Source organism: Paenibacillus catalpae (assembly GCF_900112695.1).
Classification (GTDB): Bacteria; Bacillota; Bacilli; order Paenibacillales; family Paenibacillaceae; genus Pristimantibacillus; species Pristimantibacillus catalpae.
In genome coordinates, this window is record NZ_FOMT01000003.1 from 706,553 (window position 1) to 821,895 (window position 115,343).

The 115,343-nt window shown below is 46.9% G+C and carries 101 protein-coding genes (1 of these 101 cut by a window edge); 77 read left to right on the forward strand and 24 right to left on the reverse strand.

What is annotated here, in order from left to right; all coding sequences use genetic code 11:
* On the reverse strand, window positions 1-1,073 hold a 1,073-nt coding region (locus BM200_RS16760), incomplete at its 3' end, for a collagen-like protein (RefSeq protein ID WP_139230801.1).
* 224 nt (window positions 1,074-1,297) lie between these two features.
* On the opposite strand from BM200_RS16760, the gene BM200_RS16765 reads away from it, so the two are divergent.
* Window positions 1,298-2,419, forward strand: a complete 1,122-nt coding sequence (locus BM200_RS16765; protein ID WP_091187525.1) for a tetratricopeptide repeat-containing glycosyltransferase family 2 protein — start codon at window positions 1,298-1,300, stop codon at window positions 2,417-2,419.
* Here BM200_RS16765 and BM200_RS16770 read toward each other — a convergent pair.
* The gene (locus tag BM200_RS16770; protein WP_091187527.1) at window positions 2,387-3,178 is read right to left on the reverse strand and encodes an AraC family transcriptional regulator; all 792 of its coding nucleotides are present in this window, start codon (window positions 3,176-3,178) and stop codon (window positions 2,387-2,389) included. The genes BM200_RS16765 and BM200_RS16770 overlap by 33 nt on opposite strands.
* A 151-nt stretch (window positions 3,179-3,329) precedes the next feature.
* Here BM200_RS16770 and BM200_RS16775 point away from each other — a divergent pair, with 151 nt between their 5' ends.
* The 4 genes from BM200_RS16775 to BM200_RS16790 all read left to right on the forward strand — a co-directional run bounded on the left by BM200_RS16775 (window position 3,330) and on the right by BM200_RS16790 (window position 6,998).
* Window positions 3,330-4,070, forward strand: coding sequence for a phytanoyl-CoA dioxygenase family protein (locus BM200_RS16775; RefSeq protein WP_091187528.1), 741 nt, complete (start codon window positions 3,330-3,332; stop codon window positions 4,068-4,070).
* Between the two features lie 100 nt (window positions 4,071-4,170).
* Window positions 4,171-4,596, forward strand: coding sequence for a MarR family winged helix-turn-helix transcriptional regulator (locus tag BM200_RS16780; protein WP_091187530.1), 426 nt, complete (start codon window positions 4,171-4,173; stop codon window positions 4,594-4,596).
* A 15-nt stretch (window positions 4,597-4,611) separates the two neighbouring features.
* Window positions 4,612-6,444, forward strand: coding sequence for an ABC transporter ATP-binding protein (locus BM200_RS16785; protein WP_245773052.1), 1,833 nt, complete (start codon window positions 4,612-4,614; stop codon window positions 6,442-6,444).
* Entirely contained in the window at window positions 6,441-6,998 is a 558-nt protein-coding gene (locus BM200_RS16790) for a DUF1697 domain-containing protein (protein ID WP_091187533.1), read from the forward strand. The genes BM200_RS16785 and BM200_RS16790 overlap by 4 nt, the downstream gene beginning before the upstream one ends.
* Window positions 6,999-7,063: 65 nt before the next feature.
* Here BM200_RS16790 and BM200_RS16795 read toward each other — a convergent pair whose 3' ends face one another.
* Window positions 7,064-7,963 (reverse strand): SDR family oxidoreductase, encoded by a 900-nt coding sequence (locus tag BM200_RS16795; RefSeq protein ID WP_091187535.1) that lies wholly within the window; start codon window positions 7,961-7,963, stop codon window positions 7,064-7,066.
* A 143-nt stretch (window positions 7,964-8,106) separates the two neighbouring features.
* On the opposite strand from BM200_RS16795, the gene BM200_RS16800 reads away from it, so the two are divergent.
* Window positions 8,107-8,445 carry a hypothetical protein gene (locus tag BM200_RS16800; RefSeq protein WP_091187536.1) on the forward strand — a complete coding sequence of 113 codons (339 nt, stop codon included), beginning with the start codon at window positions 8,107-8,109 and terminating at the stop codon, window positions 8,443-8,445.
* 75 nt (window positions 8,446-8,520) lie between these two features.
* Here BM200_RS16800 and cidR read toward each other — a convergent pair whose 3' ends face one another.
* A complete protein-coding gene (gene cidR / locus BM200_RS16805) occupies window positions 8,521-9,408 on the reverse strand; it encodes a cidABC operon transcriptional activator CidR (protein WP_091187538.1) in 888 nt (295 codons plus the stop codon).
* A gap of 109 nt (window positions 9,409-9,517) precedes the next feature.
* Here cidR and BM200_RS16810 point away from each other — a divergent pair, with 109 nt between their 5' ends.
* The 3 genes from BM200_RS16810 to BM200_RS16820 are packed head-to-tail and all read left to right on the forward strand — an operon-like array spanning window position 9,518 to window position 11,476.
* Window positions 9,518-9,889: a CidA/LrgA family protein gene (locus tag BM200_RS16810; protein ID WP_091187539.1), complete on the forward strand. Its 372-nt coding sequence runs from the start codon at window positions 9,518-9,520 to the stop codon at window positions 9,887-9,889.
* Window positions 9,886-10,560 (forward strand): LrgB family protein, encoded by a 675-nt coding sequence (locus BM200_RS16815; RefSeq protein WP_091187541.1) that lies wholly within the window; start codon window positions 9,886-9,888, stop codon window positions 10,558-10,560. Before BM200_RS16810 ends, BM200_RS16815 begins: the two co-directional genes overlap by 4 nt.
* Before the next feature lie 16 nt (window positions 10,561-10,576).
* Window positions 10,577-11,476: a DMT family transporter gene (locus tag BM200_RS16820; protein WP_091187542.1), complete on the forward strand. Its 900-nt coding sequence runs from the start codon at window positions 10,577-10,579 to the stop codon at window positions 11,474-11,476.
* Window positions 11,477-11,505: 29 nt separating this feature from the next.
* On the opposite strand, the gene BM200_RS16825 is transcribed toward BM200_RS16820, so the two are convergent.
* Window positions 11,506-12,204, reverse strand: coding sequence for a helix-turn-helix domain-containing protein (locus tag BM200_RS16825; RefSeq protein ID WP_245773053.1), 699 nt, complete (start codon window positions 12,202-12,204; stop codon window positions 11,506-11,508).
* Window positions 12,205-12,323: 119 nt separating this feature from the next.
* On the opposite strand from BM200_RS16825, the gene BM200_RS16830 reads away from it, so the two are divergent.
* Window positions 12,324-13,220, forward strand: coding sequence for an alpha/beta fold hydrolase (locus tag BM200_RS16830; RefSeq protein WP_091187545.1), 897 nt, complete (start codon window positions 12,324-12,326; stop codon window positions 13,218-13,220).
* A gap of 205 nt (window positions 13,221-13,425) precedes the next feature.
* A complete protein-coding gene (locus tag BM200_RS16835; RefSeq protein ID WP_091187547.1) occupies window positions 13,426-14,265 on the forward strand; it encodes a nucleotidyltransferase family protein in 840 nt (279 codons plus the stop codon).
* Between the two features lie 328 nt (window positions 14,266-14,593).
* On the opposite strand, the gene BM200_RS16840 is transcribed toward BM200_RS16835, so the two are convergent.
* The gene (locus BM200_RS16840; protein ID WP_091187549.1) at window positions 14,594-15,247 is read right to left on the reverse strand and encodes a pyridoxamine 5'-phosphate oxidase family protein; all 654 of its coding nucleotides are present in this window, start codon (window positions 15,245-15,247) and stop codon (window positions 14,594-14,596) included.
* Between the two features lie 214 nt (window positions 15,248-15,461).
* Here BM200_RS16840 and BM200_RS16845 point away from each other — a divergent pair, with 214 nt between their 5' ends.
* The gene (locus BM200_RS16845; protein WP_091187550.1) at window positions 15,462-15,902 is read left to right on the forward strand and encodes a HEAT repeat domain-containing protein; all 441 of its coding nucleotides are present in this window, start codon (window positions 15,462-15,464) and stop codon (window positions 15,900-15,902) included.
* Between the two features lie 41 nt (window positions 15,903-15,943).
* Window positions 15,944-16,228 carry a hypothetical protein gene (locus tag BM200_RS16850; RefSeq protein WP_175532917.1) on the forward strand — a complete coding sequence of 95 codons (285 nt, stop codon included), beginning with the start codon at window positions 15,944-15,946 and terminating at the stop codon, window positions 16,226-16,228.
* Window positions 16,229-16,435: 207 nt separating this feature from the next.
* Here the strand turns inward: BM200_RS16850 and BM200_RS16855 are convergent, their stop codons facing one another.
* A complete protein-coding gene (locus BM200_RS16855; protein WP_091187553.1) occupies window positions 16,436-17,320 on the reverse strand; it encodes an AraC family transcriptional regulator in 885 nt (294 codons plus the stop codon).
* Between the two features lie 175 nt (window positions 17,321-17,495).
* Here BM200_RS16855 and yicI point away from each other — a divergent pair, with 175 nt between their 5' ends.
* Complete coding sequence (yicI, locus tag BM200_RS16860) at window positions 17,496-19,814, forward strand: alpha-xylosidase (protein ID WP_091187554.1); 2,319 nt, start codon at window positions 17,496-17,498, stop codon at window positions 19,812-19,814.
* A gap of 142 nt (window positions 19,815-19,956) precedes the next feature.
* Here yicI and BM200_RS16865 read toward each other — a convergent pair whose 3' ends face one another.
* Window positions 19,957-22,782 carry a glycoside hydrolase family 3 protein gene (locus tag BM200_RS16865; RefSeq protein WP_091187555.1) on the reverse strand — a complete coding sequence of 942 codons (2,826 nt, stop codon included), beginning with the start codon at window positions 22,780-22,782 and terminating at the stop codon, window positions 19,957-19,959.
* Window positions 22,783-22,950: 168 nt separating this feature from the next.
* Here BM200_RS16865 and BM200_RS16870 point away from each other — a divergent pair, with 168 nt between their 5' ends.
* From BM200_RS16870 to BM200_RS30640, 22 genes are all read left to right on the forward strand, one after another.
* Window positions 22,951-24,738, forward strand: coding sequence for a sensor histidine kinase (locus BM200_RS16870; RefSeq protein ID WP_091187557.1), 1,788 nt, complete (start codon window positions 22,951-22,953; stop codon window positions 24,736-24,738).
* On the forward strand, window positions 24,731-26,254 hold the full coding sequence (locus BM200_RS16875; RefSeq protein WP_091187558.1) for a response regulator transcription factor: 1,524 nt from the start codon (window positions 24,731-24,733) through the stop codon (window positions 26,252-26,254). Before BM200_RS16870 ends, BM200_RS16875 begins: the two co-directional genes overlap by 8 nt.
* A 159-nt stretch (window positions 26,255-26,413) precedes the next feature.
* Window positions 26,414-27,376, forward strand: a complete 963-nt coding sequence (locus tag BM200_RS16880) for an ABC transporter permease (RefSeq protein WP_091187560.1) — start codon at window positions 26,414-26,416, stop codon at window positions 27,374-27,376.
* Between the two features lie 14 nt (window positions 27,377-27,390).
* Window positions 27,391-28,299, forward strand: a complete 909-nt coding sequence (locus BM200_RS16885) for a carbohydrate ABC transporter permease (protein WP_091187561.1) — start codon at window positions 27,391-27,393, stop codon at window positions 28,297-28,299.
* An 80-nt stretch (window positions 28,300-28,379) separates the two neighbouring features.
* A complete protein-coding gene (locus tag BM200_RS16890) occupies window positions 28,380-30,101 on the forward strand; it encodes an ABC transporter substrate-binding protein (RefSeq protein WP_091187563.1) in 1,722 nt (573 codons plus the stop codon).
* Between the two features lie 70 nt (window positions 30,102-30,171).
* Window positions 30,172-32,526 carry a glycoside hydrolase family 95 protein gene (locus BM200_RS16895; RefSeq protein WP_091187565.1) on the forward strand — a complete coding sequence of 785 codons (2,355 nt, stop codon included), beginning with the start codon at window positions 30,172-30,174 and terminating at the stop codon, window positions 32,524-32,526.
* 94 nt (window positions 32,527-32,620) lie between these two features.
* The gene (locus BM200_RS16900; protein WP_091187566.1) at window positions 32,621-33,172 is read left to right on the forward strand and encodes a hypothetical protein; all 552 of its coding nucleotides are present in this window, start codon (window positions 32,621-32,623) and stop codon (window positions 33,170-33,172) included.
* Between the two features lie 127 nt (window positions 33,173-33,299).
* Window positions 33,300-35,111: a cache domain-containing sensor histidine kinase gene (locus tag BM200_RS16905; RefSeq protein WP_091187568.1), complete on the forward strand. Its 1,812-nt coding sequence runs from the start codon at window positions 33,300-33,302 to the stop codon at window positions 35,109-35,111.
* Window positions 35,089-35,856, forward strand: a complete 768-nt coding sequence (locus tag BM200_RS16910) for a response regulator transcription factor (RefSeq protein WP_091187570.1) — start codon at window positions 35,089-35,091, stop codon at window positions 35,854-35,856. The genes BM200_RS16905 and BM200_RS16910 overlap by 23 nt, the downstream gene beginning before the upstream one ends.
* A gap of 94 nt (window positions 35,857-35,950) precedes the next feature.
* On the forward strand, window positions 35,951-37,270 hold the full coding sequence (locus tag BM200_RS16915) for an ABC transporter substrate-binding protein (RefSeq protein ID WP_091187571.1): 1,320 nt from the start codon (window positions 35,951-35,953) through the stop codon (window positions 37,268-37,270).
* A gap of 116 nt (window positions 37,271-37,386) precedes the next feature.
* Window positions 37,387-38,271 carry a carbohydrate ABC transporter permease gene (locus tag BM200_RS16920; RefSeq protein ID WP_091187573.1) on the forward strand — a complete coding sequence of 295 codons (885 nt, stop codon included), beginning with the start codon at window positions 37,387-37,389 and terminating at the stop codon, window positions 38,269-38,271.
* Window positions 38,272-38,286: 15 nt separating this feature from the next.
* Window positions 38,287-39,114, forward strand: coding sequence for a carbohydrate ABC transporter permease (locus tag BM200_RS16925; protein WP_091187575.1), 828 nt, complete (start codon window positions 38,287-38,289; stop codon window positions 39,112-39,114).
* 18 nt (window positions 39,115-39,132) lie between these two features.
* On the forward strand, window positions 39,133-41,382 hold the full coding sequence (locus BM200_RS16930) for an FAD-dependent oxidoreductase (protein WP_091187577.1): 2,250 nt from the start codon (window positions 39,133-39,135) through the stop codon (window positions 41,380-41,382).
* 214 nt (window positions 41,383-41,596) lie between these two features.
* On the forward strand, window positions 41,597-43,465 hold the full coding sequence (gene iolD, locus BM200_RS16935; protein ID WP_091187579.1) for a 3D-(3,5/4)-trihydroxycyclohexane-1,2-dione acylhydrolase (decyclizing): 1,869 nt from the start codon (window positions 41,597-41,599) through the stop codon (window positions 43,463-43,465).
* 22 nt (window positions 43,466-43,487) lie between these two features.
* Entirely contained in the window at window positions 43,488-44,405 is a 918-nt protein-coding gene (iolE, locus tag BM200_RS16940) for a myo-inosose-2 dehydratase (protein ID WP_091187581.1), read from the forward strand.
* Window positions 44,402-45,403: a 5-dehydro-2-deoxygluconokinase gene (gene iolC / locus BM200_RS16945; protein ID WP_091187583.1), complete on the forward strand. Its 1,002-nt coding sequence runs from the start codon at window positions 44,402-44,404 to the stop codon at window positions 45,401-45,403. The genes iolE and iolC overlap by 4 nt, the downstream gene beginning before the upstream one ends.
* Before the next feature lie 28 nt (window positions 45,404-45,431).
* Complete coding sequence (locus tag BM200_RS16950) at window positions 45,432-46,880, forward strand: CoA-acylating methylmalonate-semialdehyde dehydrogenase (protein ID WP_091187584.1); 1,449 nt, start codon at window positions 45,432-45,434, stop codon at window positions 46,878-46,880.
* 25 nt (window positions 46,881-46,905) lie between these two features.
* Window positions 46,906-47,946 (forward strand): inositol 2-dehydrogenase, encoded by a 1,041-nt coding sequence (gene iolG, locus BM200_RS16955; protein WP_091187586.1) that lies wholly within the window; start codon window positions 46,906-46,908, stop codon window positions 47,944-47,946.
* A gap of 15 nt (window positions 47,947-47,961) precedes the next feature.
* On the forward strand, window positions 47,962-48,777 hold the full coding sequence (gene iolB, locus BM200_RS16960; protein WP_091187587.1) for a 5-deoxy-glucuronate isomerase: 816 nt from the start codon (window positions 47,962-47,964) through the stop codon (window positions 48,775-48,777).
* Window positions 48,778-48,885: 108 nt separating this feature from the next.
* Complete coding sequence (locus tag BM200_RS16965; RefSeq protein WP_091187589.1) at window positions 48,886-49,893, forward strand: LacI family DNA-binding transcriptional regulator; 1,008 nt, start codon at window positions 48,886-48,888, stop codon at window positions 49,891-49,893.
* A 228-nt stretch (window positions 49,894-50,121) separates the two neighbouring features.
* Window positions 50,122-50,277, forward strand: a complete 156-nt coding sequence (locus tag BM200_RS16970; protein ID WP_091187591.1) for an aspartyl-phosphate phosphatase Spo0E family protein — start codon at window positions 50,122-50,124, stop codon at window positions 50,275-50,277.
* A gap of 162 nt (window positions 50,278-50,439) precedes the next feature.
* Entirely contained in the window at window positions 50,440-50,568 is a 129-nt protein-coding gene (locus BM200_RS30640) for a hypothetical protein (RefSeq protein WP_281248394.1), read from the forward strand.
* 66 nt (window positions 50,569-50,634) lie between these two features.
* Here BM200_RS30640 and pdxR read toward each other — a convergent pair whose 3' ends face one another.
* A complete protein-coding gene (gene pdxR / locus BM200_RS16975) occupies window positions 50,635-52,074 on the reverse strand; it encodes a MocR-like pyridoxine biosynthesis transcription factor PdxR (RefSeq protein ID WP_091187592.1) in 1,440 nt (479 codons plus the stop codon).
* Window positions 52,075-52,279: 205 nt separating this feature from the next.
* On the opposite strand from pdxR, the gene BM200_RS16980 reads away from it, so the two are divergent.
* The 5 genes from BM200_RS16980 to BM200_RS17000 all read left to right on the forward strand — a co-directional run bounded on the left by BM200_RS16980 (window position 52,280) and on the right by BM200_RS17000 (window position 56,625).
* Window positions 52,280-53,392, forward strand: a complete 1,113-nt coding sequence (locus BM200_RS16980; protein ID WP_091187594.1) for an AbrB family transcriptional regulator — start codon at window positions 52,280-52,282, stop codon at window positions 53,390-53,392.
* Window positions 53,393-53,418: 26 nt separating this feature from the next.
* Window positions 53,419-54,270, forward strand: a complete 852-nt coding sequence (locus BM200_RS16985; protein WP_091187595.1) for an NAD-dependent epimerase/dehydratase family protein — start codon at window positions 53,419-53,421, stop codon at window positions 54,268-54,270.
* 278 nt (window positions 54,271-54,548) lie between these two features.
* Window positions 54,549-54,935 carry a GIY-YIG nuclease family protein gene (locus BM200_RS16990; protein ID WP_091187596.1) on the forward strand — a complete coding sequence of 129 codons (387 nt, stop codon included), beginning with the start codon at window positions 54,549-54,551 and terminating at the stop codon, window positions 54,933-54,935.
* Between the two features lie 125 nt (window positions 54,936-55,060).
* The gene (locus tag BM200_RS16995; protein WP_091187597.1) at window positions 55,061-55,666 is read left to right on the forward strand and encodes a pentapeptide repeat-containing protein; all 606 of its coding nucleotides are present in this window, start codon (window positions 55,061-55,063) and stop codon (window positions 55,664-55,666) included.
* 101 nt (window positions 55,667-55,767) lie between these two features.
* A complete protein-coding gene (locus BM200_RS17000; RefSeq protein WP_091187599.1) occupies window positions 55,768-56,625 on the forward strand; it encodes a TolB family protein in 858 nt (285 codons plus the stop codon).
* Between the two features lie 64 nt (window positions 56,626-56,689).
* Here BM200_RS17000 and BM200_RS17005 read toward each other — a convergent pair whose 3' ends face one another.
* From BM200_RS17005 to BM200_RS17020, 4 genes are all read right to left on the reverse strand, one after another.
* Window positions 56,690-57,889 (reverse strand): Ger(x)C family spore germination protein, encoded by a 1,200-nt coding sequence (locus BM200_RS17005; RefSeq protein ID WP_091187600.1) that lies wholly within the window; start codon window positions 57,887-57,889, stop codon window positions 56,690-56,692.
* Complete coding sequence (locus tag BM200_RS17010) at window positions 57,882-58,985, reverse strand: GerAB/ArcD/ProY family transporter (RefSeq protein ID WP_091187601.1); 1,104 nt, start codon at window positions 58,983-58,985, stop codon at window positions 57,882-57,884. The genes BM200_RS17005 and BM200_RS17010 overlap by 8 nt, the downstream gene beginning before the upstream one ends.
* Before the next feature lie 25 nt (window positions 58,986-59,010).
* Window positions 59,011-60,645, reverse strand: coding sequence for a spore germination protein (locus BM200_RS17015; protein WP_245773054.1), 1,635 nt, complete (start codon window positions 60,643-60,645; stop codon window positions 59,011-59,013).
* Window positions 60,646-60,732: 87 nt separating this feature from the next.
* On the reverse strand, window positions 60,733-61,641 hold the full coding sequence (locus BM200_RS17020) for a LysR family transcriptional regulator (RefSeq protein ID WP_091187603.1): 909 nt from the start codon (window positions 61,639-61,641) through the stop codon (window positions 60,733-60,735).
* A gap of 166 nt (window positions 61,642-61,807) precedes the next feature.
* Here BM200_RS17020 and BM200_RS17025 point away from each other — a divergent pair, with 166 nt between their 5' ends.
* Genes BM200_RS17025 through BM200_RS17035 form a run of 3 tightly spaced genes read left to right on the forward strand, consistent with a single transcriptional unit; the run spans window position 61,808 to window position 65,717 of the window.
* Window positions 61,808-62,941, forward strand: coding sequence for an ABC transporter substrate-binding protein (locus tag BM200_RS17025; RefSeq protein ID WP_091187605.1), 1,134 nt, complete (start codon window positions 61,808-61,810; stop codon window positions 62,939-62,941).
* A complete protein-coding gene (locus BM200_RS17030) occupies window positions 62,941-64,635 on the forward strand; it encodes an ABC transporter permease (RefSeq protein WP_091187607.1) in 1,695 nt (564 codons plus the stop codon). The genes BM200_RS17025 and BM200_RS17030 overlap by 1 nt, the downstream gene beginning before the upstream one ends.
* The gene (locus BM200_RS17035; RefSeq protein WP_091187609.1) at window positions 64,632-65,717 is read left to right on the forward strand and encodes an ABC transporter ATP-binding protein; all 1,086 of its coding nucleotides are present in this window, start codon (window positions 64,632-64,634) and stop codon (window positions 65,715-65,717) included. Before BM200_RS17030 ends, BM200_RS17035 begins: the two co-directional genes overlap by 4 nt.
* 85 nt (window positions 65,718-65,802) lie before the next feature.
* Here BM200_RS17035 and BM200_RS17040 read toward each other — a convergent pair whose 3' ends face one another.
* From BM200_RS17040 to BM200_RS17055, 4 genes are all read right to left on the reverse strand, one after another.
* The gene (locus BM200_RS17040) at window positions 65,803-66,501 is read right to left on the reverse strand and encodes a cupin domain-containing protein (protein WP_245773055.1); all 699 of its coding nucleotides are present in this window, start codon (window positions 66,499-66,501) and stop codon (window positions 65,803-65,805) included.
* A 104-nt stretch (window positions 66,502-66,605) separates the two neighbouring features.
* A complete protein-coding gene (locus BM200_RS17045) occupies window positions 66,606-67,268 on the reverse strand; it encodes a YjgB family protein (protein ID WP_091187610.1) in 663 nt (220 codons plus the stop codon).
* Between the two features lie 70 nt (window positions 67,269-67,338).
* Complete coding sequence (locus tag BM200_RS17050; protein WP_091187612.1) at window positions 67,339-68,610, reverse strand: oxalate decarboxylase family bicupin; 1,272 nt, start codon at window positions 68,608-68,610, stop codon at window positions 67,339-67,341.
* Window positions 68,611-68,720: 110 nt separating this feature from the next.
* Entirely contained in the window at window positions 68,721-69,605 is an 885-nt protein-coding gene (locus BM200_RS17055; RefSeq protein WP_091187613.1) for a pirin family protein, read from the reverse strand.
* A gap of 370 nt (window positions 69,606-69,975) precedes the next feature.
* On the opposite strand from BM200_RS17055, the gene BM200_RS17060 reads away from it, so the two are divergent.
* From BM200_RS17060 to BM200_RS17100, 12 genes are all read left to right on the forward strand, one after another.
* Window positions 69,976-71,523: a spore germination protein gene (locus BM200_RS17060; RefSeq protein WP_091187615.1), complete on the forward strand. Its 1,548-nt coding sequence runs from the start codon at window positions 69,976-69,978 to the stop codon at window positions 71,521-71,523.
* 221 nt (window positions 71,524-71,744) lie between these two features.
* Window positions 71,745-73,376 carry a response regulator transcription factor gene (locus tag BM200_RS17065; RefSeq protein ID WP_175532899.1) on the forward strand — a complete coding sequence of 544 codons (1,632 nt, stop codon included), beginning with the start codon at window positions 71,745-71,747 and terminating at the stop codon, window positions 73,374-73,376.
* Window positions 73,351-75,189 (forward strand): cache domain-containing sensor histidine kinase, encoded by a 1,839-nt coding sequence (locus tag BM200_RS17070; protein ID WP_175532900.1) that lies wholly within the window; start codon window positions 73,351-73,353, stop codon window positions 75,187-75,189. Before BM200_RS17065 ends, BM200_RS17070 begins: the two co-directional genes overlap by 26 nt.
* A gap of 80 nt (window positions 75,190-75,269) precedes the next feature.
* Window positions 75,270-76,187 (forward strand): ABC transporter permease, encoded by a 918-nt coding sequence (locus BM200_RS17075; protein ID WP_245773056.1) that lies wholly within the window; start codon window positions 75,270-75,272, stop codon window positions 76,185-76,187.
* A gap of 26 nt (window positions 76,188-76,213) precedes the next feature.
* Window positions 76,214-77,095, forward strand: a complete 882-nt coding sequence (locus tag BM200_RS17080; protein WP_091187620.1) for a carbohydrate ABC transporter permease — start codon at window positions 76,214-76,216, stop codon at window positions 77,093-77,095.
* Between the two features lie 124 nt (window positions 77,096-77,219).
* Window positions 77,220-78,890, forward strand: coding sequence for an extracellular solute-binding protein (locus tag BM200_RS17085; RefSeq protein WP_139230793.1), 1,671 nt, complete (start codon window positions 77,220-77,222; stop codon window positions 78,888-78,890).
* Between the two features lie 30 nt (window positions 78,891-78,920).
* Window positions 78,921-80,153: an alpha-L-fucosidase gene (locus tag BM200_RS17090; RefSeq protein ID WP_091187623.1), complete on the forward strand. Its 1,233-nt coding sequence runs from the start codon at window positions 78,921-78,923 to the stop codon at window positions 80,151-80,153.
* 706 nt (window positions 80,154-80,859) lie between these two features.
* Window positions 80,860-81,183, forward strand: a complete 324-nt coding sequence (locus BM200_RS30415; RefSeq protein WP_245773057.1) for a cache domain-containing protein — start codon at window positions 80,860-80,862, stop codon at window positions 81,181-81,183.
* Window positions 81,183-81,908, forward strand: coding sequence for a sensor histidine kinase (locus BM200_RS30420; RefSeq protein WP_245773058.1), 726 nt, complete (start codon window positions 81,183-81,185; stop codon window positions 81,906-81,908). The genes BM200_RS30415 and BM200_RS30420 overlap by 1 nt, the downstream gene beginning before the upstream one ends.
* A gap of 18 nt (window positions 81,909-81,926) precedes the next feature.
* Window positions 81,927-82,151, forward strand: a complete 225-nt coding sequence (locus BM200_RS30425) for a sensor histidine kinase (RefSeq protein WP_245773059.1) — start codon at window positions 81,927-81,929, stop codon at window positions 82,149-82,151.
* 35 nt (window positions 82,152-82,186) lie between these two features.
* Window positions 82,187-82,444, forward strand: coding sequence for a creatininase family protein (locus BM200_RS30645; protein ID WP_281248398.1), 258 nt, complete (start codon window positions 82,187-82,189; stop codon window positions 82,442-82,444).
* 34 nt (window positions 82,445-82,478) lie between these two features.
* Window positions 82,479-83,348: a creatininase family protein gene (locus tag BM200_RS17100; RefSeq protein WP_281248399.1), complete on the forward strand. Its 870-nt coding sequence runs from the start codon at window positions 82,479-82,481 to the stop codon at window positions 83,346-83,348.
* A gap of 56 nt (window positions 83,349-83,404) precedes the next feature.
* Here the strand turns inward: BM200_RS17100 and BM200_RS17105 are convergent, their stop codons facing one another.
* Window positions 83,405-84,433, reverse strand: a complete 1,029-nt coding sequence (locus BM200_RS17105) for a glycoside hydrolase family protein (protein WP_091187625.1) — start codon at window positions 84,431-84,433, stop codon at window positions 83,405-83,407.
* Between the two features lie 233 nt (window positions 84,434-84,666).
* Here BM200_RS17105 and BM200_RS17110 point away from each other — a divergent pair, with 233 nt between their 5' ends.
* The 12 genes from BM200_RS17110 to BM200_RS17170 all read left to right on the forward strand — a co-directional run bounded on the left by BM200_RS17110 (window position 84,667) and on the right by BM200_RS17170 (window position 98,388).
* Window positions 84,667-85,347 (forward strand): FadR/GntR family transcriptional regulator, encoded by a 681-nt coding sequence (locus BM200_RS17110; RefSeq protein ID WP_091187626.1) that lies wholly within the window; start codon window positions 84,667-84,669, stop codon window positions 85,345-85,347.
* Window positions 85,348-85,590: 243 nt separating this feature from the next.
* The gene (locus BM200_RS17115) at window positions 85,591-86,907 is read left to right on the forward strand and encodes an ABC transporter substrate-binding protein (RefSeq protein WP_245773060.1); all 1,317 of its coding nucleotides are present in this window, start codon (window positions 85,591-85,593) and stop codon (window positions 86,905-86,907) included.
* Window positions 86,908-87,060: 153 nt separating this feature from the next.
* A complete protein-coding gene (locus BM200_RS17120; RefSeq protein WP_091187628.1) occupies window positions 87,061-87,846 on the forward strand; it encodes a carbohydrate ABC transporter permease in 786 nt (261 codons plus the stop codon).
* A complete protein-coding gene (locus BM200_RS17125; RefSeq protein ID WP_091187629.1) occupies window positions 87,846-88,673 on the forward strand; it encodes a carbohydrate ABC transporter permease in 828 nt (275 codons plus the stop codon). The genes BM200_RS17120 and BM200_RS17125 overlap by 1 nt, the downstream gene beginning before the upstream one ends.
* Window positions 88,674-88,712: 39 nt before the next feature.
* Window positions 88,713-89,876, forward strand: a complete 1,164-nt coding sequence (locus tag BM200_RS17130) for a trans-sulfuration enzyme family protein (protein ID WP_245773061.1) — start codon at window positions 88,713-88,715, stop codon at window positions 89,874-89,876.
* Window positions 89,877-90,008: 132 nt separating this feature from the next.
* A complete protein-coding gene (locus BM200_RS17135) occupies window positions 90,009-93,011 on the forward strand; it encodes an alpha-mannosidase (protein ID WP_091187631.1) in 3,003 nt (1,000 codons plus the stop codon).
* A gap of 264 nt (window positions 93,012-93,275) precedes the next feature.
* On the forward strand, window positions 93,276-93,467 hold the full coding sequence (locus tag BM200_RS17140; RefSeq protein ID WP_091187632.1) for an aspartyl-phosphate phosphatase Spo0E family protein: 192 nt from the start codon (window positions 93,276-93,278) through the stop codon (window positions 93,465-93,467).
* 418 nt (window positions 93,468-93,885) lie between these two features.
* On the forward strand, window positions 93,886-95,100 hold the full coding sequence (locus BM200_RS17145; protein WP_245773062.1) for a Ger(x)C family spore germination protein: 1,215 nt from the start codon (window positions 93,886-93,888) through the stop codon (window positions 95,098-95,100).
* A gap of 252 nt (window positions 95,101-95,352) precedes the next feature.
* Window positions 95,353-96,462, forward strand: a complete 1,110-nt coding sequence (locus BM200_RS17155) for a GerAB/ArcD/ProY family transporter (protein WP_091187636.1) — start codon at window positions 95,353-95,355, stop codon at window positions 96,460-96,462.
* A 181-nt stretch (window positions 96,463-96,643) separates the two neighbouring features.
* Complete coding sequence (locus BM200_RS17160; protein ID WP_139230794.1) at window positions 96,644-96,940, forward strand: type 2 periplasmic-binding domain-containing protein; 297 nt, start codon at window positions 96,644-96,646, stop codon at window positions 96,938-96,940.
* Window positions 96,883-97,119, forward strand: coding sequence for a LysR substrate-binding domain-containing protein (locus tag BM200_RS30830; RefSeq protein ID WP_425434578.1), 237 nt, complete (start codon window positions 96,883-96,885; stop codon window positions 97,117-97,119). Before BM200_RS17160 ends, BM200_RS30830 begins: the two co-directional genes overlap by 58 nt.
* A gap of 102 nt (window positions 97,120-97,221) precedes the next feature.
* Window positions 97,222-98,388, forward strand: coding sequence for a YbfB/YjiJ family MFS transporter (locus BM200_RS17170; protein WP_091187641.1), 1,167 nt, complete (start codon window positions 97,222-97,224; stop codon window positions 98,386-98,388).
* 116 nt (window positions 98,389-98,504) lie between these two features.
* Here BM200_RS17170 and BM200_RS17175 read toward each other — a convergent pair whose 3' ends face one another.
* Entirely contained in the window at window positions 98,505-99,068 is a 564-nt protein-coding gene (locus BM200_RS17175; RefSeq protein ID WP_091187643.1) for a helix-turn-helix domain-containing protein, read from the reverse strand.
* 172 nt (window positions 99,069-99,240) lie between these two features.
* Here BM200_RS17175 and tdh point away from each other — a divergent pair, with 172 nt between their 5' ends.
* The 3 genes from tdh to BM200_RS17190 all read left to right on the forward strand — a co-directional run bounded on the left by tdh (window position 99,241) and on the right by BM200_RS17190 (window position 102,143).
* Window positions 99,241-100,329: an L-threonine 3-dehydrogenase gene (tdh, locus tag BM200_RS17180; protein WP_091187644.1), complete on the forward strand. Its 1,089-nt coding sequence runs from the start codon at window positions 99,241-99,243 to the stop codon at window positions 100,327-100,329.
* Window positions 100,322-101,497 carry a glycine C-acetyltransferase gene (locus BM200_RS17185; protein ID WP_091187646.1) on the forward strand — a complete coding sequence of 392 codons (1,176 nt, stop codon included), beginning with the start codon at window positions 100,322-100,324 and terminating at the stop codon, window positions 101,495-101,497. Before tdh ends, BM200_RS17185 begins: the two co-directional genes overlap by 8 nt.
* Window positions 101,498-101,618: 121 nt before the next feature.
* The gene (locus BM200_RS17190) at window positions 101,619-102,143 is read left to right on the forward strand and encodes a DUF2179 domain-containing protein (protein WP_175532901.1); all 525 of its coding nucleotides are present in this window, start codon (window positions 101,619-101,621) and stop codon (window positions 102,141-102,143) included.
* A 900-nt stretch (window positions 102,144-103,043) separates the two neighbouring features.
* Here the strand turns inward: BM200_RS17190 and BM200_RS17200 are convergent.
* Window positions 103,044-103,889: an AraC family transcriptional regulator gene (locus tag BM200_RS17200; RefSeq protein ID WP_175532902.1), complete on the reverse strand. Its 846-nt coding sequence runs from the start codon at window positions 103,887-103,889 to the stop codon at window positions 103,044-103,046.
* 123 nt (window positions 103,890-104,012) lie between these two features.
* Here BM200_RS17200 and BM200_RS17205 point away from each other — a divergent pair, with 123 nt between their 5' ends.
* A complete protein-coding gene (locus BM200_RS17205) occupies window positions 104,013-107,039 on the forward strand; it encodes a glycoside hydrolase family 2 TIM barrel-domain containing protein (RefSeq protein WP_342716410.1) in 3,027 nt (1,008 codons plus the stop codon).
* A gap of 900 nt (window positions 107,040-107,939) precedes the next feature.
* On the forward strand, window positions 107,940-108,347 hold the full coding sequence (locus BM200_RS30835) for an AAA family ATPase (RefSeq protein WP_425434575.1): 408 nt from the start codon (window positions 107,940-107,942) through the stop codon (window positions 108,345-108,347).
* Window positions 108,348-108,990: 643 nt separating this feature from the next.
* On the opposite strand, the gene BM200_RS17215 is transcribed toward BM200_RS30835, so the two are convergent.
* A complete protein-coding gene (locus tag BM200_RS17215; RefSeq protein ID WP_091187659.1) occupies window positions 108,991-109,752 on the reverse strand; it encodes an SDR family oxidoreductase in 762 nt (253 codons plus the stop codon).
* Window positions 109,753-110,160: 408 nt separating this feature from the next.
* Here BM200_RS17215 and BM200_RS17220 point away from each other — a divergent pair, with 408 nt between their 5' ends.
* From BM200_RS17220 to BM200_RS17230, 4 genes are all read left to right on the forward strand, one after another.
* Complete coding sequence (locus BM200_RS17220) at window positions 110,161-110,397, forward strand: hypothetical protein (protein ID WP_091187661.1); 237 nt, start codon at window positions 110,161-110,163, stop codon at window positions 110,395-110,397.
* Window positions 110,398-110,625: 228 nt separating this feature from the next.
* A complete protein-coding gene (locus BM200_RS30050; RefSeq protein WP_175532904.1) occupies window positions 110,626-110,763 on the forward strand; it encodes a hypothetical protein in 138 nt (45 codons plus the stop codon).
* A gap of 30 nt (window positions 110,764-110,793) precedes the next feature.
* Window positions 110,794-111,789, forward strand: coding sequence for a zinc-dependent alcohol dehydrogenase family protein (locus BM200_RS17225; RefSeq protein WP_091187662.1), 996 nt, complete (start codon window positions 110,794-110,796; stop codon window positions 111,787-111,789).
* Window positions 111,790-112,411: 622 nt separating this feature from the next.
* Window positions 112,412-112,711, forward strand: coding sequence for a hypothetical protein (locus BM200_RS17230; protein ID WP_091187664.1), 300 nt, complete (start codon window positions 112,412-112,414; stop codon window positions 112,709-112,711).
* Window positions 112,712-113,148: 437 nt separating this feature from the next.
* Here the strand turns inward: BM200_RS17230 and BM200_RS17235 are convergent, their stop codons facing one another.
* The 3 genes in view from BM200_RS17235 to BM200_RS17245 are tightly spaced (at most 4 nt apart) and all read right to left on the reverse strand, a layout consistent with a single transcriptional unit that may run on beyond the window.
* Complete coding sequence (locus tag BM200_RS17235; RefSeq protein WP_091187666.1) at window positions 113,149-113,532, reverse strand: hypothetical protein; 384 nt, start codon at window positions 113,530-113,532, stop codon at window positions 113,149-113,151.
* A complete protein-coding gene (locus BM200_RS17240) occupies window positions 113,532-114,956 on the reverse strand; it encodes a hypothetical protein (protein WP_091187668.1) in 1,425 nt (474 codons plus the stop codon). The genes BM200_RS17235 and BM200_RS17240 overlap by 1 nt, the downstream gene beginning before the upstream one ends.
* A gap of 4 nt (window positions 114,957-114,960) precedes the next feature.
* Window positions 114,961-115,343, reverse strand: the 3' portion of a protein-coding gene (locus tag BM200_RS17245; RefSeq protein ID WP_091187670.1) for a hypothetical protein. The gene runs 10 nt beyond the window's last position; only the last 383 of its 393 coding nucleotides appear in the window; the start codon falls outside the window, past its right edge; it ends in the stop codon at window positions 114,961-114,963.

The following is a 115,343-nucleotide window of genomic DNA, read 5'->3' on the forward strand; positions in this document are numbered from 1 at the left end:
GCTCCGGTTACGCCAGTCGCACCGGTGTCGCCGGTCGCGCCCGTGTCACCTGTAGCTCCGGTAACGCCAGTCGCGCCCGTGTCGCCCGTAGCTCCTGTCACGCCGGTCGCGCCCGTGTCGCCAGTGGCTCCGGTAACGCCAGTCGCACCGGTGTCGCCAGTGGCTCCAGTCACACCGGTCGCGCCAGTAACACCAGTGGCTCCAGTCACGCCGGTCGCTCCCGTGTCACCCGTAGCCCCGGTAACACCAGCGCCAGTAGCTCCAGTAGCTCCAGTAGCTCCAGTAGCTCCAGTAGCTCCAGTAGCTCCAGTAGCTCCAGTAGCTCCAGTTATCCCTGTTACCCCTGTCGCCCCGGTATCACCAGCGCCCGTGGCCCCTGTTGCCCCAGTGGCACCAGTTACTCCCGTTATCCCCGTTACCCCGGTCGCTCCGGTATCACCGGCACCGGTGGCTCCAGTAGCACCGGTTGGGCCAGCGGCCCCGTCTGCACCTGCAGGTCCCGCCGTCCCAGGAATGCCGTCAGCTCCAGCAGGCCCAGTCGCTCCGGTTGGTCCAACTGTTCCAGCAGGTCCAGCAGGTCCAGCAGGTCCTGCTGCCCCGGCAGCACCTGCTGGCCCGGCTGGACCTGCAACACCGGCCGGTCCTTGAGGCCCTGGCGGGCCAGCGGAAGGGGCAATGGCAGTAAAGGTAATGGCAAGCTGGCGGCTTATTGTACGTATTTGACCGATCAAGGCGTCCTTATCTCCTGCAGCAATATTAAATAACAGTCCATACGCCCAAAGTATATTTGTTAAATACTCACATAAAATGACTGTGCCAAGAGGAGAGAACGACGTTGTTTCAACATGGGAAATCAGATTTTCAAGAGCAGCAAGCAGGGTTGCTTGCTGCTCAACCTCAAAATCAATGTTTAATGCGAGTTGCCGAAGCTCTGCCAAAATGGTATTTAGCTGGGATATCCGGCTGGATGTAGGATTTTCGAGAACGCTTGGAAGCAGGTTGGACAAATCCGTCAGTAAATTGCGTAAGGAATTTAATTGTGATGCGGTAATCGGTATTATACCGTTGGCCATTCTTTCATTCACTCCTCTAGCTGCTCGATTGACGATTACCTATGACCTGGATTGCGGCAAGAGTTCTCCTTTCTCTTCACCTCATCGCACACCCTGATAATGGAATATTGAAAAATATGTTCCATAAATTAGTAATATTCTTTAAGCCTAAAGGAAATAAAGGGCATGTCCATCGAAAGCTGTCATTTACTCGGGGAAAAACACGAACGAAAGGGTGTTGGTCCATGATCAGCATTAGTCTCTGTCTTATCGTGAGGAATGAGGAGGATGTTCTGGCACGCTGCCTGGATTCGGTGAAAGGCATTGCGGATGAAATCATTGTGGTTGATACAGGATCCATAGACAGAACCAAGGAAATTGCCTCATCTTATACGTCCCGGATATATGACTTTGAATGGATTGAAGACTTCGCTGCCGCGCGCAACTTCGCATTTGGCAAGGCGACCTCCGAGTACATACTTTGGCTGGATGCGGACGATATTTTTATGGAAGAGGATCAGGTGATGCTGCTGGAGCTGAAGGCATCCCTTTCTCCCGAAGTGGACACCGTATCGATGTACTACCATTTGTCGAAGGATGAGAGCGGAATGGTAACAAACAGGCTGCGCCGCAACCGGTTAGTGAAGCGTGCCCGCCAGTTCCGGTGGATCGGCGCGGTTCATGAATATTTGGAGGTATATGGGGCAGCCCTTGCTTCTGAGATTGCCGTTACCCATGCCAGCACCAGGCATGACAGCGACAGGAATCTGCGGATTTATGAGCAGCGCCTGGCAAGAGGCGAAGAATTCAGTCCAAGAGACTTGTACTATTACGCGAATGAATTGAAGGATCACAGCCGTTATGAGAAAGCTATTCTGTATTACAACCGGTTCCTTCATTCGAAAAAAGGGTGGGTGGAGGATAACGTGGCCGCATGCGGCAAGCTGGCGGATTGTCATGCTGCGCTAGGCGATCAGCAGTTAGCTCTTGAATCCGCGCTCTCGTCTTTTCGCTACGGAAGCCCTCGGGCGGATAATTGCTGCCGGATCGGCTATTATCATCTGCAGTCGTGTGCCTATGAGAACGCCGCCTTCTGGTATGAATCCGCCTTACGGGCGCCAAGGCAGGAAGAGGCATGGTCGATGCAGAACACCTCCTGCTCCACCTGGCTGCCGCATCTTCAGCTATGTGTCTGTTACGACAAGCTTGGTCAGTGGCTGAAAGCGTATGAGCATAATGAAATCGCCCGGGCTTACCGCCCCGATCACCCGTCGGTGCTGCATAATAAAACTTATTTGGAAGGGCTGTTACTATCGGATCAGTCATTGGACCGATCAAATGCCAGCCTTTCGCAAACCGCTCCATGATAACTGCCGGATTTCGGAGGCGGTGCGGCCCGTAGACTGCTTAAGCTGCCTGGCAAAATGATGCGAGGTCTTGAAGCCGCAGCGCAGCGCGATTTCGGTAACGGTAAGACCAGTATTCGTGAGCAGTTCTACCGCTTTCTGAATGCGGAAGCTCCACAAATATTGAAATGGCGTAGCTTGCTCATACTGCTTGAACAGGCGGACCAGATGCTCAGGAGAAACCTTTGCGACAGCGGCCATTTCCTTTAAAGTGACCTCTTCGGCATAATGCTCCCGAATCCAGGACAACGCGGAATAGATGGCGGGATGCTTCTCCTTCTGGTCCATGCTACGCTGGGATTCAACCGGGTACAGATGCAAGGCGGCAAGTCCAAGCTGCAGGATAACGGGATCAGATGGCGAGGCATCCCGCTGCAGACGGAGAAGGAGATCGGTGAGCCGGTTCATATCCTCCGTAAGGGGAAGGTATTCCGGCAGGCTGCGGAAGGCCTCCCGCGACTTTTCCTCCAGCTCTGGAACATGCAGGGCAATCCAGCGATGCCAGGTATCCTCGGTTTTGGAGAATGCGAATTGCTCTTCATGCCCGGGAAGAAGAAGGACGACATGACCTGGCTGAACATGAAGCTCCCTGCCGTCGATAGTGACGGACATCTCGCCGGTATACAGCATAACAAGCTGAATATCCTTCTGGATTCGCGGACCGAATTTTCCACCCGGCGGATAGACGACGGAGCCGGCGACAGCTGATATTACGTTCATAGAATCACCCCATAGCCTGATTGTAAGCTATGTAAACGATAAATATCAATCACAGATACAAATGTGTAATTGACAGCCATTGTCCGGACCATGGAGCGGGAGTACGATAAGGGTATCGCAAATCATTTTGAATCATAAAGGAGAATGAAAAGTGAATACGACTTATACGGCTCCTCTAACTCCCCTTTCGGAAGATCAGATTGTTTTTTTCAGAGAGAACGGCTATTTATTATGGAAGAACGGCATGTCCAGCGACTTGATCGATGCCTTTAACGGACACATCTACGAGATCAGGAACCAGTCGCCGATGCCGGAGTGGGCAGCATGTGATGAAGCGAAAAAATATTCGCTCCGGCTCTTTAATCCCCACAAGCATGACGGCATGTCCAGACAGCTGATGAAGCATGCGGTTGTCCGCGGAGCGCTGGCGCAATTGATGGGCAAAGAGGCAGTGTGCGTGCAAAGCATGTATTTCTACAAAGAACCGGGCTCTCCGGGACAGGCTGCTCATCAGGATTACTACTATATTAAGAATGATCCGATGACGATGATTGCGGCATGGACGGCGATGGAGGATCTGATCGATATCGAGAACGGCTGCCTATGGGTGATGCCGGGTACGCATAAGCTGGGGCTGCTGCCGCACGGCGCGGTCAAAAACATCGAAGAGCATGAGCCATGGACGGAGGAGACGGAAGGCGTAGATACGAGCAGGCAAGTACCGGTTGTGATGGAGAAGGGAGACATCTTGTTTTTCAGCGAGCTCCTAATCCACTCTTCCGGCAAAAACCGGAGCCTGGACAGATGGCGCCGTTCCTATGTCTGCCATTATATCCGGGAGGATTCCCATGTTCTCCACCGGGAAGATCTGCGCCAGAAATATCCATTATAATAAGAACACTGAAGGGAGCTGGAAAGCTCTCTTCTTTTTGCGTATAATTAGTTAACAACCGTAACGGTTCACAATAATAACTAAAGAAGGTGGCTTTGCGATGGCAGCGGATTCAATGGACATCTACCAATCTTTCTTCCGTATCACGCGTCAGTTGAAAAAGCTGGCTTTTCATAGCGCGGCTAATCTGGGGGTAACGGTTCACCAGATCAATATTCTGGAGTCGGTAAGGCTAAATCCGGGTCAGAAGCAGAAGGAATTGACGGAGCAGCTTGTTTTTGCAAAAAGCCGGGTTAGCGTACATATTGATCAGCTTGTCGAGAAAGGGCTTGTCGTCCGGGAGCCTTCCGAGCATGACCGGCGGGAAATTCAGTTATTTATAACACCGGCTGGTGAAGAACTTTGCCTGCTCTATCATCAGGAAGCGGCCTCGTATAAGGCCTTAAGACATGCGCTTGAGCAATTGCCGCAGGAGGATGTCGATAAGCTGCACAAGCTTCATCAGCAGATTTTGAATCATCTATAGAAAGAGGGAATCCCAATGTCCAAAATGTATGGAGGACCAGGGGGAATGGGCTTTAACAACATGAAGTACGACGACGGGGCGAAGCCAACGATTACGAAAGCGATGCTGGCCCGGATTGCTGCCTATTTTATCCCCTATTGGAAGCAGACGATTGTTGTTTTGTTTATCTTGCTCGTTTCGTCGGGATTAGGGCTCCTGCCGCCCATCTTTATTCAGCATATCGTCGATGATGCGCTGCCGAATAAAGATATGAGACTGCTGTTGGAGCTGGTTCTTATATCGCTCGCGGCAACCGTTGCTTCCGGCCTGCTAGGCGTTCTGCAAAGCTATCTCAACTCTTATATCTCGCAAAATATCGTGTACGATATGAAAAATCAGATGTACCGCCATTTGCAGAAGATGCCGATGCAGTTCTACTCTAACGTGAAGCAGGGCGAAGTCATAACGAGAATGACCAGCGATATTTCCGGAATTCAGGGAGTGTTTAACAGCACGGTCGTGAATTTCGCAAGCAACCTGTTTATACTGGCGACGACGCTTGGAACGTTGTTCGTCATGAACTGGAAGCTTGCTGTTCTGGGGATGTGCGTTGTGCCACTGTTTTTGTTTCCTACCCGGAAAATGGGCCGCGTCCGCTGGAGAATCGCGAAGCAGACGCAGGAGAAAATGTCTGAGCAAAACCATATCATTCAGGAGACGCTTAGTATAAGCGGCTATCTGCTGATGAAGCTGTTCACGAAAGAACGCAAGGAATATGAGGGCTTCAAAGCCGTGAACGGCGAATCAACGCGCCTGCAGATCAGGGAATCGATGGCTGGCCGCTGGTTTATGATGCTTCTCTCTACTTTCACAAGTATCGGACCGATGCTTATTTACTTGTACGGCGGTTATTTATATATCCAGGGCGAGATTTCGGTCGGGGAAATTATCAGCTTTGTTGCCCTCTTGGGCCGGATTTACGGGCCTTTCGGGCAAATGACAAACCTGTACGTTGATATCAACCGTTCCATCGCGCTGTTTGAGCGGATCTTCGATTATTTCGATATGGAACCGGTGATCGAGAACAAACCCGGGGCTCTGCCGGCAGATTTATCCGGGCAGGATATTGTGTTTGAGGATGTGAGCTTTGCGTATCAGCGAGACAAGCAGGCTTTGCGGCATATCTCGTTTACGGCTGCAGCGGGGAAGATGACGGCTCTTGTTGGACCAAGCGGAGCGGGGAAGACGACCATTACGAACCTGCTGCCGCGACTCTACGAGCGCGATTCAGGCAGCATACGGATCGGAAGCAAAGACATCCGGGAGATGACGCTGGAGTCTCTCCGTTCCCAGATTGGTCTGGTCATGCAGGACAGCTATCTGTTTAACGGGACGATCCGTGAAAACTTGATGTATGCAAGTGACGCGGCATCCGAAGAAGAAATGCAGGGGGCATGTAAAGCCGCCTATATTCATGATTTTATTATGGAGCTGCCGGAAAGTTATGACACGGTTGTAGGGAACCGGGGGATGAAGCTGTCGGGCGGAGAGAAGCAGAGAATCTCGATTGCGAGAGTGCTGCTCAAAAATCCGGCCATTATCATCATGGATGAAGCGACTTCTTCGCTTGATACCGTATCGGAGTACTATATCCGGAAGGCAATGAGCGTTCTTTTGCAGAATAAGACTAGTATCGTTATTGCGCACCGGTTGTCTACCATTATGGCGGCTGATCTGATTCTGGTTGTCCAGGACGGGACAATCGTCGAAGAGGGACGGCATGATGAACTGCTTAAGCTTGGCGGGGTATACAAAGACTTGCATGCCAAGCAGTTCGAACGGATGCAGCCGGAAAAGGAGGAGCTATGAGTATATATATCGCATTGCTGCGCGGCATTAATGTCGGCGGGAAAAACAAGATCAAGATGGCGGACTTGAGAGAGGCATTGACCTCAATCGGGTTGCGGGATGTTCAAACCTATATTCAGAGCGGTAACATTTTGTTTAAGTCGGAAGAGGATGAAGCAGCTTTGCGAAGCCGGATCGAGCAGCAGATTGAAACGGTGTTTGGTCTGCGCATTAAGGTTGTTATGCGGACGGCAGAGGAAATGCGTGCCATTGCTGCCAGTTGTCCGTTTACGGAAGAACAACTCGCGGCTGCGGCAGCAAGTGCGCAGGGCGAATCCTTGTATGTGTCGATGATGCTGGAAGAGCCGTCGGCCGAACAGCTTGAGAACCTCCGCATATTCGAGACGGAGGAAGAGATTTTTGGCAGCAAGGGACGGGATTTGTATTTTCTGTTTTATCAAACCGTCCGCAATTCCAAGCTTGCCGTCAAAGCGGAGAAGCTTGGCGTCCATTCCACGGTCCGCAATTGGAATACGATTAATAAGCTTGTCTCCCTATCGGATGGGATGCAATAAGGCTAATTTGTAATAGTGACCAGTCTGCTTGATCGAGCGGGCTGGTCACTTTTGTCGTTTCTGGATTATGTCTCCGTCATAACCCCGCCGTTCACATGCAGAACCTGGCCGGTAACAAAAGAGGAGTCATCCGAAGCGAGATAAATGTAAGTTGGTGCAAGCTCGAATGGCTGACCGGCGCGTTTCATTGGTGTCTCGAGGCCAAAGGTTTTGACATATTCGGCTGAATAGCTCGATACGATAAGCGGCGTCCAGACGGGACCCGGTGCAACGGCGTTTACCCTTATTCCACAGCTTACAAGCTGGAGCGACAAGGAGCGCGTAAAGGAGACAATAGCTCCTTTAGTCGAGGAATAGTCAACAAGCAAAGGTGCTCCTGCGTAGGCCGTAACGGATGCGGTGCTAATAATGGAGCTGCCGGCTTTAAGGTGAGGCAGCGCCGCCTTCGTCAGATAGAAGTGAGGGAAAATGTTCGTCCGGTACGTATCTTCCAGCTGCTCATTGGTTATGTCCGTAATACATTTCTGAGGAAATTGTACGGCTTGGTTCAATACGAGGATATCCAGACATCCATAGCATTCGATGGTCTTGTGTACGATTTCAGCCGAGAACTCAGGCTTTCTGAGGTCCCCTTCGATCAGCAAACAGCGTCCTCCGTATTTCTCCACCATCTGCTTTGTCGCCAGCGCATCCTCGCGTTCGTATAAATACACGATGGCCACATCTGCGCCTTCCTTGGAATAACCGATCGCAACGGCGCGCCCGATTCCGCTGTCACCGCCCGTAATAATCGCAACCTTTCCTTTCAGCTTGCCGCTGCCTTTATATTCAGGATTATCCGAGATAGGTACCGGATTCATGAGGTACTCCAGTCCAGGCTGCTGATTCTGGTGCTGAGGCGGGAAGGTAATAGGTACCTGTTTGCACTTCGTTTCCTGGCTGTAATAAGGATAAATTGGAATCATTGTTGTTCCTCCAAAACAGAAGAGTTTATACAGGATATTCACCTAATCCTTGCGAGGTGTTATGTTCGCCTATACCAGTGCATGGGTATTCACATACGCTAACGCAGGCATTAAATTACTTTTCTGAAAAGGAGTAATTTCAAATGACGAAAACAAATCGGGGATTTATTCCTCCGGGGCAGGGCGGATTCATACAGCCTGTACAGCCATGGGGCTGGCAGCCGCAACCTTGGGGCTGGGGGCCGCCTCCACGTCCGCCATGGTGGGGCTGGGGACCGCCGCCGCGTCCGCCATGGGGCGGTCCATGGGGAGGTCCAGGACCGTGGGGTCCAGGAGGCCCAGGCGGTCCTGGCTTTGGTCCGGGCGGTCCGGGCGGGCCAGGTTTTGGTCCGGGCGGTCCAGGCGGGCCAGGTTTTGGTCCGGGTGGTCCAGGCGGTCCAGGCGGTCCGCCGCCGCGTCCAAGGATTAGCCGAAATAAATAAATAATAAACGAAAAAGACCCTGATTGGGGTCTTTTTCGTTTTGTCTGGGGTATCTCGTTTAACGGATCTAATATCCTACTCAGGCTGCAGCGTCTCTCTCGCAAACGCGATCCATTCCCGCGTGGCATACGACAGGTAGCTGTCCCTGCGCCAGATAATGGCCAGATGCCAAGGGATAATCGGCGAGGTTAGCGGGATTACCCGCAGACGGTTCTGATCCAGTTCATTGCAGACCGCTTCAGGCAGAAGGGCAATGCCCAAATTTGCCGCCACCATCTCGCTGATGAAATCCCATTGCGTGCTTTTGTAGACGACATCCGGCAGGAATCCAAGTTTCTCGCATTCCGCAATAATCCGGTCATGCAGCGTAAAGTCTTCGTGGAACAGCAGGAAAGGCTCTTCCTTGAGTTCAATAAGCGAGACCTCATTCCGATTCGCGAGCTTATGCGAGGGAGGGACAATAAGCATCAGGTTTTGGCGCAAGAAACAAAAGGATTCGAACTTTTCCTCGTTAGTTGGCAGCAAAATAACCCCGATATCCAGTTCCCCCGAGCCTACGTCGGCTTCCACTTTTTTGGCCCCATGCTCAAATAGCTGCATCGTAATTTTGGGATATTTCTCCCGAAACTTTCCGATAATGCGGGGGAAGAAGGTGACGCCAACCATTGGCGGAAGGCCAATGCGGATATGGCCGACCTTCAGCTCCATTAATTCGGACAAGCGCGAGTTCATTTGACTAAAAGACAGGACCATTTGCTGGGCTTGCGTCAGCAGAATAGAGCCGGCATCGGTTAACGCGATTCTTTTGCCGGAACGTTCGAACAAGACGACTCCAAGCTCCTCTTCGAGGTTCTTGATCATCTTGCTGATCGTTGGCTGGGTGATGTAGAGGGATTGAGCGGCTTTCGTAAAGCTTTGGAAGCGGGCGGCTTCCACAAAATATTGCAAATGTCGGATATCCAATCGTCAGCTTCTCCTTAACCATAGATAAATGGAATGAAAAACATTCTGTAAATGTATTTTACCTATGAAAATGGCTGCTGTACACTTCCATTAAAGGGAGTTGGCTGTTATGCGTTACCTGACCAAATTAATGCTTCAAATTATGTTCTTTATTGGATTCTCATGGTTGATGAACCGGCTCGCAGAGTGGCTCCATCTTCCTGTTCCCGGCAGTATTCTGGGGATGATTCTGCTGTTCATGTTGCTGCAGGCAAAGATCATTCCGCGCAAATGTGTAGAATCCGGTTCGGATTGGCTGATTGCTACGATGCTGCTCTTTTTTATTCCGCCTGCCGTTGGCATCATCGGATACCGGCAGCTCATGATGAACGCCGGCGTTCAAATCGCCTTAGTAATTGCATTAGGCACCATTATCGTTATGCTATGCAGCGGACTTGTCGCCCAGCAGGTTGCTAAACGCAAGGAGGGATCACACGGATGATGATCGCGGCCGCAAGCTTGCTCATTACGGTTATCGTATATATACTAGCCAAAAAGCTGCACCGGCATATACCGCATATGCTCTTATCTCCATTAATTCTGACGCCGGCTGTGCTGATTCTGCTGCTGGCTGTGACGCAAACCAGTTATGCCGACTATAACGCGGGTGCTCACTGGTTGTCCGATATGCTGGGGCCGGCAACGATTGCTTTTGCCATTCCTTTATCCAGACATTATGATCTGATCAAGAAGCATGCTGCTCAAATTATGATCAGCGTATTAACCGGCTCTGCGGCAGCGGTTGCTTCTTCTTTATGGCTGGCAAAAGGATTGGGACTAAATGAGACAATCATATATAGTCTGATCCCGCATTCCGCAACAACTCCGATTGCGATGAATGTCTCCCAGTCCATTGGCGGCATTCCGACCATAACGGCGGTTGCCGTGATGGTGACAGGGATCTTTGGCTCTCTGATTGGGCCGCCCATTATTCAATTATTCCGCATTCGCAATGACGTTGCGCGAGGTGTTCTGTTAGGAACAAGCGCGCATGGAGCGGGGACGTCCAAGGCGTTTGAGCTTGGCAGTATATCTGGCACCGTATCCAGCGTGTCGATGATATTAGCGGCTATGATTACCTTATTTCTGACACCGCTCCTGTTGGGGCATTAGACCGGGAGGAATTACCATGCAGCCCTTATCGAAGCAGCAAACCTTTCTACTGATATTATTTCTGGTGCTGGTGTGGGGCATTAACTGGCCTCTTTCCAAATATGCGCTGCATTATATGCCGCCTGTTCTATTTTCTGGAGTCCGGACCTTGCTCGGCGGTTTGCTTCTCCTTACCGCAGCGGTTCCAAGATACTCTCGGTTGAACTTCCGGCAGACATGGTTCATCTATGTCATATCCGCCGTTGTCAATGTAGTACTGTATTACGGCCTGCAGACAATTGGCATTCAATATTTGCCTGCCGGATTGTTCTCGGCGATTGTATTCCTGCAGCCCGTTCTGGTCGGACTTTTCTCATGGTTGTGGCTTGGAGAGCTGATGAACGGGTTGAAACTAACGGGGCTGGTCCTTGGATTTGCCGGCGTAGCGGTTATATCCAGCGGGGCGAGCGGTACAACGGGGCATATTTCCGTAGCCGGTATTTTGCTGGCGCTTGGTTCAGCGCTTAGTTGGGCGCTTGGCACCATCTATGTGAAAAAATCAAGCAGCAGGGTAGATAACCTATGGCTGGTTACCCTCCAGCTGATCATTGGCGGATCGTTTATGACCGGACTTGGCTCCTTGACGGAAAGCTGGTCTGAAGTGGAATGGAACGGCAAATTTATTGCCAGCTTGTTATTTATCTCGATCTTTGTGATTGCGCTCGGCTGGCTTGTCTTCTATAAGCTGATGGACTCGGGGGAAGCGAGCAAGGTAGCCTCCTTTACCTTCCTTATTCCGCTTGTCGCGATCTTGATTGGCACGATGTTTCTGCATGAACCGTTCACTTATACGCTGCTTATTGGCCTTCTGCTGGTGCTCGGCAGTATTTATCTGGTGAATAGGCCGAGGCGTCTGAGCGTATTGCCTGGTTCGTAACCATAATAAAAACCGCCTTCGCAGGCGGTTTAGTTGTCTGACCGGATAAATTGATGATCATGAATATCCAGCATTTCGTAAGCTTTGCCGACCATATCCCGGTCTTTATCGAACAGATGGGTCGCTTTATCATAGATGCCGCTGGATTTGGCCACATGGTTCAATTGCTCCACCATAAACTCTGAATTGCAGAGGACAATAACCTTTTTGCTGTAGGCGGTAAGCTCCTGCTGGAATTGTACGGCTCTTTCCGCAACCTCCGGCGAATAGACGACAGGCTCGCCATCTGCCGTTTTCATGCCGCGGTGGTCCACCAGCACGTCCAGCTCATCTTTGCTATAAGCCGAACAGATGCCAAGCACTATGTTAGACATATATTCAACATCATGTTTCCCCGATGCCAGACCGTTCACCTGAAAGGAAAGCAGCTTCTTGTCCGGATCAAGCGTATATTGGATTCTATCTTTAAAAGGTACGATAAATTCCTTCGGCTGATAAGCCTGCGTGGGAGAGAACCGTTCACCCGAGAACAGATAGGCGACGCTTATTTGCAGGGCAGCCGCGATTTTCTCGATATTAATAATGCTGACATTCCGTTCTCCGCGTTCCACTCCGCTTATGTAACTCCGGTCCAGCCCAGCTCGATAGGCCAGATGCTCCTGAGACATTCCGCTCCGGGCCCGCAGCTCTTTGATTCTTTGTCCGAATTCGGTGCGAATATCCATCATGACAGCCCCCAGAATCTAGTATTCATCTATGAGATTATCTGCTATGTGACTTAAAGTCAACAGACGTATGCGCGTAATGGAGATATGATAGATTCAGTTCATTATCGTAGGAGGATTCTATGCCATTTATCCAAGTACGGGATATTCCGGTCAACTATCATATCTATCATTCGGATCCCTCAGCGGAAACCATCGTTTTAATACATGGCTTGGGGCTTGACCAAGAGATTTGGGAGCCCATTCTTCCCTATGTCAGGGAGCATTATCGGGTTGTTCTGCTGGATATGCGGGGACATGGCCGTACGGGGCGGGGAGAGACTCCCGTAAGCTGGGAGTTATTTACCGGGGACCTGCATATGCTGCTGACACAGCTGGAGCTGGGGCCGGTCCACCTGCTCGGACATGGCTTTGGTGCCAGCCTGGCTGTGAAGTTCAGCCTGCAGTATGCGGAGCTGGTGAAAAGCCTCATTCTGCTTTCAACGCCAGCCTTCTTACCAAGAAAAACAGTCGAGTCCATCGTCCATAGCCGCAAGCAGCTTACAAGTAATGGAACGATGCTGACTCTTGCAGAAAGCTTGGTAAACGGGTTGTTCAAGCTGCCCGGGGACAGTGTGTTATACGGAAAAATCATATCTGCCTATATGTCAGTATCGCCGGGGACATATTTTGATGCTCTGGAATTATACGCGGGGGCTCCGGTAAACGAGGACTTTGCGCATTTGGCCCATCCTACGCTGACTCTGGTTGGCGCCGATGATTCGATCACTTTGACTTCCAATGCCTTATCTTCACAGCTGCTCATGCATTCTTCCTTAATTGTCGTTCCGGATGCGAACAATACGTTATTTATAGATCAACCGCAATTTACGTTTGAACGTATACATGAGTTTATTGCGGATCCTTCGGCGGTGAAGACGGATTATACGTCCTTCGAATGTCATGTTGCGAAATATGTGATGCGTTACTTTAACGATGCTTTTGAACAAGTGCTAAACAAAAAGGCGTTACAGGCCTAAGCCTGTAACGCCTTTTTTACTCATAGGTCCAATAAAATCGGCAGCGTGATCAGGATGGTTGTTCCTTGATTGGACACGCTCTGATGGAGCTGCCTTTAAAGGAGATACTTTAAGGGCAGTTTTTTTATACATAAAGGTAACTTCACCAAGCATCCTTTCCTTACAGTATAATTGAACTTAATTGATTAAAGGACTGGTGAGGAATATGAACGTTGAACATACCATTTCGAATATCGTTGACCGTTTAAAACAAGTTAAAGGCGTAAGTGCGATAGTGCTCGGAGGCTCAAGAGCCAGAGGGACTGAAAGTCCCAATTCCGATATTGATATCGGGATCTACTATGATTCCGAAATAGGGCTGGACATTCCCGGGCTCCGTCAGGCTGCTGCTGCAATGGATGTTGAGCATAGAGAAAACGCAGTGACAGAATTAGGCGAATGGGGACCATGGATCAATGGTGGAGGGTGGTTGAAAATCAATCAAACGCCTGTCGATTTATTATTCCGTGACCAAAACAAAGTGTCACAAGTCATTGATCAATGTATTGGGGGAGATATCACCATTGATTATCAACCAGGACATCCCCACGGATTTGCCAACTCGATTTATTTGGCAGAGATTGCGCTATGTAAAGTGTTATGGGATCCATCGGGGGTTGCAGCTAGACTGAAAAACAGAACAATCTCATACCCGCCTGTTTTTAAAAAAGCAATCATTCAAAAATTTTTTTGGGAGGCGAACTTCTCTCTTGAAAATGGATATAAAGGGATCCACAAAAACGATTTATCATATATCGCTGGTTGTTGCTTCCGTTCGGCAGCTTGCTTGAATCAGGTATTGTTTGCTATTAATGAAGCTTACTTGATGAATGAAAAAGGAGCTGCTGCCATTGCCGATTCGTTTCGCATCGTGCCAAGCCGATACTCCTATAGAATGAATGAAATTTTCAGCTTATTAACAGAGAATCAAGTTAGTTTACACAAAGCTCTTAATGGGATGCGCGAACTTATTGAGGAAACAGACAAGCTAATGACTAAATCTTAAACTGGAAATGTACGAGGAAACCAAGATCTATGCCTCAGCCACTGGAGCAGGTAAAGCAGAGGATAGGTCGGTCTCGATAAAGGGAAGAAGAGCGCCAATGTAGCATTGGCGCTCTTTGTGACGTTATATTCGATGATATGACTTCAAAGTAATCAGGGTTTTAAGCGTTTTATACGCCCGCCACTCTAACCTTGCCATTTCACTTGGCGGCTCCCATTGAATTTGCAAACCAGTTCATAAGCCACCTCCAGGAATAGGACGATTGTTACATTTTACCATAATTAATCAACAACGAGAGATTTGAAATATGGTGAGAGAAGCTTCTTTTTTAATACAATCGATTTTTATATCCATCTGCAAGGCGGGCGGCTATAACCTCCGGGGTTGCTCCGTCCACGTTTGCATGCTCGGAGATGATCTTTGCCGGAGAGGGCAGATCCTCTTTGCTAAGCCAGGTTTCAGGCGTCCATAGCTGAGAGCGGAGGAAGGCTTTTGCACAATGCATGTAACATTCTTCAACCTCTACAATAATTCCGATAAGCGGATTGCGGTCTTTTACAGCCATTTTCTTCAATAGAGCTTCCTCTTTGGTGATATAGGCACGTCCATTGATTCGGAGAGTTTCGCCAAGACCCGGAATTAAAAATTGCAGACCGATATGAGGATTGGCAAGGATGTTCCGTAAAGAATCCATTCTTTTGTTGCCCGGACGTTCGGGAATAACCAAATGTTTATGATCGATAATATATACAAAGCCAGGATCATCACCTCGGGGAGACACGTCGCATTTCCCTTCTGAATCCGCTGTCGATAGCAATACGAAAGGCGATTTGGAAATAAAGTCCCTGCAGTTAGGATCAATCTCTGAAATCACTTTATGCAGGACCAATCCGCCTGGAAATCCGATCAGCGCACGCAAGTCAGCTTCGGTGTTTATGAATTGATTTCGGTCTATTGCATTCAAAAAAGGCCACCCTTTCATTGGAAAAATACTTAATAATTTTACCATATGATTGTTGGGAACCACACAAATATTTAGCTCAATGACTATTAGGCAGATTTTATGATGACTTGTGTGTTACTATATAGAAATGAAGAATGAATTACAGGGAATTGTCAACGACGCAAGTTAAGGATAATGTTGTAAAATCCGGTAATTATAAAAGGTGAAATAACAAAAGAACGGATGGGATCATTTGAGTCAACGTGGATTTAGCAATGAATTGCCCTCGAATTATGATGAATTAAAATCGGCAGCAAACCGGTCTAACTGGAGAGAGCGTCTGGATGCGGTCGAAGAGCTCGGACAGTGGAACAATCCCAAAATCATCGATGTATTAACGCATAGATTGAATAACGATGTCGTGTATAAAGTGCAAGAAGCTGCTTATCGTAAGCTGAAGGCATTTGGTGAGGATGTTCAACCGCCAGCACCCAAAAAAGGCGATCCGGTAAAAGGAACCACGAAAATTCTGGTTCGGATTAAGAAAAGCTTGCCGGAAGGTCATACTTATGAAGAGTTTAAAGAGAAGTTAAAAAAGATGCGACTTGATGTGTATGATGCATACGATGGTGAGAAGGGCAATGAATTTGATAGCTGGCTGGAATCAACCTGGACATCTTTATCCAAAAAATAAGGTAAAACGAAAGGAGTGTTATTTTGGGAAGACCAAAACCGATGTCTATGGAGGACCTGCTGAAGGACCTGCAAGGACAAAAAAACATGCAAGAAGATCCGAACAATATTTCGTTAGACAAATTGTTTAATGAATCGTTCATGAGAAAGTACTCGAGCTCCAATAGCTTTGCGGCATTTTTGGAGAAAGGCAACTTTCAAGCAACGACGCAGGCTGAGATTAAAAATCTCCATGAGGAATTGCTCGATCGTCACGTGGCAAGAGAAACAAAGTTTAACAGCTGGAAATCGATGCTGGACACAGCAAATTCGGAGTATAATAACTAATTTACAGCTTGATTCAAAAAAAGATCGGAAAGCACTCTGCTTTTCGATCTTTTTGTTTTCCATGCCTCATAACCGACATTGAAAGCGGTTTTGCAGAAGCGAACAGGGCATTACTTATTTTAACCAATGGCAGACCACTTGTATTCAACGGTCTTGATCCGTAGGTGAACGGAATTGTGGAGACGTGGTTCCTGGGCTCCTGCGCAATTATCCGCGCCCCTCGATCCGGCTTCGGTATTGCCGCGGCGTGCAGCCGAAACGCTGACGAAATAAAGTATTGAAATAGCTCAAGCTGTTAAAGCCGACATCCAGCGCAACCTCCATGATTTTCGCATCGGATTGGCGCAGCCGGTTCGCGGCCAGCTGAACGCGGTAGCTGTTCATATATTCGATTGGACTTTTGGTCGTTACTTTCTTGAAAAAACGGCAGAAATACGATTCGCTCATTCTTGCGTGACTGGCGAGCTGCTGAAGGGAAATCGGTTCATTATAATTTTGTTCAATAAACTCAATGACCGATTTCAAGCGGTCCATTCGGTAGCTCTCTTGCTCCTGCTTGGTGCGTATAGCGGGACCTCCGAGGTTCAATAATAGAGAAGCTATGCAATACAGATTTCCTTTAATGGTCAATTCGGAAGCCAGCTGCAGGTTGCGGTTGGCTTCTATGATTTGGTCAAGCAAAGTGAGCAAAGCGAGCTCGTCATCTGTCCCGCGGCGCAAATGCACGGGCACTTCATATGTTCGGTCGAGAAGGGGTGCCATATATCGCTCATACAGATGATCAATGGAACCGCTGCTGAACAAGCTTGCATGGAAGACAACAGCTGTAAAAGAACAGGGTTGTCCGCCGGCAACATTACCCGAATGAAGCACGCCGGAGTTAACGAAGATGGCTTCGCCGGTTTTGAGTTCATAGTCACTCATATCGACACGGAATACGGCAGATCCTTCGGTCACGACAAGCAGCTCAAGCTCGTCATGCCAGTGCAGATCGAGAAGTGGCGCATCAGGCGGACAAGTGATGTCGTAGAAGCTGACGGGATAGATCGGATTGCCATGCTTGCGTGATTCCTTCAGTAGGGATTTATCCATAATACAAACTCCTTGTGAGAATTAATTAAATGTCAAAATCGTGATAGTATTGGGCAAAATCTAGGCAGAGTTAATTCGAATAAGACAATATCATTATAACATAAGCGCTTACAGCAAGTTCAGGTACGATTCTGGAGCATGAAAGCTCAGAAAGCCTATTTCAGGAGGTATACGAATGAAATTTACAGATGGATATTGGCAAATACGCGAAGGCGTCAACATGCAGTTCCCGGTCGACGTTCGCGATGTCGTAGAGAAGAACGGTAAAGTAACGGCCTATTGCGCAACAAAGCCGATTCAAATTAAAGGGGACACGCTGAACGGTACGCTGCTCACAGCAGAGATCAGCTCTCCGATTCCGGATGTTATCCGCGTCCGCTGGATCCACCATGCAGGCAAGAAGCAGGTTGGACCCGACTTTGAAATCATTGAAAATGCAGAAACAAAGCCTGTGTTCGAGAACGGCGAAGAGTTTGCCACTTTGCAGAGCGGCGGACTGCAAGCAAGAATTCGCAAGTCGCCGTCATGGGGCCTTGAATTTTTCCAAAACGGCCGCAGACTGACAGGCACAGCGAACAAAGGTGCAGCTTGCATTAAAGATACAGACGGAACGCCTTATTTCCGAGAAATGCTTGATCTTGGCGTAGGCGAGCAAGTATATGGCCTTGGCGAGCGCTTCACGCCGTTTATCAAGAACGGTCAAGTCGTTGATTCCTGGAACGAAGACGGCGGCACAAGCTCCGAGCAAGCGTATAAAAACGTACCTTTCTACCTGTCCAGCGGAGGTTACGGCGTATTCGTCAATCATCCGGAACGCGTATCGTTCGAGATCGGATCTGAAGTCGTATCGAAGGTAGGCTTCAGCGTGCCGGGCGAGCATCTGGAATACTTCATCGTTGGCGGTAACACGCTGAAGGACGTGCTCGACAACTACACCAAATTAACAGGCAAACCGGCATTGCCGCCGGCTTGGTCGTTTGGCCTTTGGCTGACAACATCGTTCACCACTGACTATGATGAAGCTACCGTAAACAGCTTTATCGAAGGAATGGCAGAGCGTAATCTTCCGCTTCATGTCTTCCACTTCGACTGCTTCTGGATGAAAGAATATGAATGGTGCAACTTCGAGTGGGATGCCGACATGTTCCCGGATCCGGAAGGCATGCTTCGCCGTTTGAAAGAACGCGGTCTCCGCATCTGCGTATGGATCAACTCTTATATCGCGCAGAAATCGCCGCTGTTCCAGGAAGGCATGGAGAACGGCTATCTGGTTCGCACGAAAGACGGCAGCGTATGGCAATGGGACAAATGGCAAGCGGGCATGGGTCTGGTTGACTTCACGAACCCGGATGCCGTGAAATGGTTCAAAGGTCATCTGAAACGTCTGATGGATATGGGCGTTGATTGCTTCAAAACAGACTTCGGCGAGCGTATTCCGACTGACGTTGTCTACTTCGACGGCTCTGACCCGATGAAAATGCACAACTACTATACTCAGCTGTATAACAAAGCGGTATTTGAAGTGCTGGAAGAAAACCGCGGCAAAAACGAAGCCATGCTGTTTGCGCGTTCGGCTACTGCCGGCGGCCAGCAGTACCCGGTTCACTGGGGCGGGGACTGCTCGGCGAACTATGATTCGATGGCGGAATCGCTCCGCGGCGGCTTGTCGCTCGGCCTGTCGGGCTTTGGCTTCTGGAGCCATGATATCAGCGGCTTCGAACGGACAGCTCCACCGGATATCTACAAACGTTGGGTTGCATTCGGCATGCTCAGCTCGCACAGCCGTCTGCACGGCAATGAATCGTACCGCGTGCCTTGGCTGTTTGACGAGGAATCCGTTGATGTCCTTCGTTACTTCACCGAGCTTAAGAGCAGCTTGATGCCTTACCTGTTCAACCATGCGGTTGAAGCAACGGAGAAGGGTCTTCCTATGATGCGTGCGATGGTTCTGGAATTCCCGGAAGATCCAACCACTCATTATCTGGACCGCCAGTACATGCTCGGCGAGAACCTGCTTGTCGCTCCAATCTTCAACACGGAAGGTACAGTGAAATACTATGTACCGGCAGGCAAATGGACCAGCTTGATCGATGGCAAGACAATTGAAGGCGGTAAATGGGTAGAAGAGCATCACGGCTACAGCTCGATTCCGTTGCTCGTTCGTCCGAATACGCTTCTTGCGATCGGCAGCAACAACCAGAAGCCGGATTATGATTATGCGGATAACGTAACGCTGCACCTGTTCGAGCTGGAAGACGGGGCTACAGCTGCTGCTGTCATCCATGATCTGAACGGCAAGCCGCAGGCGACTGCAACAGCCGTTCGTACGGGAAGCACGATTGAGATCAGCTACGAGGGAACAGGCAAGCCATGGCAAGCTGTTCTGCGCGGCATTGAGCAAGCGACGTCTGTTGAGGGTGCCGACACAGAAAAAACGCCGGAGGGCATGAAGCTTACCCCTCAATCCGGTTCCAAGATTATTGTTAAGCTGTAATTAAATGATACGAAGTGAAAAGGGAAAAGCCGCTTGCTCCTAGGAGTAAGCGGCTGTTTGCCAATTTGCAGTGTTACACTAGTAAAAAAGTCCGGAGGGGCGTGAAGCTTGCGCGTCATCACCCTTCCGGTCTTGTCATACCCTATTTGCCGAAGCGGAACCAGCCTAGCTTCGTTTCGCCGTCGCCATGAACAACCAGATACACGCTGCGGTGACCGGCTGCTTGCTCAATCGAGCAGGAGGTCGTTTGCCAATTCGCTGAACCGGCTTGCAACGTGCAGCTGCCGGCTAGTTGACCGTCTGGAGCATCCAGACGAATCTCAATGGTTGCGCCATTAGCAGAGGAAGCTCTTACTTCAAAGAAGCCAATCTCTTCGCCAAGCGCAGCGTCATCGAAGCGAAGCCAAGCGCCGGATGCAGTTGCAGCAGCGCTGTCGCCGCCCTCAGTGTTGTCGCTGATGATGATATTCGAGTAGTCATCATAGTTAACGGCAGCCGTCACCTGGGACAGATTACGCGGCGGAATAATTTCACCTGCTACGCTTACTGTACCTTCCAGGCGGATATCGCCGGAGGATGCGCCAACGAGGAACGCATAGCTGCCTTGCTCAACACACATCTTGTTTCTGGTGACATCCCAGAAGGCGAGTGAGGAACGGTCCAGCTCGAAGCGTACTTCTGCAGATTCTCCAGCAGCAAGCGTCATGCGCTCGAACGATTGGAGTTGTCTGAGCGGACGTTTCACGCGGGATTCCAAAGCTTTTGTATAGAGCTGAACGACTTCTTCACCGTCAACATCGCTTGTATTCGTTACACGGAAGCTTACGGTAACGGAGTCTGCCGACTGTTCGAGCTTCAGGTCGTCATATTGGAAACGGCTGTAAGACAAACCATGGCCGAATGGATATAACGGTTGACCGGCAAAATATTGGTAAGTGCGTTCGCTTTTAATAATATCGTAGTCCATAAATTCGCCAAGCTGGTCGGCCGACTCATACCAGGTCATGTTAACGCGGCCAGCCGGATTATAATCGCCGAACAGGACATCCGCCAGGGCGCGGCCAAGCTCTTGGCCCGCATGCGACATATACAGGACGGCTGGAATGTTCTCTTGCACCCAAGGCATGGCAAACGGATAGCTGCCTACGATAACCACAACGGTATTCGGATTAACGGCATGGACTTCGCGGATCAGCTTTTCCTGATAAGCCGCAAGCGTCAGGTCAGGGCGGTCAATCGTCTCTTTGCCGTTAATGAGCGGGTGGTTACCGACAACAACAACAGCAACTTCCGAATGGCGGGCAGCAGCAACAGCTTCCTGCAAGCCGTCGGTTTCTTTTACTACCGCGAAAGGTTCGGCGAGAATTGCATCGCCGTCTTGCACTTCAAGAGCGCCGGTCTCGGCGTTAACCGTAACGGGACGGTTGTTCCAGGTCGTAAAGGTTACAACATTCTCGTCTTGCTGCGGGCGGACGTGGAACACTTCTTTCGTGAACCACTCCCAAATATGCTCGGAGGATGCGGTGATTTTCTCATCATCTGTTGTCAAATACAGCTTGTTGTTCTCCGCAACGATCGTATGGCTGTCCCAGCCCCAGTCGGTTGTTTCGAACAAATCGGCAGAATCGGAGCCTTGCGAATTGGCGGCAAGCGGATTTTTCTCGCCTTCCGTATGTTTCACATACTGGCCGTTTTTCAGCGATTTGAGCTTCACCCGGTCGCTGCCGGTAGCCAGCGTTACCGATTGATCAGGACCATTCATTTTTGCTTTGATGCCTTCAAACGGTGTAATGGCGTATGGCATCAGGCCGCTGTACCAGTCGCGGTAGACGATGCCGGCAAGCGGGCCGATTACGGCTGCTTTGGACAGCTTATCTGCTGAAAGCGGCAGGATGCCGTTATTTTTGAGCAGGACGATGCTTTTGCGTACCGACTCAAGAGCCAGCTCGGCATGCTCCGGCTTCATAATGACGGATTCATCGATAGCCGCATAAGGATTGCGTGATGCCGGATCAAATTCGCCTAGACGGAATCGGACACGGAACGTGTTACGGAGCGCATTGTCGAGATCATTTTCGGTCAGCATACCCTCTGCCAGAGCGTCTCGGATCGCCTGCTTCGAGATCGGGTGATCGTCGGTAATGCTGTCTACACCGGCTTTGATCGTCAGCGCAACCGCTTCTTTGTACGTATCAACATAATGATGATCATTAACCGTGCCCAGCACGTCACCAGCGTCGCTGACGACAAAACCGTTCATGCCCCAGTCCCGTTTAACAATGTTGTTCACGTCAGGATTGATGTTGGCAGGAACGCCGTTCACCGAGTTGTAGGCGGTCATCATGGAGAGCGCTCCGCCTTCCTTGAACGGAATTTCGAACGCTTTCAAATAGTACTCATGCTTATTGCGCGGATCCAGGCTGACCGAGCATTCTCCGCGGTTAATTTCGTTATTGTTGCCGATGAAATGCTTGAGGGATGCAACCGCCTTCACATAAAACGGATGGTCTCCTTGAATCCCTTGCGTGAGAGCGGCGGACATCTTGCCTGTCAGGTGCGGGTCTTCACCGTAAGCTTCTTCGGTACGGCCCCAGCGCGGATCACGTTCCATATCTACGGTTGGCGCCCACAGAGTCAGACCGTTATGGGCGGGGTTGCGGTGATAGAAGCCGCGGGCTTCATCGCCGATAGCGCCGCCGACTTTGCGGAGCAGCTCCTTATCCCAGGTACAAGCCAGACCAATCGGCTGAGGGAAGGTAGTTGCTTCACCCAGCCAGGCCATACCGTGCGCAGCCTCTGTTCCGTGTTTGTAGGCTTTTACGCCAAGATGAGTGATCTCGTCCTGGTATTGGCACATCAGATTGATTTTTTCTTCCAGGGTGAAACGGTTAACCAAATCATTAACGCGCTGCTCAAGCGGCAGGTCGGGGTTTTGAAATGGGAAGTTCTGCTCGGAATTTTGAGACATTACAAAAGTCAGCTCCTTTAATTGTAAGGGGTTTCAAAAATTCTAACATGCGGGCGCTCCAGTTCATACCCGAACAATTGGAGATAAAATCCCTGTACAATTAGCGGTTAAACCCCTAGAATGTAAACGCAATCAAATTTTTCATGATCGTAACAGGGGGCTTGCAAGATGTTTCAGATGTTCTCGCACCTGCTTAATAATGTGAAATTGAGAACAAAGCTCATCCTATCCTGTATCGTAGTTGTGTTCATCCCCATTCTGATTATTGGGGTGTTCCTGACAAACGAGCTGCGCAATATGGCATTGGATAATGCGATGGAGCAGACCCATACAAACGTACAGCGTGTTAAGGCAAGGACAACCGAGCTGATGAATGTGGCTTATGACAGTGCTTACCGTCTGGAGAACAGCCGGCTGGAGGCCGTGACGAACCGGCGTTATGAATCGACGTACGAGGTCGTTAAGGCTTACCGGGAATACACGGATTTTAACGAGATCCGCCAGCAGCATGATGAAGTGGCGAATATCCGGTTCTATATGGAAAATCCGACGATGCTTAATAACTGGGACTTCATACAGCCTGACAAGTCGATCAAGGACTCCGCGTGGTATAAGAAGGCATTGTCCCCGGGCAGCGGAGTGAACTGGTATTTTCTTGAGGACGAGCGCGACAAACGGAATTATTTGAGTCTGGTCCGGGAAATTAACTTCTCCAGTAATAATACAAGCGGCGTATTAGTCATTACGCTTAATATGACGATGCTGAACAGTATCTTGAATCAGGAATCCTTCGAGACGATGATTGTGGACGAGGAGAACCGCATCGTAGCGGCCAACCGGATTGGCAGGACGGGGAAAACGCTGCAGGAAATCGACTTCGAGCAAGGCATTACGGAGGAGAAAAGCGGTATGTATTCCGCGGATATCGACGGACAAGCCTCTCGGGTATTGATCGATGCAATTGTGCCGGAAGCAAGCGGGAATACGCTCCGCATTATCTCTGTATTTTCCGTAGATACCATTGTGGCTGATGCCAACCGGATTAATTCCCTCGCTCTTACCGTTATTTCTGTAAGTCTCATTATCGCGATATTTCTGATTATTGGCGTATCAACCATTATCACGAAGCGGATGCTCCGCTTAAGCAAGCATATTACGAAGGTGGCTACCGGCAAGCTGGATATCGTCATGCAGATTGACGGCAAGGATGAGATCGGCCAGCTGTCCAGGCAATTTAATTCCATGGTAGCGAGCATTAACGATCTGGTTGAGGAAGTTCAGGAAACGAACAAGATGAAGAGCCTGCTTGAATCCAAGCAAAATGAAATCAAGCTGAAGATGATGGCGAGCCAGATTAATCCCCACTTCCTGTTTAATGCGCTGGAGTCGATCCGGATGAAGGCTCATTTGAAAGGAGAAAAGGAAATATCGCAGGTTGTCCGCCTGCTTGGCAAGCTGATGAGGCGCAGCATTGAGGTGACGCAGCGGATGACTCATCTGGCTGACGAGATGGATATTGTACGCTGTTATCTGGATATTCAGAAATTCAGATATGAGGACCGGTTATCTTATGAACTCCATGTAGATCCGGCTGTCGAAAGGGTGTCTATTCCGCCTCTAATTATTCAGCCGCTTGTAGAGAATGCCGTTATTCATGGCTTCGAGAACAAGATGGAAGGCGGCAAAGTAACGGTCCGTGCGGCAAGGGAAGGCGATTACGTCCGGATTGATGTTATAGATAACGGAGCGGGAATGACCCGCGAAAAGATTGATAAACTGACCGAGCATTTGAATGAAACGGAAGATGCAGAGAATAACAGAATTGGTCTGCGCAACGTCCATTTGCGGCTGCAGCTGACGTACGGGCCGGAGCATGGGCTTCAATACGAGAGTGAACCGGGTATAGGGACGAAGGTCTCCTTCACCTTACCTTTTGGGGAGGATTTGTATGTATAAAGTAATGCTTGTAGACGATGAACCGATGATCCGGGAAGGACTTCGCACCTTGCTGGAATGGGAGAGCCTCGGCTATGAAGTTGTAGACACCGCAGCAAACGGCAAGGATGCCCTGCTTAAGTGTGAACAGCATGAATTGGATCTCATCATTGCGGATATTCGGATGCCGGAGATGAACGGGCTGGAGCTAATCAAGACGATCCGCGAGAATGGCGGTACGATGCATGTCCTGATTCTAAGCGGCTATGCCGATTTCGAATATGCCAAGCAGGCCATTGTCCAACGTATTGACGGTTATTTGTTAAAGCCTGTTGATGAAGATGAGCTGATGGATTACTTGAATTCGCTGAAGAAAGAGCTGGATCTTGAATATGAAGCCCGCCGGAAGCGGCAGGATGAGCATCAAGGAAATGCGGAGGAGAACTTGAAGCAGCTGCTTGCCCAAGGGAGCTTAGCCGGCAATGTGTCGCAGCCGCCAACGTCCCTGGATTGGAAGGAGTATGAACTGCTCCTGATCAAGACGTATGAACGAAGTGAAGAGGATACGGCAGGACTTGCCCAGCTCAAGCGCAGACTCTCCGAACGGCTTGAGCAATCCGGGGCAGGTCTCGCTATTGGAATGGAGCCGTATGTGCTCATCTTATTGAACAAATGCCTGGACAATGAAGCCTTCCGCCGTGACGTGCATGCGATGATTGCCGGTGCCTGCGAAGAATTCGCTTCAGACTTCACTGTCGTGTCTGGCGGCAAGGCAGCCCGCTATGCGGATCTCCCGGGCGTTTATCAGAAGGCGCTGGAACGGATGAAGTGCAGGTTCTTCCTGGAAGGCGGCAATATCATGCGGGAGGATATGCTGCAGACCGGAAGGATTTATGAAACGAAGCTTGACTGGACGGGGATTGCGGAGAAGCTGTATCTGGCTCTTGAGATTGTGAACAGGGATGCCATCCGGCAATTAATCGAAGAGTCCGCCGAAGCGATGAAGGCGATGGAATTCGGAGAAGCCGAAATCAAGGCAGCGTTTGTGGAATTGGTATCGGCTGTTCTCGATAAGCTCGCTTCCAAGCGCCCTGAGCTTCCGATCCGGGATTATCGTCTCCGGATTCCGGAGCTGTACCGGGAATACCGCTTCCATTCGCTGATCCGGCGGGTTACAGCCATTATTGAGGAGATTGCCGATTCTCTAGATAACAGTTCGGCGGATAAGCAGATCAACCGCATGATCGATCTTATTCACCGGAATTACAAGGAGAACCTCAAAATGGAGACGCTTGCCGAACTATTTAATTATAACAGCGCGTATCTTGGCAAGCTGTTCAAGCAGGTTACAGGGGAAAACTTCAACACGTATCTGGATAAAGTACGGATGGAACAAGCGAAAATCTTACTTGAGCAAGGACTAAAGGTGTATCAGGTTGCGGAAATGGTCGGCTACGCGAACGTTGATTATTTCCACAGCAAATTCCGCAAGTATGTCGGCTCTTCTCCGTCTGTTTACAAGAAGAGAGAATCGTAAGAAGAACGCGTGGTTTTCTCACCCCTGAGAAACCATGCGTTTTTTATATATCGTGAATCCGCTTACACTAATTTTTATATGATTTTATGCCAAATCCTTTGGGTACCGGAATCTCCCGTGAATCCGTTATCATAAATGCATAAGGCAGGAGGGATTCCGATGAAAGCGGTCACAACAAGCGTTCCGCAGCAGACGCACAAGAGAAAAAAAGAGAGTAATTTTTGGAGAACAGCTATCCGTAACAAATACTTATACATGATGTCGCTGCCTTTTGTAATCTGGGTGTTTGTTTTCAGCTATTATCCGCTTTGGGGCTGGACAATGGCCTTCCAGAAATTTAAACCGGCCAGATCTTTCTGGGAGCAGGATTGGGTAGGCTTCGATCAATTCAAAACCTTGTTCCAGGACGATACGTTCTACCTGGTTATGCGAAATACGCTCGCGATGAGTTTTATGGGCATTATCGCAGGCTTCGCAGTCCCGATTATATTCGCGGTCTTACTTAATGAAGTCCGGAGCATGGCATTCAAACGGTTCGCTCAAACGATATCGTATTTGCCTCACTTTGTATCCTGGGTTGTTGTGGCGGGTATCGTATCCAAGATGCTGTCGGCCGATCACGGTACAGTCAATGAGATTCTGATGTGGCTTGGTCTTATCGATACGCCGATTCAGTTCCTGGCGAAGCCGCATTACTTCTGGGGAATCGTAACCATCTCGGATGTGTGGAAAGAGATGGGCTGGAATACGATTATCTACCTCGCGGCTATTGCGGGGATCAGCCAAGAGATGTATGAAGCAGCAAGGGTAGACGGTGCGAACCGTATCCGCCAGATTTGGCACATTACGCTGCCGGGCATACGTTCGACGATTGTTATCCTGCTCATTATGTCGATCGGTCACTTGATTCAAATCGGCTTTGAGAAGCAGTTCCTGCTTGGCAACAATCTCGTTCGAGATTATTCGCAAGTCCTTGACTTGTATGCACTTGAATATGGCTTGCAGATGAGCCGTTACTCGTTTGGTACAGCCGTTAATATTTTCAACTCGGTAGTAAGTATTATCTTGCTCTTCGCAGCTAACGGACTGTTTAAGAAAATTACTAAAGAAAGCATCATGTAAAGGGGAGTGCAACCATGAAATCAAAAGGACTATTGGGCAGCGCGCCTCTGTCAGACCGGCTTCTGAGTGTGTTCGTATACGTATTTGTTCTCTTCGTTATGATCATCACTTTGTATCCGTTCCTGAACGTGCTTGCTCTTTCATTCAATGACTCTGTAGACAGTGTAAGAGGCGGAATTACGATCTTCCCGCGTGATTTGACTTGGGAAAACTATAAAGTAATCTTTTCCTTCAGCGGCTTGATTACCGGCTTTAAAATCTCCGTTCTCCGGACGGTGGCCGGTACGGTGGTTGGTCTGATCAGCGCTTCAATGCTCGCGTTCACGCTGAGCCGGCCGGATTTCCAGGGACGCAAATTCGTCTCCATATTCCTTGCGCTGACCATGTATGTATCAGGGGGATTGATTCCGGTATACTTCCTGATCCGCGACTTGAACATGATGGGAACGTTCGCTGTATATATTCTGCCAGGTCTCGTAAGTGCCTTTAACGTATTCGTTATCCGTTCCTTTATGGATGGCATCCCATATGCGCTGCAAGAGTCGGCCAAGCTCGACGGCGCGAATGACTTCACGATCTATTGGCGCATCATTCTTCCGATGGCGAAGCCGGCGCTTGCTACTATCGCGCTCTTCCTGGCGGTTGGACAATGGAATTCCTGGTTTGACACTTATCTGTACAACGGTTCGGCCGATCACTTAACAACGCTTCAGTTCGAGCTGATGAAAGTGCTGCAAAGTACAACAACGGGCAATAACGTGGACATCCACAATACGAACATGACACAGATGATGTCGACCGTCTCGCCTGAATCCGTAAAAATGGCGATTACCATCGTCGTTACCGTTCCAATCCTGCTGGTATATCCTTTCTTGCAAAGATACTTCGTTAAAGGGATGACATTAGGCGCAGTCAAAGGCTAGTCAAAAGGTTTAGAAGCGGTATTCCTGGGGAAACCCGTTAATACAATATGGATTTCATAAATATATAGGAGGGTTATTTCATGAATCAAATCAGTAAATGGTCAAGCCTGGCATTGTCTACGACGTTAGTTGCCGGATTGCTGGCTGGATGCGGCAGCAATAACAATAATGATGGAAACACTGCTAGTCCGGACTCCGGCAACAATACAGGTACGGAATCGGCTGCGCCGGAAGATACTTCGCCGCTCACATTGACGTATTACAGCGAAGATCCATCACCGAACTGGGCTAATATGCAGGACGAAATCGGTAAAAACCTTACAGAGAAAACAGGTATTACTCTTGATGCAGAATTCGCAGTAGGTGATGCGGTTCAAAAATCGTCCCTGATTGCGGCAAGCGGCGAGTACCCAGACCTGATCAGCGCCAAACAAAGCATCGCTAAATTTGTTGACGCAGGTGCTGTACTTGATTTAACTGATCTGATTGATAAACATGCTCCTAACCTGAAAAAATTGTTCGAAGGTCAAATGAGCCGTCTGAAATACAACGATGAAGACCAAGCCATTTATGTTATCCCTTCTTATAACGGCATTGGACAGACATCCTTCAACGCAGGCGGCGGCTTCGAGCTGCAGCACCGCGTTGTAAAAGAACTGGGCTACCCGCAAATTCGTACCGTTAAAGATTTCGAGAAAGCGATCAAAGACTACCTTGCCCTTCATCCAAAAGACGAGAACGGCAACCCGAATATCGGTCTGACGCTGAATGCTGACGACTGGCATATGTACATCTCGGTAACGAACCCTGCGTTTGCTACTACTGGCGGTTCGGATGACGGCGAATTCTATATCGACATTGATACGCAAGAAGTAACCTACCACTTCCGTCGTCCGGAAGAGAAAGAATACTTCAAATGGCTGAACCATATGAACGCTGAAGGCTTGCTGGACCCAGAGAGCTTCGTTCAAAAGTATGACCAATACAAAGCGAAAATCGCTTCCGGCCGCGTACTTGGTCTAATTGACCAAGACTGGGATTATGGTGACGGCGAGAAAGCTCTGAAGGCGGAAGGTAAATTTGATTACGGCTACGGTCATTATCCAGTTACTATGTCTGAAGAGTTCAAAGAAACTTCGTTCTGGCCAACTGGCTTCATGGCTGGCAGCGGCGTAGCGATCTCCGTAGACAATCCGGATCCGGTTCGTACAATTAAATTCCTTGACTACCTCGCTTCCGATGAAGGCCAAGTGCTTATGAACTGGGGTATTGAAGGCAAGCATTACAATGTCGTTGACGGCAAACGCGTTATTCCACAAGAAGTTAACGATCGTAAAATTAATGACGCAACAAACTTCACGAAAGAAACAGGCATTGGTCTTTACAACCTGCTTAGCGGCCACTACGGCGACGGCGTGAAAGATCCAAGCGGCAACTACTACACAACAAACTTCCCAGAGCAAATCGTAGCCGGCTTTAACGATGTAGAGAAAGAAGTTCTTAAAGCTTACAAAGCGACAACTTGGAAAGATCTGTTCCCTAAAGAAGAAGAGTTCAAAGTTAAGCCTTGGGGTGCAGCTTGGAACATTCCGGTTCCTGGCGACAGCGAAGCGGTAGTTATCGAGAAAAAACTGACAGACATTACTTGGAAACGTATTCCTGAAGCAATCTTGGCTAAACCGGCCGACTTTGATAAAATTTGGGATGCCTACCAGCAAGAGCTGGTCAAAGCTGATGTTGAGAAAGCAGAAAGCATCCGTGAAGATTTGGTTAAAGCACGCGTTAAACTTTGGAACGAATAATAAGATTTTGACGATAAGAGGGCCCGAATTTTGCGGGCTCTCTTTCGCGTCGGGAGACGGAGGATGAACGATGGGGACAACACGGGATTGGAAGCTATGGTATGAGCAGCCGGCATCAGTCTGGGAAGAAGCATTGCCGATTGGCAACGGCCGGATTGGCGGGATGCTATTCGCAGGTACGGAAACCGATCAGATTCTGCTGAATGAGGATACGTTGTGGGCCGGTTTTCAGCGCGATCCGATCAATTATGAAGCGCAAAGATACTTGGTTAAAGCAAGGCAGCTTATATTTTCCGGGAAATATGCGGAAGCCGAGAAATTGATTGAATCCACGATGCAAGGCCGGGACGTAGAGCCGTATTTGCCGCTTGGAGGCCTTTCCATTATTCGCCGTGAGGATTCCGATACTGCCTTATCGGCGTATCGGAGAGAGCTGCGCTTAAATGAGGGTATTGCTTCCGTTCATTATCGTGATGGGGATGCAAGCATTCATGGCGAATATTTCGCGAGCACGCCGGATCAAGTGCTGGTCGTCCGGTATGAGGCATCCGGTGGTGAGATGAACCGCGACATCGTGATTGATTCCTTGCTTCAATACAAGCTCGAGAATGCCGGTGACGGGCGTTTGCATCTGATCGGACAAGCTCCAAGCCATGTGGCCGGCAATTATCATAAAGATCATCCCATGGACGTTCTGTACGAGGAAGGACTTGGATTGCCGTTTGAGATTCGCGTGCAAGTGGAGACGGACGGAACGGTCAGCAGCGGCGAGAAAGCCGTGCAAGTCCGGCATGCAACGTATTTTAACTTGTATTTGGCTGCTGAGACAGGATTCGCCGGCTATAATCAGTCCCCGGATCATGAGGCTTGCTCGGCACGCTGCGATATCCAGCTTCAAGCTGCGGTTGCCCGCGGGTACGAAGCACTGCGTAAACGACATGCGGAAGATCACCGTTTGTTATTTGACCGCGTATCGTTCTCCTTGTCTAATCCAAATACAGAGGACAACAAGCCAACAGACCGCAGGCTCAATGAATATCAGATAACGAAACAGGATCCGCATTTGGAAGCGCTCTATTTCCATTACGGCCGTTATCTGCTAATGGGAAGCTCGAGACCGGGAACGCAACCTGCAAACCTGCAAGGGATCTGGAATCACCATGTTTCTCCTCCTTGGCATAGTGACTATACGATTAATATCAATACGCAAATGAACTATTGGCCGGCGGAAGTGTGCAACTTGAGTGAATGCCATGAACCGCTGTTTATGATGCTGCAGGAAATGAGCGAGAGCGGTTCGCGTACGGCACGAATCCATTATGGCAGCCGCGGCTGGACCGCCCATCATAATGTGGATTTATGGCGCATGACGACGCCAACCGGCGGAAGCGCAAGCTGGGCCTTCTGGCCGCTTGGCGGAGCATGGCTTGTCCGTCAGGTATGGGAAAGCTATTTGTACAACATGGATAAAGAGTTTCTCGGAGAGCAAGCATATCCGCTGCTGAAAGGCGCCGCCTTGTTCTGCCTGGATTGGCTGATTGAGGGCCCAGATGGCGTTCTAGTAACTAATCCGTCAACCTCGCCGGAAAATAAATTTTTGACCGCGGACGGAGAGGCATGCAGCGTATCGTTTGGTTCCACGATGGATATCGCCATTATCCGTGATTTGTTCCATAACTGTCTGGAGGCTATAGATGTACTTGGCAAGGAGGAGACGGCATTTCGTGACGAGCTCCTTGCGGCATTAGATCGTCTTCCGTCTTACAAGATTGGCCGCTATGGCCAGCTGCAGGAATGGTATGAGGATTTCGAGGAGAGCGAACCTGGCCATCGCCATGTCTCTCATTTGTATGGTGTTTATCCGGGCAAGGAGATCAATGAAGATACGCCGGAGCTGCTCGCTGCCGCGGTGGCTTCCCTGGACCGCAGACTTGCGAACGGCGGGGGACATACCGGCTGGAGCTGTGCATGGCTGCTCAATCTGTTTGCCCGTCTGAAGGATGACAAGCAGGCGTATGGCGCTGTTCAGACGCTGCTTGCAAGATCCACTTATCCTAATTTACTTGACGCTCACCCGCCTTTCCAGATTGATGGAAACTTCGGCGGCAGCGCTGGTATTGCCGAGCTGCTCATCCAAAGCCATCTGGGCTATATCGAACTGCTGCCTGTACTGCCAGCTGCTTGGGCAGATGGGCAAATCGGCGGCTTGAAGGCAAGAGGCGGTTATATTGTATCCATCGAGTGGGCTGACGGCAGGCTGAAGCAGGCGGTCATTGAGGCGAAGAAAAGCGGCTCCTGCACAATCAGGTATAAACGGCCGTTCCGTGTTGAGGATGACAAGGGAACTGCTATTGCTCTTGTGGATGGCGGATTCGAAGCCATGCAAGGCTGTACTTATTTCATTTTCACAGACGCCGATTCATAGAAAAATAGTTGTCCTGACTGGATGATTGCGGAAACAGGCTCCTCTCTCTGAAAATATGATGCTAGTAACGCTCATAGGAGAGAGGAGCTTTATCATGTCCATGAACAAGAAAGCGAGAATTAGCTTATCACCTCCGGAATTTACGTATTTCAACGAGATTAAGCATTCGGTTGGCAAGGATCCGCTTGTACGGGTCAGTCCTTTGCAGGATCATGGCGACGGTCAATTCCAGATTGTCCTACATGTTAAAGGGTTTAAGAAAGCCAAAGCATTAGCTACTCTCATTGTTCCCGAAAAAGTTATCGGCGAGATCAGCATTAAAGTGAAGGTAATGAGCAGCGGCAAGCAGGTCAGCCCGATTTCGCGCTCGCTGACGGCAAAGGAATTGGCCGCATTGCACCGAATCGCGTTCCGGACGAACCGCTTCTTCCGTTTTGTCGCCCTCCGGACGATATTTGGCACTACCTTTGTTTATCCGGTGTTTAAGATCAGAGTTGTGCAGTTCTTTAATGATGATCTGTCAGACTTCTACGGCAACTATAATCATGTAGCGGCCTTTGTCTTCCGCAACGTCCTGCACAATGAGATTAACGGGATTCCGATTCCATTCTCGACCGAGAAGAAGAACAAGTATGGCAAGAAATAACGATATACTTTTGAGCGGCTGTGCGGATTACCCGTCACAGCCGCTTTTGTTGTTATGCCCCCTTGCGAACGGGCATACCTGTCAAGTACATTGAGAGGTATACATTCAAGTGGAGGACTGAGCACTTATGCTGACCCGATGGTTCCGACGAATAACGCCTGACACGTTTAAAAACCGGATATTGCTTTCCCTCCTGATCTTCCTTCTTGTGCCTATCGCATTACTTTTCCTGTATAACTTCCGAGAGACGGAAGAACTGCTTCAACGGAATGCTTCGGACAAGAATATCGAGCAGCTCGAAGAGATCAAGACCGATCTTGTTGAATTAATGAGTCTTGTGATGAAGACAGGGATGCTGCTGGAGCAGGATTCTGTGCTTCGTCAGGTCATGCAGAAGCCGGAGCAATATGATGTCATTAACCGCAAAAAAATTGTTGAGAATAAATTCGCCGGCATCGAAAACAGCTTCTTCCTTACGGGAGCAACGGTTTATTACACCCTTATTGATTTGAAAGGAAACGCTTACACCTCCTATACGCCGGAGAACTCTCTGAATTACGAGGAGATCAGCTCGGAGCCTTGGGTACAGCAGCTGAAAAAGGAGGACGGACAGCGCTATATCTGGCAGACGAATGATCAATCGACAGAAATACGCGAGACGAAAGGCAACCGGATGCTCAGCCTTTATGAAGTGATGAGGGATGACGGACTGAAGCCTTTTGCGTATGGACGGTTCAGCATCGATTATGAGGAATGGTTTGCGGAGAAAACACAAGGCAGCGGCGGGGAAGGCGCCTACTTCCTGCTGGATGCCGGCGGAAATACGATACTTCAATCCGCATCCGGAGAGAGTGTGCCGTCCGTTGTAGCTGCGTCAATCGCAGCTGCCGGCCGGAGCGGGGAGGATGATTCCTCCTCCAAGTCGATTCTGGATAACCGGATGATGTATACGTACAGCAAGATTCAGGAGCTTGACGGTTATCTCGTCAAGAAGGTTCCTCTGTCTTTGCTGTTTAATGAAGTGGACAAGCAGAAAAAACGCTCTTTTGCCGTCTATTCCGTAATTCTGATCCTGTTTGTCATTATGATCTATTTCATCTCGTCTACGGTTACCGGACCGTTGAAGCTGCTTCAGCGCAAGATGGAGACGACGGTCAAATCCAATCTGAAGGCGAAGCTGCCGGAGCAGGGCCGGGGCGAAATACTGGCTCTGACCCGAAGCTTCAACTCTATGATTGCAGACATTAACGGTCTGCTGGAGCGGTTAAAGCTGGAGGAGCGGCAGAAGCAATTTGTAAGGTTCCAGGTGCTGCTGGGGCAGATGAATCCGCATTTTCTGCTGAATACGCTCAACACGATCAAGAGTATTGCGCTGGATAAAGACGAAGATGATATCTATGAAATATGCGTGGCGCTTGGTAAAATCCTGGAAACAACGCTTAATGCGGAGGCTGATCTTATTCTTCTGAAGGAGGAGATCGTCCTTATTGAATCTTACATGGATATCCAGCGGAAGCGGTTCGGCCATGGCATTGAGCTTCAATATGAGATTGAAGGCGAACTGGAATATGCGCTCATTCCGAAATTCTGCCTGCAGCCTTTAGTGGAAAATTCACTGCTTCATGGCTTTGGGCAGTCGCAGCGGGAAGGGCGTATCCTGATACGTGCCTCGAGCCGTAACAGGCTGTTGATTCTCGAAGTCATCGATAATGGAATTGGCATCAAGAAAGCGAAGGAAGTTCAGACAACCCGGAAACGGAAAAGCATTGGAATCCAAAACTTGCGGGAGAGCCTGGAGCTGATGTTCAAAAATCAGCCGTCAGGTCTCGTGCTGGAATCGTCAGAGGAAGGAACGCGGGTTACGATGCATTGCCCGCTGCTATTATCTAAACCTTATGTGAAGGAGGGGCATACCCATGTGGCGGACACTGATTGTTGAGGATGAGCAGCATGCAAGAGCAAGCTTGCGCAAACTGTTTGCGAAGGCGAACCTTCCGTTTGAGATTATAGGAGAGGCGATTAATGGCGAAGAAGGACTCGGGATGATCCGGGAGCTTCAGCCCGATGTTGTGATTTCGGATATCTTTATGCCTGTCATGGACGGTGTACGGTTGCTGCAGCTGACAAGGGAGGAAGGCCTCGAATGCCGGTTCGTTATGCTGACGGCAGTCAGTGAATTCGAGTACGCCCGCCAGGCGATAGAGTACGGAGCTTCAGGGTATTTGATGAAGCTTTCGCTTGATTTGACGGGACTGAAGCAAGCAATGGAGAAGGTGGCCGCTGAGCTTGCGAGAATGGAGAAGCTCCGCAAGGCGGACAAGTGGTTCCCGGAGAAGTCAGCGCAGGAGCCAACGGATCATCCGGAGATGAACCGGATTATTGCCTATATCGAGGAGCATTTCGCCGAGGACATTACGCTGAAGAGTTTGGCTGATTTTATCCGCATGGATGCCAGCTATGTCAGCGATTTGTTCAAGAAGAAGACCGGGACAACACTAACGCATTATATACAGAACCGCCGCATCCAGGCTGCCAAGATGCTGCTGGCTGAGACGGAGCGGACGGTAAGCGATATTGGCCGGAATGTCGGTTTTGAGAACGACAATTACTTTATCAAGATTTTTAAGCGGTGGTGCGGGGTGACGCCAAACGAGTATAGGAAAGAACAAAAAAACGTTCTATGAATGTCCAAACGCTGTTCATCCCCCGATCGCCGGGCTGGTGATAAAGTTAAAGACGTAGCAAATAGGCCAGTCATCTTCAAAAGGGGGAAGACGAATGAAACGAAAAGGTTGGTTAAAGGTAGTACTGATTGCGACTTTGGCGGCTTCAATTCTTGGAGCATGCGGAAGCAACGGCAACAGTAATGGGAATGCCGGGGCAAATAATGAATCACCGGCAGGCAGCTCGGGAGAAAAGGTGAAGCTCACGCTTTGGGGAGCCGTACCTGCCGAGGCAGGCCCGCAAGCCGTCATTGATACCTGGAATAAGGAAAATCCGGATATCCAGGTTGAATATGTCCGCTACGTCAATGATGATCCAGGCAATCTGAAGCTGGACACAGCGCTCATGACCGGCCAGGATGCAGACCTGTACATCAACTATACGCTCACCCGCTTGCAGAAGCGTGTTGACGCTGGCGTAGCATTGGATCTCAGCAGCAAAACCGATTACAACATCGATGACCAAATGGGTTCGGATGCCGCGCAATGGAAAATCAGCGACAAATATTACGGTATACCTACAAAGAAAAATATGGCGTTTATCTGGCTGAACAAAGATATGCTGGACGCAGCGGGACTTCCGATTCCGCCAGTGGATTGGACTTGGGATGACTTAAGAGAGTACGCGAACAAGCTGAAGAAAGACAAGGTATACGGACTTTTGCAGCATGATGCCGCATTTACGGCCACTATCGACGGAACGATTGCCGGTCTTGGCGTAACGAAGCCGGACGGAACTTCCAACTTCGACAATGATCTGTGGAAGAAGCAATTGCAAACGGTTCATGACATGATGTTTGCAGACAAGTCGACACCGGAGTATGGCGAGCAAGTAACGAGCAAGATGCCGGTTGATACGATGTTCCTGAAAGGCGAAGCGGCCATGCTGTCCGCAGGGGAATTTATTTTCCGCAATGCGAATGACCTGACAAACTTCCCGCATGACTTTAAGATTGCATTCGCAACGATTCCAAAAGTAACTGCTGACCAAAAGGATTACAAATATCCGGGCGGTTTGGGCGACGTGCTTTCCGTTAATGCGAAATCCAAGCATCAGGATGCTGCCTGGAAATTCGCGAAATGGTATGCGGACGGCGGTATGCTGCCAATGGCAAGCGGCGGCCGTATCCCGTCCTCGAAAAGCGTAGACGGCAAACAAGCCATGGATCTGCTGCTTAAAGGCGTAGAAGATAAGTACGATACGGAATCGATGAACAAAGTCGTATTTGGCCAGTTCCCTTCGTTCCAGTTGAGCGTACCGCAGCAGGCGCTTGATGCGCGTAAGGAAGAGTACGAGAAGTATTTCCTGAATGAGCAGGATTTGGATGCAGCGCTTAAAAATATGGCCAAACGTCACCAGGAATATATGAAGTAATCGAACCAGCCGAATACGGATAAAGCCCCCAAGAGAGAAGAAGGATCCCCCGCTTCCTTCTTCTCTCTTTGCTATATTCAGGAAGCTCTATACGATGAAGAAAGGCGGCGTTTTCTGTGAAAAGGAAAAGCTGGATTCAGAAGCAAGGCTGGATTGGCTATGTGTTTATTTTGCCTAATATGCTGGGCATACTGGCATTTTTTATTTTGCCGGCCCTGTTCTCATTTGGGATGATGTTTACGAATTATCAGTTCGCCAATCCAAACTGGAAGTTTACCGGCTTGGATAATATGACGCGTATGTTCGGCGATGATCAGTTCTATAAGTCAATCAAATATACGGTTATCTTCTTGCTGTCCGTGCCGATCTCGCTGGCACTTGCTTTTCTCGTTGCGCTTGTGCTGAACCGCAGCGTGTATTTAAAGGGGTTACTTAGAGGGATGTTTTTCCTTCCTTATATTTCAAGCGGCGTTGCCGTTGCTTTTGTCTGGATGCTGCTGTTCCAGCCGTCCCAAGGGCCGATTAATGAGGTGCTCCGTTTTATCGGCATTGTCTCGCCTCCGGGCTGGTTTGCGGATTCCGGCTCCGCGATGTACGCCATTGACGTGGTACAGATCTGGTTCATGTTAGGCTACAACATGATTATTTATTTGGCGGCCCTGCAGGAGATATCGACCGAACAGCTTGAAGCGGCGAGGATCGACGGTGCAGGGGGAGCGACTATTACATGGCGAATTGTATGGCCGCTTGTTAGTCCAACGACATTTATGCTGTTGATTACGGGTCTGATTATGACGGTCAAATCCTTCTCTCTTATCCAGGCGATTACGGGCGGCGGCCCAAGCGGAAGCACCACGATTCTGTCGCTGTTCGTCTACAAAACGGCATTCAGCTATTACGAGATGGGCTATGCGTCAACGATTTCCTGGTTCCTGTTCGCGGTTATTCTCGTCATTACCATCATCCAATGGGTCGGCCAAAAACGCTGGGTCCATTACTAGAGAGGAGCAAGCTCTATGATTGAAACCAATAAGAACCTCTCGTTTAAGCTTTCCGTCACAATCCTAATGCTGATCGCAGGGTTGTTTATGATTGTCCCTTTCTTATGGATGCTCAGCACATCCTTCCAGACCCCAAGCGAAGTATTCCGGCAATGGTTTCCTTCGAAGCTCGACTGGAGCAGCCATAAGCGGATCTGGACGGGAAGCTACAATTTTCTTCCTTATTATATAAATTCGCTTAAGATTGCCGTGATTGGCACAGCCGGTGCCGTCTTTATGTCTGCCCTTGCCGCTTACGGCTTCGCACGCACGGAATTTAAAGGAAGGGATACGCTCTTCATGGTATATTTATCCATGATGATGATCCCTCCTCAAGTCGTGTTTGTACCGAAGTTTATTATGTTTAACTGGCTCCATATTTACAACACGCATTGGGCACTAATCCTGCCGGCCATGTTCTCGATCTTTGGCGTATTTATGCTCCGCCAGTTTTTCCTCAGCATTCCGAAGGAGATTACGGAATCAGCGTTTCTTGACGGTGCCGGTCATTTCCGGATTTTCTTCAGGCTGGTATTGCCGCTTGCGAAGCCTGCGCTTGCGACGTTTGCCATTATTGATTTCTCCTGGCAATGGAATGATTATGAGAATGCGCTTGTGTTCCTGCAGAGTCCCAAGCTTTATACGATTCCTCTTGGCCTGCAGAATTTCGTTCTCGAGAATAACGTTGACTATAACGGCATGATGGCCGCTTCTTCGGCCGCCATCATTCCTATGATTCTAATTTTCCTGCTTGGTCAGAAATACATTATCCAAGGAGTGTCCAGTTCGGCCGTTAAAGGCTAATTAAAGGAGGCTTATTTCATGAGACAAGAGACAGTGAAATCCGACGTAACGGTTATTGGCGGAGGACTTTCCGGCATTTGTGCCGCAATTGCGGCGGCCAGATTGGGGCAAAAGGTTGCGCTCGTGCATAACCGTCCTGTACTTGGGGGAAATTCCAGCTCCGAGGTGCGCGTATGGGTATGCGGCGCAACAGGACATGGCGTAAACCGTTATGCCCGCGAGACCGGCATAATGGGAGAGTTGTTTATTCAGAACCAATACCGGAATCCGGAAGGCAATCCTTATCTGTGGGATGTAACGCTGCTGGAAGCGGTAAGAGCGGAGCCTAACCTGACGTTATTTATGAATACGGACGTCAGAGAAGTGGAAGCAGATGGCGAACTGGATGCCCGAATGATCCGGAATGTGACGGGCTGGATGATGGGGTCGGAGCGCGAGATTACGTTTGAGAGTCAGGTTTTCCTTGACTGTACAGGAGACGGACTTGTTGGCTTCCTGGCTGGAGCCGCATACCGGATTGGGCGTGAAGCCCGTCATGAGTTTGGAGAAGACTGGGCACCGGAAGTTGCGGACGATATTACGCTTGGCAGCACGCTGCTGTTTTATACGAAGGATACCGGCAAGCCTGTAAGGTTTGTTGCTCCTTCTTTTGCCAAAGACATCACAACCACCTCGATTCCGATCAAACGCGTCATCCGGAGCGGAGATTCCGGCTGCCATTACTGGTGGATAGAATGGGGCGGCGAGCTGGATACGGTTCATGAGAACGAGCGGATCCGGGATGAGTTATGGTCGGTTATTTATGGCATCTGGGATTACATTAAGAATTCCGGCCAGTTTGAAGCCGAGAATATGACTCTGGAGTGGGTAGGCTCGATTCCGGGCAAACGGGAATACCGACGGTTCCTCGGAGATACGATCCTGACGCAAAATGACGTGATCTCGCAGCGTCCGTTCGAAGACCGGATTGCCTTTGGCGGCTGGTCCATCGACCTGCATCCGCCGCAAGGGATGTATGCGACCGAAAGCGGCTCCAAGCATTTGCATGCCGATGGCATCTACCATATTCCGTTTGGCTCCTTATACTCCCGAAACGTAAGCAATCTGCTGTTTGCGGGGCGTAATGTCAGCGCATCGCATGTCGCTTTCGGGACAACCCGCGTCATGGCAACTTGTGCGGTGATGGGGGAAGCGGCTGGCGTTGGCGCTGCGTTGTCGGTGATCAAAGGCGTTACGCCGCGAGAGCTGCGCGAGCAGCATTTGACCGAGCTGCAGCAAACGATGCTGCGCACCGATGCCTCGATTATTGGTCTGCAAAACGTGGATCCGGCTGACCTTGCAAGGAAGGGAACCGTTACCGCTTCCAGCACGATGACCGGTATATGGCTCGATGAGCCTTCCGAAGCCTGCCCGCTTACGTCCGATATTGGATGGTTGTTCCCGGCGGAAGGGGGATTTGAAGGCTTAACGCTTCTGGCCTCCGCTTCGGAGTCAACAAGCCTGACCATTGAGCTATGGGATACGGGCCGACCTGAAAATTATGTGCCCGCCAACTTCAAACAAGTATTGACCATCCAGGTGGAAGCTGGCGAGAAGCAATGGCTGAATGTACCTGCAGACAGCTCCCTGTTTGGAATGGAGTCTTGCAACGTGTTTGTCATTGTTCGTGCGAATGAAGCGGCCAGCCTCTATACGTCAGCCGTTCCCGTTACCGGTGTGTTAGCGTTCGAGCGGGGAGTAAAGCCGATCGTCAGCTCCGATCTGGAGGATCATCAGCCGGATCAGCCTGTCATTGAATGGTCGATGAAACGCCTTGTCCGCAAGCCTTTCTGTTTTGCGGTTAGCACAAGCGCTTACGCGCCGGAAAAAGTGATCGACGGTTATGCGCGTCCTTATGGCGGCCCTCATACCTGGGTATCCCGGCCGCTTGCGGAAGGCCGTGAAGAATGGGTGGAGGTAGCACTTGAAGAGCCGGCGGATGTGAAGGAAATTCATCTTACTTTTAACGATGATGTGAATGAGGATCTTATTAATCTTCATCACCACGAGACTCCGTTCCTCATCATTCCCGAGGTTGTGAAATCATATGACGTTCAGGCCTGGGCGAATGGCGAATGGATTACCGTCGCGAGCGACAACGAGAACCGGACCCGCAAAAAGGTTCACACTCTTGATAAATCGGTCCGAACAGACCGGATCCGGGCTGTTGTGAAGGAAACAAACGGCGGTAAACGTGCCGAAGTCGTTGAAATACGCATTTATGAATAAGTTGTCTCATAGTATAGGTCAAGCCGGAGCGGCGAGCTGCTCCGGCTTTTTTTTAATTTTCTTTCGAAGAGGAATTGAAAAATGCGGAGCGGTATGTATAATGGAGTTAAGCGCTTAACTAATTTTACTTAACGATTGGCTGAAAATGTCGAATAAAGTCTTTATTTTTACTTAATTTTGTTTACATTAAGCGATTAACTATTTAGGAGGTACTATGACAACTATTCGATTGACGATGGCCCAGGCTTTAGTGCGGTTCCTTGATGCTCAGTATGTTTCAGTCGATGGCGAGGAAACGAAATTCGTTCAAGGCGTCATGGGGATATTCGGACATGGCAATGTGACGGGGATCGGCGAGGCATTGGAGTATAGCTCCGGCGGTCTTACCTTGATCCAGGGGAAAAACGAGCAGGGTATGGTGCACGCTGCCGCTGCCTTTGCCAAGCAGAAAAACCGCCTGCAAATTTACGCCTGCACTTCTTCCATCGGACCTGGCGCGCTGAATATGGTTACTGCTGCGGCTACCGCTACCGTAAACCGCATACCGGTGTTGTTATTGCCGGGAGACAACTTTGCATCCCGCCAGCCCGATCCGGTGCTTCAGCAGCTCGAAGTTGCGTCCGACTATTCGATCTCGGCGACGGATGCTTTCAAGTCGGTCAGCAAATATTGGGACCGCATCGTACGTCCCGAGCAGCTGATGTCGGCAGCACTTCAAGCGATGCGGGTGTTGACGGATCCGGCGGAGACCGGAGCTGTAACGTTAGCCCTTCCGCAGGATGTTCAGGCAGAAGCCTATGATTATCCGGAAGCCTTTTTTAGTAAGCGCATTCATTATATCGACCGCCGGCCGCCTGCAAGGGATGCGGTACAGCGTGCGGCAGAAATGCTTAAAGGAAAGAAGAGACCGCTTATTATCGCTGGCGGCGGAGTCTTGTACGCATCGGCAGTTAACGAGCTTCGGGAATTTGCGGAAACCTACGGTATCCCGGTTGCCGAGACGCAGGCGGGTAAAAGCGTATTGCCTTGGAATCATCCATTAAATGTAGGTGCTGTTGGTGTTACGGGCACGCTTGCTGCCAACTTGCTTGCCAAGGAAGCGGATGTCGTAATCGGGGTTGGGACCAGGTATTCGGATTTCACCACTTCATCCAAATCGGCCTTTACCAATGAAGAGGTTCAATTTATCAATATTAATGTAAGCACACTTGATTCTGCCAAGTGGGGCGGAGCTGCCTTGACTGGCGACGCCAAGCTGGGACTAACGCAACTTGCCGGCGCCCTGGCGGAATCCGGCTACCATTCTTCGTACAATGACAATGAAATTGCGGAGTTGAAAAAGACTTGGGACGCCGAGGTCGACCGGCTCTTTACCTTGGAGCATGAGCAAGGGCTTGCTCAAACCCATGCGCTTGGCGTTATTCAGAATACGATCGATCCAAGCTCTGTTATTGTTTGTGCGGCAGGCAGCCTGCCTGGTGACCTGCACCGCTTGTGGAGACCGGCAGAACCTAAGACGTACCATATGGAATACGGTTTTTCGTGTATGGGCTATGAGGTGAGCGGAGCATTCGGCGCGGCGCTGGCAACAGGCGGGGAACGGGAAGTATACGCCGTTGTTGGTGACGGAAGCTACTTCATGCTTCATTCCGAACTGATCACAAGTCTGCAGGAAGGCGTAAAAATAACGATTCTCCTGTTCGATAACCATGGTTTCCAGTGCATTCATAACCTGCAGCGCGGTCACGGAAGCGAAGGCTTCGGCAATGAGTTCCGCTACCGCGACTCTTCAACAGGCCGGTTGACCGGCAGCTATATGCCAATTGACTTTGCGGCTCATGCCCGCAGTCTCGGGGCTAAATCTTACAAGGTGTCTTCTGCGGAGGAGCTTAAAGCCGCTCTCCTGAAGGCCAAGCAAGAGACCGTATCTACCTTGATCGAAATTCCGGTCGTGCCGGGAACGAATACAGCAGGTTACGAGTCCTGGTGGAACGTTGGCGTACCGGAAGTATCGGTAAGCGATAAAGTGCTGGAAGCGCATCAGGACATGAAGCAGCGGATTCAAGCTGCAAGAATGATATAAGACGCTAAGGGAGCTGAGGCTGATGAAGACTTTGCCGTTTAAGATTGGCGCCCATCCGATCAATTGGGTCGGAGAAGACGTGAAGGAGCATGGTGCCGACACCACTTACGAACAGATCATGGACGATATGCAGCGGTTAGGCCTGACCGGTACCGAGATGGGACGCAAATATCCGACTGACACTGAAGTTCTGAAGCAGGAACTAAGAAAAAGAGACCTCCAGCTTGTATCCCAATGGAAATCGGTTTTGTTCTCGGATCCCGCCTATCGCGAGGAAGAGCTTGCGGCTTACGAGAAGCATGTCAAGTTCCTGAAAGAAATGGGCAGCACCGTAATCAGCACCTGCGAGGTAGGCGGATCGCTGCATTTTGATCCACGCCGCACGCCTAATGAGACGGAAGTGATCCCGCTTGATGAAGCAGACTGGAAAAACCTTGCCGAAGGGCTTAACGCAGCTGGTGCTCTAGCCAAACAACATGGCCTCAAGCTGACCTACCATCATCATGGCGGTACAGCAGTGGAAAGCCCGGAGGAAATCGACCGGCTGATGGAGCTGACCGATCCGGGCCTGGTTTATCTGTTGTTTGATACCGGCCATGCCTATTATGGCGGAGCTAATCCGCTTGAGGTGCTCCGCAAGCATTATAACCGGATCGCTTACATTCATCTGAAGGATGTCAGACAGTCCGTGCTGGATGAGGCGCGCGCTGAAAAGGCGGATTTTATCACCTGCATCCGCAAAGGCGTGTTTACGGTTCCGGGGACAGGCGATCTTGATTTCCAGCCGATTGTGGAGGAGCTGCTGGCCCGCGGCTATAACGGCTGGGCGATGCTGGAAGGCGAGCAGGACCCTGCAAAGTATCCGGCTTACGAGTTCGCTGCGAAGGCCATTGCTTATCTGGAGTCGCTACTACCAACGAAAGCGGGGGAATCTCAATGAACGACATCAAGTTTCCGGAGGGCCGGACGCTCGACTTCACGGCAATCGGCCGGCTTTGCATCGATCTGAATGCCAATGAAATCAACCGTCCCATGGAGCAGACAAGTACATTTACGAAATATGTAGGAGGATCTCCGGCCAATATTACGATTGGGATGTCGCGGTTTGACCTGAAGACCGCCTTTATCGGCAAAATTGCCAATGATCAGATGGGACGCTTCATCCGCACTTATCTGGAGCAGAATCAGATCGACACAAGCAATGTCGTTAACGACTACACGGGCGCCGTTACGGGGCTTGCTTTTACCGAGATTAAGAGTCCAACCGACTGCAGCATCTTGATGTACCGCGACAACGTTGCTGATTTGCTGCTTACACCAGGCGAAGTGGATGAGGAGATCATCGCCAGATCCAAGCTGCTTCTTATTTCCGGAACCGCGCTTGCTCAAAGCCCTTCGCGCGAGGCGGTGTTCCAGGCGCTTCAATACGCGAAGAAGCATGGTACGGTTATTGCCTTTGATCTGGACTACCGCCCTTATACATGGAAATCGCAAGAAGAAACGGCTGTTTATTATAATCTCGCGGCTGAGAAATGCGACATTATTCTGGGCACGCGGGAAGAGTTCGATATGATGGAATGCTTCGAGCAGGAGCATAGCGACCATAGCACGGCATCGAGATGGTTTAATCATTCCGCGCAAATCGTCATTATCAAGCATGGCAAAGAAGGCTCCATCGCTTACACGAAAGACGGGGCAAGCCACCGGGCCAAGTCGTTCCCGGCCAAGGTTATCAAGACGTTTGGCGCCGGCGACTCCTACGCTGCGGGCTTCCTGTACGGAGTCATGCAGGGCTGGACACTGGAGAAAAGCATGGAGTTCGGCAGCGCATCGGCCTGCATCGTTATTTCCAGCCACAGCTGTTCCGACGCTATGCCTAGAGCAGAGCAGGTTCATGAATATATTGCCCGCTGCGAACGCGGTGAAATTGTAGTCTGATTCGCAAATACGAGGAAGAGGTGCTCCTATGACGACACAAGTATTAAAAAACTGGATTGGCGGCCAATGGGTAGAGTCTGCGGCAAATCAAAATGATCCTGTCTACAATCCGGCCACGGAAGAAATTCTCGCCAATGTACCCTTGTCTACCAAAGAGGACGTAGATCTGGCGGTACAGACAGCGGCAGAAGCTTTCAAAGCATGGAGCCGTACGCCGGTACCGAAGAGAGCCCGGATTCTATTCAAATATCAGCAGCTCCTGGTCGAGAACTGGGAAGAGCTTGCGAAGCTGGTAACGCTGGAGAACGGCAAAAGCTACGGCGAAGCCTACGGCGAGGTTCAACGGGGAATCGAATGCGTGGAGTTTGCGGCAGGCGCTCCAAATTTGATGATGGGCAAACAGCTCCCCGATATCGCAACTAACCTGGAATCCGGCATGTACCGCTATCCGATTGGCGTAGTTGGCGGCATTACCCCGTTCAACTTCCCGATGATGGTTCCTTGCTGGATGTTCCCGCTCGCCATTGCCTGCGGCAACACTTTTGTCCTTAAGCCTTCCGAGCGGACGCCGCTTCTAGCTAACCGTCTGGCCGAGCTTTTCCATGAAGCCGGGCTGCCTGCAGGCGTGTTCAATATTGTTCATGGCGCTCATGATGTCGTTAACGGCATGCTGGAGCATCCGTCCATTAAAGCCATTTCATTCGTAGGATCCCAGCCCGTAGCGGAGTATGTGTACAAAACAGCTTCGGCACATGGGAAACGCGTACAGGCGCTTGCCGGCGCGAAGAACCACTCGATCGTGATGCCTGATGCGGATCTGAACCTGACCGTGAAAGAAATCGTAAACGCTGCTTTTGGTTCGGCAGGCGAACGCTGCATGGCTTGCTCCGTTGTTGTTGCCGTAGGCGAGATTGGCGATACGCTTGTCGGCAAGCTGCTCGAAGCGGCCGATAATCTTACGATCGGCAACGGCATGGAAGAAGGCATTTTCCTAGGTCCGGTTATCCGCGGTCCACACAAAGAACGGACGCTCAAATATATCGACATCGGGGAGAAAGAAGGCGCCTTGCTGGTCCGCGACGGACGGAAGGATGCGGCATCGAGCGGTCAGGGCTATTTTGTCGGGCCAACCATCTTTGATCAGGTGCAATGCGAAATGAAAATTTGGGAGGACGAGATTTTCGCTCCTGTCCTGTCGATCGTGCGGGTTGACACGCTGGATGAAGCGATCGAGCTGGCTAACCGATCCGATTTCGCGAATGGTGCATGTTTGTTCACCCAAAGCGGAGCGTCGATGCGCCAATTCCGTGAAACGATTGATGCGGGAATGCTGGGCGTTAACCTGGGTGTTCCGGCTCCAATGGCCTTCTTCCCGTTCTCCGGATGGAAGAAATCGTTCTATGGCGATCTGCATGCGAACGGAACCGATGGCGTCGAGTTCTTCACGCGCAAAAAAATGGTAACAACTCGCTGGTAACAGGAAAATACGGGAGGTCTACTCGATGTCTAAAGTGAAAATCGGCATCATCGGCGCTGGCCGAATTGGTAAAATACATGCAGAAAACTTGCTTAAGCACCCGGAGGTTGAGATTGTCGGGGTTAGCGATCTGTTCGCGGGACCGGAGCTGGAGGCATGGACGGCGGCAAGAGGAATTGATCTGCTGACCAAGGATGCAAACCAAATTATTGGGCATCCGGATATTGATGCGGTCTTTATTTGCTCCTCCACCGATACCCATGTGCCGCTGATTAAGCAGGCCGCGCAGGCCGGCAAGCATATTTTCTGCGAAAAGCCGGTAAGCATGTCGATTGCGGAAACGGCTGAAGCGATTGAGGCGGTTAAACAAGCCGGGGTCAAGCTGCAAATCGGCTTTAACCGCCGTTTCGATCATAACTTCAAGCGTGTAAGAGAGCATGTGGAAGCGGGAACCATCGGAGATCTGCATATTATCAAGATTACTTCACGCGATCCAAACCCGCCGTCCAAGGAATACATTCAAGTATCCGGCGGATTGTTTATGGATATGGCGATTCATGACTTCGATATCGCGCGTTTCGTCTCCGGCAGCGAGGTCGTAGAGGTCTATGCGCAGGGCGGTGTCCTGGTCGATCCCGTATTTGCGGAATGCGACGATATCGACACGGCTATCGTAACCTTGAAATTCGCAAGTGGTGCACTTGGCGTCATCGATAACAGCCGACAAGCTGTATATGGTTATGATCAGCGCGTGGAGGTGTTTGGATCCAAAGGCAGCGTAGCTATTGCCAATGACCATCCGAATACGGCTGTTGTTAGTACGGCTCAAGGAATTATCTCCGATAAACCATTGCATTTCTTCCTGGAGCGTTACATGGGAGCTTATGCGGATGAATCCAAGCAATTTATTGATAGTCTTGTTCTTGGAACTCCCCTGCCTGTAACAGGGGAAGACGGTTTGCAGGCGGAGCGGATCGCATTGGCTGCCAAGCTGTCCTGCAAGCTGAACCGTTCCATTAAGCTGGCAGAGCTTGACGAATTAATTCTGCAATCCGCCAAATCATAACGGAGGTATGCGAACATGTCCAAACTTATCGTCACTCCAGAGCAAACAGCAGGTTCTGACGGATCGATCCTCTCCATTACACCCGAATCGGCAGGCTGGGAGTATGTCGGTTTTGAGGTTCTCAGATTGCAAAAGGGCCAGATCGTTCATAGAGAGACAGAAGACAAGGAAGTATGTCTTGTTCTATTAAGCGGCATCGCAAATGTGAGCGCCGCAGGCCAAGAGTGGCCCGAAATCGGCCGCCGGATGAGCATCTTCGAAAAGATTCCGCCGTATTCGGTCTATGTTCCAAATGGCCAGTCGTATGGCATCGAGGCGCTGACAGAGGTAGAGGTTGCCATCTGTTCCGCCCCGGGTCACGGGAACTATGAAGCGCGCCTGATCATTCCCGAACAAGTAGGGACGGAGGTTCGCGGCTCGGGAAGCATGGAGCGTCTGGTCCATAACATTTTGCCGGAGCAAGAGCCAGCCGACAGCCTTCTGGTCGTCGAAGTGTTTACGCCTAGCGGCCACTGGTCCAGCTATCCGCCTCACAAGCATGATCGGGATAACCTGCCGGATGAGTCCTTGCTGGAGGAAACCTACTATTTCCGGACAGAGCCCGGGCAGGGTTATGCGATTCAACGGGTATATACGGATGACAGGGAGCTGGATGAGACGCTGGTCGTGAAGAACGGCGAAGCGGTGCTCGTTCCAAGAGGCTACCATCCGGTTGCTGCCCCTCCGGGCTATGAAGTCTATTACCTGAACGTGATGGCAGGTCCACGCCGCATATGGAAATTCTATAATGATCCTGATCATGAATGGATCGTGAAATCAACGATCAAGTAAAGCTCAGCCACTGGTGTGCCTTGACGGTTGCAACTGCTGATAGAAACACTCATAATAAGAAATCAGGGGGATAAGTGTCCCCCATCTTACTTTTCAGAGGGATTCGGCATGAAAGCAACGATATACGATGTGGCCAAGGAAGCAGGGGTCTCGATTGCCACTGTGTCCAATGCCATCAATGGAAAAGGCAACGTCAGCAAGAAGAGACGGGAACAAATTCTCAAAATTATGGAACAGATGAACTACCAGCCAAACGTGAATGCTTCCGCCTTGATGGGGAAGAAGACCTATACGCTGGGATTGCTTATACCGGATATATCGAACCCTTTCTTTTCAGAGATTGCACGGGCTATTGAAGATCAGGCGCATCAGCTCGGCTATAGCGTCATCATGTGCAGTACGGACAACAAGGACGAAAGAGTAGAGAGATATATTGCGTTGCTGGAGCAAAAAAACGTCGACGGCATCCTTATTGGAACCGGTATCGACAATCTGGACATTCTGACCAACCTGCAGGCCAAACACATTCCCATTGTTATGATTTCCCGTGAAACAACGACTTTAGAGGTGGATACGGTTGTGGCCGACGACTTTGTTGGCGGCATAATGGCTGCGCAGCATCTGGCAGAGATGGGACATCGCAGCATCGCGATCCTGTCCGAGCAGTTAAAGGTGAGCAGCGCCCGTGAACGGATCCGCGGCTTCAAACAAGGGCTGCAGGATCTGCAGATTCCGTTTGATGACGATAACATCGTAATCTGTGATTATATGATTCAGGAAGGCCGCAGAGGCGCCGGCGAGCTGCTCGGCCGCGAAGATCGGCCAACCGCACTATTCTGTTGTAACGATGTACTTGCTATCGGAGCGATGCAGGAAGCGAGGAGCCTGGGGATTAAAGTTCCGGAAGAGCTCTCGATTGTTGGATTCGATGATACGATACTGGCAGCAGTCGTTGATCCGCCGCTTACAACGGTCGCACAGCCGATTATGAGTATGGCCAAACAAGCCTTCCAGTTAATGATCACTAATCTGGACGAGGAAGAACCGGTCAAGAAACGGATTGTGCTGCGGCCGGAAATCAATATCCGTCAGTCGACGGCCAGAGTGAAGAGTTGAGTGAATGCCTCCCGAATACAGGGGGCATTTTTCTTTTGTCATTAAAAAGGAAAATGTTCCAACAAAACCAAAAATCGTTCTATCATCATCCAAAATTCGTTCATCCCTTCGCATTGCGGGAGGTGTTACATTAAATGGCATAGTACGTGCCTATGTATCCATCCAGCGAGATTGTTGTTAGATCTGAATGCTCATCGTAATACCGAAATATGTTGTGGGGGCTATTTCGTGAACAGAAAAACCCAGATTAACCAGGCTATCGAACGCAAACGCGAGGAAATGCACCAAGTCTGTAACCGGCATGGGTTATCATCCTTGCTGGTGCTCCAAAAATCACGTGAACTGGACATGCTGCTTAATCAATATAAAAAAGTACAGCTGTGAATGCAAGCGGACAACATAAGTCCGTTCGCTCTTCTGCTTGTTGAACCCGTCAGGAGTCTGGACGGATTGGATGGCTTAAGTTCCGGTTAATTGGCTGGTTACAGAAGCCGAGTTGAACTTTATGATGAATCCACACACATCATAAAGCAAAGGGTGGTACAAATGACGGAATTGATCTCTTTTATTTTTCTGACACTAGCCTTCCTCTCCGGTCCGTTTCTGATCGTGTTATTTGGACGTATGGCGATTCGCGGCGAGGAGCTTCTTGAGGCGGAGAGTAAGCTTCATTAGTCTTATTCCATCGGTTAATTAGTAAATGACGTATGCTATTAGTCCGGATTGTGGACAGAGCATACGTCATTTTTTTATAGACAGCGTATCTCTTAAGGCTTGGGCAAACTTATCAATCCCCGGCTCGATCTCCTCTATAGAAGACCGGGCATAGGAGAATCTGACAAATCCCGGTTCTGTACCAAATACACTGCCTGGAATGAAAAGGACACCATTCTTGATACCATTGTTCAGCAGGCGATAGTCCTTTATTTCCTCATTGATTTTACACCAGAGATTCAACCCGCCTTTAGGCAATTGGAACGAAACCTCGCCTCCAAGCTTGCTGTACAGCACTTCGGCCATCAAGTCACGGCGGAGGCGCAAAGAATCTCTCAGTCGTTCCAAATGTGGATTAAGCGCTGAGGATTCAAGCAGATGAGCCGCTATCCATTGCGGGAAGATGCTAAGGCCAAAATCCATTTGCTGCCTTGCATCTGACAGACGCCGTATGACGGACTGCGGGGCAACCATCCAGCCTATCCGAAGACCGGAGGCAGCCACCTTCGATAAGGAACCGATATACAATACGCTGCCATTCCGATCCATAGCTTTAAGAGGAGGTGGCGCATCCTCGTCAAAGGAGGTCAGACTAAACGGATCATCCTCTACAATAGGAATTCCAAGCTGTTCGCAGCAGTTCAGAACCTCTGCTCTCCGTATTGGATTCATAACCATGCCTGTTGGGTTCTGATAATTCGGATTCAGAAATACCATACGGATTCGGTGCTGCTTATATAAAGCTCGGATATCATCCGGATTTACGCCATGCTCATCTATAGTCAATCCAAACAGTCGGATTCCTGCTGACTGAAACATGGGCAAAGAGTAACAATAGGATGGATTCTCAATGGCTATGGCATCACCGGGACTAAGCAGACATTGCGTTATGAGATATAAAGATTGCTGGGAGCCTGAAGTGATCAGAATAGACTCATCAGTTGCCGGAATACCCCGTTGCTCGTGCAGAAAAGAGGTTATCGTCATGCGAAGAGGGACATAGCCTTGAGGATCTCCGTATCCGAGCGGCTCGTTAAACGGCCGGGTCATCATTAACGTTCTGATCTCTTTGTTTGGCGACAGCTCGGGAGCCAATTCTCCGTTTGCCAAATTAATAAACGGTTCTCCGCTTTGAACGGATTCTCTTATCCTCCGCATAAAAGGCAAATTAGGCAGAAAGGTGCCGCCTTCCACATAATGGCTCCAATCCGGAGCTGGATCCATTCCCCATTTATGCCCGCAGACGCGGGTGCCGCTTCCCGCCATGCTCTCAACCATTCCGGAAGCGCGAATAATCTCATAGGCTTGTACAACAGTACTTCGATTTACTCCCAATTGCTCGGCCAGTTTGCGTTCGGAGGGCAGGAGGCTGCCGGGCGGGAGTTCTCCTAATGTAATCCGCTGCTCCAAATAATCTGCAATTTGCTGATACAACGGTTGTTTGCTGTCTCTGTCCGGTTTCCACATGTTCCTCACCTCTTTCGAGCGTTTGCTGCTTTTATCTGTTAGCTATACATTACTATAAAAAAGAGCGCTCCGTCTAAAAGGCATGTGCTCTTTCGTTGGATGCACATATTCGGAGCTCGATCTGAGGAAAGACAAGCTGAAGGATTATGCAGGCACCGTTACTTTCCTGTATGATTAACTGATAAGGAAAGGAAGGGTTTTTGCGATGGGCAGGCAAGCAATGATGGACTCGAATGGATGGAAATTTATCGTAACGCTTGTGACCGCCGCCTGCGGCGGAATGATCTTTAATCTTCTAAATACACCCATACCATGGCTGCTTGGGCCAATGATCGCGGTTCTGATTGGCACGAATATATGGAAGGGCAAATACAGATGGCCAGGCCAGATCCGCAATTCCGGCATGATTATTGTCGGCTATACGATTGGCTTATCCATGACGGGGACTGCGTTAAGGGAAATGGGTGAGCAGCTTCCGACCATGTGCCTGATGACCGTTATCCTGCTGTTATTATGCGGAGGCATTGCTTTCGCAGTATCCAAACTATCCGATACGGATTTCAAGACAGCCTTGCTAGGCAGTATCCCGGGAGGCTTATCACAAGTTCTGGCGCTGGCAGAGGAAACAAAAGGCGTTAATCTGACGGTAGTGACGGTGACGCAGGTAGTCAGGCTGATGATTATCGTCATTGGGATACCATTACTTGTGTTTAGTCCGGTCTTTGGACAGGTGCATGATGTTGCAACCGCAGCCGTTACGTTAACGACCAGGCATGATGATTGGGCAGGCTTGTTTCCGAACATTCTTATTTTCGCCCCGGTATGCGCCTTATGCGCGGTTGGAGGCAACCGGATCAACTTCCCGACGGCATTCCTGCTTGGTCCTGCCATTGCTACGGCAATCCTGCAGGGAATCGGGCTGCATGGTCCATCGCTTCCTTCCGGATTAATTAGCGCGGCGCAGCTTATGATCGGTACCTATGTGGGTCTGCTGCTTAAGCCAGATAAGCTTCAGCGGAAGGCAAGAACGTTTACTTTTGCCATTCTCAGCGGTCTGGTCCTTATGTTGTGTGCATGGGGGCTTTGCGAACTGCTGACTTTGCTTCATCCGGTATCAAGGTCTACCGCCTTGCTTAGTTTGGCGCCCGGAGGCATGGATCAAATGGGCATTCTGGCGCATGAGATTAATGCGGATTTGTCCATGGTGTCAGGGTATCAGTTATTCCGGACCTTTTTTATCTTCTTTGCGGTGCCGCCTCTGTTGCGTCTTATATTCCGTATAAGTCTGAAAGGCTCGCGCTCGGAGCAGCCGCAATAAACCTATAGATGGAGGAGGAAGCTGTTATGAAAATATTTGTTGCCGGCGCTGCCGGCGCCGTAGGCCGTTTGCTGCTGCCCTTGCTCGCAGAAGCCGGGCATGAAGTGATGGGAATGACAAGAAGCGTTTCGAAGATCACCCAAATCGAGCAGTCCGGGGCAAGGGCAGTTGTTGCCGATGTTTTTGACAGGGATAAACTGTTTGAGCTGCTTGCTGAGTATCATCCGGATGTTGTGATTCATCAACTGACCGCTCTAAGTGAATGGAACCTGGCGGATAACGCGAGAATCCGGATGGAAGGCACCCGCAATCTGGTTGATGCAGCCTTGGCGGCAGAGGTACCGCGGATGATCGTGCAAAGCATCTCTTGGGCTTATGAACCGGGTGCTGAGATTGCAACCGAAGAGGATCAACTGGATGAAGAAGCGCCAATGCCGAGAAAAGTGTCGGTAGACGGTGTTATTGCGATGGAGCGGGCAGCAGCCGAAATGCCGCATGCGGTTATTTTGCGGTACGGTGCTTTATATGGTCCCGGTACGTTCTATGAGCATAATAGCGGTATGTTCGCCAATCAGGTCAAAGAGGGCAAAGTGCCCGCTACCGATGGCAGGACCTCGTTCCTGCATACCGAGGATGCGGCTTTGGCTGCACTCCTTGCGCTTAATTGGCCGGCAGGTCCTGTCAATATCGTGGATGATGAGCCGGCTACCGGCAAGCTTTGGCTGCCGTTGTACGCGAATGCGCTTGGCGCGCCAGCGCCGGCGGTACAGGATGGTATGAACCGCGGAGAGCGGGGAGCCTCCAATAACAAGGCCAAACAGCAATACGGATGGACACCTAAATACCCGAGCTGGCGGCATGGTTTGTTAAGGACTTGAGTGCCAGACAGATCAGCTACACGAACGGAAGCTGCAGTGCTGCTGCTCCGGTTATTGGAGCAAGTAAACAATTCCATAAGATTTGCGAAAGCGCGGGAATGATTCGTTCCGGCGCTTTTTTTTATAGAGATACGACTACAGCATTAAAGGAAAGGAGCAGCGTATGAGAGTAGTCCAATACCCGCTGTGGTTGACGTGAAGTTAGGCCATATGCTATCGTTGACTTCGTTACTTATTTAGTAAATTAGTAAATAAGTATGAAGGAGATGAAGAACGAAATGGAAAAACAACGCAAGAGAGAGCTTGGTACCGCCTATGCCCAGTCGTTCCGCAGAATGGGCATCTATCAGATTCGAAATGTGGAGAACGGTAAAATTCTGGTTCTGGGTGCGATGGATTTAGATGGCGCGAAGAACCGGCTGGCCTTTATGCAGCAGACAAATATGAACACAGTCTTTGAATTGCAGCAAGATTGGAACAAGTACGGAGGAAGCTGCTTTGTCTTTGAGGAGCTCGATTCCATCAAGCCGCGTGAGGAGCACCTGAACGACCGTTCCGAGCTGAAAAAATATCAGGCGGAGGTAGATGCATTACTCGAGCTATGGATCGAGAAGCTGCAGCCTTATGACGAAAAAGGATATAACCGCCGGCCCCGTTCCAACTAAACAACCCGCAGCTTTCCTATTGGAGGCTGCGGGTTGTTCTCATCGTTTGACTCTATACTTCCCTTAACCTACAATCGGGTACAAGATACTTTTGCTGAATAATGGGCAGATGGGGGAATGACAAGATGCTGACTTATACGGACCAGCTCTTTGAAGGCGTGGATTTCAGCGGGGAGGACTTTAGGGAAGCCGAGCTGATGCGCTGTACGTTTAAAAAATGCAAATTCATTAATACGTCGTTTGAAGAAGCCTCAACGACTAGCTGCAGATTCGAAGAATGCGACTTTCACGGCGCCTCGCTTAATGCTTCGATTCATACCGAGTCCGCGTTTACAAACTGCAGCTTTGAAATGGCCAATCTGTTTGTATCCAAATTTACTGCGTGCAAAATGACCGGCTCGGACTTTACCCGTTCTGAGCTGAACGGGATTACGATTGTGAAGGGCGACTGGTCTTATACGAACCTCAGACATGTGAAGCTGGACAAACAGATCCTCAAAGAAGTCCGATTCGTAGAGGCGGACCTGATGGGAGCATCGCTGGAGAAATCCGATCTTCGGAAATGCGATCTGTCGCGGGCGAATCTGAATCAGACAAACCTTGGCGGCGCGGATTTGCGAGGGGCGGAGCTGGAGGGCGTGCCTTGGAGTACCGTTAATGTGAAGGGAGCACGAATGGATATAGCTCAAGCTATTACCCTGCTTAGATCGCTTGGCGCAAAGGTAGAGTGAAAGACGGACTGAAATCTGCTAGGATAGAGGTATTCTTCATACATAAGCTTATGCTTACGATGTAGAATTGCAAAAAACGCAATTCTTTAAGGAGGGCAAACATGTCAGAGTCCGCAGGTATTGCAAGCTTTCTTGAAACGGTGAATGTGGAATCCGGCGAACGCCGTGTACTTGCGCAGTTCAATTATTTAATCGAGGCGCCCAATTGGACAAGTGACGGCAAGACGCTCATTTATAACAGCAAGGGCCGGATTTACAGCTATGATATCGCAGAGGGGACCAGCAAAGAGATTCCTTCTTCCTTCGTGGTGCATTGCAATAATGACCATGTATTGTCTCCCGACCATACCCGCCTGGCCGTCAGCCATCATACGAAAGAAGACGGGCAGTCGCGTATTTATATTTTCCCGCTGGAAGGCGGAGATCCCATCCTCGTAACCCCGATGGGGCCAAGTTATCTGCATGGCTGGTCGCCGGATGGGCGTACACTTGCTTATTGCGCCGAGAGGAAGGGCCAATATGACATCTATACGATACCGGCTATTGGCGGTGAAGAGACGCAGCTGACAAATACGCCGGGACTCGACGACGGTCCGGAATATTCGCCTGACGGTGAGCATATCTGGTTCAACTCCGTACGAACCGGCCTCATGCAAGTGTGGCGGATGAAGGTGGACGGCAGCGAGCAGACGCAGATTACATTTGACGAGAGCAACAGCTGGTTCCCTCATATATCGCCGGACGGTAAGCAAGTAGCCTACATCACCTACCGGAAAGGCGACGTTGAACCGGGAGATCACCCGCCTAACAAGCAGGTCGAGATCCGCCTGATGTCAAGCGAGGGCGGGGAATACCGGACGCTTGTTCAGTTGTTTGGCGGGCAAGGGACGATTAACGTTAACTCTTGGTCTCCGGACAGCAAACAGCTTGCTTTTGTAAGCTATCGATTGCACTCATAATTCCTATAAGAAGCCACTTACTGTTTGATTGAAGATGACAGCAGGTGGCTTTTTCATTTTTAGCTTATTCTTTTTCAGTAAACGAACCAAAATCCGTCAATTTAATGTCATAGGTGAAATTGACCTCTGAACGGCTGAACGTTTCATCCCAATCCTCCTTCACCTGCTTCCAGACGGAAGGATATACAATAGCAAGCCGCTGGCCGAAGCCGGCAACATCTACTTTATACGTAGACTGCAGCTTTTTCATTAACCTCTGTATCATTTGTGTCAGTTTTTCCTCAACGATCTGACTGGTTTTCTCCGCATAGTAATTTGTTGAAGGGATGTTGTTTTTGTTCCAGGTTTCAATGAGGCGTCCTTCCACAGCGAGATTAACTTTAAATGATATTTTACCCTCATTCACAAAGGGGGTGATTTTACTTTTCATCGATTTAATCTCGTAAGCTAACGGCTGGTTGTCCCAGTCATAGGCTTTAATCGTACCGGCTTTCCCGTTGTTTGTCATCCATGCGAGACATTCCGCATCTTCCTGATTTAAGTTTCCGATCCAATGGCCGGAAGATCCTTTAATGATGCCAGCCCCGGAAAATTCGATTTCCCCGCCTCCTGACACCAGATTCTGCAGGACAAAGCTTTTTTTGGTCTTCATCAGCGCATCTAGTTTGGACAGGGTAACTGAATCAAGCACTTTGCTGGTTCTCATTTGATTTCGATACATGCCTGCAATATGGAATGAAGGTACTTCATTGCGTTCACTGGATTCAAGTGTTTCCTTGGCTTCACCCTGACTAATATACACCTTGGTGCTGGGACGAATATCGTTGTCGCGCAGGACAAAGTCAGTCACCTGCTCGATCGTTTGCTTTCTCAGAAGTTTGGACGATATGACAATGACCTTTAGATGGTGTCCGATAATCGGCTGGTCGAGACGGACGGAGAACTGGCGGAAGATTTCCAGAATGGAATCACCGCTGCCGGAGACATTCAGATAAGGTTTATTTGTACCCGTATTGCTTTTATCTTTTGTCCTTACGGTTTTCATCGGAACAATCTGGATGGTGGTCATTACTTTATTGTGCTTGGAATATTCCGCACCTTTCATTTCGAATTCCTTCTCAACAGGCGCCGGTTGTCCGATATCAATCGCCATGCCGGTGTACATCCCAAGATCTTCGATTTCTTTGCTGCTCCAACAGCCCGTCAATACGAAAGGAAGGAGAAGATACAGGAATAGCATTTTTAATTGTCTATATCTATACATGTTGTTTTAATCCTTTTTTTCGTAAGATCCATATAAACGAGAGCAGAACAGGCAGCATCAGGAACAGCGCTAGTCCCATCGAACCGATAGCGTCACCGAGGGCAAAAACATCTTGAATACTATTGGGTACCATAGCCGCCAGGAAAATCACTGGGACCATACCATAGATGACAGGAGTTACGGAAAATTTAAATAATTGGGATATTCCCAGCGAGGCTTGAAAAAAGAAACTACAGAAGTTGCAGAACATTTGCATCAGCCAGATAACCATTAAAGGAAATTCCAATCGTTCCACGAAAAAACCGGTAATTTCAAAGCTTCTGATTAAGTCTATCGTTGGCCACGTGCTATTGATGACCGAATCGATGGAGAGACCTCCAATAACGAAGACGATCGTTAGAAAATATAAGGCGAACGGGATGGCGATGCCTCCTATCATCGCTTTGACCGCTTGTTGGGGATGCTGCATAAAGGCAACCAGAGTCATAACAACCTCGGAGCCTGTATACACCAAGACAGATGACTTTAATCCATGAAGCACCGGGAGGACGCCGCTGCCGAGAACGGGGCGTAAATTGTTGAAATCAAATAAGCGAAGGCTAAATCCGAAAGAGACGAGCAGCACCAGTATGGTGATCGGAAATACGATTTGAAACACCCTGGCAATTGAATTAATGCCGCCTAAGACCAAATAAGTGCCTGCCCAAATAAATGGAATAATAACAGCCCAGATCGGCGTACCCTCCAGCAGGAAAAACAGCGTAACCTCGGCGAGCGATCGGATTTCAAAGCCCGCGACAAGGATAAAATAAACGACGAGCAACAGACAAAGTAACAGGCTAGGCAGTCTGCCGGCAATTCTGCCGGCATATTGAAAAACGGTCTGTCCAGGAAACTGTTGGGATAATTTGACCATCAGCAGAATAGTAAGCATGACGATAAAACCGCCAACCAGAATAGTCAGCCAGGAATCGGGAGTTCTCATTTCTTGGGTAATGCTGCGGGGCATGGTCAGAATTCCGGCGCCAAGCACAGTATTTGTTAGGAAGACAGCCGCTTGCGAAGTCGTGATTTTATCATCTGTACGAGTGAACAAGGCGAAGCCTCCTAACGATAAATGATTATTTGCGTTTGTTATTTCGTGTCTTAAGCATTGCCGGTCTCCGCTTCATAAGGGAAAGGGGGGCACGGAAAAAGAGATCCTTCCAGTCCGTTGCCCGGAAAGGAGATGCCGGGGTTAGATAAGGAACGCCAAAGCTCTTTAATTTGGTCAGATGACTGCACAATAACAAGAAGAACAGGATCGTTCCGAACATTCCGAGAAATGCTGCAAATATCATACCTATAAAACGCAGGATGCGAAGCGTGACTCCAGCGCTGTAAGTTGGAATCGAGAAGGAGGAAATTGCTGTTACCGCAACAACGATGACGAGGAAGGGACTGACAATCCCTGCTTGAACGGCTGCATCACCGATAATGAGACCCCCGACAATGCCCATGGCAGGTCCAATGGGCTTCGGCAATCGAATACCCGCCTCCCGCAATATTTCAATCGAAACTTCCAGGATAAGCACTTCAATCAGCGCGGGAAATGGAACGCCCTGCCTTGTCTCGATAATGGATAGAGCCAGCTCGGTCGGTATCAGACCGGGATGAAAGGCGATTAACGAAATATAGAGCGCGGGACCCATTAAAGCCACGAAGGCAGCGCCAAAACGCAGCATCCGTAGCAGGGAGCTCGGGATCCATCGCTCGTAATAATCTTCAGGAGTTTGCAAAAGCATGCTGAAGGTGACCGGGACGATTAAAGCAAAGGGTGTCCCATCAAGCAAAATAGCAATTCGTCCTTCCAGCAAAGCATTGATAACCCGGTCGGGACGCTCAGTATTCTGAACCTGTTGAAAAGGGCTTAAATAGTTATCTTCGATTAACTGCTCAATATAACCGGAATCTGCAAGAAAGTCAGCATTCAGGTTGCTGACTCGAGTCTGAACCTCCTGCAGCAGATCTGGATTGACGATATCCTTCATGTAGGCAAGCACAAGATCCTTCTGTAATCGCGTGCCGACGCGATAGCTTTTCATTTCCAGCTGGTCGCTAAAGCCCTGGCGGCGCAGCAAAGACGTATTTTCGCTCAATACCTCAGAGAAGCCGATTCTTGGACCTCGAATCAACGCTTCAGACACTGGCTCAGTAATGGATCGATTAGTACCGTTCGGAAATTCTATCAGCAGTCCATGCGGAATGCCTTCAATAAGCAGGCCGGCATGTCCGAACAGTACGGATCGGTTAAAGATATCGATATCGGATACTTTGCTCAGGTTGTTGAAAGGAAGCAATTCTTCAGACTTAACCGTTCCTGCCAGCAAGCCGTCTGTTGCTTCAAACATTAAAAACTCCATAATCCTCATATTAAGTACCCGCTCATTCTGCATGCCATCCACGCAAAACAGTGTACCCCGGGCATTTAGCTTCTTTATCGGGAGTTCTCTGGCATGCAAGTCGCTGTTGGAGCCAATTCTCGAATAGATCGCTTGCAAATCGGTCTGGTAATCTCCGCTGAAAGGCATGACTTCAGGAGTGGAGACTGAGCTTTGAATAGTCTTATTAGTTTCAAGATTCCTTCCGTTTCCAACGAATGAGTGAAGCTTCTTATACATCCTTGTAACCAAGATTGGAACGAGGAGCGCAATTAAAGCCTGACAAAAAACGCTCCAGCTTGGGATATGAACAACGACGGAAGATAGGAATGACAAGGATGGTATTCCCCCTAAGCTGTATTAAGCTATTGTGTCTTTCAAGTTTTCCAAAGTTTTCTTGATTTTAGTCACAAAAAAATATTATTAAACAGAAATTATCAGGCTGTCCAAACAAGCATGCTTCATATACTGGATAAATGTCCTGACCTGGTAGGCGATTAATTCATCCTTCCGGTAGGCCAAGCAAATATGGCGCTGCTGCACTTTCCCCGGCAGCTCGCGCAGCACAAGCTCCTTAGCTTCCACTTCTCTTTTCACGCTCCGCCACGGCAGAATGCCAATTCCGATCCCATGCTTGACGGATTCCTTAATCGTTTCAATTGCGCCAAGCTCCATGCCAACGGTCCATTCCAGCCCATTGTCTCTTGCCCACATATCGGATAATTCCCTTGAGGTTGAGCCATGCTCATGCAGGAGGAAGGATTGTCCCCGCAGATCGTCAATTGAAATGGTCGCTTGATGGGCGAGAGGGTGGCTGTAGGGCAGCACCAGCTTCAGATCATCATCGGCCAGCGGGATAATCTCCAGATCATCATGCGGGCGAACGATTAACGATACAACAGCTACATCAATATCGAATTCTCTCAGCAGCTTCATCACGGTACCGGCCTGCTTCACCGTTAGCTGAGGAATGACTTTGTCATAGCTGGACTGAAAAGCAGCCAGAAACGGCGGCAGGAAATACGTTGCAGGCGTATAGCTGGCGCCTATTTTTAATTGTCCGCGGCCTTGCTCCCGGTGCTCCTTCATCAGCTGGCTGGATTCATCCAATAACGCACAAATCCGTTTGGCATATGGTAACAGGGTTTGTCCCGCATCTGTCAGCCTAAGCTGCCGGGGATGCTTGTAGAACAGCTCTACACCAATGTCTTCCTCGAGTTTTTTCAGGTGAAAGCTGACGGTGGGCTGTTTAAGCTGAAGCTCGGCGGCTACCTCTGTTAAGGTGGACAAGCGGGCTGCATGGGCAAATACGCGAAGCTGCTGAATATTCATTTTTGGTTCATCTCCTTATCTCTTCTGCCATACTATAGATAATTTCGATGAACCTATCAATAAGGATAGATGTTATTTAATGTAATCTTATCATTCACTTAATCTTCCATTTACAATCCCTCGTTAATCTGAGAATGAAAGAAGAAGACATTGGAGGGGTAGAGAAATGGCAAAAGGTTATAGAATGAAGGGTTTTATGCTTGCAAGCGTATTGATGGCAACGGCAGCCCTGTCGGCGTGCGGAAATAACGGCAACAATGAGGCAAACACGGCAGCAACAAACAGTACAAACGCTGCAGCAACGACAGAAGCAAGCACCGAGCCAACGACCGAAGCTGCTGCGGAAAGCCCGGCTGCAGACGCGAGCAAGGATGAGCCGCTTGTCGTGTATTTGAATGACTTTGACGATATTATAAAGCCGATGTTTGAAGAGAAAACAGGCTATAAGCTGGAGATTGTCTCCGGCAACGGCGCAGAGATCGCTTCCCGCATCGAAGCCGAGAAAGGCAATCCGCATTGGGATGTTGTATGGATGGATTCGATGCCAACGATTGACCAAATGGGCAAAAACGGACAGCTGCTTGACAGCTGGCAGCCAAGCAACCTGGATGGTCTGACAGACTTTGCGAAAGGTCTTGTCCCTGCGAACAACACCTACTTCCCTACGGGTGAGCATGCTGCATCCGTTATCGTCTATAACACGAAAGCATTTGACGCAAACAGTGCTCCTAAAACCTGGGATGACCTGATTGATGCGAAGTTCAAAGGTGCAATCGGCATGGCCGATCCGGCAGTTGCGGCACCGGCATATCCATTTGTAGCGTGGTTCTTCCAGTCGGAAGGCATGGACCAAGGCAAAAGCTACTTCGACAGCCTGCTTAAGAACGGTGTGCATGTCTATCCGAAAAACCCGAACGTAGCCAAGGCTCTGACTGACGGTGAGATCAAGGCTGCAGCGCTTCAAGAAAGTAATGCTTACACGCTCAAAAACGCGGGCGAGCCTGTTGATATTATTTGGCCGGCGGAAGGCGCACCGGCTTCGGTACGCGTAGCAGCGATTCAAAAGGAGTCCAAGCATCAGGAAGCCGCAAAAGCATTTGTAGAGTTCCTGCTTGATCCGGCAACCCAGCAGGCACTGATTGATAAAGGTGACGAAAGCTACTTCGAACCATCGGTAAAAGGCGTTAACGCGAAGGCTGACCGTGCGGCAGATGCGAAGCTGGTTGTAGCGGAAGCGGGCTGGGCAGGCGAGCACGAGGGCGAAATTAAACAGTGGTTTGCAGATAAAGCGGTGAAATAATGCTGCGAATTTGGACGCAAGGAAACCGGACTGGCTGGCTCGTGCTGGCCGTCCTGTTTCTTCTTATTCTGCTGCCGCTTATTGCCGTTGTTATCCAAGTACTCCTGCCGGGAGTATTTTTTGGTCATTTCGAGCTGGGTAACCTATCGCTGCTGCTGGACGTATTCCGGCGGCCGCTTTGGTATGTTTCCTTGAAAAACTCCGTCATCCTGGGCATTGGAACGACATTGCTTGGGACGATTCTTGGCACGGCGATCGCCATGGCCAGATCGAATTGGGCCTTCCCGGGTGCAAAGCTGCTTGATTTTGCCGTATGGATTCTTATTATTACGCCTTCGTTTATATTGGCGCAGGGCTGGGTTATGTTTGCTTCCGCCGACGGGCTTGCTGCGCAGTGGCTGGGCTGGCATAGCCTGCATTCGTTTATTTTCCAACCGGTTGGTCTTATCGTGGTCATGACGCTCAGCAAATTCCCTCTCGCCTACTTAACGGTCTATTCGGCGCTCGAGTGGAAGGTTGACCGGCTGAGCGAGGCCGCTCGTTTGTCCGGCGGCTCAAGCTGGACGGTATGGCGGACGATTCAGGCTCCGCTCTTGATGCCGGCTATTTGTTCCGGCGCCATGCTGGTCTTTATGGATACGGTAGGCGACTTTGGTCTGCCGGCGTCGATCGCGACGATATTCCGGTTCCCGACCTTGCCTTATTCGATTTATTCGGCCTTGTATACGTCGCCGATCCGGTTCGATATGGCCGGGGCGTTATCCTTTTATCTCGTATTGCTCATTGCACTGGCGATGAGCGTTCAGCTGTATGCGATGCGGAAGTCACGGTATGATTTCCTGTCCTCGAGGGCTACACGGTCGGAACCTAAGAAACCGCGCAAGGGCGGGATTTATCTCGTTATCGGCAATATTGTATTTCTTGCAGTTGTGATCGGCATTCCATTTGGCTCTAACCTGCTAATGTCTATATCAGGAGGCTCATCGGCAGGCAAGGGACGTGAGCTGACGTTTGAACATTATAAAGCTTTGTTTGCCGGAAATAATGACATGCTGCTCGAAGGGCTGACCCATTCATTGGAGATCGCTGCCGTGGCCGCTGTTATCGGATTGTTCGTTGGTTTCCTTGTCGCTTATGTTCTCACATATTCGCAGTTCAAGCTGCGCAAGACGATTGACGTTATCTCGCTCGTATCGCTTGCTGTACCGGGAATCGTGCTGGGGATCGGTTATATCTTCATCTGGAACCAGGCCTGGCTCGAGAAGATTGGTCTGCTCCTGTACGGAACGCCATGGATTCTGATCCTTGCAAGCGTAGCGGGGGTTATCCCGGTTATTACAAGGGTAGTTGTCGGAGCGATGGCCAAGGTGCCAAGACAGCTGCTCGCGGCGGCGCAGATGCAAGGAGCATCCTTCAGCCAAAGGGTCGTTTCCATCCTGATGCCGTTGATCAAAGGGGCCATGCTGTATGCGGGACTTGCTGCGTTTGGGGCCAGCGTATTTGATCTGGCGATCTCTTCCATCCTGTATCCGCCTAATTTCATGACCCTTCCGGTCGTGATTAATAAAGCGTTTGAGGATCTGCAGTTCGGCTATGCGGCTGCTGCTACGCTGACTGGCGGAGGTCTCGTTATTCTCATCATAGCGGTCATGGAGCTGCTTATTAAACCTTCAAGAAAGCGGGTAAAATCATGACGAATACGATATTGGAAGTTGAGCGGCTGGGCAAATCTTTTGGCTCCCACATGGCTCTGAGAGATATTAATTTCTCCGTCAAGCAAGGCGAGATTATAAGCGTGCTTGGTCCGTCCGGCTGCGGCAAATCAACGCTGCTCCAGCTGATCGCGGGTCTTCAGCAGCCGGACGAGGGAGAGATTCGTCTGCGCGGAACGACGGTTGCATCGGTATCGAAGCTGTTAGCGCCGGAGAAACGCGGCATTAACATGGTGTTCCAGGACTATGCGTTATGGCCCCATATGACGATCTATGACAACATGGCTTATGGTCTCCGGAGGAAAAAGGTTCCCGCTGCCGCTATCCGCGAGCAGCTTGCCGAGCTTGTTGCCCTGCTGCATCTGGAAGGACTGGAGGACCGGCTTCCGCCGCAGTTATCCGGCGGACAGCAGCAGCGTGTAGCAATTGCGCGGGCGCTCGCGACCAAGCCGGATTTGCTGCTGCTGGATGAGCCGCTCTCCAATCTCGATATGCGTCTGCGAATCGAGATGCGTTCCGAGATGGCGTATTTGTTCCGCCAGCTTGGCACGACGGTATTCCACGTGACCCATGATCCGGATGAAGCCTTTGCGATGGCAGACCGTCTCATGATTATGCGTGCAGGCGCGGTTGATCAGATCGACCGCCCGCAAATCTGTTATGACCGCCCTGCAACCTTATCTGCCGCCATGCTGCTTGGGGCAGGCAACCGTCTGACGAGCAAGCTGGTAAGGGAAGGAGAGCATGCGACTGTGAAGATTGCCGGACACGAGATTGTTGGGACTACGCCGGGGTATTCGAAGGTGCTGCAGGCGGAGGCGGTTGATCTGTTATTCCGCCCGGATTCGGCGCTCTGGCAGTCCATCCCGACAGCGGCAGCCAACCAGCTGCCCGTCCATGTCCTGCACAGCGTATTTGAGGGCAAACGGTGGCGGGTGCTTGCAAAGACGGAGGACGGACAGCCGATCTCCTTCCTCCATGACGACTATTTGGATGCCGGACTGGAGGGGAGCCTGCATATCAGCGCTTCCGATGCGTTTGTATTCCCGAAGCAGTCGGCATAATGGGGTAAATAGAAAGAGACAACGGCGTGCAGTTCATGAACGCTGTTGTCTCTTTTTTTATTATGACTAGCACCATAAATGCGGATTAAAAGAAGTACGGCGGGTTTGGCTGCTGAAGATAACCGAACGGCTGTGGCGGGTATTGCTGCTGTGGATAGGGCTGATGTCCATAGGGCCCATATCCCTGCTGTTCATTGGGATAGGGGGAGTAGGGCTGCTGGGCTTCGGGCTCACGGGCCATTTGCTGCGGCTGGCAATTGGCTGGCGGGCCAATAACAGTCGTATCCGTAATAGGTGCAAGCGTTTCTTTGACCATTTGTTCATTCAAGCAATAGGTATGGGCAAGCACGCCGGGAGGCGTCAGACGAAGCATATCGGATACGCCGATGAACTCCGGAACCGGAGCGTCGAAGACGGCAAGCAGATGGGTATTATCAACGGTAGCAATTTCATAATGCGGCCAGCCTTGAGGCACATTGGCTACCTGGCCGGGGAGAATGGGGAAATTAAGCAGCTTTTTCGTAAAAGGGTTAATAATCGATACGACTGCCGAGCCGGAAATACAGTAGACCAGCTCGGAAGCATTTTGATGAATATGCGGCTCTACCACATTCGAACGGCTAAGGTATATATCCAGCAAAGATACATTGCCAAGGGTATTTAACTGTTCAATGGACAACGTGTTGATGAAGTTGCGGTTGTCTTTTTTGAACGTTGTATTCTTGTTCACGTCGTACCAGAACTGCACATTGGGGGAAGTAAAATCCATATAGGATACTGCCACTTGCTCTCCGCCTTTCATAAGGACATCAGGATTGAAGACTAATGGGATATCCTATGCTTACGCCCAATGAGACGTTCGCCTATCTTGTAGACGATGGCCTAGCATTAACCTCCCGCCATATTGTTCACTGCATCCTTGGGCGCATAGACGGATACATAATTGACCATGTCCTTCTTCTTCGAGATGGCGAATTTGATCTGGAAGGTTTCCGAGACGCTGTAAGAGTAATAAAGGTTATTGTCATCATAAGAAGGGGAGTCCGGTTTGCCTAATGCCTGCTCGATGCTTTTCCGCGTCAGCTTTTGCAATTCCGGATCACTTGATCTCACCTCAAAGATCTGGCTGCCTTTATTAAAGCCGAAGATGACCTTCCTGCTCTTATAGGTCCAGTAGTTGCCTTTGCCCGACCAAACGGTCTTGTCCGGCTTTCCCCAATCCTTTTCCACCTTATCTATGACGGTTGTATGGACCGGATATTTGACGCCTTCCATTTTGCCCCGTTTTGCAAGCTTATAAAGGGCTTGAACCTTTTTCTTCTGCTTGGCGATCGTTTCCGCCGTTGCTGTTGAAGACGCTGCATATGGCCTCTGAATAATCGGAGAAGGCGGAGCGGCATGAGGTGGATTAGGGTCAGGCGTCTGTTTGTACGTGTATGTCTGGCTGTTATCGCTATGGCTTGCTGAGCCGCAGCCTCCTAATATGAGGATAGAAGCGGCAAACAGCATAAACAGCATAAAGCCCATTCCGCTGAAAGGTATCCGGTTCAAAATGATCACTCCTAGACGTGATTTTTATCCAGACCTTATTTTTCCCTTTCGCATGAATGGGCATGCGCTATTATTTTTTTATGTTTTCCAAATAGGATTTGCCCGGATACTTGACGACCGGCCATTTCTCCTTCCGCAGAGCGTTCAGCAGCTCCGGTCCGACATGCAGATTATCTCTTACGAGATCTCTTGGGGTCAGCGCCATCCATTGGTTGAGGGAGACATCCATAAACCGGTCGCTCTTGAACATCTCGAGAAACCATAACGACTGGTCGCCGGTGTTCTGGATGTAATGCCCGTATGCAAAGGGAACATAGCCGACATCACCTGCGCGGTAGTCAAAGGTTCTGGCTGCTCCGTTGCCCGCGAAGACGGTCATTCGTCCTTGTCCGGTCAAATAATATTGCCATTCATCATTATTGGGATGCCAATGAAGCTCTCTCATCCCGCCCGGTTTAATCTCGACAAGCGCGGCGGCAATCGTCTTGGCGGCGTGAAAGTTGGTTGAATCTACAATCCTGACCGTACCGCCCGGCGTAACAATAGGAGTCTGCGCGAGCAGACGGTATTTGAAGCTTTGCGGAATGGTACCGTAAGGGGAGTGGACCTGCTGGCTTTCGAGGGATCCGGGAACCTCATCCTGGAAAATGTAGAGCTGATCCGACGGAATGGAGTCGAAGGCAGACTCGGGTACGCCAAAATTGGCGCATAACACATCCTTGGGCGTATGGGCGAACCAGTCGGAGATCGAGAGCGTGTTCAGATCGGAAAATTTGCCGTCGTCAAACACAAGCAGAAACTCACAGCCATGCTCCAGTCCCTGGATAGAATGCGGCAGTCCCGCCGGGAAAAACCACAAGTCGCCAGCTCCTACATCCGCAATGAAATTCCGCCCGTCCTGGTCAACCGACGTAATACGCGCGCTTCCCCAAATCATATAAGCCCATTCGGACTGCTGATGCCAATGAAGCTCACGGACGCCGCCTGGCGTCAAATACATATTTACACCGGCAAGGGTAGTAGCAATTGGCAGCTCGCGTACGGTAATCTCGCGAGACCAGCCTCCCTTGTTGAGCTGCATATGGGTATCGGAGAACGAAAATTTCAGGTTCGGCACAAGTCCATTATCGGTCACGGGAGGACGGAGCATATCGGGATTCTCCAAATCCCGCATAATATCGCGCGGGCCTAGATCAGGACCTCCGGCGCCATCGCTTGGCCGATATGGCTGCGGTACTGTAAAAGGCTCGCTTTTCCCATGCTTCGTGTCAGGGGATGCATTCGAACCGGCAAGAAGATTATTGGAAGCATCGGGATTGCTGCCGGTATTGGAGTCGTTCATACCATTCCCTCCTATATAAGCTATTCAAGCATGCATATGACAGAAGGGTTGGATATTATGAGGCAGGCCGGCAGAAAAAAAGCCGGGCAATCTGCCCGGCGGTTATCGTTTTAGAAATCTGCTGGTCCCATTTTGCCATCTTGGAAATCAACAAAAGCCTGGAACACTTCCTGACGGCTGTTCATCACGAACGGCCCTTGCTGGAAGACAGGCTCGTCTATGGGTTCGCCGCTCAGAACAATAACAACGGTATCATCCGTTTTTCCTTCGATCTCAATGGCTCCATCTGTATTCGTAAAAAGGATGAAGTCGCCTTCGGCTGCTGTTCTGTCGCCATTAATAACGGCGCTGCCTTTCAGCACCATAGCGGCTGTATTGTAAGACGAAGGCAGCTGGAAGCTTGCTTTCCCGCCTGCTTTGAATGAGATATCGAACAGATTAACCGGAGTGAAGGTTTGGGCAGGGCCGGTTACGCCATTGTAGCTGCCGGCAATGACACGAACCGTACCGCCGTCATCGGGAAGCTCGGCATAGCCCATATCCGTTTTCAACAGCTCCTGATATTTTGGCGGATGCATTTTGTGCGCGCGCGGAAGATTGACCCACAGCTGAATCATTTGGAACAAGCCGCCGCGCTCGGAGAAGCTTTTCTCATGATACTCCTTGTGCAGCAGTCCGGAGCCAGCCGTCATCCATTGCACGTCGCCGGGGCCGATAATGCCGTGGTTGCCCTTGTTGTCATGATGCTCGACATATCCTTCATAAGCAATCGTTACCGTCTCGAAGCCGCGGTGTGGATGTGCGCCAACGCCTTTAACCTGGGCACTTGGCGGGAATACGTAAGGCGCATTGTAATCCATCAGAATGAAAGGACTAAAGCGCTGGCCGAAATTCGTGCCCCCTGGAAAATAGTTGGATACCCGGAAGCCGTCGCCGACCATATGGACCGGAGGCCCTTGGAAGACGCCTTCTACTGCACGAAATGTTGTTGTCATGATCGAAGCACTCCTTTATATGAATATTTGTGAGTATTAATTATCTTAAAATAAAGATACTATAAAAAAGTAAGTATGTAAAGAGGGAATCATAAACAAAAAGACAGCTTCCACGCGGGCATTCAGTTGCCAGCAGCTGGGTGGGGAGAATGGCACTGTCTCATAAAGCACAAGCCTTATTGCGATCACAACCATCGAGTGCAAGAGTTCTTAAACAACAATGATACCATCGGGATAACATCTATAAAAAATATGGACATGAGAGGATGGAATGCATGCATTTATTCGCATAAGCACCCATTTAAATTGGAATAATATCTAAATTTTCGTAACATACTATGCCAAATTCTCCAATTAAGGAGGGGAAGTGATGCTGGACAATGACGCACCTGAACAACGGGAAAAACATTTGGATGTCTCACTTATAGATAATATCGCGACAATTAAGAATAAGCTTGGTGACAGTGATGATATTATTGTCAAAAAATTCAAGTGCATGCAAAATTGGCCTGCCGCAACGATTTATATCGATGGACTCGTGGATTCACAGCTGTTGCACAATTCAATTTTACAATCACTCCAATTAAAATTGGAGACTGGGATACATGATTCATCTGATTATTATGATCGCATCGAATATATCCAGCAGAATACGCTTGCTACAAATACCGATACCTTTTGTACATTTAAAGAACTTTATGACCATTTACTTTCTGGTCACGTTATACTGCTCCTAGATAACGAGACAAAGGGTTTATGGATTGATGTATCTGGTTTAAAGGAAAGAAGTGTAGGGGAGCCACAGTCCCATACCGTTGTGCGCGGGCCGATGGAAGGGTTTACTGAAAACCTTCGGACAAATACTGCCTTAATTCGAAGACGTATTCGTGATCCACGTCTTTGGATAGAATCAAGGAAAATAGGAAACGTCACTCATACTAGCGTGGCGTTTTTATATATTAAGGGCATTGCTGATGAAGGAATTATTGATGATCTGAGAAAAAGGCTTGACCAGATTGAAATTGACGGTATTCTTGAAAGCGGCTATATCGAAGAGTTAATTCAGGACAAAATCAAGACACCATTCCCTACGGTATACAATACGGAACGTCCAGATACCATTGCTGCTGGCCTGTTAGAAGGTAGAATTGCTATCGTAGTGGATGGTACTCCATTCGTACTATTGATTCCAGCGTTGTTTGTTCAATTTTTTCAATCACCGGAAGATTACTACCAACGGGCGGACATTAGTACGTTGGTTCGTCTCCTTCGTTATTTGTCTTTTTTTATCGCACTTCTTGCACCAGCGATGTATATTGCGATTTCGACATTTCACCTTGAGATGCTCCCAACAAATCTTATTATTAGCATTGCAGCTCAGAGGGAAGGTGTCCCGTTTCCTGCATTCATTGAGGCTATTCTTATGGAGATTACATACGAAATTTTACGGGAAGCAGGTGTGCGTATCCCTAGGACGATCGGACAAGCCGTTTCAATAGTCGGTACGCTTGTCATCGGACAGGCTGCTGTCGCAGCCGGTGTAGTGTCCGCAGCCATGGTGATCATCGTATCCATTACAGCGATTTCAAGTTATGTTATACCCGAAAACGGCCTATCTATTGCCATAAGGATGTTACGCTTTTGTATGATGTTTCTTGCTGCCTCGTTCGGCCTATTCGGAATCTGGATCGGCTTAATGGCCATCCTCTTCCATTTGACGACTCTAAAGTCGTTTGGTGTTCCATATATGAGTCCTTTCGGACCTTACATTGCCCCTGATATTAAAGACAGTATTTTTAGGATACCTTGGAAACGCATGAAGACGCTGCCTTTATACAATCCCAATATGGATAAGCTAGGGGGCAGGGGGAGCAAGCGCCTGAAGGTTGGTCGTTCCTCAAGAAGGAGAAGGACTTAATTCAAATAATCCTGGTAAAGATTTATCTGTTTACAGGATGTTGAAATCGATATGAATAAAGAGAGTTAGGAATCGCTGTCTCTCCCTAAAGGCTATGCCTAAAAACATTAAACGAGCTTTTTATGATGGGCTCGGTATCGAAGCGATTTATGTTATGCCAGGGATTAAACTATAAAATCAATGTTAGATCAAATATACTGTTGTTTACGAGGGGGATAGCTATGTTAAAAGTGTTAATTGTTGAAGATGAGATGTTTGTACGAATAGGCTTCAAAAATTCCGTGAACTGGGAGAAGTTCGGAATGATGGTTTGTGCCGACGTATCAAATGGACAAGAGGCTTGGGAAATATACTTGAAGATGAAACCAGATATTATTATTACGGATTTGAATATGCCGGTAATGAGCGGGATGGAGCTCATCGAGCAAATACGTCAAATAGATAATAAAACTCGAATCGTCATTCTTTCTTGCCTTGAAGAATTTTCATTAGTACAAAAAGCGATGCGCTACGGTGTATCTAATTATATTTTGAAACTAACAATGGAACCTGAAGAAATTGATGAGGTGTTGGTTAAGGTATCGGAGGAATATAAAAGCCACATGAGGCTTCAGGAAACCAAAGGTGTCATACATAATCCGGATACCCTTAAAGAAAATATCATCAACAATTTTCTTTTTTACCCTTTGTATTCTGAACAGGAATTTACAAACTTAGTCCTTAAACAAAAATTACGTCTCTCTCCTGAAAACTTGATTGTGTCTGTGATGGAAATTAACAATTTCGGTCTTACACGATCGAAATTCAAGGATAGTAAAGGGGAATTGATCCGGTACACCATACTAAATGTTTTAAATGAGATGCTGATTGAGTGGAATCGAGGCGAAGTTTTTGCTGAAAAAGAGGACAGGTACGTATTTCTCTTCAGTTTTATTGATGTTAACAGCCAAAAAGAGATCAGGGAAACACTCCTTGCCTTAATGGATCATATCCGGCGAGTTTTAAATAGATACTTTAACGTCTCGGTAACGTTTGGCATTAGTCGAAAGGGAAATCGTTATGGCGATTTAAAGGCTCTGTTATCAGAAGCAGCAGAAGCTGTTAGTTGGAAGTTTTTCCTTGGGACTGAACGGAGTTTATTTAAAGAAGAGTACAGATGGGATAATTTCCATCTACAGTCGCAAGAAAAAATGGAGAAACTGCTAACTCGCTGGGGAAATGTTTTGCCAGATAAACATGCGGAACGGAAAGCAATCGTCCAGTCGTTCTTTGACTCGGATGTCAAAGATCCGAAACTGTGGATTCAATTATTTGTTCGGTTGCTACTTATCGATTATAATCCTCTGCTTTCTATCGAAGCTAAAGCGTTGGATACGGTTTCTCTTGCAGCTGAACAAGTTTCCCAGTGTGAAACGTTGGAGGATTGCATTCAAACCGTGTATCGGTTGCTTGCAAGCATCGAGCAATGGAATCAGACAAGTCGACAGCTAAGTAAAGAGGTTGGAAAAGCAATAAAATATATACTGGCTCATTATCGTGAGAGCTGTTCCATTTCGGAACTTGCTGATACGCTGCAAGTGTCTCCGAATTATTTAAGTTCACTTTTTCGCAAAGAGACAGCGCTGACGTTTACCGACTACCTCACACAAGTAAGAATCGATAAAGCGAAGGAATTACTTTTGTCGACACAATTAAAATCATATGAAATCGCGGAGTTAACTGGATTTTCAGATGACAGTTATTTTAGTCGTACATTTAAAAATAAGACAGGCGTCAGGCCAAATGAGTTTCGAAAGATGAAAGTTCATGAGGAGAGAGGTCGGGACAATGCGCCATTTGTTGCAAAAGATTAAGGGGCCAGACAGCATTTGGTACTCGATTCGAGTTCGGTTAGTGCTAACACTAATGGGCATTATTTGCATCTTACTAGCGAGTATTTCTTACTACAGTTATTCAAGAACAGTAGATTTGATTGAAATTCGGACACAGGAGACGACTTACCGACAATTTCGACAAACCGAAAATAACTTGCAAAATTTTATGAATGAAGTGGATCAACTTTCAAAAACATTTTTATTAGATGACAGAGTTCAAAAAATACTACTTTGGGAGCCCTTATCTAAACCAGATTTTCTTGGTTTACAAAAGGATATTACGGATCGGGCTATGGAGTATTTCGCCAACTATGATTTTTTAGATTCCCTTTATATATTTGGAGAAACTGGTGTAGTGGTTGGTGGGACTCCACAAAAAAATCAAAGTATTGACGATCCCAATAAAACATATCCCTTTTACCATTCCGAATTGTATAAGCAAATAAAGGAGAAGTTCCCGGTTTTATTTTGGACTGGCGGACACATTTCCACTGATTTTTTACGTATTAATGATACAGTTTCTCGAGCCGAGCCAGAGTACATCATTACAGCAGTCCGGGGTGTAAAACCGATCGAATCCTCAAAAATGAGCGCTTCTATGGTCATTAATATTAAAGAAAGCAAAATGAGCTCCATCTATAGCGCTTTACAGGATTCGTCCAATAGCAAGATGTCAATCGTAGATGATTCGGGACGCATTATTTCAAGTAGTGATCCATCTGATATAGGTAAATCGCATCCGTACTTTAATAAATTTCAAGAGCAACAGGAGTTTGGGAGTTTCTCGGCATCCCGGAATGATAAACAAGAATTAGTGATTTTCTACCGTATGAGTAAAACGGGATGGTATTTGTGCAGTGAAGTACCAAAAGCCGAGTACTTAAAGGATATCGGGAAAATGAAGCAATTATATATTTTTATGTTTCTTATCTCGATCACTTTAATGAGTGTAAGCACCTCCTTTTGGATCAACCGGGTTATGCATCCCCTAAAAGAGCTTGTAAAAGGAATGAAAAACATCGGCCGAGGAAATCTCGGGCTTAAACTTCAACCGGTCGCAGATAAAGAAATACGCTATGTTATTGATCAGTTCAATTCCATGTCAGATAACATCGTCTCCTTGAAGCAAAAAAGCGAAACGGATGAACTGGAAAAACGCCGATTAGAAATTGAGATGCTGCGCGCACAGATTAATCCGCATTTTCTGTATAACACATTGAACACAATTAAATGGATGGCAGTCGTCATTGAAGCAGATAATATCCGGAAATGCGTAACGAGCCTTGGTAATTTGCTACGACCGATTTACTCGGATACTACTCCGATTTGTACGCTTAAAGAAGAAATTTCCTATGTCCAGGATTACATCAATATTATGAATTACCGTTTTGGCGATGAAATTACTTTTGAGATGGCAATCAGTGATCAAGATATGTACTGCAGTACACCGCGATTAATGCTTCAACCAATTATCGAAAATGCTTTGCTGCATGGAAGAATGAAAAAAGGATTGATTCGAATCGAGGCTAAAAAGGAGAAAGGGACGCTGCAATTCTCCATCAAGGATAACGGTGTTGGTATTGAGGAGACTGAAGTTAAAAAAATTAATGAGTACATTCGTACTGGTATGCGAATCGGGGATACCTCTAAGCAATCGGTAGGTTTATTGAACGTGAATAAAAGGATCCAGCTTCACTTCGGTGAAGGCTATGGCTTGCATTTGAAAAGTGTCCTCGGTGAAGGTACCGAAGTTATCGTAACGCTTCCTTATGAATCAGTCCAAAAATCGTAGAATTGTTCATGTATTGGCCCATCAATTCCTTTTAAGATAAATCTATAGAACGAGGAAAGGATCAGGAGGGGGCTAAGAACGTGTTTAAAACCACAACCAGAGGAATTAATTGGAATCGTCTGTCGCTATTGTTAATGATTTTACCATTTCTCATTTTAATTTTTCTCTTTAGTTACATTCCGCTGTTTGGTTGGTCATACGCATTTTTTGACTACAAGCCAGGACTCGGACTGCTTCACTCACCATTTGCAGGGCTAAAATACTTTCACTTGATGTTTTTTGAACAAGGAAGCGAGCTGCTGAGGGTGCTTCGTAATACATTTGCCTTGAGTTTCCTTGGCATCTTATTATCACCGCTTCCCGTTGTGTTTGCCGTATTGCTTAATGAACTTCGAAGTAAATCCTTTCGCAAGTTGGTGCAAACGGTTACAACCCTGCCGAATTTCGTGAGCTGGATCATTGTCTACTCCATCGTGGTTGCATTCTTTTCTACAGACGGTGTTGTGAACCAGTTATTGATGAAGTTGCATTGGATCAGTGAGCCAACCCAAATGTTGAGTAATTCAGAAGGAACGTGGCTGTTCCAAACTGCACTTGGTGTATGGAAATCACTGGGATGGAGTTCTATTATTTTCTTGGCTGCGATTGCAGGCATTGATGCAGAACTATACGATGCTGCCAAAGTAGATGGGGCAGGGCGATATCGATCGATATTTCACATTACGCTTCCTGGAATCATCCCCACCTTCTTTGTACTGTTGATCTTGAGTATATCGAACATTTTATCGGTCGGTTTTGAACAATATTTTGTTTTTTACAATCCGCTTGTTGCCGACAGAATTGAAACACTCGATTACTATGTGTACCGGATCGGAATCGCGACGAATGATGTTTCCTTCGGGACGGCGATTAGCATCGCGAAATCCATCGTCAGCATTACCTTATTGTTTTCAGTGAACTATCTGTCTAAAAAAATGCGGGGACAAGCCATTATCTAAACAGTTTTTTTGTGAGGTGAGCAGCGATGAGTAAAGTAAACAATCCCATCTTTGAAGTGTTAAACTATTTGATTCAAATCCTTTTTGTACTCATATGCTTATATCCGTTCTACTATATCTTCATTTATTCCATCAGTTCCCCCCAAGAAGCCATAAAAGGGGTTTACTTATTACCGACTAATCTTACTTTAAGCAACTACAGTCAAATTATGCAATTGGACAACATTTCGTGGTCATTTCTGATTTCAATGCTGCGAACGATTGTAGGAACGCTGGTCACCGTTTTTTCTTGCGCCTTATGTGCGTATATCGTCACGAAGCAAGAACTGCACTTCCGTAAAATCATTTATCGGTACATCGTGATCACCATGTACTTTAACGCTGGCTTAATTCCTTGGTACATTACGATGAAAATGATCGGGTTACAGAATAATTTCTTGCTTTATGTATTGCCTTCTGCAGTAGGAGCCTTTTACATCATTTTGCTCAAAACGTTTATTGAGCAACTCCCTGCTAGCTTAGAGGAGTCGGCTATGCTCGACGGTGCTAATTACTTCACTATTTTCCGTAAGATCGTATTCCCATTATCGATGCCCATTATTGCAACGATTGCTGTGTTTTCAGCTGTGTCTCAGTGGAATTCTTGGACGGATAACTATTTCTTGGTCTCAGATGAGCGTCTGCAAACGCTGCAAATGATTTTATATAATTACCTGAATGAAGCTCAAATCTTGGCAAGCAGCAACAATATTAACCTAAACGATGTGGGCTCAAACATGAAAAGATTAACGCCAGAGTCCATTAAGATGACCATTACCATGATTGTAACGGTGCCCATCATGCTAGTATATCCATTCTTACAGCGATATTTTGTAAAAGGCCTTATGCTAGGGGCTATTAAAGGGTAAATGAATCTGTATCGTTGGATGCTGCATCCTTACCATGGAAGGATGTTCATCATAGATTATTTGAAATCTTTTAAAGGGGGTAATCATTTTGTCGTACAAAAAAGGCTGGTATGGAGTAGTTAGCATGGCACTGGCGACAGCAATGGTGTTGAGCGGATGTGCAAGCAATACCGAAGCACCAGGGGATGAACAAAAGCCTCAAACAAATAATGGTGCAAACTCTGTTGCAAAACCCGTTACGATTAAAACAGTTTTAAAAGATGCAAATAAAGATTTCGAACAAACGGATATCTATAAAGAGATCGTAAAGCAAACCGGTGTTACATTTAAAATCGAATCGTATGACCCGAATAAATTTAAAGTGCAACTGGCAGGGGGAGACTTGCCTGATATCATTCAAGTGGATAGCAGCAATTACAAACAAATGATTGAGGGGAATCTAATTCTTCCTTTGGATGAATTGGTAAAGACACATGGGAAGGATCTCATGACGCCAACTTTCCAGCCGGGGCTGGACTTTAGCCGTAAATTCTGGAGTAACGGAAGCGAAAAGCTTTATTTCATTCCTAGTGGCCACGTTGGTCCATCCGGTTATGGAATGGAGCAATCCATTGGGTGGACGATACGTTGGGACTATTACAAAGAACTTGGCTATCCAGAAATCAAAAGTGAAGACGATATGTTGAATGTACTCGAGCAAATGGTGAAGAAGCATCCAAAGACGACTGATGGCAAACCTGTATATGGCGTCACCACCTGGAATGATTGGGGTCTTTGGGGATTGACGATGCCAATGGCAATACCATATGGGTATTTAAACTTGTCGACTTGGAGTGTTATTCCTAATGTATCAGGGGAATTGATTGATAACTACACGAACCCCGATAGTCCACTTTGGAAAACAGCTGGTTTCCTTTACAAAGCAAAACAAAAGGGAATCCTTGATCCTGACGTATTCACGAACAAAGTAAGCGACTTTGAGACCAAAATTACGAATGGGCAAATATTATTTAGTCCAATGGGATCCGGTGATGCTAACACTCATTTGGCTAAAGAAGGCCCGGATAAAGGCTTTATGGCTATTCCTTTGAATTTTGGTTATGTTTGGCAAGGAGCAAGTAATCCAACCGGATGGGATGGACGAGCCTACGCCATATCGAAGAATTCTAAAAACCCAGAACGCGCTATGGACTTAATTAATTTCCTAAACTCAGAGAAAGGCTCGCGCTTAATGGCTAGCGGTATCGAAGGTGTACACTGGGAAGTGGTAAACGGCAAGCCTCAATTAAAACAAGAAACGTTAGAGCTATATACACAAGGCGGAGATGCATGGTCAAAGATTGGGATCAGTGGATCTAACAACCAACAGGGACTAAGTAAATTTGCTCCTACAGCAGATGGCGGAATCGTTGGTTTGTTTAATACACCGGAATTCTTCCAGTCGAGGTTGAACCCGCTGCAAAAAGACTATGTTAGCCATTATAAGGTTACCTATCCTGCGGAGATTTTCAAGAAATATGTGGAAGAAGGAAAATTAAAAGATCAAAGCAGTTTTAACAATGCTTGGTTGTCTGCGATTGCTCAACCAGATGATGACATGAAACGACTTAACGCGCAGCTGGATGATATCCTCATAAAAGGAATACCAAAGGTTGTTTTAAACGCGAATAACGATGGTGATTTTGCAGCTAAGAAGCAAGAATTGATTGACACTCTTAAAAAAGCAGGTTCTGATAAATCATTTGCTTGGTGGCAACAAGCCTGGTCAGACGCAAAAACGGCAGTTGGAAATTAACTATTTATAGATTGAAAGGTGCATACAGCAATGAATCATACCGTACTAGCAACACCGTCAGAACAGCAACTTCGATGGCAAGACATGGAGCTTGGGATGTTTTTCCACTTTGGCATGAATACATTTTGCGATCGGGAGTGGGGGAACGGCATGGATTCGCCGGAGTTGTTTAACCCCACAGAGTTCGATGCGCTGCAATGGGTTCGCACAGCCAAAAAAGCGGGGTTTTCCTATGTGATACTAACCGCAAAACACCATGAAGGCTTCTGTCTATGGCCAACGAAAACGACTGATTACTCCGTGAAGTCGAGTCCGTGGCGAGATGGCCAAGGTGATGTCGTTCGCGAGGTTTCTGAAGCATGTAAGCAAGAGGGCATTCACTTCGGTATATACTTATCACCTTGGGATCGTCATGAGCCTTGCTATCCCGATAAGGAAGCTTATGACGACTTTTATACCGCTCAACTGACCGAGTTGCTCACACAGTATGGCCCGCTAGTTGAGGTTTGGTTCGATGGTGCAGGTTCACATGGCAGGGAATATGACTGGAGACGAATCATTGGTTTAGTGAGAGAGCATCAACCGGATGCGATTGTTTTCAACATGGGAATCCCAAACATTCGTTGGGTGGGCAATGAAGAGGGTATTGCCCCATATCCGTGCTGGAACACGGCAGAAGTTGCCAAATTCAACATGTATATTAATGATATGGTGACGTGGTTGCCGGAAACTCCAGCATGGGTACCTGCAGAGTGCGATGTACCGATCCGGAAGGACCACTGGTTCTGGCATCCGAACGATGAACAGTCCCTTCGCTCGCTGGATAATTTGATCGATATTTATTATCGATCAGTAGGACATGGTTGCAATTTGTTGCTTAATCTGGCTCCTGATAACAGAGGTCTTTTGGACGAACTGGACATTAAGCGGCTTATGGAACTGACTGATGAAATCAAAAGAAGATTCTCTAATCCGATCGCAGAGACGGAAGGAGAGGGAAGCACGATTGAACTCTCTTTTGAGTCTGAAAAGGAAGTTAATCATGTTATTCTAATGGAAGCGATAAGATATGGCGAACGTGTCCGTAACTACGTGCTCGAGGCCGAGCAGCAAGGAGAATGGGTGGAACTCGTCAGAGGAAGCGCTATTGGTCATAAAAAAATCGATAAGTTTGAAACCATTCGTACCAAGCAATTGCGGCTTCGTGTGACGGGCAGCTTTGATAAAGCAATGATACGGAATTTTGCAGCTTATTATTGTTAATTAATGAACTTAGAGAAGTGCGATTAGTCCACCAACTTATGGACTAATCGTATTTTCTTTTTCTGTAGGTTAGTCCGAATGTTGGTATTGGAGGTACATTTACTAAAACTTGGTGTGGAATACCGATGTCGTTTATTACATCTCATCTAGTGAATATGGAGGCACAGTAAATTCTTTAAGGCAGTATACTGTCGTTAAAATTGCTGAAATGAAAAACGTTCTACGTTAAGATAGATAGCGTTCCTATTTTATTAAAAAGAAGAGAGACCTTATTATGTGGAATTTCATCAAAGAACGCTTTCGGCAGTCGACCCTTCGGGCAAAACTGATACTCGCTTTGCATGTATTATCGTTATCCCTTTTGTCATCATCGGAGGGACTCTGTCCTGGTTGTACATGGATTCTAACCAATCCATGATCGTAGATGTGGCAGTGGAGAATAATAAACAGATTATCCGAAACATCGAAAAGTCGTTGCATCCAGTTCTGCAGTTGTCTATATACCCAGTTCAGGACAAGACGCTTTTCCAGATGATGCATAAGGATTATTCTTCTCGATTTGATCGACTCCGTCGTCATTTACCAAAGCAAGAACCAGATTATCATCGGTAGAAGTAACGATGATTATATGAACCATAGTTATTTAGAGAACGAATTTTCTAATGAGCTTTTCTTTAAAGTCATAATCAACAAGAGTGGAGAGTACTTGTCGATCGGCGTGCACCCCGACAAGCTTATGTCTCCTAACTCGAGGCCGGTCGTATCCGTCGGACGGGCGATTGTAGACCCGTATTCAAGGGAAGTGCTTGGTTTTATTCTGCTCAATATTAGCGTCGAGAAACTCAAGACGTTATGGGGCGAAATTCCTTTTACCGAGCATACTAGCTTCTATTTGGTGGATGACTATCACCGAATCATTTACAGCAAAAATAAAAAAGAGATTGGACAGCCCGCTGCAGATATTATTGGAGAAAATTACGTGCAGGTCAGCGAAGAACAACTTGAAAAGAGCAAAACCGAGACCACTTAATGATCGTCCCTACGTCTGATATAACAAACTGGAAGGCGGTTACGATCATTCCCAAAAACGAGCGGTTTGTCTTTGTAAATACGATAGTTCGATCGATCACCATCTCACTACTGGTGCTGCTTGGCTTGTCGATTTTGACGTCCATCTACATCGCAACCAGCATCACAAGGCCGCCCTTGAACCTTCATAAAAAGATGAAGCTGGTGGCTCAAGGGAATCTGGACGTGACTATCAATATTGAGCATGGAGAAGTTGGTAAGATCGGCAATACGATCGACTACATGCTTCAAGAGATTAGAAGGCTAATTGAGAAGATATATAGGGACGAAGAGGATAAGAGGCAGCTGGAGCTAATGGCGCTGCAATCGCATATTAAGCCCCATTTCATGTACAATACGTTGAATGCCATCAATTGGATGGCGAAAATTCAGGGGGCATCAGGTATCGAGGAGGTGCTTACGGCGTTCTCATCGGTCATTCGATTCACTACTAAGGCAGAGGATGATTTTGTCACCGTTGCCGAAGAGGTGGCATTTATTCGCGATTACACGAAAATTCTTGAATTTCGCTATTTTAATAAATCTGATGTTGCCTTCCACTACGATCCGCAGGTGGCATCCTGCTATACGCTCAAATTTTTATTACAGCCCTTGATTGAAAACTCTGTATTCCACGGCTTTGATGGGATTGCTTATAAGGGTCAACTGACCGTTGGAATCCATTAGGAAGCAGGCAATCTAATCATGAGAGTTTCGGATAACGGCATAGGCATGGAGCAGATAACACAGGAGGCAGCTTCAATAAGTCAATTTGCCGACCAGTTGAACGCGATAGGCGTAAAAAACATATGTAAACGAATCAAGCTGCATTTCGGTGACAATTATGGACTGGTCATTACAAGCATATCAAGAGACGGAACCGTAGCTACAATCGTTGTACCTGTTATCCGGAATGAGAAATTTATATGAGACTAAGTACTGGCGTTAAAACGCTATGGTCGGAGATGTTTCCATTTGAATTCAAACAGTTGTTGGCGGAATGTCCAGTAGTTTATTTACCTTTAGGTTTATGTGAACCTCACGGACAAGTGAGCGCTTTCGGTCTTGATACCATCAAGGCGGAATGGCTTTGTCAAAATGCTGCTTCAAGTGTTGGGGGAATCGTGGCACCCTCCATGGGTTATCACATCCACGAAACGGGGAACCATGCCAGATGGCTAGAAGATACGGTTGGTGGGTTGGTGAGGAAAATCCTCATATGACCAGTGTACACCTGCCATTTTTCTCAACTTTCTCCTGTATCAATTAAGATCTTTCGTCAATGCTGGTTTTCGCACGATTGTCATTATTTCTAGTCATAGTGGAGGAAATCAGTTTCGCCAGGCTGCAGACATCTTTATGAAACACGTTCCAGTTCAAATCTGGGTACGAAGCGATCCGGAATTGGTTCAAGGCTTGTACGAGGGGGATCATGCCGGTAAATACGAACTCTCACAGTTGATGTATATAAGACCGGATCTAGTGAATATGAAGGCAAGGAAACGCGAACTATTGCCTGAATCCGGTGGCAGGCTGGCATCGGGTGATGATGCAGAGGAAGCTAACCAGGATCTCGGAGAAAAGATCATGTTAGCATGTTTGGATTCTTTATGTAAGGAAGTAGAGAGTTTAGAAAACAGTACCCTTGTGGGGACAGATATACATGTTACCTTTGCTACTGTGGAACACATCTGGAGCGAAGTGCATAACCTTGCCACCGAATGGGTGACTTCCAAACCATTACTCAACCAGCAAGAGGTTTCATTGACATCTCGATGGAAATCATACGAGTATTTCAAATCAAATCTCACTAGACTAATTATCTTATTATACTTCCCTCAACTCTGCGGAATGTGGAGAAAGCACAGTGGAGAAAATCCCCTGTGCTTTTTCATTAGTTCGCCTCGATGGTTTTCAGCGCATAGTACTACTCCATGTGCGGCAGCAGGAGCCCGAGCAAGCATTTTGCGCGCCACGCCTTTCTTTCAGTTGGTTATGAATGCGGATTGTTACTGTCGTTATGCCGAACGACCCTCCAAGCAAGAGGGTAGTTTGTTATTGAAAGAAGGGGCTGTAAAAGCGAAACCAAAGGGCGGCTACTGGTTGACCGGTAGCCGCGTGTTTTAAATAGAAAACGGAACAATATCCAAAATCCATTGTTTGCAGTTAGATTAAACCTTGTTTCACTTCAATGGAATAACCATATTCCATGTTACACCATCAAACTCCCATGGCTTATTACCATTTCCTGTTGCAAGAAACAGGTGTGTAGGCTTGCCATCATGGAACAATAGATTAGGTCTCTCCAAATTGCATTGTTGACTATTTGTCCCATCATCCCACTTAACATTACGCGTATACGATAAAGGATTCGGGTGTACATCCCAATGGATACAATCCTTACTCGTGGCGTATACACCAGATCCCCATTCTCCAGTAAGACCATCGCTGTCGTTCTTATAATCATCCTTCATTAGTACATGAAACTGACCATCCTCATACCACAGATAGGGATCCTCTACATGGAAATCCTTGTTGTCAAATTGGAAGATTGGAAAATCGCTCAGTCGTTCAAAAGGTCCATCCGGCCGAGGTGCTTTAGCAATTCCAAGTTGCAAAGTCGCATTTGCGTATTCACGCGATTTATATATCATGTAAGTTGTACCGTCCGGCAATATAGCTGCGGATGGATTCGTCGTAATGGTACAATCCCAATGTCCAGGTTGCCTAGGTTCCAAAAGCGGAGTGTCTCTCCGTTTCCAAGGTCCATAAATGGACTTACTTGTAGCAAGACCAATCCTTTTGCGATTCCAAACCTCGAGCGCTCGAGAAGAGGATACCTTATCACCTACAGATGGTATGGGACCACCATAAGTAGTTCCAAAATAATACAGATAATAAGTACCATTCCAATATTTAATGGATGGATTATGCTGGTTAAGCGCATCAAAGTAGGAGCGATCACGCCGATCGAGTACGACTTCTTCAAATTGATAAGGACCTTCTGGTGTTTCGCTCACGGCTCTAACAATTTCACAATTGAATAACCAGTGGGGATCAAAACCAAGTTCTTTACGCCACCTCGATGCAAACATGTGATACTTGCCATCTTCTCCTTGAATGACCGAACCGCACCAAATATAATAATTCTCCATGCGAAACCCACCAAGTTTAGGAGCTGGGGACAGTCTATGAAAGATAGGGTTTTCCATAATAAATCCTCCTCGTTAGTAGATAGTAACAATTTAATAAACGCTTACATGTTAATTAGATTGATATTAGCATAGAAGTATTGGAGATGGAACATCGACAAAATGAAGAGAACTGTGTTATAATATCATATTTGATTGAAATAACTTTGATATAGTTAACATATTGCAAAATGGAAAAATATGATTGAATCAACTCTATAATAACAACAATGGTCCTTAAGGTGGTTGCGGAGATGAAGAAAATAAAAAAGGTAAATGTCCATGAACAAGTCTCAAAAGAAATTCAAAATTATATTCAACAGCATAATCTAAAGGAAGGGGATAAACTTCCCTCCGTAGAAGAACTTACGCAAATGTTCGGCGTGGGACGATCCTCTTTACGAGAGTCCATCATATATTTAGAAGCTATAAATGTTGTCCGAGTAGAAAATGGGAAGGGTATATTCGTAAGCGAAGATGTAGATATGTATCGGTTTTCCGGAAAGTTTAAAATTGAAAAAGAAAAGCGGTTTCTATTAGATATTCTAGATGTCCGTAGGGCTATGGAGGGAAAGGCTGTAGAATTAGCTGCACTTCGAATAACACCAACCCAAATTCAACTTTTAGAAGAATGCACGTTGGAGATGAAAACACTTAAAGAAAATAATCAAGATACCTCGTCGGTGGATTTTTCCTTCCACCGTACGATCATTCAGTCGGCTGCAAATCCTGTTCTCGAAAGTGTATTTGATTCAATGGTTGATCTGAATCAAAAGTTTTTTATAGACCCGCTTGGGAATAAGCAGCTGTTTGATGCAACTTATCCTTACCATTTTACGATTTTTGAAGCAATCAAAGCTCGCGACCCTAAGAAAGCCTTGGAAGAGTACATGAAGCATATGGATTGTATTGAACAGAGTATCCAGTCCGTTTAAAGAATAGGGTATAAAATTTTACCGGGAATTGCTTTCTTACTTAATTGTTGGGGACAATTTCCGGTATTATTAGCTGTTTCGTACAAAATCAATGCTTTATTTTTATACTTGACCATGCAAAAGGTATCATCTATACTCAACCTATCAGACAGGCTGAAAGTCTGATGGCTTTTTTTATTCATCACCTTTCATACAGGCTGAAAGTCTGACTGTATGAAAGATTAAAACAAAGGGGGATTTAATGTGATTGGAAACAAGAAAGCAGGGACATTATTCACTGTGATCATGTCCCTTGGACTTGCTGCTGGATGCGGGAATAGTGCCAATGATCCTGCAAAACCAAAAGATTCAAACGATCAGGTGACACTGCGTATGGTGGAAAGTATGACCAGCCCGAAACGTACTGAACTGTTAAAAGGAATGTTAGCTGAATTTGAAAAACAAAATCCTAACATCAAGGTCGAACTCGTTTCTCCACCATATGACCAAGCAGATAATAAAATTCGGACCATGCTACTTGCAAAACAGAAACTTGATGTAATCGAAGCAAGAGATCTTAATGTGGCTGAATATGTTAACAATGGATATCTACTTCAACTAGATGACTATTTGGCGGGTTGGAAAGATGCGGGGACATTCAGTTCTATACCTAAATCGGTTGGTTCCGTTTCGAATAAACTGTACTTCATTGCTAATGGGTTATATGAAAGACAAATGTTTTACCGTAAAGATTGGTTTGATGAAAAAGGGCTGAAAGCGCCAACAACCTATCAAGAAATGGTGGATACAGCAAAGAAAATAACGGACCCCTCAAAAAACCGGTATGGATTCTCATTTCGTGGCGGTGCGGGTTCAAATGGTATAACGGATAATATAATTCTTGCTTATAACGCTATTAATGTTAACTTGGAAGACTCTATGTTTCTGAAGAATGGAAAGACAATTTACTCAACTCCTGAGGCTCAACAAGCCATGGAAAAATACAAAGAGCTCTACAAAGAAGCATCTCCTCCAGACTCTATTAACTGGGGCTTCCAAGAACAGGTTCAAGCCTTTACTTCCGGTGTAACTGGTATTCTTCTGCAGGATCCTGATGTTATTCAATCTCTTCAGGAAAAGATGAAAGAAGGAACATGGGCAACAGCACCAATGCCAGTAGGACCAAGTGGAAAAGCTTTGATAGCTGCCGGTGGTGCAGGGTGGGGAATTGCCTCTTACTCTACACATAAAGATGAAGCATGGAAATTGATAGCCTTTTTATCCAGTCCAGAAGAAAATACGGTCTTCACTAAAAATTATGGCCTTGTTCCCATCCATTCATCAGCGGCAAATGATGAATTCTTTAAGAGTGGTCCCTATAAGACGCTTCTTGATATGACGAACAAACCCGATACGTTCTTAAATTATAAACCTCCTTTTCAGTACGCAGGGGCTGGTCAATGGGGCAATGTTTCTACTGAATCTCAACAAGCCTTTTTGTTTGACAAAACGACAACAGCGGATCTTTTGAAAACATGGGATGCCTACTGGGTGGATCAAAAAAGTAAGATCAAGAAATAATCATGATAAATGCGGGCGGCACTTGCTGCCCGTTCAATTTTACTCTAGGTGGTGTTGAAACTGCATAGTCGGAAATTTATTGCTTTTAGCTTGTTGCCATGTTTAATTTTAGTATTAGTTTTTACGTATTATCCCTTTCTAAAAGGCATTATCATGGCGTTTCAAGATTACAAACTATTCGATTTATCAAATGTCCGTTTCGTAGGTTTTAAAAATTTTGAGGATGTATTAAAGGATCCAAAATTTATCGGAGCCCTCGTTAATAGCCTTTATTGGGTCTTTTTCTCCTTATTTTTTCAATTTTTACTCGGGCTAGCACTAGCGTTACTGTTAAATAAGGCTTTTCGAGGCAGAGGGGTTTTACAGGGACTACTCTTTTATCCTTGGGCGCTATCGGGGTTTCTTATTGGACTTATCTGGAAATGGATGTTTAATTCACAAATTGGTGTTGTGAATGATTTGTTAATGAAAGCTGGAATCATTGACGAACGAATCGGTTTTTTATCGGATCCGAATTGGTCGATGTTCTCTGTTATCGTGGCAAATGTATGGTATGGGATTGCGTTTTTTGCCATTATGCTACTGGCAGCCTTACAATCGGTTCCTTCAGACTTGTATGAAGCAGCAGAGATGGATGGAGCAAATAAATTTACCAGGTTCTCCAACGTAACCCTGCCCTATATCATGCCTACCGTTATTACCACTACACTACTCAGAGTCATTTGGATCTTTAATGACCCAACCATTATCTATGGTCTAACCAACGGTGGCCCTGCAGGATCCACCCATATTCTTTCTTCTTTCATGTTAGATAAGATTATTAATGGGGGAGACTATGGTTCCGCATCTGCCGTTGGCGTTATTATGATCGTCATATTATTGCTGTACACCATTTTCTACTTATCGGCTACAAAGTCAGAAAAAGTGGGGGACTTCTAATGAGACTATCTATACTCGGAATTGGTAAGAAGATTAGCTTGTTACTTTACTTGGTTTTTATGATCTTTCCGCTCTATTGGATTGTTGTTACATCACTCAAACCTCAGGATGAGATATTTTCTTATCCTATCAAATATTGGCCAGTTCATTTGACCTTTCAAAATTACGTTAGTATCTTTAAAATTTCGAAGTTTCATATCTATATAGCAAATAGTTTGCTGATAGCTACGCTATCTGCATTAATCGTTCTTGCCATCTCCTTACTAGGGGCTTACGTATTGGCGCGTTTCCAATTTCGTGGTCATAAACAAGTTTTGATTTCCTTTTTCTTGACTCAGATGTTGCCAGGCTTTATTTCTTTAGCTCCTTTGTACTTATTAATGTCTCATTTACATCTAATCAATACTCGAGTATCCCTCATAGTGATGTATACAGTCAGTTTGATCCCTTTCTCCACAATCATTCTTAGAGGTTTTTTTCAGAGGATACCCGTGAGTTTGGAAGAGGCTGCAACTATTGATGGATGTACTCGATTCTCAGCGCTTTGGAGAATTATTATTCCCGTTATGTTACCAGGTATTGGGTCGACATTCATCTTTGCTTTTATACAAAATTGGAATGAATTATTTACGGCTGTCATGTTTGTTGATGATGAATCGTTAAAAACACTTCCTGTTGCGATGAACTCGTTTGTCATGAAGTTCGATATTGATTGGGGAGCGATGTCGGCAGGAACCGTTCTATCTGTATTTCCTACCGTTTTCTTATTTATCTTAGCTCAAAAATTTATTGTCCAAGGGCTTACACAAGGAGCAGAAAAAGGGTAATTCATTTTATTTGGGAAACTGGAGAGGAGGGAACAAACTATGCAGGAGAAAGAAGAAAGTATGTTTACCAGCGTTGCTGAAACTCCTTTTGACGAAAGACATTACGGGGCTATAAATCCTCCTATTTACCAGAATAGTTTGTTTGCGTTCAAAACACACCAAGAATTTGATCTGGCAATGAAAGATACCATGAAGAATCACGTGTACTCTAGAGGAAATAACCCCACTGTAGAATATCTAGAAAAAAAAATTGCGATGCTGGAATCAGGTGACGTTTCCAAATGCTTTGCTTCCGGAATGGCAGCGATTTCTTCAACCATTATGTCTGTCGTCAATCACGGTGACCATGTTGTTTGTGTTAGCCAAGCATACGGCCCAACGCGAGAGTTTCTCAGTGAGTTTTTATTTCGATTTGGTGTTTCGACGACTTTTGTAGATGGAAAATCGATGGAAGAATTAAAAAGTGCGACAAGAATAAATACCAAATTACTATATCTTGAAAGTCCGACTTCACTTTTGTTTGAACTTCAAGATCTATCTGCCTGTGCTGCGTTAGCAAAAAGCATTGGAGCGGTTACGATTATCGACAATACATGGGCGACACCTTGCCACCAAAAACCACTGACATTAGGTATTGACCTCGTTGTTCATTCCATCACGAAATACTTCTCAGGGCATAGTGATTGTATGGGGGGAGTAGTCGTTGGTTCCGATAAATTAGTAAGTAAAATAATTTTTAAAGAGTATATGCTACTTGGAGGGATTATGACTCCGCAAGTTGCAACAACTGTTACGAGAGGATTAAGAACATTGCCTTTGCGTATGGAACGTCATGAGAAAAGTGCGCTTATTGTTGCTGAACACTTAACTAAGCAAGCGTATGTTACACGGGTCAATCACCCCGGTTTGAATCAACATCCGCAGCATGAACTAGCATTACGACAAATGACCGGATTTAGTAGTTTGTTCTCGTTTGATTCTGATGAGCCTATTGAAAAATTAAAACAATTTGCTTCAAGTCTGAATTATTTTCGAATAGGGGTAAGCTGGGGGGGCTATGAAAGCCTAATCAGTGTAAATCAAATCGATCTCCAGCAAACGGGTCAGTATCGGAATGTTGTTCGAATATATGTTGGACTAGAGGACCCTGCAGATTTAATTGATGATATTGATAATGCTTGGAGACAAGTAAGTCTTTTTTAACAGTTTTAATAAGCCGGGGTTTTCTTCATTGTTCTGCTCTTCATATGAAGTAACTAGAGAGTTATTCGATACTAGTAAGTATATTGAGGATTTTCAAAAAGTCATTAAATTAAAATGCAAGGAGTGACATAGATGCCATACGAATCGAAACGAATTATGCTGCAGAAAGCTAAGAATGTACTTCCACGAATAAGACATGCCATCTATGAACCCGTATCGGCGATGAAAGTAACCGCATGGGTAACAGAAGAACCCGTGCCTTACGCCGAGCGGACAACCGGCTCTAAGATTGAGTTGGCGCCCGGCGATAAATGGGGTAACTTGTGGGATTGCGCCTGGTTCCGGTTTGAAGGGATTGTTCCGGAGGCTGTTGCCGGTCAAAAGATGGTCCTGCTCATCGATGTAAATGGAGAACTGTGCCTGCTAGACAAAGAAGGTTCGCCGATGCAAGGTCTGACCAATATAAACTCCGAGTTTGATTTCGAACTAGGTTTACCGGGTAAACGAGTCGTTGATCTCGGCACCTCTTCAGCGGGTCAACCTATCGATCTGTGGGCAGATGCCGGCTGTAACGATCTGTTCGGCAAATACCGCAGCGGCACGCTGAAGGAAGCCGACATTGCCATCTGTTACGAGGAAATCCGGCAACTGTATTACGACTATGAGGTACTGCTGGAGCTGGCGGAGCAATTAAACGAAAATACGGCAAGAAGAGAGCGTGTCATTCAAAACTTGTATGATGCTGCGCTTAAGTTGGAAGTTATTAATGAAGAAACGGTGCAGAAAGCTAGAGAAATTCTCGCCAAAGAGCTTGCTAAACGCGGGGGAGACCCGGTTGTTACGGTTAGTGCGATTGGTCATGCCCATATCGACCTTGCCTGGCTGTGGCCAATCCGGGAAACCATTCGAAAAGGCGCTCGTACTTTCTCCACCGTATTGAAGAACATGGAGAAATATCCCGATTATATGTTTGGCGCAAGCCAGCCGCAATTATATCAATGGATGAAAGAGTATTATCCGAAACTGTATGACCGGATTAAGGAGAGAATTCAAGAAGGGCGCTGGGAAGTACAGGGTGCCATGTGGGTAGAGCCGGATACGAATATTTCCGGCGGAGAGGCTCTTGTCCGCCAAATCCTATACGGCAAGCGGTTCTTCCAGCAGGAGTTTGGCCAAGAGATGAAAGTACTTTGGCTGCCAGACGTTTTTGGCTACTCCGCGAGCTTACCACAGCTCCTCCGGAAATCTGGCGTCGATTATATGATGACGCAAAAGCTTTCGTGGAACGTATACAATACGCATCCTCACCATAGCTTTGAGTGGGAGGGCATCGATGGCAGCAAAGTGCTGGCTCACCTTCCGCCGGAAGATACGTATAACAGTCCTGGAGCGCCAAGATCGCTTACGAAGATCGAAAACAGCTACCTCGACCGCAATGTATCCGAGCATGCACTTATGCTCTTTGGCATTGGGGACGGCGGCGGCGGACCGGGCGAAGAGCATCTGGAGCGGTTGGCACGCGAGCAGAACCTGCTGGGACTTCCTCCGGTTGTTCAGGAGTCATCTTTATCCTTCTTCCGTAAGCTTGAGCAGGAGAAAGAACGTTTCCAAACATACCGCGGCGAGCTTTATCTGGAGAAGCATCAAGGGACTCTGACCACACAGGCTCGGAACAAATGGTATAACCGCAAACTGGAGAAGGCGCTCAGAGAGCTTGAGTTTGCTGCTTCTTTGCTTCTGGCAATGGGTGTTAACCTGTATCCTTCCAAGGAACTTGAGACCATTTGGAAGGAAATGCTACTCTATCAATTCCATGATATTCTGCCGGGCTCTTCCATTACACGCGTGTTTGAGGAATCGCTTGAGCGCTACTCGGCTATGTATGATCGTACGAAGGAACTGCTTGCACAAACCTATGCCAAAGCTGCTAGTCTGACAGGAGCCGGCGAAGGGCGAGGTGTTGTCTTTAATTCCTTGCCTTGGGAACGTGAGGAGGTCGTCATGCATAAGGGGAGCCGTTATGCCGTGAAGGTTCCCGCGATGGGTTTTACCTTACTTACTGATGCGAAGCGATGGATGAAGGGACAAGGAGAAGCAGAACTTCGGGCTGAAGAGCGTTTGCTGGAGAACCAATACTTACGTGTAACCTTTGCCGAAGACGGCAGCATCGAATCGATCTACGATAAAGTGTTAGACAGAGAGTCCATTGCTTCAGGCAAACAGGGGAATGTATTTACGATCTATCATGATAAGGGTGATGCATGGGATTTCCCAAGGGATTACCGCGATACCGTTGCCGGTCGCATGAAACTGGAGGGGAGCTCTTTCTTTGTCGACGGACCGCAGGCGATTGTAGAGCACCTCTACGGGTTCGGCGAATCTACACTCGTACAACGCATTGTGCTGGATGAACTCGGAACCACTGTGCGTTTCGAGACGAAAGTCAATTGGAAGGAAACAGAGAAAATGCTTCGTGTCTCCTTCCCGGTGCATGTCATGACTGACCATGCCAATTGCGAGATTCAATTTGGCTATTTGAAACGCCCAACGACCCGCAATACGATGATCGAATTCGTGCGAGATGAGATTTGCGCGCATCAATATATTGATCTGTCGCAACCGGATTACGGCGTGGCGCTGATGAGCGACAGCAAATACGGTTACAGCGCGGAACGGAATGTGCTGGACATTAACTTGCTACGCAGCCCGAGCTACCCGGATCCCGTTGCAGACCGCGCGGAGCATCAATTTGTATATGCGGTTTATCCGCATCGCGGAGATTTTATTCAAGCCCAGGTATACCGAAAAGGCTATGAACTCAATACACCTTTAACCGTAGGGGAGTCTTCTTCCACTCATGCAGGAGCTAATGGGGAAGCATCATTTACTTCGCTTGTTCTCGTGGATAATCCGCATGTGATGGTAGAGGCCGTCAAGAAGGCAGAAGATTCGGATGATCTGATTATCCGATTGTATGAAACTTCTGGTACAATTGCGGAAACTTCAGTTACTTTTGGCATAACAGACCGGAAGCTTGAAGAAGTAGATTTAATGGAGAATCCAATAGGCGAGTCTGATGGCTGCTTGGTGTTCCAGCCGTTCGAAATCAAGACGCTTCGCGTCCTTCGTGGATAAAAGAATAGCTACAAGGGGGAAGTGAGCGTGATGACTTTCCCCCTTTTTTATTGCGTTTACTACATGGAAGGTTATCTACAATAAGATGGAATCGACATAAAGAACAGGGAACGCAAGAAGGGTCGCTTTTTTAAGAAGATCATATGTAATTCCAGTGGTGCTAGAAGAAGTCATGATGGACCAGTCTTTTGTGGCTAATCACACCAACCTTGCTCGCATCCCGTATCTTGGGACTGCCATAAGGGAGATTAAGGGGGCAATGTAATGAATTTGGAAACCGTTTACTTATTAGAGAAGCAGATTGAACATTATAAAAAAGAGCTTTCTAAGCTAGTAACAATTAACGGTAATAATTTACTTCACCCCAATGTTATTGAATTAAGTCAACGAATAGATCATTTATTGATATTATATTGGGAATTGACTTATCTAAATAACAAAAAGAAAAGAAAATAATACCGGGCGAAAAGAACCATTTAAATTATTGTTTTTCTGATACCACTTTCAAATAACTTCAAACTATTTTTGCTTAGTTAATCTTACTTACTCCTCGTCCTTCATATATGGATGACTATAGCCCATCTTATCTTCTCTGAAAAAGCGTAATAGCTTAAATTAAGCACACAATTAAATCATATTTGCACTGAATACAAACTAACGTACGAAGAACTCCTCGCCTGATAAAGACACTGACATTTTGAATAATTTTACATTCACAGTTTATACTATGAAATGCGGTTGTACCTCCTCTGAGTAGTACATGCCTAAGGTGGTCAGATATGTAGTCCAGAGTCCTTTAAATATTGTGAATACAGACAAATTAGTGAACATCGGATAACACGACTGAAAGTTGGTTTTCGAGGTGGGGAATTCCGTGATCCAAAGAGTATTTTTTATTATTCTGACTATGGCACTGTCTTCTTTAACAATAACAGGCTGCTGGGATCGGAAAGAATTAAACGAGGTTGGTATTGCTGTCGCAATAGGTGTAGATACCGCGCCAAAAGACCATCTTAAGGTGACTGCTCAGGTGGTAATTCCATCGGAAGTAGCCTCCAGTCAGTCCGCTGGTAAAGGCGGTACCAGTGTTACGGTTTATGAGGCTGTTGCGCCGACTTTGTTGCAGGCTATACAAAAAATGACTGAAATTAGCCCTCGAAGAGTTTATTTGGGACATATCAGGATGCTCATTTTTGGCGAAAGTTTTGCTCGAAAGGGTATCTCTGAAATAGTCGAAACGATGGTTCGGGAGCCAACGACCCGATCAGACTTCTATGTAGCAGTGGCCAAAGGAAAAAGAGCATCAGATATTTTGAAAGTTACAACCCCTATGGAGAGGATTCCTGCCAATAAGATGTTTGCTTCATTAGATGCTTCGTCGGAATCGTGGGCTCCTACAACCAAGGTGACTATAGATACATTAATGGACAACTTATTGAATAGTGGTTCCACTGTAATGACGGGAATACAGATGGTTGGAGATTTTCAGGACGGTGTAGGAGATAACGAAAAGAATATCGAACAGACACAACCGATTACCCGGTTACGTTTCTCAGGACTGGGGGTTTTTAAGAAGGACCGGTTGATTGGATGGCTTTCTGAAGAAGAAAGTAAAGGTTATAACTATTTTAAAAACCATATTAGAGAAACAGCTGGGTATCTTAATATGCCAGGAGGTGAACGTATTGGACTCCATTTAATTAGAAGCAAAACGGTTATCAAAGGATTAGTAGTGAAGGGCAGCCCTAAAATTCGAGTTAATGTAACGGCTTCACTTCGTTTGACGGAAGTTAAGGGAACGACGATGAAAATTAGTTCCCCACAAGACCTTCGGGATCTCGAACAAAGAAGTAGCGAAAGGATCATTGAGCTAATGGAATTAGCGGTTGACTCCGCGCGTAGAAGGTTTAGGATCGATATCTTCGGTTTCGGACAACTCATTCATGAATCAGATCCGAATGCTTGGAGGAGGCTAGAAAAAAATTGGGATGACACATTTATGACATTAGAAATTGATTACAATGTGAATACGAGAATTGGCAAGATGGGCGCTTTAATGGACACATTTCAGAAAAGTATGAAGGAGTGAATGTATTGTTGGCCTCCGCACTAGTCCTTTGTACTGCTTCTGCTATGGCTTTTCGGGAGTTACCTCGTCTATTCCGGCAAGGGCAGGGGAGAGAGGCTGTCGTTTTTCTATTGATGCTTATTCTAGGTGTTTATTTCAGCTTAATTGCTGTCAATGAGTTGAAAACACCTAGTCCCTTAAAGCTAATTGAGTATATTTATCATCCTGTAAATCAGTTTTTCAGTGGCTGGTTTTGATAAAAGAGGGGATAGTTTGCTGGAAAAAGAAAGACTTAGTTCAAGACAGTTGGTTGTTCTCATTTTTATGTGTACAGTAGGTGACATGTTTCAACTTTATCCTTCTCTACTTGCTTCCTTAGCACATCAGGATGCATGGATCTCTTCGTTACTAGGGATTATTGGAGGTTTATTTGTGATTGCCTGTCTGTATGCAGCAGATCGAATCTATCCGGACTTGTCGTTGATTGAAACATGCATGAAGGTACTTGGTGTTGTACCAGGGTTTATCCTTTCCATTTGGTATCTCTTTTACTTCCTGATGGTTTGTTCCTATCTTGTACGGGAGATTGGGGGGTTTCTGACTACACAGATCTTTATGTCTACCCCGCACAATGTTGTACATTTATTAATTATTTTACTAATGCTTTGGGCGATGAAGGCGGGAATAGAGGCTATTGGAAGAAGCAGCGAAATTATACTTCCTTTTTTTCTAATGGCAGCCGCCATTCTTGTTTTGTGTGTGCTACCACAAGTTGAATTCCATCGCTTGAAACCAGTTGGGGAACACGGGTTACTACCTATCATCCATGGGATGCTGACTGGATTTACGTTTCCATTTTGCGAAATGTCAGCGTTTCTTATGATTACTCCACATGTTAACAGACAACCTCATTTATCAAGGGACGTGCTGTTTGTAACGATTGCAGCCGGACTTATATTTTCAATTATTACAACGGTTTCTCTTACTGTCTTAGGTACAAATTTGACGGCATATAGCACCTATTCCATGTATGTGTTGGCTCAAAAGATTAGCATAGGTAATTTCTTGCAAAGAATTGAAGTGCTAATGGCTATTACTTATTTAATTACAACGTTTTTTAAAGTGGTCATATTTTTTTATGCCTTTACAATTGGCATAGCGCAGCTTTTTAAACTAAAACAAAAAAAACCTCTCTATTTTCCGGGAGGGCTTCTGATCTTTGGCTTGGCTTTTGTCATAGCTCCTGACGTACTTTATTACCTAAGAACGATTGTAACCCCATGGATGTATTGGGATTTGACCAATGGGGTACTTATACCACTATTCATTTCTTTGGTCTATATTGTTAAAAGAAAATTCAATAAACACCCTGTGCCTCACTAAGACGGGCGAAAGAATAACTTCAAGTTCAAAAAAATTGGATAAGAAAGAGTATCCTGTCTGTAATTACAGACAGGAACAGATGAATGATATTTATCAGACATCTACAAATAAGATATTAGATATCATTTTTTCGCATTTTTCATGATAGCTAAATGGCGGTATACTTTAAGAAGAAATCGCCGTGAAGTTCATAAGAGGCGAACAGTTAATACCAGTGATCAGTAAGGCTTTTGCTTCTGTACAGGGAATGGTGGCGGAACCGGCGGATATCAAATACCTAATTATTTGGATTCCTTTATGGTACGAAGATATCTATGCTTTCTTCTCATGCGATCATCCTTTGGCAAAAGTCGGAAAAATAACGTTAAATAATATTGCAGATGAACCGTTTATCGCAATGAAAAAAGGATCATACCGAAGATTACATTCGAAAGCGACGAAGTTGCGACTGCAGCAGGGCTTGTCGCAGCAGGTTTAGGTGTATCTCTCTTGGCGAATACGGCATTTAACAAAGATAAAATCGCAAAAGTTCGACTACATGAACCAAATTGTCAACGTAGTATTGGACTTGCTTCAATAGAAGGGCGATATTTATCGCCCGTTGCCTTAAAGTTTAAGCAATTTATCGTTGATTATTTTGAGCGAAATCAACTATAAATGACTAACATCGTCCGCGAATTTACAACATGAATGGAATGGACAGATTGGTGAGAAGGTCAACCAGAATTGGATGCTGTCCAAAGAGAAGAGGAATGCATAATGAGAAAACCTACCTTAATCGTACTACTCGGTGGGATAGCAGCTATGATGGTTGCGATGGGAATTGGAAGGTTCGCATTTACTCCTATCCTGCCGATTATGATGGAACATCATTTATTCTCAGCAACTGGTGCAGGGTATTTGGCTTCAAGCAATTATTTAGGATATTTATTAGGCGCTTTTGTTCTGACCTTAGTTCAGGTGAAAAATCGATCCATGCTATTATTTGTCGGACTAATCATAAGTATTGCAACAACGTGGGGAATGGGGGAATTTCATAGTCTCGAATTGTGGCTATTGCTTCGGTTCTTATCTGGTCTGGCAAGTGCTGTTGTGTTTGTCATCGCTTCAAGCATGATTATGGATCGAGTAACTTCCATGCAAGCCGGAATATTCTATGGGGGAGTGGGAGCAGGCGTGTTTCTGACCGGTATTTCTGTACCGTTGCTTGCTCATAACGGAGCATGGATTGACATCTGGAAAGGTCTTGGTCTAATCAGCCTCATCTTGGGATTGGTATCTTGGTACGGATTAGGTGGAATTCAAAAAGGTGCGAAATTGGTTTCAACTACTAATAACCCAACATCTCCTGCTATTCGACGAATCTTAATTTGTTTAACAATTGCCTATGGACTTGAAGGTTTGGGATACATTGTGACCGGTACTTATCTTGTCGCCTACGCTAAGTCGGTGTCAAGCATACCGAATATCGCGTCCCTTAGTTGGATGCTTGTTGGGATCGCTGCCGCACCTTCTTGTGTTATTTGGTCGATGCTTTCTTCTCAATGGGGGAAGAAGTGGATGTTGACCGTCGCTATGCTTCTACAATCCATAGGAATTGCACTTCCTGTCGTTTCTCCTTCTAAAGCTTCTATATTCGTAGGGGCTATCCTATTCGGTGCAACCTTTATGGGTATTACGATGTTGTTTGTTGCTTATGCCAAAGATATATACCCGCAGAATAACCGCAGAATAATCGGTTTATTGACTACGTCCTTTGGCCTCGGGCAAATTATCGGACCGCTTATTGCAGGTCATTTGATATCGGGCAATGGTAGTTACTTGACTGCTTTAATTGGAGCAGCTTTAATTGTATTCTTAGGTGCTATGAGCTTGCCACTTGGCATCGGTAGTGCTGACCGGCAGAGGCTAAAAATTGCAAGGTAGCGGAGAATTTCGCATCGCAAAAAAGCAATCGAACATAACAGTAGAGGGAGCTTGCCATATGGCAAGCTCCCTCTTTTTAAGCCTACTTTCCTATACCCCGGGGGTTAAAGCAACTTTTATACAGGATAGCAAATAATGGTGTTGAACTTCGTTTTCTCATCGGCAATGTTTTCATAGACATGAGGTTGATCCGCTGAAAAATGAATGGCGTCTCCCGCCTTCAATGCGTATGCTTCATCCTGGATACGTAGTTTCAACGCACCGCTGGTCATTAATATATATTCCTCGACGCCTTCATAATGGGCCTCAGAGGCATATGTACAACCAACGTCAATTTCAACGGAATAGATTTCAAATTGTTTATTTTGCTCAAAAGGAACGATGGGAAATGATCGGTATTTTCCGTCCTCCTCTAACAAGGGTTCGATCTCATCGAGGCGGATATGGGTTACTTTTGGGACATTATCCTCAATTAACGAAGTAAAGGAAATATGCAGTCCATTAACGATTTTCCACAAAATTGAAATGGTGGGATTTGAATCACCACGCTCTATTTGTCCGAGCATCGCTTTGCTGACGCCTGTAAGTTCTGCGACCTGATCCAGGCTAAGGGATCTTGCTTTACGAATATTTTGAAGGTTCTTTCCTATTTTTCTATGAATTTGTTGTTCTTGAGCCATGGATATGCTCCTCTCTTTCCAGTACATCAAGTATAAAGCAAATTTAGCATAGCTTCGAATTATTTTCAAATTTATCTGTACAATATATGGTCCATATGTATAATATATTGTATACGTTATAACGCACGAAATGATGTTATACTGTCCATTTTGCTTATAAGGGGGTATGTAAATGAAAGGTACGATGATCGGGTTAGTTAAAGAGGTAAGGGCACCTGGGGCGGTATTAAGGGAAATTCCGATTCCAGAGTGTGGCCCCGACGAAGTGCTTGTTAAGATAAAAGCAACCTCCATTTGCGGGACGGATGTACATATCTACAGATGGGACCAATGGGCGGAAAGCGTAGTCGTTACTCCGAATGTGTTTGGTCATGAATTCGCTGGTGTGGTTGAAAAGGTTGGCAGTCAAGTGAGTAATGTAAAAATGGGGGATCACGTTTCCGCAGAAGGTCATATGGTTTGTGGCGTTTGTAAGGCTTGTCGCACGGGAAACGCACACGTATGCCCGTATACAGTAAGCTTCGGCATCACTGCGCCAGGCTGTTTTGCGGAATATGCAGTTGTTAAGGCGTCGAATATCATTATCAATAAAAAAGATATGCCTTTTGAGATCGCATGTCTGCAGGATCCTCTCGGAAATGCCGTACAAACCGTTTTGTCAGGCGACATCGTGGGGAAGTCCGTCATCATTATCGGTACAGGTCCGATTGGTTTAATGGCAGTTACCGTTGCCAAGGCCAGTGGGGCAGGGATGGTGATAGCTGTGGATGTGAATCCGTATCGGTTGTTGCTTGCTAAGAAAATGGGTGCAGACTATACCATCAACAGCCGAGAAGAATCTATGGTCGATGCGATTCGCTCCTACACGGGAGGCGAAGGGGCTGAAGTTGTCCTAGAAATGTCAGGATTCCCCGATGCCATTCGTGATGGTTTTGAGGTATCCGCCTCCGCGGCTCGTGTATCTTTACTTGGCATACCAACGCAAGAGGTGCCTCTTGATTTATCGCGACATATCATTTTCAAAGGTTTACGAGTGGAAGGGATTACAGGACGACGCATGTACCAGACTTGGTATCAATTAAAAGGTCTATTAGAACAGAATCGTATTGATTTAAAACTACTAATTACCCATACCTTCTCGCTAGAAGATTATGAAAAAGCATTTGAACTGATGATATCAGGACAATGTGGAAAAATCGTTTTTTTACATGACACAGATGAATCTTTGTCATCATTAAAGGAGTGTGTGATCCATGGCTGATTGGAATACATTAGAGCAGGAGTTGGAGCAATTAAAGAAGGAAGGGCGTTATCGTCCTCTAACCGTATGGGAAAGCGGTTCAAATGCATGGATGACGTTGAAGGGACGCTCTGTTCTGCAAATGTCGTCTAACAATTATTTGGGGCTAACGAATCATCCTAGAATGAAAAAAGCGGCCATCCAGGCTATAGATAAATATGGAGTTGGAAGCGGTTCCGTGCGTACCATTACAGGTACGCTTGATATTCAACATTATTTTGAGCTTGAACTTGCACGATTTAAAGGAACTGAAGCTGCCCTTGTGTTTCAATCGGGTTTCACTGCCAATCAAGGTGTTCTAGGATCGCTGCTTGGAGCTGAGGATGTCGTGATTAGTGATGAGTTGAATCATGCAAGTATTATTGATGGCATTCGTTTGACGAAAGCGCACCGAAAGGTTTTTGCTCATAAAAACATGGATCAGTTGGAAGCAGCTTTACAAGCTAGCGCTGGCTTTAAGAAGCGTATTGTTGTGACGGACGGTGTATTCAGCATGGATGGCGACATCGCACCGCTGCCGACAATTGTAGAACTTGCTGAGAAATACGATGCATTTGTATACGTAGATGATGCTCATGCGAGCGGTGTGCTCGGTAAGAATGGGAAAGGTTCGACGGACCATTTTGGACTGCATGGTCGCGTACACATCCAAATCGGCACACTTTCGAAGGCTATTGGAGCTGTTGGAGGTTATGTTGCTTGTGATCAAATTCTTAAAGATTATCTAATCCATAAAGCGCGTCCTTTTCTATTCAGCACCTCCCAAGTGCCTGCGGTAACAGCTACTTGCTTTGCTGCAATTCGAGTGCTGCAGCAAAGTGGAGACCTTATCGAAAAACTTTGGGAAAATGCAACGTATTTTCGTTCAAAAGTGCAGGCGCTTGGGTTTAATACCGGAATGAGTGAAACACCGATTATACCAATTATCGTGGGGAATCCTGCGTTGACGATGAAATTCTCTGATTTGCTGTTGCAGGAAGGTGTCTTTGCTCAAGGAATTGTCTATCCGACCGTGGCGATGGATAAAGGACGTGTTCGTTTTATTATTACAGCTAAGCATACACGTGAGGATCTTGATTTTGCACTGAATGCGTTACATCATGCAGGAAGACAGCTTAGTCTTATATAGAAAAATCTAGGGACTAATTCTATGATGCCCATACTCATTCTTACAGTATTATTTCATGCATGGCATCCTGCTCGACTCGTGAAACAACCAATAAAAAGATAATAGGGGGATGGTTGGAAGAATGAATTGGGATCTAATCAGTATATTTGTTTTTGAATTTCTATTTGTAACTGTAATGACATTTAGATGGATTATTCTTGTAAAGGGCAAAAAGTACACCTCAGCGGCAATTTGTATTTTGGAGCAGTCCTTAAATATTGTTGCTCTAAGCATGGTAGTAACTCAATTTGATGACCCTTTGAGGATCATTGTTTACGCATTGGGCTATGCAACCGGATCCATTGCCGGTAGTATGATTGAAGAAAGACTAGCACTAGGATATACTCAACTTCAAATTATCACATCCATTTCTACTAATTTGCCTCAGCAGCTGCGGGAACTTGGTGGTATCGGGGTTACCGAATGGACAGTTCTGGGAAAAGAACAAGAGCGGTTGATGATGATGGTTGTCATTCGTCGCAAGTGGGCGGTACGTCTGCTTGACAGAATTCAAGAAATTGAACCGGAAGCATTTATCGTGGAGATGGCGCCGCAAGCATATCGAGGGGGATATATACCCAGACAGGTAAAAACTAGATTTTTTTGAATAAAAACTACCTAATTAAATTCTAATCGCCTTGGGACACTGCACCGTAAGGCGATTTTTGATTTTATCAAATACCTTAAAAAGTAATTCTATCAGTGGTAGTGTTCTCAAAAGTGATTTATACGCAATATAGAAAAACTGGTTCACTAATAAACGAATGCATGATGAGAATGTACGTTAGGAACTGCGTATTTCTGTGCTAACGGAAGCAAGAAGTATCCATTTGAATATTGAACCAAAATGAATTCGTTGCCATGCAGGTTAAACCGTCAAAAACCGCTAATGAACATTATTTTAGAGTTTACAATCCACTGCGGTAGGCGTAATATTCCTCATATACCAGACAATAGCTTTCTATCAGGAGTGATCCTATTATATGATCTTGCACGCTGAGCCTTACTCTAGACCTAGACTCTTAGCCATTCATCAAAAAATAGCTTATGTCGAAATCTTTATCTGTCATCCTGTACGACCATACCCGAGCAAGAAGCCGGCCCCGCCGCCACGTGTCATTTGGCTCCATCTCTATAGTAGCGGCTGGTCAGGATGGGCATCCTGTCCGTTTCCATCTGCTTACAGCCATATTGACCCCGTACAGTGGGCATCAGTTTTCTCCAAATGGAAAGGCCTTTCCGTTGAAGAAAGTCTGGAGACCTTTTCTAACCATGACGATTCCCATGATATGATCAGAAATAAATTGGCAAAAACTGCCTTGCTAAATATGTTTGAAAATGTTGACCACAGGATAAAGCATAAAGTGCTTATGGATGAAGCGATATCTTATTGCTACTATCGAATTAATTAATAAAGGTATGATCAATAAACAGCCGTACAGTTCAACACTGTACGGCTGTTAGTCTATCCATTTTCACTTCGAGTTTAATAACGCTCTATTTTCATTTACTCTTTAAATTCAAAAGGTACTTCTCTGAATTCCTTTGGAGTAACGCCAAATTTTAGCCGAAAGGCACGGGAGAAATAAACGGTTTCCATTCCGACCTGTCTGGCAATTTCAGTTACAGGCCATTCAGGATGAGCTTTTAGCAGTCTGGCTGCGCCTAGTAATCGCTGCTTTTTCAAATATTGGAGCGGAGTCGTATGGTAAGTGCTAAGAAACAGCCTTGTCAGCTGTTTCCGCGAGTAACCAAGTTGCTCGGCTAAGCTGGTGATAGTCGTTTCGGGACGGTTCACATGATCGCGCAGGAAACGGGCAGCCGCATGGGCTACGGTGTTTGTACCTTGAAATTGACGGTCAGTTGAGCTCTTATGGCGCTGCTTCACTATTTCGGATAGGAAAGAGAGAAATAACTCGGATGACCGCCAGTAATCATGGTTGGCGCCAGACTGACACCATATTTGTTCAATTAGATCAAATAAACGGTCTGTTTGCTGTGCTATGAATAACTTGGGCACATCTCCCAACTTCCATGCGCGAAGCGCCTCGGCTTCTGCAGAGAAACTAATGAAGCCGACATTCCAAGGCTCATAGCCTTCTGAGATATATTCATGTGGTATATCTGCCGGTATATACAGAATTTGATTAGCGTTACAAATGTCCCATTTAGACTGTCCGAGTAGCCTAAACCTGCCTTTTCCGGAGAAAGTAACGATCAACTGGTAAGCCGAAAATCCTTCCATACGTACCGTCGCTTGCTGCTCTTCAGTTCCGACTGTATAGACGGAGAATAGAAGCCTCTCTTCTACATGCTCTGACAACACATTAGTTCGGAGTGTAAGCAGTTTCATCGTCATCCTCCTTCCGCATCCTATGTCCCTTTTATACTATAAAATGTCGCTTTTGGTTTCTACTACGAACAGTATATCAGAATTTATACTAGAGGATAGTAACACATGATAAAGGAGACGCAGATGATGATTAATATACCGAAGCTTTGGGAAAATCTTGAGGTCATGCATCTAAACAGAGAGGATGCTAGAACGGCTTTCGTACCGTATGCAGACGCTGAAGCGGCTGCTTCCGGCAAACGAGGACATTCACCATTTTATCGGACTTTGAATGGCAATTGGGCTTTTCGTTATTTTAACAGTGTCTATGATGTTAAAGAGCCGTTTTATGAAACGGATGCGAATGTAGGGAATTGGGATAGCCTTATTGTTCCTTCATGCTGGCAAACGAATGGATATGATCAAATGCAATATACAAACTTCAATTACCCGATCCCTTGTGATCCGCCATTCGTACCGGAGGAGAACCCGGCTGGCGCTTACGTGCGTGAATTCCATGTTCCTGACACTTGGATTGGTAAACAAACGCATATCGTATTTGAAGGTGTTAATTCCTGCTTCTACTTATGGGTGAACGGCCAACTCGTCGGCTATAGCCAAGGCAGTCGTGTGCCAGCGGAATTTGATCTGACGGCATTCGTAAAACCGGGTGCTAACAAGGTTGCCGTCCTCGTACTCAAATGGTGCGACGGAACGTATATTGAAGACCAGGATTGCTGGCGCTATACGGGTATTTTCCGCGATGTCTATCTGCTAGCCCGGGATGCGAAACGAATCCGAGATATTGAGCTCAAGCAGGACTCGAATGAGGATTTCTCTAAAGCGATAGTCAATGTCGCAATCGAGACGGCCGGCGGGGACGTCACGGTGAAATTGGAGCTAAACAATGCTGAAGGGGAAGTGATAGCATCTGGCGAGGGCAGTGTTCATGACTCAGGAACGATCGGTCTGGAGCTTGCTAATCCGATTCTCTGGAATGCGGAAAACCCATATTTGTATCGACTGGTTGTCCATGCAGGGGAAGAGGTTCTTTCATTTGCGGTAGGCTTCCGCCGAATCGAGATTATCGATGGTGTATTCCGTATTAATGGGGCGGCTGTGAAACTGAAAGGCGTAAATCGCCATGATTCTCATCCAGTGCTTGGCCAGACTATCCCAATCAATCATATGATCAAAGATTTGAATCTTATGAAACGTCACAACATCAATACGATCCGCACCTCTCATTATCCGAATGATCCGCGTTTCCTTGATTTGTGCGATGAATATGGTTTTTACGTTATTGATGAGGCCGATCTGGAATGCCATGGTATAGCAAGTGCGGCACCATGGAAACCGGGATCGTTCCATACACTGTCAACCAACTCGGCATGGCGCGATGCCTTTATTGACCGTGCGGTTCGTATGGTAGAGCGAGACAAAAATCATGCTTGTATCGTAATGTGGTCTATGGGCAATGAATCCGGTTATGGAGAAAACCATATCGCTATGCAGGATTGGACACGTCGCCGTGATCCTTCGCGTCCTGTTCATTACGAAGGTGCCGCACACGTGTATAAGGGCAATCCAAATGTCGAAACGCTTGATGTGAACAGTCGGATGTATGCTTCGGTAGAAGAAGTTCAACAATACGGTGCCGACCCTGCCAATACGAAGCCGTTATTCCTGTGCGAATACAGCCATGCGATGGGCAACGGCCCTGGCGACCTGAAAGAATATTGGGATGTGTTCTACGCTTATCCGAAATTAATGGGTGGTTGTGTATGGGAATGGAATGACCATGGGGCATTGACCTATACCGCTGAAGGTAAACCGTTCTACGCTTATGGCGGCGACTTTGGCGATAAGCCCAATGACGGTAATTTCTGCCTCGACGGTCTCGTCACACCGGATCGTAAACCGCATATCGGATTACTTGAGTTGAAGCAGGTCATTACACCTGTTGTAATTGAAGCTGTGGGTCAGCAGCAGGGATTGTACAAAGTGACCAATCTATACGATTTCATTGACCTGTCAGGCGTTGTCCTGCACTGGAAGCTCGAGAATACAGCCGGTCGCATACTGAAGCAAGGTCAAATTACGCAACTTGATATCCAGCCTAAGCAATATGGCACGATTCAATTGGACGAGGTGTCCTCCTATAAAGGTGGAGGCATCCTGACATTCTCCGTTAGACAGAAGAATGAGACGGTATGGGCTGAAGCTGGTTACGAATTATCTTTTGCCCAATTCGAATATGACGCTCCGCAGGCTCCTGCTGTACACGCGACTGTCCCCGCTATTACAGCAAAAGAAGAAGATGAGTCACTCCTATTGGAAGGAGAAGGGTTCCGCCATACCTTCAACCTGCGTAAAGGAACATTAACAGGCCTCTCCAAGCACGGTATCGAGTTGCTGACAGCCCCGGCTTCCTTCACGATCTGGAGAGCACCAACCGATAACGACCGGAATGTAAAAGTCAAATGGATCGCTGAAGGTTATGATCGTGTCGGCATGAAGGTGTATGGCACTTCTTGGTCGCAACCAGATGAGTCTACTGTAGAAGTAAAAGTAAGTTTTGCATTAAGTGGCTATATTTTCTACCCCATTCTAAAAGGCGAGGCCGTATGGCGTTTCGACGGCAATGGTGTAGCAACATTGTCCGTTTCTGTTGATGTGCGCGAAGAACTTGTGTTCCTGCCACGTTTTGGCCTACGTTTGGAAATGTCGGAAGCAACCGAAGAGATTGAATATGCCGGATTTGGTCCGCATGAGAGTTACGTGGACAAACGCCGCAGCGCGAAAAAAGGCGTGTATTTGACGATGGTTGACGATATGTTCGAGAATTACATATTCCCTCAGGAAAATGGTTCGAGATACGGTACGGAATGGATGGTCGCATCAAATGAACAAGGCATGGGCCTCAGATTTGAGCAGGTTAGTGGGGCTTTCTCCTTTAATGCAAGCCGCTATACTCCGGAAGAGTTGACAGAGAAGACTCATTCGCATCTTCTTAAGAAAAGTGGTAAGACAATTGTTCATGCTGATTACAAAATGAGCGGCGTAGGATCGAATTCCTGCGGTCCCGAGTTGCTTCAGCAATACCGTCTAGATGAGAAGTCGTTCACCTTCGACATCCGCATCGTTCCGGTATTCAAGGAAGATTATTAAAAGGCATTCTGGAAGGATGGAGCAGAGTGCTCCATCCATTATATTATTATTAACTAAATAACGGTTCCAGGATGCTCCTGTAACTAAAGATGCTTTCTGGGCGATGTCTACGCCTACGACAAGGTGAGAAACGGTAATGTTTTTAATGAGTTGATGTTGCTTGTCTTGTGCCTTAAACTTTATAGTAGAGCGACCTCCTGATGGGCTTTTTGAGGCTTTTGACCTCGTGCGTAACCCATCGTACAGAGGCGCTCATTTTTGTTCAAACTCCAAATTATTCGTTTTACAGGAATTCTAACGGGAGACAATAGCTCAACACACGATAGCAGCCGACGTAATAACCTGTTGTAACATTACTTATATGAAAATAAAGCTACCAGGTCCTTAATCGAGTCTGGTGTTAGATCCAGGCTTTGGGAATGTCGCTATTGATTTCAGCTTTTCGAATATCACTGTTTAATATTCAGTAAGTGCTTTGTATTTTTGTAGTTTTACCGATGTTTAAATGACTTTCGACTGTCTGTATCTATAAGTGTCAGGAAACAAAAAACATTCCTTATAAAGTGTGGGGTGAGTATTACCCATATAGTAATTGGAAAGGCACTTTGAAATAACTTCAGGAAATCTATGACCAAGCATTAAAAGATAGGGAAGATGAATTAATTAGAGAAAAAGAAGAGAAACAAATAAGAGAGCAGAAGCGACAGCAGATCAGCTTAGAAAATCTGCAGAAAGATTAAAGGAGTGATAAATAGTAAGTATGAGGTTTAAAATTCTGTTATTGTGACAATACTTCTAGGTATTAAGTGATTTTTGGAGGTTATTGTCCTGAGTCAACAACTAAGCTACGAGAAAACTCATCTCTTAATATCCAACTTTCTGAATGAGAGTAACGATAAAGTGTTTTGCTTTTTGACAGCAGAACATACAATTGGGAATTCTTTTGTACTTAAGAGGTACTGCAAGGATAATGTTTATGCAATTTATATGAATCTAATGTCTACTAGATCTACTAAATCGTTGATACTTCAATTGTTGCATGCGATAGAAGTTCCTTTTGTAAAACAATATCAAAATGATTACTTGGTCCACCTGTTATGTTCGGAACTGATGAGAAAGAAGATCTCTCACTTTGTTTTTGATAATATACAAGAATTAGAAGCTAGCAAAAATATCTTCGAGATATTCGAGTTATTAAGATATCTAAATATTAATACGGATGTTCAATACATTTGTGTAGGCTCTAACATGTCGGAGAGCTTATCTACAGAAATTACTAGGCGTAGCGAATTTTTAAACGTAATCTAATAAACTTAGAGTTCTCCGCTAATAAGAAATCCCGATCAGCACTGCTGATCGGGATTTTTGTGTTGAATTAATACTGCTTTAAGCTCTATACATTTCATGTATAAATATGCAAAGCGACATATGCGGATATTCTCAGAAATTAAGAAAACCGGGCTTATTATAAAGCTTTTTAGAAATCGCTTTCTCAGTAATTATGAAAGCGATTATTGATAAATCAAGCTTTTTCCTTAGTGTATTTTCAGCAATTCTGACGTCACACACCGACTGTGTGACGTCAGAATTATTGAGAAGAACATCAAAATTAAAGAGAAGAAATTTTCAAAAATACTAAGAAAATGCCTTGGGATGAATATTAATGCATTAATATGTATAATCAAGAGGGTTGATGTTTTGGAGTAAATTAACACAATATTAGAACATGAATTAGAACAGCATTTGTTGGATCAATTTATGGTTTCGGTTAAAAAGGGAAAAGTAGGAGATTTGTTAGGAAACGTCGAATTTCTAATATTATTGTCACATAGCTCTTTAGATAATAATGGAAGGTAAGTATGGGTTTGAGTATTGAAATGAAGCGAGCGCTCTCCCGTTATATTGGGAAAACGCTCGCTGTATTAACACGATTATCCACTAATCACCATAATTACCAAGGTAACTCTGTGTCCATATGATAGAACTTGCCTGTCGGTCCGTCCGAAGGCAACGTGGCAAGCATCACGCTTGTTTTACTGCCATCTTCAAGATTCATATCAGCGTATTTACCGCCCATCGGAGTCTTCACCCAACCAGGATAAGCAGAATTCACTTTGATTGGTGTTTCCTTAAGCTCATGTGCAAGATGAGTGGTAAAGGTATTCATAGCTGCCTTCGAGGCATCGTAAGCTAGAAGTTTGACATCGTAAATTGGAGCAGTGGGATTGGAATGCAGGGTATTCGATCCAAGCGCACTTGACACATTAACAATTCTTCCGGCAGGGGCTTTGCGAATCAACGGCAGCAGTAGCTGAGTTAATTCAACCATGCTGAAAAAATTGGCATCGAAGGTTTCACGCAAAACTGCCGGCGAAACTGTACTTGTTTCATTAATGGGCGCAAGATCCTCAATCTCTATCTGTATCCCGGCATTATTAATTAACATATCAAGCTTACCGTACCGCTGTTCAAAGAAATTGTAGGCAGCCTGAAGGTCTTCGGCTAGATTAACGTCCAATTTGATACTTTCAACCTGGATTCCCTCCGAACGAAGTGTATCCTCAGCAACTCTCCCTTTCTCCAAATCGCGCGATCCAATAACTACAGTGGCGCCAAGTTTGCCTAATTGGCGTGCTGTTTCCAATCCGATACCACGATTTCCTCCAGTAATAAAAGCAACCTTGCCGTCCATATTGTTCCCTTTTGTAGTCATTTTTTGTTATTCTCCTTCAAGATCTATTTTATATAGCCCTTTGACCTAGCCTTGATGATTATTAAGATTGGCCTCCACTTTAAATTAGTACCGCTTCGAATTATCGGGAATGATCATTCTAATTATGTTAAAAAAATTTTCCTTAGACTGCTAAAGCGGTTTAATGATGATTTCCTCCTTCTCGTTGTCTTTGTCGCTGTAATCACTACACGCAATTCAAGCAGCGCAATTCAAGCAGTGACAGTTCTACTGCCCTGTCCGCAAACCTATATTAACATATTGAGAACGATCGGTAAAGAATGATTTAGATTTTAATAAAAACAAACTAATAAGCAAAAAAAAGGCTCTGCTGAGTAAGCAGAGCTGAAATTATTTGGAGGCGTCGGCGAACAAACGAATCTTACCGAAATGGAAGTTCCAAGCAAATATTTTGATATCGTTAGAGACATTCCAGACGGACCGAGCAAGCTTGGCAACGTTGGATATGTCTATGCAAGCTTCGCCAAAGATCTTCGCGAAGGCACGCATGTAACACCTGATTTCGCGCATGCTGTTAAGCGCCACCGTTTGGCGGATGCGATTACGAAAGCGAATGAGACAGGTACAGCGCAGAAAGTAGATAACTCTAATCCGTTCAAAGGTTGATAAGAAATGTGGAACATCATCGGGTTATTGATGCATGCCTATATGACCGAGGCATTTACTTGTCGACGTTCTATTTCAACGAACTTGGTATCTTGACTTTAGTAACCGGCTTTGCTTTCTTGCTGCTGGGAATTTCCTATTTTCGTCGTTGTCATAATCTACGGTTCCGTTTATATGCTCGAGCATAATTCGATGTATCGCAGCCTAACGATCGGAGGTCGTGATAAATTGAAAACGTCCATGCAGAAGCTGCTGCAGGATACCTCAGCCGATGAGATTATTATCACGACCCAAATCTATGATCATAAAGACCGGCTTCGTAATTGGTTTCGAATCGCAGTTCTTATATATTTCAATATAAATTAACTCAAGTACCGAAGGAAGGGAGATCCATTCATGACGATATCTACAATGAAAGCCGCGATTTTGGAGCAATTTAAAGAACCTTTTACAATCAGAGAGACTCCACGGCCTGTTGCACGAAAGGGGGAGGTGCTTGTTAAAATCAAAGCGAGCGGTGTGAACCCACTTGATTTAAAAATACGCGATGGCGTAGCCGCACATACCCGTACAACGACCCCTGCAATTTTGGGGCTTGATATGGCAGGGATTGTCGAAGAAGTTGGAGAAGGTGTTTCTGGATTCGAACCTGGAGATGCTGTTTTCGGCATGACTGGCGGCGTCGGCGGTATTCAAGGTTCTTTGGCAGAGTTTGCCGCGGTGGATGCAGCTTTACTGGCTAAAATGCCGTTAAAAATGTCGATGCGAGAAGCAGCTGCATTGCCGTTGATCGCCATTACCGCATGGGAAGCTCTCATTGATCAAGCAAAGGTCCAGTCGGGACAAAAGGTGCTCATTCACGGTGGAGCGGGGGGCGTCGGTCATATTGGCATCCAGCTTGCCAAGATGCGAGGTGCTGAAGTGTTCGCGACCGGATCTGAAGCGAGTCAAACTGTCATCAAAGGCCTAGGTGCCACGCCAATCAATTATACGGTCGCATCGGTTGAAGACTATGTGCTAGCGCATACTGAAGGAGAAGGCTTCGACGTCGTGCTGGATACCGTAGGGGGCATAACGTTGGATAATTCTTTCCATGCCGTTAAAAAGTATACGGGTCACGTGGTAAGTATACTGGGCTGGGGAACGCATAGTCTCGCGCCTCTTTCTTTCCGTGCGGGAACGTATTCGGGTGTATTTACACTCATGCCTTTACTTACTGGCAATGGGCGCGCGCATCATGGCGAGATTCTCCGCGAAATTGCGGCATGTTATGACAAAGGTTTGTTAAAACCAATTTTGAACGAGCGGTTATTTACTTTTGATCAAATTGAGGATGCTTATCGCGCTATGGGTGAAAAGCAAGTCGGAAAAATTGTAGTGAGTATCGAGTAACGGATAAGGTAAATACGAAAGTCATAGCAGGTAGGTCATCCTATACATTAAAAAGTGCTGTCTGTGGTGTTTGTACGACAGCACTTTTTTTGTTTGTGTTTGTTCTTATAGCGTGCCATGTGTAAATCGACTACGACAAATTGTCGCTGTGAGGTGAGCGAGGTAAATCATGTTGGATATGTTCATTTCTAAGGTTCTGAACTCATCCTGTAGTAGTTGATTACCTAAAGGTCTAGTTCAGGTTCACAAACGTAATATGGAGTCAAAAGAAGAAGCAGAGGCGCTACTGATAGTGGGAATTTCTTGTTAAGCTACAATGAAAGAACGCAATTACCTCCATAATCTGAGGTATCGCATGAGCGTGTGTCTTACTTTGAGTTTATATCTAAAATGAACGCATTCAGTGAATTTCCAGCAGGTGATACTTGAGAACACTTCACCGGATCGTTACGCTAAACGGGAGACTTTAGTTCAACGTTCAGGAGCAGTTTGCCAAAGCGGAAACTGCTCTTTGTGTCGCTAATACGAGTGGGCAGGGATAGTTTAAGGGTTTGAGAAACTTTCCAATAAATACCTCGTCTAATAAGTGAAAGATAATTTTCATAAAAGTGAGTGTTGGTTCATGAAAATAACTGAATGGTCGGGGTTCTTGAAATTTAAGCTAATACTATTATTGTTTGGCGGCGTGCTTATCTTTTTAATTGCAGCATTATTCTATTTTTATGTACTTCGTGGAGTTCCCGTTAATCCTGACATCATTATAATTAACAAATCAGAAATAACGGACGGTAAATTGGTGTTTACCGGTATTACTGAATCCAGTGCATCAGCGTATAGCGGTTATACCATGCAAGAAAAAGACGGAAAGCTACTACTCACCATTAGATATGTAAGTGCCGACAAAGTGGCACCCAAATGGTGATTTTCGCATAGAGATTCCACAGAAAGATATTACAGCTATTCAGCAGGTTTATCTACAAGGTAAAGAAACAGTGAAAAACTAGTGTGGACAAGGGCTTCAACTAACAATGTATAACTATGCAAAGTGACATTTTGGGATATCCTTAGGAATTATGAAAACCAGGCTTCAATAAGCCATTTTCGGAAATTACTTTCTCAATAATTTTGAAAGTGACTCTTAATACATCAAGCTTTTCCGGTGCTATATTCTCAATAATTCTGACGTCACATTCCGACTTTATCCCATCATAGAGAAGTCAATTCTAGATAAAAAAGACTCCTTAGTAACGTTTAAGGATCCAAGCAGATCCAAAAACAGCCAAGGAGACTATTCTACCCAAAACGTTTACAAACATGCGAAGAGATATTATTGCACGAGGTATAAATATTCTAATAATTTTACCAACTAAAGTGCTTTTTACCGCCCAACGTGTCGGTAATATCAATTCTCAGATGGCGGATGCTCCACCGGCCACGCTTGTAACTACGGCCTTGATCGTCAATGAATTTCGCTAACGGTACGCTGGATTTGCCGGAAGTCATCATCGGTGCTTCATAGGTATACTTGCCGTCGATAGTGATTTTTGCATCAAACCATACAAATCCGGTTTCGTTTTGGACAATCAGATGGTTGTTCGTAAGGGAGATGTCGGCAATCGGAATCGAGCTTTTTGGAGCAGGAACGCATCCGGTCATTAACAAGACCAGAAAAACGATTGCCAAGCATGACGTAACGTTACTCCTCGTTGGTTTTCCAATGCTAGTCTGCAGGTTTGTCCGCATTATCTACGTTCCTCCCCATTGGATTCGACAGACAGGCCGAGGTCAAATAATAAATTGGGCGCTCCGGGATGGCCGCGGTGTACTTCAACAGCAATGACATTGGTCCCCTTTACAAGCTTGTTCAAATGGGCTTTTAAATCAACTCTGCGATAGAAGGTAAATTCATTCGGAATCGCGAGCGAGGAATCGGTTAGTACTCCGGTTAGAATGGCATCCCGAGAGACTTCCTGACCGTTTAGATAAACAACGTAACCATCCTCATAGGCGATATGCAAAAATAAATCAGACAATTTCTTCGGATCGCTATTCCATTCAAACGATTTGCGGAAATAATAGGTCGGAGACGAGCCGGACTCCAATTTGCTTTGAATATAAGTCTGAAGTTCTTTGTTATTCGTATAGCCCAAAGGAGATCTGCCGGTTTTCCAGTCGGAATCATCGTAGTCCGGACTGCGCCAATCGTATGACGGCAGGGGAACCGATTCCGTGTGGGAAGTTTCAATAATTGGACCTTCTCCCACCAAGTCCACCCCTTCCGGTAAGGCGGATTTGATTGAATCGTCACCCGGATGATAGTGCCATAAGGATTGAATGCCCACGAGGGAGATGTCCTGTTTCTCTTGTAATGTCGAAAGGTCCCACGAAGCCAGACTGTCCGCATTCAGTTCCAATTGATCCAGGACCTGTCCATGTTCTTTCTCTGCCTTAATGGTCAACGCATGATCATGCGCCTCCAGTACCGTAATGAAAGGCGTTTCATTCAGCTCGGACAAGTCCCACACTTTCCAGTCCTCATAGTTAGAGGTTTGATATTCGGATGGCTCTTGGGTAACTGCTAAATCAAGCACGTAGACGGAATTGCGGATGAATACCGCGCTTATGCCGGCTTCCCTGAATGCAGTCCAAACCTCGGGAAGCTTCGGATCTTCGCTTAGCCAAGCAAAGGCAAACGTTTGCTTATTTCCATTAATCGTCTTGCGGATCCAATCCAATTGTCCGTCTCCCGCATCTTTTAACCGATCGGCATTGAGGAAGAAGAGTCTGGCGGTTCCTTTCGTAATTGAGTAGACAGATTTCCCATAACCCGGAAGAGTTTCGGCAGGCACATGAGGATAAGCTTGGTTAAAGAGCTGTTCCGTTGTAGAACCGTCATAGACAGGGTAAAGCTGAAACGACTGCGCTTCCGGTTGCTGCTGCAACAATTGGTTGGACGCGGCAAAAAACGAAATGTCCCGGAATTGCTTGATCCATTCCCCGATTTCCCCTTCCTGCTGGCTGAAATATCCAAACCGAAACGATGCCCCGGCCGGGGCGCTTGACTTGGAGCCCTCCATTGGTACCCTTGTCCAATAGAACGAGCAAAACAGAATGCCAATCAACACGAGCATCGATAATGAAAGCTTATATTTGTATAAGGACGCCATAAGTCTAACCCTCTCCTCCCGGTAATGTGTTCGGCAGGGAAGGCCACCACAATATAGTGTGGTAGACTGCAGGCCAGAGAATGATCAGATTGGCAATAAAAGCAATCGTAAATCCGATTGTCCACGGCTTTAGATTGACCTCTTTTCGTCCGAGCGTCCAATGCAATATCGCCCATGTGCAGAGCCAGACGACGAGTCCAGCCGTTTCTTTTCCGGTGTAAGGACCGATGGCCCACCAAGAAGGGATCCAGGAACCCATCTTCAGCAAAATGGGATTAGCCTGCAGCGGATTGTAATAGCTCCATATGTGACTGACCGTTGTCGCAGCGATGCCAAGCCATACGGAAAGCAGGATGGCGGCGACTTCGCCCGTTTTTCGTTGTTTGG

Bases quoted from the DNA above. Each gene is read 5' to 3' on its own strand.
- BM200_RS16765 (WP_091187525.1), top strand. From the start codon at position 1,298: ATGATCAGCATTAGTCTCTGTCTTATCGTGAGGAATGAGGAGGATGTT.
- BM200_RS16770 (WP_091187527.1), bottom strand. From the start codon at position 3,178: ATGAACGTAATATCAGCTGTCGCCGGCTCCGTCGTCTATCCGCCGGGT.
- BM200_RS16780 (WP_091187530.1), top strand. From the start codon at position 4,171: ATGGCAGCGGATTCAATGGACATCTACCAATCTTTCTTCCGTATCACG.
- BM200_RS16785 (WP_245773052.1), top strand. From the start codon at position 4,612: ATGTCCAAAATGTATGGAGGACCAGGGGGAATGGGCTTTAACAACATG.
- BM200_RS16790 (WP_091187533.1), top strand. From the start codon at position 6,441: ATGAGTATATATATCGCATTGCTGCGCGGCATTAATGTCGGCGGGAAA.
- BM200_RS16795 (WP_091187535.1), bottom strand. From the start codon at position 7,963: ATGATTCCAATTTATCCTTATTACAGCCAGGAAACGAAGTGCAAACAG.
- BM200_RS16800 (WP_091187536.1), top strand. From the start codon at position 8,107: ATGACGAAAACAAATCGGGGATTTATTCCTCCGGGGCAGGGCGGATTC.
- BM200_RS16810 (WP_091187539.1), top strand. From the start codon at position 9,518: ATGCGTTACCTGACCAAATTAATGCTTCAAATTATGTTCTTTATTGGA.
- BM200_RS16815 (WP_091187541.1), top strand. From the start codon at position 9,886: ATGATGATCGCGGCCGCAAGCTTGCTCATTACGGTTATCGTATATATA.
- BM200_RS16820 (WP_091187542.1), top strand. From the start codon at position 10,577: ATGCAGCCCTTATCGAAGCAGCAAACCTTTCTACTGATATTATTTCTG.
- BM200_RS16825 (WP_245773053.1), bottom strand. From the start codon at position 12,204: ATGATGGATATTCGCACCGAATTCGGACAAAGAATCAAAGAGCTGCGG.
- BM200_RS16830 (WP_091187545.1), top strand. From the start codon at position 12,324: ATGCCATTTATCCAAGTACGGGATATTCCGGTCAACTATCATATCTAT.
- BM200_RS16835 (WP_091187547.1), top strand. From the start codon at position 13,426: ATGAACGTTGAACATACCATTTCGAATATCGTTGACCGTTTAAAACAA.
- BM200_RS16840 (WP_091187549.1), bottom strand. From the start codon at position 15,247: ATGAAAGGGTGGCCTTTTTTGAATGCAATAGACCGAAATCAATTCATA.
- BM200_RS16850 (WP_175532917.1), top strand. From the start codon at position 15,944: ATGTCTATGGAGGACCTGCTGAAGGACCTGCAAGGACAAAAAAACATG.
- BM200_RS16855 (WP_091187553.1), bottom strand. From the start codon at position 17,320: ATGGATAAATCCCTACTGAAGGAATCACGCAAGCATGGCAATCCGATC.
- yicI (WP_091187554.1), top strand. From the start codon at position 17,496: ATGAAATTTACAGATGGATATTGGCAAATACGCGAAGGCGTCAACATG.
- BM200_RS16865 (WP_091187555.1), bottom strand. From the start codon at position 22,782: ATGTCTCAAAATTCCGAGCAGAACTTCCCATTTCAAAACCCCGACCTG.
- BM200_RS16870 (WP_091187557.1), top strand. From the start codon at position 22,951: ATGTTTCAGATGTTCTCGCACCTGCTTAATAATGTGAAATTGAGAACA.
- BM200_RS16875 (WP_091187558.1), top strand. From the start codon at position 24,731: ATGTATAAAGTAATGCTTGTAGACGATGAACCGATGATCCGGGAAGGA.
- BM200_RS16880 (WP_091187560.1), top strand. From the start codon at position 26,414: ATGAAAGCGGTCACAACAAGCGTTCCGCAGCAGACGCACAAGAGAAAA.
- BM200_RS16885 (WP_091187561.1), top strand. From the start codon at position 27,391: ATGAAATCAAAAGGACTATTGGGCAGCGCGCCTCTGTCAGACCGGCTT.
- BM200_RS16890 (WP_091187563.1), top strand. From the start codon at position 28,380: ATGAATCAAATCAGTAAATGGTCAAGCCTGGCATTGTCTACGACGTTA.
- BM200_RS16895 (WP_091187565.1), top strand. From the start codon at position 30,172: ATGGGGACAACACGGGATTGGAAGCTATGGTATGAGCAGCCGGCATCA.
- BM200_RS16900 (WP_091187566.1), top strand. From the start codon at position 32,621: ATGTCCATGAACAAGAAAGCGAGAATTAGCTTATCACCTCCGGAATTT.
- BM200_RS16905 (WP_091187568.1), top strand. From the start codon at position 33,300: ATGCTGACCCGATGGTTCCGACGAATAACGCCTGACACGTTTAAAAAC.
- BM200_RS16910 (WP_091187570.1), top strand. From the start codon at position 35,089: ATGTGGCGGACACTGATTGTTGAGGATGAGCAGCATGCAAGAGCAAGC.
- BM200_RS16915 (WP_091187571.1), top strand. From the start codon at position 35,951: ATGAAACGAAAAGGTTGGTTAAAGGTAGTACTGATTGCGACTTTGGCG.
- BM200_RS16925 (WP_091187575.1), top strand. From the start codon at position 38,287: ATGATTGAAACCAATAAGAACCTCTCGTTTAAGCTTTCCGTCACAATC.
- BM200_RS16930 (WP_091187577.1), top strand. From the start codon at position 39,133: ATGAGACAAGAGACAGTGAAATCCGACGTAACGGTTATTGGCGGAGGA.
- iolD (WP_091187579.1), top strand. From the start codon at position 41,597: ATGACAACTATTCGATTGACGATGGCCCAGGCTTTAGTGCGGTTCCTT.
- iolE (WP_091187581.1), top strand. From the start codon at position 43,488: ATGAAGACTTTGCCGTTTAAGATTGGCGCCCATCCGATCAATTGGGTC.
- iolC (WP_091187583.1), top strand. From the start codon at position 44,402: ATGAACGACATCAAGTTTCCGGAGGGCCGGACGCTCGACTTCACGGCA.
- BM200_RS16950 (WP_091187584.1), top strand. From the start codon at position 45,432: ATGACGACACAAGTATTAAAAAACTGGATTGGCGGCCAATGGGTAGAG.
- iolG (WP_091187586.1), top strand. From the start codon at position 46,906: ATGTCTAAAGTGAAAATCGGCATCATCGGCGCTGGCCGAATTGGTAAA.
- iolB (WP_091187587.1), top strand. From the start codon at position 47,962: ATGTCCAAACTTATCGTCACTCCAGAGCAAACAGCAGGTTCTGACGGA.
- BM200_RS16965 (WP_091187589.1), top strand. From the start codon at position 48,886: ATGAAAGCAACGATATACGATGTGGCCAAGGAAGCAGGGGTCTCGATT.
- BM200_RS30640 (WP_281248394.1), top strand. From the start codon at position 50,440: ATGACGGAATTGATCTCTTTTATTTTTCTGACACTAGCCTTCCTCTCC.
- pdxR (WP_091187592.1), bottom strand. From the start codon at position 52,074: ATGTGGAAACCGGACAGAGACAGCAAACAACCGTTGTATCAGCAAATT.
- BM200_RS16980 (WP_091187594.1), top strand. From the start codon at position 52,280: ATGGGCAGGCAAGCAATGATGGACTCGAATGGATGGAAATTTATCGTA.
- BM200_RS16985 (WP_091187595.1), top strand. From the start codon at position 53,419: ATGAAAATATTTGTTGCCGGCGCTGCCGGCGCCGTAGGCCGTTTGCTG.
- BM200_RS16990 (WP_091187596.1), top strand. From the start codon at position 54,549: ATGGAAAAACAACGCAAGAGAGAGCTTGGTACCGCCTATGCCCAGTCG.
- BM200_RS16995 (WP_091187597.1), top strand. From the start codon at position 55,061: ATGCTGACTTATACGGACCAGCTCTTTGAAGGCGTGGATTTCAGCGGG.
- BM200_RS17000 (WP_091187599.1), top strand. From the start codon at position 55,768: ATGTCAGAGTCCGCAGGTATTGCAAGCTTTCTTGAAACGGTGAATGTG.
- BM200_RS17005 (WP_091187600.1), bottom strand. From the start codon at position 57,889: ATGTATAGATATAGACAATTAAAAATGCTATTCCTGTATCTTCTCCTT.
- BM200_RS17020 (WP_091187603.1), bottom strand. From the start codon at position 61,641: ATGAATATTCAGCAGCTTCGCGTATTTGCCCATGCAGCCCGCTTGTCC.
- BM200_RS17025 (WP_091187605.1), top strand. From the start codon at position 61,808: ATGGCAAAAGGTTATAGAATGAAGGGTTTTATGCTTGCAAGCGTATTG.
- BM200_RS17030 (WP_091187607.1), top strand. From the start codon at position 62,941: ATGCTGCGAATTTGGACGCAAGGAAACCGGACTGGCTGGCTCGTGCTG.
- BM200_RS17035 (WP_091187609.1), top strand. From the start codon at position 64,632: ATGACGAATACGATATTGGAAGTTGAGCGGCTGGGCAAATCTTTTGGC.
- BM200_RS17050 (WP_091187612.1), bottom strand. From the start codon at position 68,610: ATGAACGACTCCAATACCGGCAGCAATCCCGATGCTTCCAATAATCTT.
- BM200_RS17055 (WP_091187613.1), bottom strand. From the start codon at position 69,605: ATGACAACAACATTTCGTGCAGTAGAAGGCGTCTTCCAAGGGCCTCCG.
- BM200_RS17060 (WP_091187615.1), top strand. From the start codon at position 69,976: ATGCTGGACAATGACGCACCTGAACAACGGGAAAAACATTTGGATGTC.
- BM200_RS17065 (WP_175532899.1), top strand. From the start codon at position 71,745: ATGTTAAAAGTGTTAATTGTTGAAGATGAGATGTTTGTACGAATAGGC.
- BM200_RS17070 (WP_175532900.1), top strand. From the start codon at position 73,351: ATGCGCCATTTGTTGCAAAAGATTAAGGGGCCAGACAGCATTTGGTAC.
- BM200_RS17080 (WP_091187620.1), top strand. From the start codon at position 76,214: ATGAGTAAAGTAAACAATCCCATCTTTGAAGTGTTAAACTATTTGATT.
- BM200_RS17085 (WP_139230793.1), top strand. From the start codon at position 77,220: ATGGCACTGGCGACAGCAATGGTGTTGAGCGGATGTGCAAGCAATACC.
- BM200_RS17090 (WP_091187623.1), top strand. From the start codon at position 78,921: ATGAATCATACCGTACTAGCAACACCGTCAGAACAGCAACTTCGATGG.
- BM200_RS30420 (WP_245773058.1), top strand. From the start codon at position 81,183: ATGATCGTCCCTACGTCTGATATAACAAACTGGAAGGCGGTTACGATC.
- BM200_RS30425 (WP_245773059.1), top strand. From the start codon at position 81,927: ATGAGAGTTTCGGATAACGGCATAGGCATGGAGCAGATAACACAGGAG.
- BM200_RS30645 (WP_281248398.1), top strand. From the start codon at position 82,187: ATGTTTCCATTTGAATTCAAACAGTTGTTGGCGGAATGTCCAGTAGTT.
- BM200_RS17105 (WP_091187625.1), bottom strand. From the start codon at position 84,433: ATGGAAAACCCTATCTTTCATAGACTGTCCCCAGCTCCTAAACTTGGT.
- BM200_RS17110 (WP_091187626.1), top strand. From the start codon at position 84,667: ATGAAGAAAATAAAAAAGGTAAATGTCCATGAACAAGTCTCAAAAGAA.
- BM200_RS17120 (WP_091187628.1), top strand. From the start codon at position 87,061: ATGGCGTTTCAAGATTACAAACTATTCGATTTATCAAATGTCCGTTTC.
- BM200_RS17125 (WP_091187629.1), top strand. From the start codon at position 87,846: ATGAGACTATCTATACTCGGAATTGGTAAGAAGATTAGCTTGTTACTT.
- BM200_RS17130 (WP_245773061.1), top strand. From the start codon at position 88,713: ATGCAGGAGAAAGAAGAAAGTATGTTTACCAGCGTTGCTGAAACTCCT.
- BM200_RS17135 (WP_091187631.1), top strand. From the start codon at position 90,009: ATGCCATACGAATCGAAACGAATTATGCTGCAGAAAGCTAAGAATGTA.
- BM200_RS17140 (WP_091187632.1), top strand. From the start codon at position 93,276: ATGAATTTGGAAACCGTTTACTTATTAGAGAAGCAGATTGAACATTAT.
- BM200_RS17170 (WP_091187641.1), top strand. From the start codon at position 97,222: ATGAGAAAACCTACCTTAATCGTACTACTCGGTGGGATAGCAGCTATG.
- BM200_RS17175 (WP_091187643.1), bottom strand. From the start codon at position 99,068: ATGGCTCAAGAACAACAAATTCATAGAAAAATAGGAAAGAACCTTCAA.
- tdh (WP_091187644.1), top strand. From the start codon at position 99,241: ATGAAAGGTACGATGATCGGGTTAGTTAAAGAGGTAAGGGCACCTGGG.
- BM200_RS17185 (WP_091187646.1), top strand. From the start codon at position 100,322: ATGGCTGATTGGAATACATTAGAGCAGGAGTTGGAGCAATTAAAGAAG.
- BM200_RS17190 (WP_175532901.1), top strand. From the start codon at position 101,619: ATGAATTGGGATCTAATCAGTATATTTGTTTTTGAATTTCTATTTGTA.
- BM200_RS17200 (WP_175532902.1), bottom strand. From the start codon at position 103,889: ATGAAACTGCTTACACTCCGAACTAATGTGTTGTCAGAGCATGTAGAA.
- BM200_RS17205 (WP_342716410.1), top strand. From the start codon at position 104,013: ATGATGATTAATATACCGAAGCTTTGGGAAAATCTTGAGGTCATGCAT.
- BM200_RS17215 (WP_091187659.1), bottom strand. From the start codon at position 109,752: ATGACTACAAAAGGGAACAATATGGACGGCAAGGTTGCTTTTATTACT.
- BM200_RS17220 (WP_091187661.1), top strand. From the start codon at position 110,161: ATGGAAGTTCCAAGCAAATATTTTGATATCGTTAGAGACATTCCAGAC.
- BM200_RS17225 (WP_091187662.1), top strand. From the start codon at position 110,794: ATGACGATATCTACAATGAAAGCCGCGATTTTGGAGCAATTTAAAGAA.
- BM200_RS17230 (WP_091187664.1), top strand. From the start codon at position 112,412: ATGAAAATAACTGAATGGTCGGGGTTCTTGAAATTTAAGCTAATACTA.
- BM200_RS17235 (WP_091187666.1), bottom strand. From the start codon at position 113,532: ATGCGGACAAACCTGCAGACTAGCATTGGAAAACCAACGAGGAGTAAC.
- BM200_RS17240 (WP_091187668.1), bottom strand. From the start codon at position 114,956: ATGGCGTCCTTATACAAATATAAGCTTTCATTATCGATGCTCGTGTTG.